We start from the raw sequence: 115343 nt of genomic DNA, 5'->3' as shown, positions 1-115343 counted from the left end.
CTCCAGAAGAAGCAGAAGTAACCGAAGCTGGCACAGAAGTTGTCAGTAACCCATATGACGAATTAGCATTGGTGAATAAAAGCTTTGCCCTTCCAGGTGATTATATCCCGGAAGACTTAATCGTACCGGACGTCCCTTTCCCTTTCACGGAGGATTTACCTCAAAAGTATATGCGTGAGAATGCTGCACATGCCTTAGAAGAATTATTTGAAGGTGCTGAAGAAGCAGGGTTAGAAATGTTTGCCCAATCCGGTTATCGCTCTTATGACCGGCAGAACGATATCTTTACAGCGAATGCCTCGCAGCATGGAGAAGATCATGCCAATACGTACAGTGCACGTCCTGGAGAAAGTGAGCATCAAACTGGACTGGCTATGGATGTCACCAGTGCAGAAGTCAATTTAGAGCTAGTAGAGGAATTCGGCGAGACAGAAGAAGGACAGTGGCTTGCTGAAAATGCTCCAGAATATGGCTTTATTATCCGTTTTCCTGAAGGTAAAGAAGATATTACCGAATATCAATACGAGCCTTGGCATCTTCGCTATGTCGGTGAAAAAACAGCCAAGTATATAACCGAACAAGGAATTACACTGGAAGAGTACTATGAAGAACAAGCTGAATAAAGTAATGAAGAAAACACCTTGAGAAGCAGCTTTCCAAGGTGTTTTCTTTCTTTATCAAATAAAATAATCTGATCGGCCGTAATCGCATTAACTATTTTTAAAATACGAAGATAATTAATACAAAAAGAGAAGGAATAAGCAGCATTTCAATAATCAAAGGAATCCGCATTTTCCCGGCAGTTTTATATATGGTAATTAAATGCGCCAAAGACAAAATAGAAAAAACAACTACAAACAGATAGACAGAACCGATTGCAATATTCGTAGACAGAATAAGTATGGCTAATAAAAACAATACGAATACCTTAAGCACACTAAATAAGATATCTGCCTTAAACCATGCAGGTATCTTTTTATTTCCTCCCATTACATCGTCCCCCATTCCATATACATGTTATCGTATCATATCGGCGGACAGGATGGTAAGAATGAAAAATAACAGATTTTCTTCTAAATCTCCATAAAACATCCTTTCTCCGATGATATGTTAAAATGGATATGGAAAATTAAATACAGAAGGGTTGATTATATGAATAATAATGAGTCTATAAAACTAACCGCTTTATCTTCTAAAGGCGGATGCGGCTGTAAAATCGGGCCGGCAGATTTACGTCAGGTTTTACAATCCCTCTCCCCTGCAACGGATAATCCTAATCTATTAGTCGGGTTGGATACCAGCGATGACGCGGGAGTTTACAAATTAAATGACGACACAGCCATTGTTCAGACACTCGACTTCTTCACTCCCATTGTAGACGACCCTTATTCTTTCGGGCAAATTGCCGCTGCAAATGCGATCAGCGATGTCTACGCAATGGGCGGAAAGCCGATTACAGCATTGAATATTGTTGCCTTTCCAATTGCTGATTTAGATAAACAGATTCTTTCCCGTATATTAGAGGGCGCAGACAGCAAGCTGAAAGAAGCTGGCGCAGCCTTAGTCGGCGGGCATTCCATCGACGATAAAGAACCAAAATTCGGATTGGCTGTTACTGGAACAATTCATCCTGATAAAATCCGTACAAACAGTGGCGCAAAACCCGGTGATGTACTTATTTTAACTAAACCAATTGGTGTAGGGATTTTAACGACTTCGATTAAAAGAGGCTTGTTACAGGAAACAGAAATAGACCGGGTAACTAACGTCATGGCAGCATTGAATAAAACGGCTGCGGAAACAATGGATAACTATGAAATACATGCTTGTACCGATGTTACCGGATTTGGCTTGCTTGGACATGCTTCGGAAATGGCAAAAGGAAGCAGTGTCGAAATTCAGATTTCAAATCAGCACGTACCTGTTTTGCCAAGAGTAAAAGAACTTGCGGAGAACGGCGCAGTGCCAGGTGGTACGAAGAATAACTTTAACTATTTAAAAGATGATGTTACATTTACGGAATCACTGGATCAGGTTGACCAGTGGATACTATGTGATGCGGTTACCTCCGGAGGCTTACTGGCTGCTGTAAAAGAAGCAGACGCAGAAAAATTACTTTCGGATCTGCGAGATAAACATATTGAGGCTGCAATAATTGGCCGCGTCACTGATGGGAACAATGGACATATCACGGTTGAAGAATAATTCGTTTATTAGGAAGTGAAGGTATGTTTCAAGATATAGAGTTACTTGATTTATTAAAGAAACAAAAAGAAGAATCTTTTTGCTTAGTTGATGTGCGGTCTCCGCAGGAATTTGCTGAATTTCGTATTCCAGGAAGCATCAATATTCCTGTTTTTGATAATGAAGAACGTGCTGAAGTAGGCACGATTTATAAACAAATTGGTCCTGAAGCAGCAAAGGAAAAAGGATTAGAGATTTTTTCTATCAAGCTGCCGGAATTTATTGCCCAATTTCAATCCCTTGGGAAAGAAAAGATTGTTTATTGCTGGCGCGGCGGTATGCGCAGTAAAACCGCTGCCACCGTTGTCGATTTAATGGGACAGCAGGTTTCCCGCTTGAACGGCGGCATTCGCTCTTACAGACAGTGGGTGGTAAACAAGATAGAGCAACAGCAGTTTTCTTCAAAAATGTACGTACTGAATGGTTATACCGGAACCGGAAAAACCATTTTGCTGCACAGGTTAAAGCAGCAAGGCTATCCAGTACTTGATTTAGAAGGAATGGCAAATCATCGAGGATCAATCTTCGGCCAAATTGGACTGGAGCCGAATAATCAAAAAACATTTGAATCTTTACTGGTTCAAGAAATGGAACGCTATGACCAGGCACCTTTTGTTCTATTAGAAGGAGAAAGTAAACGTATCGGCAAGGCAACACTGCCTTTATCGTTACATGAAACGAAAGAGGCCAGTATGCAGCTGTTTATCCATTTACCCTTAGAGAAACGAATTGAAAATATATTACGCGAATATAATCCAGAAGAGCATCAAGCGCAAGTAATCGAAGCCTTCGCGCGAATCCGGAAGCATATACACACACCTGCAGCGAAACAAATAGCGGTAGACCTGGAACAGGGAAATTTCCCATCCGCCGTAGCGCTACTGCTGGAGTATTATTATGACCCTCGGTATGAGCATACGCTGCACCACTATCCAGAAGACAAACAAGTGCATATCCATGCCGATGATTTAGATGAAGCTCTGGATGCAGTTGTGAACTTTATCGAACAGAAAGAAAAGATAAATATCAAGCTGTAAGCAGTATTTGGATAACCTCCCCTCTAATTAATCAAGGGGAGGTTATTTATGCATTGAGCAAAATTTGAAACTTCAGTTCGTGAACGATGATGCAGAAGCAGATCCTTTTTCATCGGCCTTCACACAGTCAATGGCGACCACCAGTGCAATCATGCTGGTTTCCATCTCTTCCTTGACGACTTGTACCTTGTAGCTGTCGCCCCAACTAAACCACTCCTTGCTCACTTCCCCGATGATTTCACCGCGCTGGTATACCTGAAAGTTCATATCCCACCAATTCCCACGCACTTCAATCCCTGCTGCATCAATGGTATAACGTGCTTTGAAAAAGGAAAGTCCCTTCTTGATTGCTAACACTTCCTGTCCATTCACCTCCACAAAAAATTTCGGTAAAAAGCTGAGTGTTTTTTTCTTTATAAGCGCTACTTCCTCTCCTTCTGCATTCTTTATAGAAAAAGTCTTAGGAATCCGCATAAAGCTTCCTTCCACGTAATAAACATCTTTTTCCTCTTGATCCTTTACCGTAAACTTTTCATTGAAACTGAATACTTTTTGCTTTATATAGAGTTGCTTCATCCTTAGGTCTCCTTTATTATTCCGATTATATCTGCATTTTTCTATGGAACTTCAATTTTTTTCACGCAGTTTAGAGATGCATTTATTATGTATTACTTAAATAAAGCCGATAAAGTTTCATTCTTATCTTCATTTTATAATATATCACCAAGGTAATTAATAAAGCTTTTAAATACGACTTTTAAGAACATCGCCTCCTTTCTCCTAAAATAGCACCTTAACTTGACTATCAAAGCCCATTCCATGCATAAAAAGTAATTATCTGAACAAATTAGAGATAATCCCAACAACGAGGTGTTCTGTGCTATGTCCTATCGTAAATTACGAAAAAAGATGCATTATAAAGAGCAAATTCCTGATTCAACAAGCGATACACAAAAAAGCATAGGCACTTCAATTACTGAAAATCTGAACTTCATCAAACAAAAAACAGGCAACAGTCCTGATATCATTATCCGCACACTTGCCATTAGTCACGATCCAAAGGTATCTGCCGCAATCATTCACGTGGACGGGCTAGTGGACAATCCTACGATAAATGAGTTTTTAGTGCAGACAATGGAAGATAGCGTGCAGGAAAAATTACAGAACGAGGATCTTTTCACCGTTTTCACCGAAAAAGTAGTTGCGGTCGGCAGTTTGGAAACGATTAACGATTGGGATACCTTATTTCAATCTCTGCTGTCTGGTGACACAGTAATTCTCCTGGATGGAAAAAACGAAGCGCTGATTGCCAGTACCAGAGGCGGAGAAAGACGCCCCGTCGAACAGTCTGACTCAGAAATAACATTACGCGGATCCAAAGAGGGGTTCACCGAATCCATTAACACCAATACTGCACTCGTGCGCCGAATTATCAAAAACCCGAATTTATGGATGGAATCCATGAATCTCGGGAAGCAGACGAATACAGACTTGTCGATTATGTATATCAACGGGATAGTTGATGAAGACATAGTGAAAGAGGTCCGCCAACGCTTGGGACGGGTCGATCTCGATGCCATCCTTGATTCAGGCTATATTGAACAGGTAATTGAAGACGAGAGTTCAGGGCTGTTCCCAACAGTTACTCATACGGAAAGGCCGGATGCGGTTGCCGGAAACCTTTTGGAGGGCAGGGTGGCTATTTTTGTCAACGGAACCCCCCATGTGTTGATTGTTCCTGCTATTATGATTCAATTTTTTCAAACACCGGAAGACTATTACGTGCGCTTCCCGATTAGTACTTTGATTCGGATGCTGCGCGTTTTCATGTTTTTGATTTCATTAATAGGCCCTGCTTTTTATGTAGCAGTTACCACCTTTCATCAGGAAATGATTCCAACAGACCTGCTCGTTATTATTGCCTCACAGACAGAATCCGTACCTTTTCCGGCGATTGTAGAAGCGCTGATAATGGAGGTCACTTTTGAGATTCTGCGGGAAGCCGGCTTAAGGATGCCGAACAAAATCAGTGCGACCATCTCCATTGTCGGAGCGCTCGTTATCGGGCAAGGGGTCATTCAGGCCGGAATCGTTTCTCCGGCAATGGTCATCGTCGTTGCGACAACAGCCATTGCCAGCTTGGCTACTCCCAATTATGATATCGCTATTTCTGCCCGTTTGCTCCGCTTTGCTTTTATGCTGAGTGCAGCGATTGCCGGGTTTTATGGCATCATCCTTGGATTAATTATGCTGATTGTTCATCTCGTCAGCCTGCGTTCATTCGGGATTCCCTATTTGGCACCATTTGCCCCATTGGTACCAAATAGCTTGAAGGATTCCATTATGCGCGGACCAATATGGTCATTTAATGAAAGACCGAAGTCCCTTCATCCCCAAAATCGAGTTCGTCAGGGCAATAATCAACGACCTTCTCCTCCAATAAAAAGGGGAATGATGAGGGCGGATACGAAAGAAGGAGATAAAAATGAGTCGTAAATGGATAATTCCTTTTTTCATGGCGATCTGTCTACCTTTCCTTTCTGGATGCTGGAGCAGTATCGAATTAAGAGATTTAGCAATCGTCTCGGCCTATGCGCTTGATAAAAGGGAAGACGGCACATATGTCGGCACGTTTCAACTAATCAATCCAATGAACGTGCCCGGGGCCCTTCAAGGAGGAGCCTCCGGGCAAAATCCAAGCATTGCCACCTATACAGCGACAGGAGGCAACCCGCTGGAAGTAGCTGACCGTGCCTCCACCGTTGTTTCAAGAGATCTCTATTTTGCACATACCAGTCTGCTGGTTATCAGCGAAGAGCTTGCCAGGGAAGAAGGTCTTTCCTCAATTTTAGATGCTATGGAGCGCGGTCTTGAATTTCGGACAACGACGAATATAGTGGTTAGCCGGGATGTGAAGGCAGGCGATTTTGTTCAAGTTTTAACGGCGATTGATCAAGTCCCCGCTGAAAAAGCAATCAAGTCATTAGAATTTACAGAAGAACTGTACGGAGAAAATATAGCTACCAATCTGCAGAAATTTATCAATGCTTCTGTTTCGACAGGAGAAGAGCCTTTAGTCAGTGGTTTTACTGTGAAGGGGGATATCGAAAAAGCAAAAACCATGGAACAGCTTCATTCATCCGATGGCTCAGCGACCATTGAAGTCAATGGTATGGGCGTTTTTAAAGAAGGCAAGCTGATTAATTGGATTGATGGAGAAAAGAGTGAGGGAACACTCTGGGTATTAGATCAAATCCAGCAGGCTCCTGTAAATATTGATTGGGAGGATTATAAAGACGCCATCGCCTACAAGGTAGTACGCCAAAAATCAAATGTAGAGGCACAAATAAAGAATGGCAAACCGGCAATTTCAGTGCATATCCGTGCAGAAGGAGACCTCCGCGCGATAGAAGCGCCAGTCGATGTGACCGACCCGCATGTATTATTCCGGATTGAGGAAGCATTACAGCAGAAAATTAAGAAGGAGGCCGAAGCAGCAATCCAGGAAGCACAGGTAACCAAAACCGATATCTTCGGCTTTGGTGAAAAACTGCATCAATCCGAACCTGATAGATGGCATCAGCTTGAACAAGAGTGGCAGGATGTTTATTTTCCTGCATTAGATGTCGATGTGACAGTGGAAGCCTTTATTCGCCGTACTGGAATGCGAAATAACCCGTATCTTTTTGATTTGAATAAGAAAAGCGAATAAAAAGGAGGGAATTCGTTTATGGAAAAGGCAAAAATCAGCACAAGCCAATTGTTTATCCTTATGATTTTATTTCAGCTGAGCAATTCGCTGCTGATCCCTCTTGCGATGAAAGCTGGCCGTGATAGCTGGGTAGCGATTCTTGTCGCAATGGGGGTGAGCATCTTCTTATTTTTTATCTATCGGGCGCTATATCTGTATTATCCTTCACTCTTGCTGACGGACTACACAGAGAAGCTGATTGGAAAAGTTCTGGGACGAGCATTGGCATTCCTGTATATCCTCTTCTTTTTATATTGCGCTGCGAGAGTCTTACGGGAATTTGGTGTCATGCTGCTTTCATTTGCCTTTCCAGAAACTCCTCTATTCGTTGCGTGTGCCCTGATGATCCTTGTAGTTATCTACACTATATATAAAGGAATTGAGGTCGTTGCCAGAACAGGAGAACTGCTTTTTGTCGTCATGCTTATGCTCGCATTCTTTCTGTTTCTTCTTATTGCTATCTCAGGCTTGATTGATATCTCAAATTTAAGACCAGCTCTTGAAGATTCACCAAAAGTTTTAAAAACTGTATTTACAGAAACACTATATGTTCCCTTTGGCGAAATCATCGTATTTACAATGATTTTTCCTTATCTAAATCAAACAAAAAAACTAGGAAAAACAGGAGTGACAGCAATCAGTATAACTGGCGTCGCTCTGGCGTTCACCACGATTTTGAATATCAGCGTTCTCGGTATTCCTCTTATTGAACGTTCCCTCTTTCCTTTATTAACGACCATTCAGTCCATTGAAGTCGGTGGTTTTTTAGAACGTCTGGACGTTATCTTTATTCTGGCTCTGGTAATTGGAGGATTTTTTAAAGTAACGGTATATACATACTGTGCCCTCATAGGAACAGCGAGCTTATTTAATATTAAAGAACCATCAAAGCTGGCTTATCCGCTGGGGATGGTAGTTTTATTTGTATCCATGATTATTGCCAGTAATTATTCGGAGCATATTGAAGAAGGGTTAAAGATATTTCCGCTCTATATCCAGCTTCCTTTTCAAATTATCATTCCAGTTACCCTGCTTTTCATTGCCTTTATTAAGAACAGGAAAAAATAAGCGGATCTGGAGAGCTGTCCAAGTATGGATAGAAAATTATTTAAAGACTGACTGGAGAGTGATAGAAGTGAAAATTATTGGTATTTCTCTGACTATGTTCATCTTATTAGCGGGCGGTTCCTTAGGAATCGACCTTATCAAAGGATATGAACTCCCCGCTATCAGATCACTGAATCCTTTATATGTGATGGAAATCCCCGAGCTGGCTATCATGTATCTGCTTCTTCTTTTCTTATTTGTTGATCCTGTATTATCTTTTTTGCAAAAAAAACGCAACCGGAAGAAATGAAAACAGAGCTTACCCATAGCCGCCTGGATAAGCTCCTTTATAGGATATAGCGAATGTCAAACCCACTTCGTCGTGATCACTTTTTTCCTCGTATAAAATTGCAGCCCATCTTTTCCATTCGCATGCAAATCTCCGTAGAAAGAGTCTTTCCAGCCAGAGAATGGGAAGAATGCCATCGGGGCAGGTACACCGATATTGACACCCAGCATTCCCGCGTCAACCGTTTCACGGAACTGGCGAACCTTTCCGCCATCTCGTGTAAAAATACAAGCGCCATTCGCAAAGCGTGATTGATTCGTTAAAGCTATCGCATCATCCAGATCCTTTACACGAGCAATCGATAATACAGGTGCAAAGATCTCTTCTTTCCAAATATTCATTTCCGATGTAACATGATCAAAAATGGTCGGTCCGACAAAATAACCTTTTTGTTTCACTGCTTCGTCTTTTCTGCCGTCCCGAATCAGCTTTGCGCCTTCCTTTTCGCCAGTTTCAATATAATTTAATGTCCGTTCTTTGTGTTGTTCGCGAATGACTGGACCAAGAAAAATTCCTTCGTCTAACCCATTGCCAATTTTAATTTCATTGGCTTTTTGAGTGAGGCGTGCGATAAACGCATCTGCAACAGATTCCTCAACAGCTACCACAGATGCGGCCATACACCGCTCCCCTGCTGATCCAAATGCGGCATTCATAATTTGGGTCGATGCGTTCTCTAAATTTGCATCGCTCAATACGATGGAATGGTTTTTTGCACCAGCAAGTGCCTGCACACGCTTCAGATTATCCGTCCCGCGTTTGTAGACATATTCTGCTACGGGCTGAGATCCAACAAAAGAAATCGCTGCTATCTGCTTATGGTCTAATAAACCATTTACTACATCATGGGCTCCATGAACGATGTTAAATACACCAGCAGGAAGCCCCGCTTCTTCCAGTAATTCTGCTAACCGATTCGCTAACAGCGGTGTCCGTTCGGAGGGCTTCATGACAAACGTATTTCCTGTTGCAATAGCCATCGGAAACATCCAGCACGGCACCATCATTGGAAAATTAAACGGAGTGATTCCAGCAATAACACCAATTGGATAACGATACACACCAGATTCCAAGTCGGTGGCAATCGATGGAAGCTGCTCTCCCATCATGAGGGAAGGAGCTCCGGCAGCAAACTCTACATTTTCAATTCCCCGCTGTACTTCCCCATACGCTTCCGCATAGCTTTTTCCATTTTCAATGGTAATTAATTTGGCGAGCTCCGCCCAATTGGCAACGAGTAATTGCTGATATTTAAATAGGATTCTCGACCGTTTTGGTACCGCTACGTCCTTCCAAGTTTCAAAAGCTTCGCGAGCAGCCTGAATTGCATGTTCCACATCCTCTTGTGTTGAGATAGGTACATTTGCTATTGTCTCTCCAGTAGCCGGATTATAGACAGGAGCTGTTTTATCTGTTTTTGCTTCTATCCACCTTCCTCCAACATAATTTTTTAATTCGTTTACTTTTGTTTGAGTCAACTGAAACCCTCCCTATATTTTAATCAATATTCTCTATTAGAAGATGTTCATCCCGGAATAACAAGATATATATGCTTATTCTTAGGTGCAGAAGTTACGTTCCTTATTTAAAAAACATTAATTTACTTTTTCATGAAATACTTTTTTCAAGACTTTCATCATAAAATCAAAATCATCATCCGTACTGGACAATGGCGGGCTGAGTGTCAAAATATTATTATGACCGGCGACGGTATCCCCGTTTTTCCCAATGATTAATCCATTTGCCTTGCATGCAGCAATCAATCCTCCGACAAATTCTTGGGAGGCAGGCTTTTTGGTAAGCTTATCTTCAACGATTTCTATGCCGATAATCAAGCCTATACCGCGGATATCACCCACAAAGTCAAGATTTCGCAGCTCATCCAGACCGTTTAGAAGACGATCCCCCGCTTCCGCTGAACAGTTAAATAAATTTTCTTTTTCCATAATTTCAATGTTTTTTAATGCCAAAGCACATGCAGCGGGATTACCGCCAAATGTATTTACATGACGAAAATGACTATTTTCTTTACCATCCTTAAATTTTTCATAGATGTCTTTTCGAACAGCTGTAATCGATAATGGAAGATAAGCACTCGTCAGCCCTTTTGCCATGGTGACCATGTCCGGTTTTATATTAAAATGCTGATGTCCAAAAGCTTTTCCTGTCCGGCCAAAGCCACAGATAACCTCATCGATAATAAGCAGGACGCCGTGACGGTTACAAATCTCTTGCACCTTTTCTACATAAACAGGATCCGGAATCAGCACACCGCCCCCTGTAATGAGCGGTTCCATAATAACTGCCGCAATTGTCTCCTTCTGCTCCCAAATGATGGTTTCTTCTAATTCTCTGGCTCGTGCTATATTATAATCCTTCGTAGACATTCCTTCTGGTTTACGGTAATTATCAGGCGGGGCTACATGTAAAAATCCGGAGGTAAGCGGCTCGTATTTATATTTTCTCAATGCCTGACCTGTTGCTGACAACGCTCCAGCCGAACTGCCATGATAGGCACGATAGCGTGAAATCACTTTATAGCGGGTGCCCTCTCCCTTTTGCTGATGATATTGACGAGCCATTTTGAAAGCTACTTCATTTGCATCAGAACCACTATTGGAATAAAAAATCACATAGCCCCCGCCGAGCATGTCATTTACTTTCTCTGCCAGTTCAATGGCAGATCCATGGCTTTGTGTCATTGGCACATAAGCCATTTTCTTGATTTGTTCATATGCGGCTTGCGCTAACTCTTCACGGCCATATCCTACATTGACACAAAAAAGCCCTGACATTCCGTCCAAATACCGTTTCCCTTGATGATCTGTAATCCAGGAGCCCTTCCCCTCTTCCACGACCATTGGCGGATTTTTTTCACTATACGGCGAAATATGATGCCAAACATTCTGACGATCTCTTTCTACTAATGATTGTTTCTTCTCTACAGATTCCATCCCAACTTCTCCTTTCTGCACTTAAATTATTTAAAACTTTCTGATAAAAAAGCTTCCTATCTAAAATTATTGAACTTGACATAATATTAGGTATATTACATAGTTTATTCTATAACCAATTCATTTATTTTTCATTTTACAAAATGTCAATCATTTTACGTTCTGCTTTAACGAAATGAGGAGGGCTTATATAAATGGAGAAATGGAGTATTCAAGTAAAGAACGTGCTATCCAGAGATTTATTCCAACATGCCGTCGTAGCGGCCGGTAAAAATGGATTAAACCGTGAAATTAAATGGACACATATTCTGGAAAGCGGAGACATGGAATCTTTCATTAACGGAGGTGAATTAATCCTGACGACAGGCTCCGGGGTGAAATTCGACTCTCCAGAAGGTCTTCATCACTTGGACAAATTACGAAATAAAAATGTCGCAGGAATATGCATTGAACTGGGCACCCACGTTAAAGAAATCGCACCTGAGATTATTCAATACGGCAATGATCATGACTTACCTTTCATTATCTTCAACGAAATCGTCAAATTCGTAGATATCACCCAAGATCTTCACACCGTCATTATTAATCATCATCACCATATGCTGAGTCAACTCTATCGTTTTTCAGAAAAATTTAATGAACTTTCCTTATTACCGAATGGAACCTTGACTATTTTAAAAGAACTACATGGCTATTTTTATGTACCGGTCTTATTTGTACCATTAGACTCAAAAACTTATTACTACCCTCCAAATATGAAAGAGCAAACACAGTTGATGAAAACACAAATCAAACATATAAAGAAACCAAACCCTTATACAAGCTATAAACTGGACAAGAAGGATTACACCATTTTTCCTGTTAAAGGACTGGGACATACCTGGGGATATTTATGTTTACAGATAGCCCCTGACACATTAGATAAATTCTCCTTCTCTATCATTGATCGGGCAGCACTTGCAATTGCACAAATTATGCTTCGAAATAAGACGATAGAAGAACGGAAACAAAATCAGGAAGAAGAGATTGTCAGAAAGATGTTAAAGGGAAAAGAACTTGATGGCAGTGAAATCCAAAAAATATTGCCTTCTCCGGCAAAGAACCTTTCTTATCGATTATTTCTGATTGACACGAACACCTATAATGTAACCAATAAAGAAGATAATTGGGAGGAAGCCAAGCTGCAGCAAGCGATGATTATTCGCTCCCTGTGTAGAAAAAACGGGTTCATTCCTGCTGTATCCGTTGGCCGGAATGAAACGGCTGTTATTGCTGCCTTCTATAAGCAGAAGAATGCCCCAAAAGATACAACTCGATTCACAGAGATTATTAATGAACTAAAGCATATGCAACAAAAAGACATTTTTAATACTAATCCGTATACTTTTGGAATCAGTAATATCCATCTTGATTACGCTGCTTCTCCTATCAGTTATAAAGAAGCAAAAGATGTGATACTCATTCAAAATGCCAATTTAATCGAGACGTATTTTTATGAAGAAATCGGCGTGTATCGCATATTGATTGAGCTTTATAACAGCAACAAGCTGGAAGCATATGTGCAGGATTATTTAGGAGCACTTTTGCAATATGATAAAAAAATGAAAACGGATCTGCTTTCCACACTTTCTGTATATCTGAAATGTATGGGCTCCAAAAAAGAAACCGCTAACAAACTATTTATTGTACGGCAAACCTTGTACCACCGTTTAGAAAAAATTGAAGAATTACTGAGAACTAATCTTACAGAGCCCATCAACCGGCAAGCCATCGAGCTGGCATTAAGCGCCTATTATCTATTGAATTGGGCACCGCTGGAGGAAGCGTATCCCAATATAAAAGAACTTTGATAAAAGGAAACTTCATGAAATACAAGATGAAAAGAAATCTTCACGGAATAAAATTAAACTATCGGGCGTTACTGGCTGCCCCGCTCCCGCTTAGAGCTGACTTTTTCTTCTCTTCATGCAGAAAGCTCACAGTCAGTTATATTATATTAAATTGCTTTTAAGGGATTCCTATCTAATTCATAGACACTTTGTAAAATAACGCTAGTCCCCGTTTGACATTTTGCTGATTGTGGTAATTTAGCAGTTTCTTTATAGTCAAATTAAATTACGTTAATTTTGAAAATAACAAACAATCTAAAAAGGGAGGAAACAAACTTGTTATCTGTTGGCAATTAGAGGATTATTCAATGATACAGCTAAATTCGTAAATCATCTTTTTTTACGTCTTGTTTCTATGCTTACAAATCATGAAAAGGGCGGTGGGTCTATGTTTAATTTACCTCTAGAAACTGTATTATTCATGCTGCCGTGGCCTTTAATTTGGGTTACGCTGGCTCTGGTTATGTATTTTAAATTGCGGCGTGATGAAAAACGCGAAAATCATAATGAATAAAGTATAAGACGTTACCAGAAGGGACTGGTTATGAAATGAATTTGGATATTATCATTTTTTTTACCTATCTGTTGGGAATGCTGGGGATTGGTTTATATTTTACCAGAAGTGCTTCTGCATCTGCTGATCATTATTTATTAGGAAACCGAAAAATTGGAGCCCCTGTCACTGCAATAAGTATGCAGAGTACGTCAATGAGCGGATTTATGTTCATGGGCGGGCCTGCTCAAGCCTTTCAAGAGGGCTGGCATGCATTATGGTATGCCATAGGAGATGCCGGCGGATCTATTGTCAATTTATCTGTACTGGGGAAACGGATGAGGCGATTGTCCCAGCTTCTCGGGGCACTCTCACCAATCGAATACTTGGAAAAACGCTTTGAAAGCTTTGGAATACGCGTTTACGGTGCAATTATCGCAATCATATTTCTTTTCGCTTATGCATTCGCTCAGTTTATTGCTGCCGGTAAAGCATTATCGGCAATGTCAGGTTTTTCGTATGAGTGGGCACTTATTCTTGGTGTAGGAGTTATTGTTATCTATACTGTAGCTGGCGGCTATCTTGCTGTGGCCGTTAGTGGTTTCATTCAGGGAATTATCATGCTGATTGGAGTTACGGCTATTGGTATTATGGTGTTGCCAAAGGTCGGCGGTCTGTCAGGCCTGAATGAACAATTGGCGGCGATTGACCCGACTTATTTAAGTATTTGGGGGAAAGACTTGATTTATTATGGCCAGTGGGGAGTTATTATAGGAGCTGTACTTATCTATGCCATTGGCTATATGGGACTCCCGCATGTCACGGTAAGACATATGTCTATGCAAAATGCAAATACGACAAAAAATGCAATTATTTGGTCCGCTGCCTTTAATCAGTTGTTCACATTTACACCGTATATTTTAGGTTTATCAGCTATTGTAATTATGCCTGTTGTATCGGATCCCGAAATGGTTATTCCAGAACTCGTATATATATTCTTCCCAGGGATATTGGCTGCCGTTTTACTTTCAGCCATCATGGCGGCAATTATGTCTACCTGTGATTCCCTGCTGATGCAAGCAGGTACGACACTTTCGCGTGATGTTTATCATCGTTTTATCAATAAAAAAGCCAGCCATAAACAGTTGCTTTTGGTATCCAGACTATGCATTTTATTTGGAGGCATTATCGGCATTATCGTCGCTACTTATGAACCTCCAACCGTATTTGCTCTTGTTGTGTTTGCCTTTGGTGTATTGGGAAATACATTCCTTGTTCCCTTTGTCGCTTCCGTCTATGCAAGAAAAGCTAACAAAATAGGAATCCTTTGTGCCATGATCAGCGGCTCCGTAATAAACATTATTTGGGAGCTGTTCGCCTTACAAAATGCAAGCGGATTACATCCATTTTTAGCCGGCCTAATTGCTTCTCTCATCGCAATGTTTGTTGGAAATCAATTTGGCATGCCTCCTTCCGATCCTATTCTAGAGGCATATGATTTAGCCAAACAAAGTAAAGAGATTCCAAAAAATCTGGAAAAAGGAATTTTTGAAGACCTTGCACCGGAAGCACGTAATATTTCTAAGTTTATCCAAAACCAGGATAATACAAATTCCGTTGAGAGAAAAGATATAGAAATAGAACCTGAAATCGGTTTAAGGTTAGAGGGGTAGATAGCTTGGGCGCTGAAGTGTTAACACAATCTGTAGAATTTAATAAAGAACAAGTTGAATCAAGTTTTAAGAGGTTACATCCTCATGCTAATTTTATCGCAGAACGTATCGTCTACTATCCTTATTATTATTTTTGTTATAACGTAAAAGCTAAACGCCTTTTCCTCCCTTTAAATGAAAAAGTAGGATGTGCCATTGATTCGATTAGCGGCAAGGGATCGCTCATTGATTATAAGCCGAAATGGAAAGCGATTGAAATTTCAAAAGAGCAGCAGATGCCCGAAAAGTACTCCTTGAAGGATTGCACTTCCATTTCTGAATCATTCATCTATCGGTCTTTATCTTTAAAAATGAGAATGATTTCATTTCCAGAACTAAAGAGAGAACAGCAACAAAGATTTTATCGTCCTTACTGGGTGGTTTGGAATGAAAGAGATGGATCGTCGGATTTCATTGTTGATGGGGTATCCGGACAATTTCATCCCTTGTAAAAATAAATGATACGAACAAAAACAGGTAAAGGGATTCTTCCTATACCTGTTTTTGTTCGTATTTAATTCGCCGTTAAATCCAAAACAGTCTGCAAAACCACGTTTACCCCTCGTTCACAATCTTCCCATGCAGTTAATTCATCTTCGGCATGGCTTTTTCCATTAACGCTTGGTACAAAAATCATGGCAGCAGGCAGATAGGTCGCAATAAATTGTGCATCATGCCCTGCACCGCTGGCCATACGTTTATAGGAGCAGTCCAGGGATTTACAGGACTTTTCTAAAGAGTCCACTAGTTTATCATTAAACCATACGGTATCACGATCCCAAAGCTTCTTTACATCTACACCACATTTTTCTTTGGCATCCGTTTCCGCTAACCCTTGAATAATTTCTTCCACTTGGCTGATTACAGCCGCTTCTTTATGCCGTGCCTCAAGCGTGAAAATTACTTTATTCGGGATAACTGTATGGATATTCGGGCTCACATTCATTCGGCCAATCGTGTAAACGAGATCATTATCCAGTTTACTCATTTTCTCCCGTATTTCATTAATCAGGTTATTGGCAGCAAATAAGCTGTCTTTTCTCATGGACATGGGCGTAGTTCCTGCGTGGTCCGATTCTCCGCTTACCTCGATTTCATAGCAGCACATCCCCACCACACACTCCACGACACCGATATCAATGGATTCACTTTCTAACACTGGCCCCTGTTCAATATGCAGTTCCAAAAAAGCTTCTGCCTCCGTTAAGCGGTTTTCTTTCCTTCCTTCATATCCGCTTGCTTTTAAAGCATCTGCAAAGGTTACACCGTTCTTATCAGCCGACCGGAGCATGTTACCCTTATCAAACTTCCCAGACATGACTCCTGAAGACATTAATGAAGGTTCAAATCTTGCACCTTCTTCATTTGTAATATTCGCCACAACCACTGGAATCCGTGGTCTGATATTACTTTCGACCAAGGTTCTTACTACCTCAAGCCCAGTTAAAACACCTAATACACCGTCAAACCTGCCGCCTTTTTCCACGGAATCTAAATGAGATCCGATTACGACCGGAGACTTATCATTTTCTCTCCCTTCCAGCGTTGCATACATGTTTCCCATATCGTCCCATTTTACAGTCAAGCCCAGCTCTTCACAAACCATTTTAAAATGGTTTCTCACTTTTATATCCGTTTCGGATAATGCCAATCGGGTTACACCATTATTTTCCGTTCTCCCGAAATCTGCAAAATCTTCAATGGTTTGTTTTAGCCTCTCCCCATTAATGGATATTTTTTGTTTTTCCACTGTATCTCCTCCTGCATTTATTGTTCTTGCAGCTGATGTTTGATTAGTAATGTCGTGATATATTTTCTGCTGTCAGCATTCTCAAGCAGGATGGACTGCTTCTCTGACACACCTTCTTTTTCCAATTCGACCATATCTCCGTCCAATGTTCCGACAATGGAAGTAATTTTATAATTATTTTTCATCCACTCATCAACGAGCTGTTTTTCCTGTAAAAATTCTTGATAACTTGACAATGAATAACCTCCTCGCCCTTTAAATCATTCTGTTATTTGGCAGCTGTTTCATCCCTCTCTGCATCCTCATCTAACGACCAATCTCTGCCGACGGTAATCCCCAAATATTTTTCATCATCCGGATCCGTAATCTCTGCTTGCGGAAATTTGTGGAAGTACCAATATTTCGTCAGCACGTAGTAAACTGCCGCCGCAACTATAAAACCGACAATAAACGAATAATTCATAAAGATTAAAGCCACAGCGCCGCCAATAGCCCAAGAAATAAAGCCAACGATGTTTACGCCGCCATTAAAGCGATATTGGCCCCTATTCTTATATAAGTCAGGAACATTCACTCTTCGTTTTCGGAGTAAATAGTAATCTGCAAACAGGATACCACTGACCGAGGATAAGACGGCACCAATAATCAAGAGAACCTGCGTGAGTATTTCATAAACACTCCAAGGCTGAATGACCGTACCGACAATGCCGGCCACAAAAACAGCAACTGCGTGGGAAACTTTTGGCCCTAAGACATTAGAGAAAACAGCAGCAGCAGGTAACACATTTGCAGCTGTATTCGTGGACCACTGTGTCAACACAATCATGAAAAGCAACATAGCAAGCATCCACCCAGATGCGGTATCCTGCAGTGCTGTAACTGGATTCGAAGTCCCGGCAACAATAAATGCTGCGGCACCAATCATAATCATAAATGCTTCTGTAAGAGGAAGAGCGACGAGACTGCCGATTAAGGTTGTTTTATTCCGTTTAAACCAATTTCTTTCATACTTAGGAGCTTTGAAATGGCGGGAGATGGTCGGGATATCGCAGCCCAGTGTTGCCCAGAATCCCATGTTAGCAAAAAGAACCACCATAAACGCCGTGAATGCAGCTCCACCAGTTACCGGACTTGCTACCCAGGCCCAAACATCTGCCCCTTGTGCCTGAATGTCTGCATTTAGCGTTTGGTAAATAATTAAAGACATGACAATAATAATTGGCGCAGCTACATCTGCAAAACGTTCTACCCATTTGATACCGGAAGCTGTATTTATAAGCTGGACAAGCGCAAAAACAAGGTAACATAACAGCCAATTATCAAACCCGGCAAACATCGTATGCAGTATCGCATTAATCGCTGTTGCACCGAAATAGGTGTTAATCCCGAACCAAAACGATGCCGTGACTGCCCTCGTTAAAGAAGGTATATGCGTACCTACCGTCCCAAACGGCGCCCTCATATAAACCGGGAAGGAGATACCATGCTCTACACCGATATCACCAATAATGGTAATAAATGCTCCAATCGCTATACACCCAATCAACGTAGCTAAAACAACCCATGGCAGTGATATACCCTGGATGCCTGAAGCACCAATATCAAAAGTTGCCAGCAGGATGGCCATTCCTATCCACATCGCAAAAAATCCCATTACCCCAATCTTTCGCTCACCATGCTTCACCGGAAGTAAATCTGGAGACTTTAAGTAGGAACTACTTTTATCCTTTCCCTGCAATGCAATCGCCTCTCTCCTCTTTGATGAATCCAAAAAGCCGCTTCACCTCTTTCGTTCCGCAAGCAGCTATGGATTATTTGTACTAACTTCTATTAGGTGTAACTTCCTGCTGATTTGTTTGCGAAGAATTAAATTTAGCTCGTTTTAAGAACTTGCCTGCTCCTGGTTTAGCAACCAGCTCTTTATCCTTGATGACATATTCTCCGCGCGATAAAACAGTTACTGGCTGTCCGGTTACCTTCATCCCCTCTAAGGCGCTATAATCGACGGCTGAATGATGCGTGTTGGCGGATATCGTACGTTCTGCATTCGGATCGAATAAGACGATATCTGCGTCCGTACCTGGAGCAATCGTTCCCTTTTGCGGAAATAAACCAAACAGTTTCGCTGTCTGCGTTGACACCATGTCTACAAATTGATTAATGGAAATACGCCCTTTTTTCACACCTTCCGAAAATAGAATACTAAAGCGGTCCTCCACGAATGGCCCGCCATTTGGAATCTTGGTAAAGTCACCTTTTCCTAAATCCTTTTGTCCATCAAAGTCGAATGCGCAATGGTCAGAGCCTATCGTTTGCAGCTCTCCGCTTTTCAAAGCATTCCACAACACTTCCTGATTAGATTTATCACGTAATGGCGGGGACCATACATATTTTGCGCCTTCAAAATCAGGCTTTTCCAAATAGGTTTGATCCAGCACCAAATATTGCGGACAGGTTTCCCCAAAAACAGAGAATCCCTTACTTCTAGCTTCCGCAATTTGCTCTACTGCTTCTTTACAGGTGACATGCACGACATATAATTGTGAATCAGCCAGTGCAGTCAGTTTTGCTGCCCGGCCGGTTGCTTCCCCCTCCAGTTCTGGCGGGCGGGTCAACGCATGATAGATTGGATCGGTGTTCCCTGCTTTTAATGCTTCTTGCGTTAAATGTTCAATTACATCCCCATTCTCTGCATGCACCATTACTAATCCACCATGGTCTTTAGCAGTAACTAAGGTTTGGAAAAGTGTCTCATCATCTGCTTGTAAAACATTCTTATAAGCCATAAATACTTTAAAGGAAGTAACTCCCTCCTCTTCAATAACCACAGGAATCTCCTGTAAAATCTGTTCGTTTGCTTCTACGATTTGTAAATGAAATCCATAGTCAATCACTGCTCTGCCTTCTGATTTGGCATGCCATATTTCCAAAGCATTTTTTAATGTTTTTCCCTTTTCCGTTAAGCAAAAGTCAATGATTGTTGTTGTCCCGCCATGTGCAGCAGCAATAGTTCCGCTTTCATAATCATCCTTCGTTACCGTACCGCCAAATGGCATTTCCATATGGGTATGCGGATCAATACCCCCAGGAAAAACGTAAAGGCCTGTTGCATCAATAACCTCTGCATACACATCACTTAAATCCTGTCCAATCGCTTTCACTTTTTCATCTTCAATCAACACATCCGCTTGATACGTGTCTGTTGCTGTAACAATCGTTCCATTTTTAATAATTTTTTTCATTTCGATTCCTCCAGTAAAAATTTCTAAACTCTAGCAATTAGCGTTTCTCAAGCATATGAATTGCTGCCTGGCGGTCATTCCAGGACATCGGCGGTTCCGTTGGTGTTAAATCAATCATGTCGATTGCTCCATCTACCGGACAAACAATAGAACATAGATTACATCCAACACAGTCCTCCTCTCTTACGCGTAAAATAGCATTTCCATCTTTATCTGTAAGCATGTCGATACACTGATGAGACGTATCCTCACAGGCAATATGGCATTTATTACAATTAATGCAGACATCATTATTAATACGGGCAACCACTTTATGATTTAAATCCAGATTGCTCCAGTCTGTGTACTTTTCCACAGATTTTCCGATGATCTCGCTTAACGAATCTATCCCTTTTTCATCTAAATAATTTTCCAGCCCCTCTGTTAAATCCTCAATAATCCGAAATCCATGATGCATCGCTGCGGTACATACTTGCACACCGCCGGCTCCCATCAGCATAAATTCCACGGTATCCTGCCACGTAGAAATCCCGCCAATTCCGGATATCGGAATGTTAACTTCTGGATTTCTTGCGCATTCTCCGACCATATTTAATGCAATCGGCTTCACTGCCGGTCCGCAATACCCGCCATGCGCTCCTTTTCCATTCACATTTGGAACCGTGTTCCAAGTATCTAAATCTACACCTATCAAACTATTGATTGTATTGATTAAGCTGATGGCATCTGCCCCTCCCCGAGCAGCAGCTTTTGCGGTTGCTGTTATGTCCGTAATGTTTGGCGTGAGCTTCGTAATGACTGGAACCTCTGCCGCTTCTTTGGCATACATCGTAGTCCTTTCTACCAGATCCGGATGCTGACCAACAGCTGCACCCATCCCTCTTTCAGACATTCCATGAGGACAGCCAAGATTTAATTCAAACCCATCCACTCCAACATCCTGCACTCTCTTTACAATCTCATGCCATTTTTCCCGCTCGGGTTCTACCATTAAAGAAGCAATAATTACCCGGTCTGGATATAACTTTTTCGTTTCATAGATTTCCTTTAAGTTTTCCTCCAATGGACGATCGGAAATCAGCTCTATATTGTTAAAACCGGCGACCCGCTGCCCGTTAAAGTGACTTGCACCAAAGCGGGAAGTGACATTTAATATGGGCTCGCCTAATGTCTTCCATACAGCCCCTCCCCACCCAGCTTCAAAGGCACGCTGTACTTGATATCCAGTATTGGTCGGGGGCGCAGATGCCAGCCAATACGGATTAGGTGATTTGATTCCAGCGAAATCAATACTTATATCAGCCATTTTCATCCTCCTAATCTTTTATGAACTCTCTGTTACAGATTGCTTGAAACGCTTATGAATCGCCAACGCTGTATCCTTCCCCTGCTGGGCAGCCGTCACCACCATTGCTTCTCCAATTCCTTTTCCAAAAATCACATCTCCTGCAGCATATACTTTGGGATGAGACGTTATAAACGTTTCCGGATCGACCTTCACAACGCCTCCATTATGCTCCAGGCCAAAGGCTTCAATGATTTCCTGATGCCTCGTTTGTCCGATAGCCTTCACTACGATATCAATATCCATTAAGAATTCGGATCCTTCGATTTCCACTGGCCGAGGCCTTCCATCCTTGCCAGTCTCTTGTAATTCCATCTGTACGCACTCCATTTGTGTTACATGACCATTTTCATCACCGATAAGACGTTTCGGATTGGTAAGCCATCTAAATTCCACACCCTCCTGTTTGGCAAACTCGTATTCAAAATCATAAGCAGTCATTTCCGCTTCCGTTCTGCGATAAAGAATCTTTACGTTATCCGCGCCAAGTCTGACTGATGTCGTAGCTCCATCAATCGCTGTATTTCCTGCCCCGATGACAGCAACACGCTTTCCGATAAAATCCTTTGGATAATCCCCATTTTTTGATTTTTCCACTAAATCAATGGCATCGAAGTTCCCCTCTAATTCTTCCCCTTCTATTCCAAGCATTGGAACTTTGGACATGCCAACAGCAAGCACCACCGCATCATATTGGTCCATAAGATCCTCTGCGAAAATATCCTTGCCAATTTCCGTATTCGTTCGTATTTCTACACCTAAATTTCTCACTTGCTCTACTTCCCAGAAGGAGATATCCTTAGGCAAACGAAAGGGAACAATTCCAAATGTATCTAACCCTCCCGCTTCCCTTTTCGCTTCAAAAATAGTTACTGTATAGCCCAGCCGCGCTAATTCGCGGGCTGTTGATAAGCCTGCAGGACCGCTTCCAACGATAGCGACTGTTTTTCCATTCTTTTTGCCAGCATGAAAGAGAACCGCTTCATTTTTAATTGCCCAATCTGTCGCAAACCGCTGCAAATCCCCAATAGGAATGGGCTTCGTAGCGTCATTTAGAACACAAGCCCCTTCACATAATTCTTCTGTCGGGCAGACTCGTGCGCAGCTAGCTCCAACCGGATTCGAATCCATAATTGTTGTTGCAGAGCCCTTCAAGTTCCCGGAAGCAATTTTTTTAATAAATCCCGGAATATCAATCCCTGTCGGACATGCAGTAATACAAGGCGCATCATAACAATATAAGCAGCGATTCGCTTCATCCAATGCTTCTTGGGAATTAAAGCTTGGTTTCGTTTCCTCAAAATTCGCTGTAAGCACCTCACCAGATATAAAATTCTTTAATAAATCACTCAAGAAACAAACCTCCTTTAAAATATATTTCAAAAAAGATTAATTAAAATAGAAAGTTATTATATTCTTATGTGGCAAGCTCTCAGTAAATTACCATTTCAACAAAAGCAGGGGTTTTTCTAAAAACTAATTATTAGCTCAACTTTCGCACATAAAAAGTAACGTCATTTCTATAGAAACAGGAGTTGATTGTTCCTTCGATAACCCCCTTGACAAAGATATAGAAGGCGAAGTGTAAAGCACCGCTGCGGCGGACCGTTTTGCTTTCCTAGGGGCACGCTCTTCAGCTAACTTTTGCCAAGAAGGACACTTGACAAAAGTGGATCTTCAGATGGTGCTGATCCCTCAGGAGTCAAAACGGTCCGCCTCCGCTAGTAAGATATTCTATACGTAAAAAAACAACTCACCAAATAGATGTTTAATCAGATAGAACCTATTTTTCATGCTGCATGGTAAAATGTTCCGCCAAGATTCCTTTCTGTGCATCGAAGCTATTCTCTGAATTTCATATCCATACTGTCATGATTGGTTATCCAGGCGAAAGCTGCTATTTCGTCTAGCTTATTAAAATCTTATTTCTTTCATTCGCTGCAGAATCCTATCAGAGCGCAGGCCAACCACGCAGACTCCTATGGGAACAGGGCGAGCTGAAGATCCACTTGAAAAGCGGTTTTCTTTTCAAGTTAGCTGAAGCCGTCCCCATGGAAAGCGGAGTGGTTGGCCGGAGCGGAGCTATGCACCATCACCAATTCCAAAATGGCCGGATATTTCACCAAAATGCAAGCATGATAATGGAGAACACGTTCCCCCTGGAATAGCAAGATATATATGCTTATTTTTAGGTATGAAAGTCGAGTTATTAGAATTCGCGCCGGTTTTATAGAGGTCAAAGATAGTGGGAGATAAAATAGAAATGGGCAAAACGTATATCTGCTGAATTTTAAACACCTATCTAATATTATAAAATTTACAATATTCCCATTCATTGGACAAAAGGTAAAATAGTAGTTAAATTTTCTAGCCGAACTGTAACTATTTTTAGAAATACTGGCGGTTACTTAAAACACTGCTTAAAATTCATTTGCAAAAATTTTATAAATTCGGTACAATTTAATTGATAATTATTATCAATTAAATTGTATAGGAGTTTATTTCATGAGTAGAACAGAACTTGCAAGATTAATTCGGGAACGCCGTGCTGTCAAAACAGGATATAATAATAAAAAAGTGACCAAAGAAACAGTTATGCAATTATTAGAGGAATCAATCTGGGCCCCTACCCATGGAATGAGACAGCCTTGGCGCTTTCTGTTCGTTGACAAGGATCACCTTCCCAGCTTTGCCAAAAAAATTGCATCTACATATCCTGAAGAAAGACAGGAAAATCGAGAAAATTATCTGAACGAGCCAAATGCTATTCTAGTCGTCATCATGGAAACCTCCGATATCCCCAAACAATGGGATGAGAATTTTGGTGCTGTTTCCGCAATGATTCAGAATTTTTGGCTGCTGGCATGGGAAGAAAAACTAGGTATTGTCTGGAAAACAAACCCGCATATCTATGATGAAAAAGTAAAAGAAATTCTCGGTGTGAAGGAAAACGAAAAAATTGCCGGTTTTATTCATATGGGTTACTTTGACGAAGCGCCCGAAGAGAAAGAACGTATCCCGTTGGCCGATAAATTTGAAGTATTTGAAGGGGAGTAAAATCAGATAATTTCATTTTTTTCTATAAATCTATTGACAACCTCCTGTCCTTTCGTTTAGTATAGATTTCAATCAATTAAATGAAGTGGCGTTGATGAAGAAGAGTAATTACAGGTGAACTCTAAAGAGAGCTGATGGCTGCTGTGAATCAGCGAGTATCCTTGTGATGAATGGGCTTCGGAGCTCCAAACCGAAACAGTATCGGAGTAGGCTTTGGCGGAATGGTTTCTCGTTATGGAAACTCAGAAGATAGTAATCTTCTTTTAGAGTGAGCTGCACGTCAGCTAATAAAGGTGGTACCACGGTCCCTCGTCCTTTTATATATGGATGAGGGGCCTTTTTGATTTTTATGAGACAATATATTACAAACGATGATGAAGAGTAGTAAATAATTTTTCATGCATAACAGAGAACTGATAACTTGGTGGAATATCAGTATGCAGGAATTATTGAATGGACTTCAGAGTGTTTTTCCGAAAAATGCCCGCTGGCAAATGGAGTAGGAAAAAACGTATTTCCGACGTTATACGGATAGGGTATCGGAGGTTTCCTGTACCTGATAAAGATGGAAAGATGAATCTTTCTAACAGAGGTGGCACCGCGGCCCTATCGTCCTCTATAAGCACATAACTGTGTTTATAGAGGACTTTTTTATTTCTTAAATAAGAATTACAGAATTTTCAACTATAAAGGAGAGAGAAATCATGACGGCACAGGTAACGCATCAAACGTATTCTATCGATGGATTAATCCCTATTCAGGTTTTCCAAAGCTTGCCGAAAGCAAAAAAATATCTGTTGGAAAGCAGCTTTCCACATGAGGAAAAAGGACGCTATTCCTTTATCGGCCTTCACCCTTATCAAGAAATCATTGGGCGTGGAAAAGAAACAACGCTAATCAGTGCTTCCCATGTAGAACCGCTGGTTGTTCATCAGCACGCATTGCATTTCTTACAAGAAACGATGCCGAAGCTTGATTTATCTCTTTCCCTTCCCTTCTATGGCGGAGCAATTGGTTATATTGGCTATGATACGATTCAGGCTTTTGAAGATATCGGTCCAGCACCATTTGATGACCGGAATATGCCGGATATCCATTTCATGCTTTTTGAAGATACAATTATTTTTGACCATGAAGAGAATGAACTGCATCTTATCGCAATCGATCGAAACAGCGGCACGGAAGAAAATCGTGAACAGCGTATTCAACAGCTGAAACAGCATGTTGATCAGGCAAGGACTACCAAACTCCCTGTTCCACAAAAATATGCCTTTATACCGGAAATGGATCAGCAGAAATTTGAAGAGAACGTGCAGATTGCAAAGGATTATTTGCAAAAAGGGGAAATTTTTCAGGTTGTTTTATCCCAGCGTTTTTCAAGAGAGGTTGAAAACGAAAGAGAGTTCGGACTTTCTTTTTATGAACAATTAAGGAGGTATAACGCCTCCCCTTACATGTTTTACATTGATTTTCAAGATTACACTGTGCTCGGCGCTTCTCCGGAAAGCTTGATAGAAACCAAGGGCAGCCATGTTGTCACCAATCCGATTGCTGGAACAAGAAAACGCGGACAGAATGAACTGGAGGATCAGGCACTCGCAGAAGAACTGCTTGCCGATGAAAAAGAACGGGCAGAACACCGGATGTTAGTCGACTTAAGCAGAAATGATCTAGGCCGTGTCTGCGAAGTCGGCAGTATCGAGATTCCCGTTTATATGACGATTGAGCGTTACCAGCATGTAATGCACATTGTTTCCGAAGTAACCGGAATCTTGCACCCGGATTATTCAGGGATTGATGCACTTATCTCCTGTCTGCCAGCTGGAACCGTATCGGGCGCACCGAAAATCAGGGCAATGCAGATTATTAATGAGCTGGAAACCGTAAAGCGCGGTCCCTATGCCGGGGGAATCGGTTTTATCAACTTTGAACATGATGTGCATATTGCACTGGCTATCCGCTCGATTGTTATCAAGAACTACAAAGCTTATTTTCAATCTGGAGCCGGTCTTGTATATGATTCCGTTCCATTCAATGAATATATGGAAACCATTAACAAAGGAAGATCATTTATGGAGGTGCCTGAACTTGATTCTATTAATTGATAATTATGATTCTTTCACATATAACCTGTACCAATATGTTTCCGAATGCGGTGTACATGTTGAAGTGATTCGCAATGATGAAGTGACTGTCAAAACCATTGAAAAATTAGAACCAAAAGCCATTATTATCTCGCCTGGACCAGGTTCTCCAAAGGACGCCGGAAATTGCATCCAGATTGTGCAGGCTTTTTATAAAAAACTGCCGATACTGGGAATCTGCTTAGGGCATCAAGTAATCATGGAAGCGCTCGGCGGCAGAGTTATTCAGGCTTCTACCATTAAGCACGGAAAAACATCACTGATTCACCATGATGACGCTGGACTGTTCCAAGGACTCAGCAACCCGGTTGAAGTCATGCGATACCATTCTCTTGCAGCGGAGCATATCTCGGTACCATCCGAGCTGCGCATCACAGCAACAGCTTTAGATGATGATGAAATTATGGGTGTGTCCCATCAGACATATCCTGTTTACGGATTGCAATTCCATCCGGAATCCATTGGAACACTGGATGGAAAGCAGATTATTTCTCACTTTGTTGAGAAATTGACGAAGCAAAAGGAGGAAGTACCCCAATGAAACCGTATTTTAACCAATTACTTGAAGGCACAGATTTATCATTTGAAGAAACAAAGGCATTATTTAATGCCTGTTTCCAGGAGGATGTTTCCGATACAGAGCTTTCCGCTATTTTAGTAGCTTTAAAAATGAAGCAGCCGACAGCAGAAGAACTGGCCGGTTTAGCAGAAGTAATCCATACCAATTCTCCTTTTCAATTTGAGTTGGAGCTTCCCGCAATGGATAACTGTGGAACAGGAGGAGACAGATCAAACAGCTTCAATATCAGCACCTGTGCAGCATTTGTCTTAGCCGGTGCCGGCGTGACAGTTGCAAAGCACGGAAACCGCCGGATTTCCAGCCAGACTGGAAGTGCAGATGTATTAGAAGAGCTTGGTGTTTCGCTTGATTTAACCAAGTCGCAAATGAAATATATGCTGCAGGAAAATCAAATCGCCTTTTTATTTGCCCAGCATGTTCACCCTACATTGAAGCAGATTGCCGGTGTACGTCAGAAGCTTCGGACACCGACCATTTTTAACCTGGTCGGTCCATTAACCAATCCGGTTGCTTTGCATTCCCAGCTGGTTGGCGTGTATTCAAATGATGCCTTGCCGATTGTAGCAAAATCCCTGCAAACACTCGGCCGGAAGCGTGCGTTAGTTATTCATGGAGCGGGCGGAATGGATGAAGCCTCTCTGCAGGGGGAAAACAACTATATTTTACTGGAGAACAATGAATTAAAAGCAGGCAGCATCCATCCGGAAGAGGTCGGTCTGTCCGTCTACACCAACCAAGAGATTGAAGGCGGCGATGCAAAACGGAATGCAGAAATTTTGCTCTCTGTATTAAACGGAGAACCTGGAGCTTATCTGGAGACCGTTCTATTTAATACTGCGATTGCTTTATTCGCCATCGGGCGTGTGGATTCTGTAAAAGATGGGATGGAAATTGCCAGACACAGTGTATTCTCTGGCAATGCCAAAGCAAAATTAGATACCTTGATCGACTATAGCCAGGAAGCAAAACAAGAGGTGGTATAAATGACGTTTTTAGAAAAAATTATTGATAAGAAAAAGCAGGAGGTTGCGGAACGTAAATTACAAGCAGCCGGAAAGCATATGCGAAAAAATCCAATTTACTCTCTCCATCAAAATGTTCAAGCAGCTGATCATCTATCGATTATTGCTGAAATCAAACGGGCTTCCCCTTCCAAAGGGGCGATTCAAATGGACGTCGATATACTGGAGCAAGCCAAGCAATATGAACAGTCTGGAGCGGCTGCTATTTCTGTTTTAACCGATGAAAGCTTTTTTCACGGTTCATTAGATGATCTCAAAGCAGTAAGTGAAGCGGTCTCGGTCCCAGTCCTCTGTAAGGATTTTATGATTGATGAAATACAAATTGACGATGCGAAAAATGCAGGAGCCTCCATTATTTTGTTAATTCTTGCTGCCCTGCCGCTTGAACGATTCCGGCGTCTTTACAACTATGCAACAGAGCAAGGGCTGGAAGTGCTCTGCGAGGTGCATAATGCGGACGAATTAAAGGACGCCTTGACAGTCAACCCGAAAATCATCGGAATCAATAACCGTAATTTAAAAACCTTTGAAGTCGATTTACAAACAACGGCGGAGCTTGTTCAGCAAATCGATAAAGGGGAGCTTACCATTATCTCTGAAAGCGGCATGCGTACGAAAGAGGATGCAGAACTGGCAAGAGATGCCGGGGCTAATACGATTTTAGTCGGGGAAACATTAATGCGCTCCAACCAAGTGGAAGCAGACATGCAGGCCTTGCAGGTGCCTCTCTCCTCCACGAAAGGAGCCTCTTGATATGCTCGTCAAAATCTGTGGAATCACATCTCCGGAGATAGCGGAAGCTGCTGTCGACGCTGGAGCAGATTTTTTAGGCTTTGTTTTTGCCAAAAGCAAACGGGAAGTATCCGTAGACCAGGCAGCCAACATTATCGCGGCATTGCCGGAACACGTAAAAAGTGTCGGCGTTTTCGTCAACAAAGAGAAGCAGGAAATAGAAAAAATCGCTCGGGCGACAGGACTCGATTTTGTACAGCTGCATGGAGAAGAACCTCCTGAAGCTGTCAGCAGCTTTACCTTTCCTGTTATTAAATCACTTCCTGGGACAGAAAAAGGTGTCAAACAAGCGGCGCAATATGATGCAGCTTACCTGCTGATGGATAGTCCCCCCCTGCCCCATGCACATGGAGGAAATGGGGTTACATTTAACTGGTCTACATTAAAAGGAAATACGTTTTCCGAACGCCTTATTTTGGCTGGCGGGCTGACACCGGAAAATGTCGCGGAAGCCATTCAGCAGGTAAAACCGGTTGCTGTGGATGTTTCCAGCGGGGTGGAAACGGATGGAAGAAAAGATTCAGATAAAATAAAAGCTTTTATTCAGGAAGCAAAACGAACAACTGTAGAAAGGAATCGATAACATGCAATCATATACATTCCCAGACAAATCAGGAAAATACGGTAAATTCGGCGGAAGATATGTGCCGGAATTACTTATGCCAGCTGTTTTAGAGCTTGAAGAAGCTTATGAAGCTGCAAAAAATGACCCTTCTTTTCAGGAGGAATTAAATAATTATCTGACAGAATACATTGGCAGAACAACGCCGCTATATGAAGCAGAACAATTAAGCAAGCATCTAGGCGGCCCAAAAATCTATCTGAAGCGGGAAGACCTTAACCATACCGGTGCACATAAAATTAATAACACGATTGGCCAGGCGCTTCTGACTTTACGAATGGGCAAAAAGAAAGTCGTCGCTGAAACCGGAGCAGGACAGCATGGCGTAGCTACAGCAACCGTCTGTTCTCTGCTTGGTTTAGAGTGCATCGTTTTTATGGGCGCGGAAGATATCAAGAGACAGAAGCTTAACGTTTTTCGTATGGAGCTGTTAGGTGCAAAAGTGGTCGGAGTCTCTCAAGGCAGTGCAACCTTAAAGGATGCAGTGAATGAAGCATTGCGCTATTGGGTGAATAATGTCCACGACACCCATTATATTATCGGCTCTGTGGTTGGCCCGCATCCTTTCCCTCGCATTGTACGGGACTTTCAATCAGTGATTGGCGCAGAAACAAAACAGCAAAGCCTTGAGAAACAAGGAAAGCTTCCAGACGCAGTCGTAGCTTGCGTTGGCGGTGGCAGCAACGCCATGGGGATGTTCTATCCTTTTGTCGATGATAAGGAAGTCGCTTTGTATGGTGTGGAAGCTGCAGGAAAAGGCGTTACTACCAATGAGCACGCAGCTACGCTAACGGGTGGTTCTCCAGGCATGCTGCATGGCACGTTTACTTATTTATTGCAGGATGAAGCAGGCCAAATTCAAGAAGCTGCCTCTATCTCTGCCGGATTAGACTATCCAGGTATTGGACCGGAGCACAGCCACTTGCATGATACTGGCCGGGTAACCTACCCTTCCATTACAGATGAGGAAGCATTGGAAGCCTTTCAGCTGCTTGCAAAATTAGAAGGAATTATTCCTGCTCTGGAGAGCGCACATGCTGTTGCCTATGCATGTAAGCTTGCAAAAGAAATGTCTCCGGAGCAATCGTTAGTTATCTGCCTGTCCGGACGCGGAGATAAAGATGTAGAACAAGTCAAAGCAAAGCTGGAGGAAAATTCCGATGGGGAAGCATAAACTAGAAAATACATTAAATGAATTAAAAGCAACAGGAAAGCCTCTGTTTATTCCTTATATGATGGCTGGTGACGGAGGAATCAATCAAATCAATGAACGCATTCAATTCCTGGAAGAATGCGGCGCATCTGCAATTGAATTAGGTATTCCTTTTTCTGACCCAGTAGCTGATGGTCCTGTGATTCAGGATGCCGGACTGCGTGCATTACAAGAAGGAACCACGCTAAATCTGGTACTCGATGAGGTCAGAAAACAAAAAGAAGCACGGAGCATCCCAATTATTTTGATGACCTATATTAACCCTATTTGGAACTATGGCTACGAGCAATTCGCAAAAGACTGTGATACTGCGGGAGTAGATGGAATTATTATTCCAGATATTCCAATGGAAGAGGAAGAAGATATTGCAGCTGCGCTATCTAATCAATCCATTGCCTTTATCCGTTTAGCTGCGATGACCAGCCCGGATGAGCGTCTGGAGAAAATTGCACAGGACTCAGAAGGTTTTCTATACGCTGTTTCCGTGAACGGAACAACCGGAGAGCGTCAGCAGCATGATAAAAATACATTGGACTACTTGAAGAAACTAACCGCTTTAAGCAGCGTTCCCGTCTTAGCCGGATTTGGCATTTCCAATCCAGAACAGGCAAAATCATTAGCTGCTTATTGTGACGGTGTCATTGTCGGCAGTAAAATCGTCCACTTATTTGCGGAAGGAAAGCAAACGGAAATCAAAGAATTGATTGGTGAAACCGTACGATAAAATAAAACTTTATTTATCAGGTGTTTTGGGACTTCTACGTGATCAAGTGAATCTGGACCATTACCGGAGTTTTCTCTCTCCATGATGGAGCAAACAATCAAATCGGGCGCTTTTTGGCTGCTCCATTGCAATAAATGTATGTTTGCATTGATATAAGTGTCGAGACAACCATTTCTTTATAGCATAAACTATATTAGAATCTAGACAACGTTGTCATTGATTCAAACCATCACAACAACCCATGCCTTGAGGGAGCTGTACGCCACATACAGCTCCTGTTTTTTTAGATAAATGAAGGACAAGCTGATCTAATTCAATAATGATTGGAACCAAGATGGAGGCAGTCGCAGTCTTTTGCTAAAAAATATGACTCTCCTGTTTAACTAATAAAAATACAGAATAGAAGATACCCTCTATTCTGTATTTTTATCTTTACTTATCCTCAAATTCCATCTGATACAAATCAAAATACTGATATTGTTTCATAGATTCCGCTGCTTGAATGATGCCCTGATACACATTTTCCCCTGTTTCCAAATCAAATACATTGATGGAAATATCCGCCACTGTCAGTGTAGAATAAGCAGGAAATACAATATAGAAATAACCATTATGAACATCTGTTAATGGATATACCTCTTCTTGCCCTATTTCCATTTCCGCATCAAACACATTTTCTTCAAAAACGGTTTCTTGTTCTTCTAAATGCTCATCAAACTTTGTTAACGTGTAATTTTCCCCTTGGAGCATCCCTGCATAAACAGCACCATCATAAATTCTAAGAAAATCTCCCTCATAAAAGTTTGCTTCCTGAAGATCAATGGATTGGAAACTGTCTTGTTCTACATTGTATAAACGCAGTTCATATTTAAGCGGAGAATCCCCCACGTAAACCCCATTCTGATCGACTTTATATTCATCATACGTATAGAGATAATGCATTTCTCCGTTGATCAGACCGCTGTCCTGATAGGTTAAAGAGGGTTCTATTCCTTCTTTAGACTCCATGTCCCTTTGTGGAAACCTTATATCCTCTATGGTTTGATTATTTAAATCTATCACAAGAATCCCATTTTCATCCGTATACACATCTGTTATTTCATCATACTGTCCTTCCATGTATAATTGGACGTATAACTTATTATGATTATCAGCAGTTATCGAGCTTACACCATAGATTTGCTGATCCTCGACAGTCAGTTCGAATGAGCTGACGTTTTCTGTTTCTTTATCAAGTATTTCTACGCCAATCTGATTCTGTTCATTCATATCCCAATTGTTTTCATTTCCATCTACATAAATAAGCTGATTATCTGTTTCCGCGAAATTCTCACTCCATTGGTTTTTCCCGCGCATAAAGCTTTTATACTCTTTCACATATTTTTCTATTTGTAAATCAGAATAATACCAGCCATAATATGATTCCCTTGATTGATCTATCCGCTTCGATTCATCCACAGATAACTGAAAAGGTTCTGACACCACACTGTAGTACGAAGCCATGCCGGGACTGCTTTGCCCATCTCCAAGTATCGTAACATCCTTCACAAATGCTTCATCTCCAGATACGGTTTTCCATTTAAAATCAAGCGTTTCTTCGTCCGTTACATAAAAACTGATAAGGATAACCGAAATGAAAAGGAATGCAATATATATAATCGAATAGCGTTTTAAATGATTCATCTCTATCACACCCTTATCTTTCTATTTAACAAATGATTACTAAAGAAAACCGATACTGCGGAAAGGATAATTGCTATAGCAAATTGCATCCATAAAAGCTCCGTCTCATAAAAATATCCTTTTACGATTATCTGCAAAATATATGGAGAAAAGACCAGAATCAGAGCCCCTATCCCATAAAAGACCGCCATAAATACACCTTTAAAACGGTAGCTGCGTTCAATCAGAATCATGGTAAATAATATAATGACAAAAGCTGTTCCAAAACCGTAATTAATCACAAAATCAATAAACTTCTCCGGAAGCAGGAATTTTAAATAATAAAAGCTTCTAATCATCCCTTGAATCGTTAAATCCAACCGGTAATCAACCGGAATAATCAGCTTTAATATCACCTGTAACGCCGGGAGGATAGCTACTTGATAAGTAATCAGGCCAAAGACGAAAATCAGAATCGCCGCCAGTTTGGAAAAGAACAACTGAATACGCTTCACCGGAAGCATCAGCAGGCGATAAATAAACGTGTTCTTGCCCAGCCAATCCCGATACCAGATAAATAAAACATAAATAAATATCGTCACTGCAGCGATGATAATAGGCAATGTAAACAGAAAACTAGATAATATATTCCCTATCGATACATAGCCATTATCTTGAAGAAATTGCTCTTTAGGTATACCAAGCTTCATGACACTCTCTGTAATCTCAGATTTCACCATAATCGCATAATACAGCACCCCGGCAGCCTGCAGCAAAAACACAGCTGCAAGCAGCATAATATAAATCGGTAAAAACCGTCTGAATTCAAAGTTTACCAGCTTTCCGAAAAGCTTCATCCCTGATATACCTCCCTCATCACATCGATAACAGATTTACCCTCTTCTTCTCTTACCTGCTCCGTCATAAATTCTTTTTTCACCGCTCCATCAGCCAGTAAGACTGCCTTATCAATTAAATGTTCGATATCACTGATTTCATGGGTTGTGATGATAACACCGCGGTCCTCCACCAGATGACTGGAAAACACATCAGCAATCTGTTCTCTGCTGAAGATATCAATACCAGAAAAAGGTTCATCCATTAGAATATAATCTGCATCCATCGCCAAGCCCATCAATAAATTCACTTTCGCTGTATTGCCTTTTGATAATTGGGAAATACGTTCATCCTCTTTCAGCTTAAAAAATTCTAAAATCTCTTTTGCCCGCTCCCCATTCCAATTTTGATAGAAATCATCCATAAATTGAAAAGCATCCTTAATCCGCATTTTAGGCAAAAGCGTCATGGTATCTGGGATATATGTTATTTTCTCCATCATCTTTGGAGACAGCTTCTCCCCATCAATGGTAATCACGCCTTTTTGGTAAGGAGTCAGTCTCATAATCGATTGAAGAATGGTCGTTTTCCCCGCACCATTGATTCCAATTAAACACGTAATCTGGCCTTTATCTGCCTCAAAAGTAACTCCATTTAATATCTTTTTTCTGCCATACCTTTTCTCTATACCGGTCAATTTAATCATGCTTCTCTTCATCCTCCCTGCCAAGCTCATTTAATTTTGACTGGACAAGGTCAAAAACCTGTTCTTTTGGAATTTGCAAAGAGGTGATACGATCTACAAATTGATCAATTGCTTCGTCAATTAAACTTTCACGAATTTCTTTTATGCGGCCCGTTTCCTTTGTAATCATACTTGGTTTATTTCCATCCGTATAAATCAAGCCTTCCTCCTCCATTTCCTTATAAGCTCGCTGCACAGTATTCGGGTTTATTTTTAATCGCTGTGCTAATTCTCTGCGTGAAGGAATTTCCTGACCAGACTTTAATTCTCCAATTGCAATCTGTTCTTTGAAATACCTGATCACCTGAATATACACAGCTTCACGTTTATCAAAACGGATATCCATCCAATTTCTCACCTCATTCTTGTCATGCTTTCGCGTATACTGTATTAATACATTAGTACATCTTGTAAGTGTATTATATGCATAATACAGAAGAAAGACAACTCTTTTCTTTATTAAATTTGAAATTTTTATATATGATGGGTTGTATTTCTTTATTTCACACTGAACTCATTCTCAAAAAGAGATTTATTTCATATTTACCTGATGTCAGCAAAGGAAATAAATACAGGTATACTCGATGTTATTTTGTTCGATGCTTCAACAGCTATCGTGAAACAACCGGTTTCCCCATATAAAAGCAATCGCTTTTCCAGACAAATATGGTAGAATGGCTATCAGAATGATGTTAATAGGAAGGAAGATTTTTTAAAATGAAGTTAGTTACATGGAACGTTAATGGAATCCGGGCCTGCGTTCGAAAAGGGTTCTTGGATTTCTTTCATGATATAGATGCAGATTTTTTCTGTTTACAAGAAACAAAACTGCAGGCAGGGCAGATTGAGTTGGATTTAGAAGGATATTATCAATATTGGAATTATGCGGAAAGAAAAGGTTATTCAGGAACAGCAATCTTTACAAAGCATGAGCCGCTTCATGTTTCTTACGGGTTTCAAGAAGGCGAGATAGAGCCTGAAGGAAGAATAATCACATTAGAATACCCTGACTTTTACCTCGTCAATGTCTATACGCCAAACTCAAAGCGGGATTTAACCCGGCTGGAGGAGCGTTTGGAATGGGAAGATAAAATGTTTGATTATTTGCGGGAGCTTGATTCGAAAAAATCCGTTATTTATTGTGGGGATTTAAACGTAGCCCATCAAGAAATCGATTTGAAAAATGATAAAACAAACCATGGCAATTCAGGTTTTACGCAGGAGGAACGGGATAAAATGACACGGATCCTGGCCAATGGTTTTACGGATACCTTACGCTTCTTCTATCCTGAACGCGATGATATTTTCACGTGGTGGTCTTATATGAAAACAATCCGGGAAAGAAACATCGGCTGGCGTATTGATTATGTGATTGTTTCCAGTCCATTAGAAAAATATCTGGAAAATATGGAGGTTCACCGTTATACGCTTGGCAGCGACCATTGCCCGGTGAGTCTGGAAATAAATCTAGACAGCTGATAAATCAAATCCATGCCTAATCAAAAAAAGAGAAAAAGGAAATGTCGAACGTCTGAAATATTTCCGGTATTAAAAATAGTCCAATGATCAGACCAAACAAAAAAACAGTAATGATGCGCAGTTTTTTTCGCATTCTCACCATACCTCTCTTTCCTGAAAAACGAAAAGGAACCAGCTTGTGCTTCCTTTTCGTTTTTATCATTCAAGGAATATTATATAAATATGGAAGCATCCACTCCCATTTATTGTTTCTGAAAATAATCTACCATCCCAAGGGCACTTAATTGTAAATCAACATTAATCATCTGATAAACCTCATGGTCATCAGCAATCCCCTGCTCACGAAGCTCTGATTGTACATATTTTAACAATCGGTCGGCAATCTCATCATAGCTTTGTCCTTCTGCAACTGCAGCTTCCCCTTCTCTCACAAAGATATCCAGCCATGCTTCTGCCTGTTCGAGAGCCTCTTCTACTAAATCTGTTCCTCCAAAATGTCCAAAAAAGATATAATCTAATTGTTTCTCACGGAACCTTTGTAAAGAGTGTCTCATTGCCTCCGGATCAAAGTGATTGGGAGATGTAGATGGTAAAAAGAAGTTCAACCCATGCGGAAATAGTTGTTCATATTGAATTCCAGCTGTATCCCCAGTAAACATCCCATTACTGATAGGGTCATAGATTCCCAGATGATGTCTGGCATGGCCCGGTGTATCCCAGAATTCTAAGATGCGCCCTTCTTCAAGCTGCAGCATATCTCCCTCTGTTTTCTCCACAACTCTTTCCTCATCAGCAGGGATAATCGGATCATATAATTCGGAAAAACGCTCGCCGTAAATCGCGCGTGCTCCAGCAGCCAGCTTTTTAGGATCAACAAGATGTCTCTTCCCCTTTGGATGAACGTATAAAAGCGCATTCGGACAAAGCGATAATAAACGTCCTGCGCCGCCAGCGTGGTCTAAATGAACATGTGTAACAATAATATGTTTTACGTCCGCAAAAGTATATCCTAATTCTTCTAATCCTTTTTTAATATACGGTACAGAAGGACTCGGTCCCGTCTCAATAATCGTAAGTTCATCTGCTTCAATGACATAAGCTCCTGTTCTGCCGCTTACACCAAAATCAAAACCATCGATAAGTGAAATCCCATGATGAAGCTTCATCGTTTTTCTAGAGTGCAACTGCATAATAATCCCTCACTTCCACAAAATAATTGAAACACACTATACTCTTATTTTAACATTTAAATATACGTCTCCGTATGATTTTATCAGATATTTCATTTTTACTTTCCAATCTGCCCGCTCAAAAAATAGGAAATAGGAATGATTTTCTTTGCTTGATATCCAACAATAGGGTACATTAGATGGAGAATAATGATTATGTAAAAATTGCTGATGTAAACCGCACAGCAAATTGAAAATAGATTAAAAGGATGAAATCGAATGAGCAAAAAGAATGTAGATGATTACCTTCAAGAAGGAATGTATGGAACGCGTCTGCCCAATGAAAGTGAACGGAAAATGTATCTTGGCACCTTTCGTGAACGCGTTGCCTTTGTGTTAACCATTGGAGAGGTGATGTCTAATAAAGGACTCGCTGAATTAGAGCGCCAATTAAAGCAGCATCCGAAGGCAAAAATCTTATTGAACGGAAATATTTCATATTCATTTTTAAAGGAGGAAAAAGCACTCGCTGACCGCTTTTCTATTCCACATACTACGGTAAGCAACCAGGAGAATGATACAGAGATCGGTTTAGTGCTCACCTATCCTTATGCTGTAGATATAGACCAAATTTCCCTTAAAGATATTGAGGAAAAACCAGCTCCCAAAGAAAAAGAAGATGAAGAAGAAAAAAACAGCAATCCGTCAAAAGGAATCGTATCGAAGCTTAAAAATTTTTTCCACTAAGCTGCCGTTGTGTCTCCCATTTAATACTGTGTAAATGTTAATTACACTTATGCAGTAAGAAAGTTTATATTTTCTTAACTTCTAAAAAATGCCAGTCAGCGGAAATCGGATGATTTACACCCAATTCCTATGACTGGCACTACATTTCACCTTACGTTTCCTACTATTTCACACTGTATCATTTATCATCAAAATCAATATTTTTCATTCTAAACGGTGTAATAATCAGTACCACAATCAGTACCAGTCCCATATAGCCAATCAGCGAATAGAATTTAGAAACTAAATCGGTAAAACCGACAAAGCTAAGTATAAATCCTGCAACCAGTGTGATAGCTAATAGTATATTAAATTTTTTCGTTTCTACTTTTGCAAACCTGGTAACAAACGCAAAGAACATACTAATTGCTGTGTTAAAAATCATTCCAAAAAGTACAAGTGCCATGATAATACCTAACACTGGTGAAATATTATTTACAATTCCCAGCATTGGCATCTCAAAATTACCAACCTCTTCAATTTTAGCAAAAATCGCGAAATAACTAAGAAGAATTAATACACCCAGTCCCAGTCCGCCTACTAATCCGCCAATGGCAGCTGTTTTTCTATCTTTCTCCGCTCCCCCCATAACAATGGACATTGCTGCGCCAACAGAAGTGTTAAAGGTAGCATAGTTTAAACCTGCAACAAACCAATTTGGGAAATTCGGTCCGTGGCTCTTTGCCGTACTATTTAATTCAGCTAAAGATCCATCCATTGTAAAAAAGCTGTAGATAGAGATGATAATAACAAATAAGATCAAAAACGGCGTAATACTGCTGATTACAGCCACCACTTTATCTACTTTCAGCATACCTGTCAGCAGTACCAATACTGTCATTAAAATCGCACCTGCAACATGAGGCAGTCCAAATTGCTGATTCAGGTTCGCTCCTGCTCCGGCAATCATTACCACCCCTACACCGAATAGCGTAAATACTAATACAGCATCTACTATTAACCCAATCAAGTTAATACGAGTGATTTTTTCAATGATTTTAAAATGGCTGATTTTATAGATAACATCATTATAAGAAGTTGTCTGTGCCTTGCTCCCTAACCAGACCAGCATCATTCCAACATATGCAAAAAATACTGTAGAAACAAATGCAGCCAGAATTCCCAGTGTACCAAAGCTTGTAAAATACTGCAGCACTTCCTGTCCAGATGCAAACCCGGCGCCTACAATCACCCCTATGAATGCGCTTGCAATTACCAAGATTTTCATTAGTTTTTTCATGTGCTTCCCCCTCTGTTCTTTTTATCTTATAAGTATCAGATGAAATCTTTTTGTGTATATACTAAAATGAAAGTATGTATATACTTATAACCAGTATATAAAAAAAGATTACTTATGGAAAATGATAGTCTATCCTACTAATAAAAAGCAAGTATACCAATTATTAAATTTATTCAAAATAATGCATTTTTTATTCAGATCATATCTTTATAAAGGGGTGTACTTTATGAACTCATCTCATATCGCAAAAAATAAAATAGCAACATTGCAGCAGCCTTTCTCATCTTTAGATGAGCTTGCCGATACAATCAGTGAGGTATTGTCATGTCCTATTACCATTGAGGATGCGAATCATTATGTTCTTGCATATAGTAAACACACCGAAAATATTGATGAAGCACGAATCGGCACCATCATGAATCGGAAAGTCCCTGATAAAGTTATTAACGGTTTATGGAAAAACGGAGCAATGCCCAAGCTGATTGATAGTGACCAGCCAGTCATTATTCCCGAAATCAAAGAAATTGGACTTGGAAACCGGATTGCTATATCCATCTGGAAGAAAAACGAAATTTTAGGTTTTATTTGGGCACATACAGGTGAAAATGAATATAGTAAGGATGATTTGGAAATTCTAAATGAAGCAACCCGTCAGGTGAAAAAGTTTATCCTGCAGAAGCTGCCTGGCCGAAGAAATACAGAACAAGCTTATAAAGACTTTTTCTGGCAGCTGTTAACAGCAGATTTTGTCAGCGCCAGCACAATTCAATCCTATGAAAAACAATTTAATATAAAGCTGCAGGATGGCCTTGCTATCATTGTTTTTCATTTTGAAGATGCTATCACGCCGCAGATTGAAAAGCACGCTTCCTACCTTTCAGAAACTGTCATGCAGGTGAATACAATTTTCCGTTTATTTGATGATCAAGATTTTATCTTATTGGTACGATTATGGAAGGCGGATGATACATCAGATAAAATTTATCAGTTTATTGAGCAGTTTCAGGAAAAAATAAGCACACAGCTGCAACTGACCTCCATGCACGGTGCAGGTAGCCAAATTTACGGTTCTGCAAAAGATATGACGCAGGCTTACGAGGAAGCACTTCAGACAAATTCCCTGCAAAAGCAGTTTCCTGATGAACTGTCTTCTTGTTTTCTTTATGAAGACCTAGGCGTTTTTCAATGGGTAGACGTATTAAAAGAACATCGTCATAAGCGGCGTCATTCAAATAAATACATTCAACGTCTGCAGCAATATGATCAGCGCCAGCAAAGTAATTTATTGTACACCTTAGAAAAATTTTTGGAGCATGACTCCAATGTACATCGTACAGCAAAAGCTTTGTTTATCCATCCAAATACCATGAATTATCGTTTAAAACGTATTCATGAAATTAGCAATCTTGATTTAAAAAATCCGCATCAGAAAGTAGCGGTTTATTTAGAGTTATTAGCTGACAAGCTGGAAAAATCATAGCATTTGTGTAAATACACAAACGTTTTGGACTCAATTCATTTATTTTCATAATGAATTCTCACAAAGAAAGCGTTAACATTATAAGTATAAATTGATAAACAAAGGGGCGAATAACATGATTATTGGGGTACCTAGAGAGATAAAAAACAATGAAAACCGTGTTGCCATGACACCAGCCGGCGTAGTGAACCTTGTTCAATCGGGGCAAACGATTTTAATTGAAAAAGAAGCCGGTTTGGGAAGCGGCTTTACGGACGAAGAATACAAGCAGGCCGGAGCAGAGATTATCGCAGAGGCCTCAGACGTATGGGAACGATCTGATATGATAATGAAGGTAAAAGAACCGCTGGAATCAGAGTACCATTATTTCCGGAAGGGATTAGTATTATTCACCTATCTTCATTTAGCTGCTGATGCAAGATTAACAGAAGAGCTTGTCGCGAAAGAAGTTACAGCAATCGCCTATGAAACAATTGTTGTAGGTAACGCTCTCCCGCTTCTGACGCCGATGAGTGAAGTCGCCGGACGTATGGCTACGCAGATTGGTGCCCAATATTTAGAGAAATCAGAAGGCGGCAAGGGCATTTTACTTGGCGGTATTCCCGGGGTCAAACGCGGAAAAGTAACGGTTATAGGCGGTGGCGTTGTCGGCACGAATGCCGCGCGCGTAGCGATCGGTCTTGGAGCGGAAGTTACGATTATTGATTTAAATCCGCAGCGTCTTCGCGAATTAGAAGAAATTTTTGGTTCGAGCATTCAAACATTAATGTCAAACCCGCTAAATATTGAAGAAGCTGTCACAGATTCGGATCTCGTTATCGGATCGGTATTGATTCCAGGCAGAAAAGCGCCAAAGCTTGTGTCAGAAGAAATGATTCAAGCAATGCAGCCGGGCAGCGTCATTGTAGACGTGGCAATTGACCAGGGCGGTAATTTTGAAACCGTTGACCATCCTACTACACATCAAGACCCAATCTATGTCAAACATGACGTGCTTCATTACGCTGTTGCCAATATCCCAGGCGCTGTTCCGCGCACAGCAACGGTCGGACTGACAAATGTAACTGTGCCATATGCAGTCAATATTGCGAAACAAGGCGTCGAGCATGCGATTCAAAATAGCGCTCCAATCGCCAGCGGTGTGAATGTGATGAATGGGCATGTAACAAATGAAGCGGTTGCCAATGATTTAAATTATGAATATGTTTCTGTGCAGGACGCTTTAAAATAATAAGCATTCCAAAGCCATCACCCCGATTGAACAAGGTGATGGCTTTTTCATCGCTTCAGTACGGGTAAAAGTCGTCGGAATCGTTATTTTTACGCCAGTCTGTTAAACTATTTCTATAAAGAATGGAGGGATTATTTTGCGTTTACAAAACCAAAAAGTTATCGCACTTGTCGATCATGACTTTGAAGACTTGGAACTATGGTATCCCGTTCACCGTCTGCGTGAAGAAGGCGCCCAGGTAGATTTAGTCGGACAAGCTGCCAATCAAAAATACATTGGAAAATACGGCGTTCCTGCTGAATCTGATTATGCCTTTTCCGAAGTGAATCCAGAAGACTATGATGCTATCCTGGTACCCGGCGGGTGGGCTCCAGATAAATTGCGCCGTTTTCCGGAGGTTATCAGCTTCGTACAGCATATGAATGAACAGAAAAAGCCTATTGGCCAAATTTGTCATGCCGGCTGGGTATTAATTTCTGCCAATATTTTAGAGGGTAAAACCGTAACCAGTACACCTGGAATCAAGGATGATATGACCAATGCCGGAGCGACATGGGTTGATGAACCGGCTGTTTCGGACGGACACCTTGTTTCAAGCAGAAGGCCGCCTGATTTACCGGATTATCTTCGTGAACTGATTAAAGTGATGGAAGAATATCAGCGTTAAGGGAGTATACAAATGAAAATTGTTTCTATAGAACCGACACCGAGTCCGCATTCTATGAAAATCAACGTGAACGAGACACTTCCTCCTGACGAAACGTATAATTACAGTAACAAGGACGATTTAGCTCAAGCTCCGGAGTATGTGCAGAAGCTTTTCGCTTTGGAAGGGGTCAAAAACATCTATCGTGTCGTCGATTTTATTGCTTTGGCCCGAAATCCGAAGACACCTTGGGAGGAGCTCTTACCACAGGTTCGGAATGTATTGGGGACAGACGAAGCTTTTAACCAGACCGATGAATTATCTGCTGATGCAGAAGCACCTTCGGAAACATTTGGCGAAGTTCATGTTTTCATTCAGACATTTCTAGGGATTCCAATGCAGGTAAAGCTGGAAGAAGGAGATAAAGAGGAACGCTACGGACTGCCAGAGCGTTTTTCTAAGGCCGTGATGGAAGCTTCTCCCGCTTCTGAAAATGTCATCATGGACCGAAAATGGGAAGAACAGCATCCTCGCTACGGCAATATGAATGAAATCGGTCAGGATGTTGTAGAAGAGTTAAAGGCAAGCTATAACCAGGAAAGACTGGATACCCTTGTGAAATTAGCTTTACAAACAGATGGAAATACAAGCAACGCCACAAACTACTATCAGCATGTTCCGATTGAAAAACTGGATAACCCGGATTGGCGGGAACGCTATGCAGCATTGGATCGTCTGGATCCAACCTTGGACGATCTTGCTCTTTTAGAAAAAGCCGTTCACGATGAAAAAGCATCAATTCGCCGTTTGGCTACTGCTTATTTAGGCATGCTGGAGGATAAAGCTGCTTTGCCATTGCTATATGAAGCATTGGCTGATAAAGCCGTGAATGTCCGTCGAACTGCCGGCGATTGCATTTCTGACCTGGGCTTTACAGAGGCAATTCCAAACATGATTGAAACTTTAAAGGACAAAAGCCGGATCGTTCGTTGGCGCGGAGCAATGTATTTATATGAGGCGGGGGATGAATCTGCTATTCCTGCCCTTGAAGAAGCATCTGCTGAAGAACCAGAGTTTGAAGTACGCATGCAAATACAATTAGCTTTAGAGCGTATTCAAGGCGGTGAAAAAGCAAAAGGCTCTGTTTGGCATCAAATGACCCAGGCAGCAAAATCAAAATAGGATATTTTCACAGATAAATATAAACTAATTCAGAGCCATGCTCTGGATTAGTTTTTTCATATCTAAATGAAACAAACGATACATATCATTAATATACATTCTTTTTTCATGTAGGATACACGCTTCACTGCTGATCGTTTTATATTTTTCTCTTTGCTGTAAAAACATATATTTTCCATTTCAATTCCTTTACGTATAGAAAGCGTTTTCTTATAATAGTAGTATCGGAATACTTGAAGGGGGACATAACGAATGGATACACAAGAGGGTACGCTGCTTTTTGAACCAAGTAAAACACAAGTGGAACAGGCAAATATTACTTCTTATCGTACTTGGTTACAAGAATATAAACATATCCAGACTAAAGATTACCATAATTTATGGAAATGGTCTGTGGAGGATCTCGATACATTCTGGGAATCTATTTGGGAATATTTCAATATCCAGTCGCACCAGCCTTATCAAACGGTGCGTTCCGGCAATCAAATCATCGGAACAAAATGGTTTCCCGAAGCAAGCCTCAATTACACAGAGCATGTATTCCGGAATAAATCATTAACAAGCCCTGCTATTATTCATACATCGGAAAATCAGGAGCTTCAGGAAATTTCTTGGGAAAAACTATACCAGGATACGGCTGCGCTTCAAAAAACATTGGAAAAGCAAGGAATTGAAAAGGGAGACAGGGTAGCCTGCTATGCACCAAATATCTATGAAACGGTTGTTGCTTTCCTTGCAACGGCAAGCTTAGGAGCTATCTGGTCCAGCGCTTCTCCGGACTTTGGAACCCAGAGTGTGATGGAGCGTTTCCAGCAAATCGAGCCAAAAGCGATGATTACAGTTGATGGCTATACGTATAACGGCAAGAAATTTAATAGATTAGATGTGGTCAAGGAGCTGCAGTCTGCGCTTCCTTCTTTAAAAACAACGATAACCATTCCTTATCTAAACAAGCAGACAGATTTCGGTCACTGTATACAGCCGATTTCCTGGGAGGATGCAACAGCGCATCCCGGAAAGTTGGAAATGTCGTATACACCTGTTGCCTTTAACGATCCGCTCTGGATACTCTATTCCTCTGGAACAACCGGCAAACCGAAGCCAATCGTGCACAGTCAAGGCGGTATTTTAATGGAGCATTTGAAGGCTCTCCACCTGCACTTGGACTTAAGCCCCGGCTCGCGTTTCTTCTGGTTTACTACAACCGGCTGGATGATGTGGAATTTCCTTGTCGGCGGATTATTAACAGGCTCAACCATTATCCTGTATGACGGCAGCCCTGCTTATCCGGATAAACAGGTTTTGTGGCGGCTTGCCGAGCGGACAAAAATGAATGTATTTGGCACAAGCGCCAGCTTTATCACAGCTTGTATGAACGAGAATGTATCGCCGAAAAGCGAATTTGATCTATCTTCTTTAAGAAATATCAGTTCAACAGGATCGCCGCTTTCTCCGGAAGGATTTCGGTGGTGCTATACACATGTCAAAAATGATATCTGGGTTGCTTCGGCAAGCGGTGGCACGGATGTTTGCACCGCATTTTTACTCGGCTGTCCTATACAGCCTGTTTATGCCGGAGAGATTCAATGTGCAGGGCTGGGAGCGAAAATTGAAAGCTTTGATGAAGACGGAAATTCGATTACAAATGAGATTGGCGAGCTTGTCTTAACCGCTCCATTTCCAAGCATGCCGATTTATTTCTGGAACGATGACTCCGGGCTGCGGATGTACCATAGCTATTTCGATACCTTCCCCGGCATCTGGTGTCATAGAGACTATCTCAAACTGACAGATCGAAATACGGCAATCATTTACGGCAGATCGGATGCAACAATCAATCGGGGCGGCATCCGAATTGGAACAAGTGAAATATATCGGGTCACGGATTATGTTACCGCTGTTGAGGACAGTTTAATGGTTGATTTACCAAAAGGAAACGGCGATTCGATTACCCCCTTATTTATCGTAATGAAGGACGGCGAAGCATTAAGCGAGACCATTAAACAGGAAATTAATCAGCAGCTGCGGACACATTGCTCACCAAGGCATGTTCCGACCCATATTTATGAAGTAAAAGAACTTCCGAAAACCTTAAATGGAAAGAAAGTCGAAATTCCCGTTAAGAAAATCTTGATGGGTCAGGATACAGAAGCTGTTATTAATCGAGGCTCTCTGATTAATCCGGACAGTCTCGACTATTTTATCGACTTAGCTGAGAAAATCTAAAAAAAGCTGATGGAAGATAGCCGTTATTCTTCCATCAGCTTTTTCAACAAATATCTTATTTTTAAATTAGAGAGAGATTAATACAATAATTAATGGAATAAGCACGACTAACGAGATAATCGTTAAAATCCCCATAATCAGCAATAATTTTCCATACTTATTTAATAACTCATTCACATTGCCTGCTGTAAAATCGTCTGAAGCTATAATATTAGAAGCCTCTACGCCTGTTTGATAAAAGAGATAGCCAGTTATAATAGAAATAATGCCAGAAAGAATCATGCTCGGATCGACCGTTAAAGTTAAAACAATCGAAATTGCCCCCATGATAATGGATGCCGCTCCAACAATTTTCCCCCATGTTGCAATTCTTTTTAAATGGTCTATATTTAAATAATCCATCAAATCGCCTCTCCTTATAGTGACTTTATTACTATATTCACTTTCAATCGATTTATTAAACATCCTCCCAGTTCCGTTTATTTATGGAATTGTTTTATGATTACTTTATGTTTTAGATGAAAACATGTGATTCCTTCCCTATGTTATAAAAATCAAACTCTCTAAATAGAAAAATGCTGATGGCAGGATAAGCTCCCTTCCATCAGCATTCCCTCTCTTATTTAAAAACCGCTGTAGGAATCACGATGAAACTTCCCATACACTTGATGCAGGTATTTATCTGGAACAGCTTCTTCAATAACCGGAAAGATTTCTCTCTCCTCAAATCGGACATTCTTCTCTAACAGCTCCCCAAGCTGATTCATTTTTTCATATGGGTCCTCTCTGTTTTCACGTATCGCATAAACGAAACTGCGGATTTGCATGTGCTGATAAAGCATTTCTTTAATCAATTCGATTTCCGGTTTTTCAGCATAGACCTCATAAAGCGGCAGCAGAACCTCTTCCTCATCCCGGAAATGAAGGACGGCATCCTTTTCCCAATAATCAATAAGACCTCTAATGGATTCGCCTAAGGATTTATCGGTCTTTTCTGTACCGGCCTGCTTTAATTCCATTGCTTGTACTAATGCATGATGATGGTGATGTGATAATGGCTTCAGTGCATCATGCCGCTGTTTTTTCACAATAACCCACCTCCGACACTGTCTGATACACTTCTCCAGCTAAAAACAAGGAGAAGCGTCTTCTCTTCTAGTATAAACCAAACCCTGTCTGCAGATATACGATTTCAGCTTGATATTGCTTCTTTTTTATACGATAGACTTCCTGAAACATATGCAATCAACGCCAGCAGCATAGATGTCACCACAGAATGCATCCCAAACGGCTGCGGATAAAATGTTTCAAAAATAATATAACTGAAGACTCCGGTGAGCATCGAAGCAATCGCTCCATGCTTCGTTCCCCTTCTCCAATAAAGTCCGAGGATAATCGGCCAGATAAAAGCAGCCTCCAAACCTCCCATGGAGAATAAATTCAGCCAGATAATCAAATCAGGCGGCTGCAGCGACATCAAAACAACAATGATTCCTATTAATGCGGTAGCACCCATACTCCATTTACGAATCGTTTTATCATCGGCATCAGGACGGATATAATTTAGATAAACATCCTTCACAATCGTCGAGCTCACCATTAACAGCAGCGAGTTTACTGTTGTCATAATCGCCGCCATTGGTGCTGCTAAAACAATTCCGGCAACCCAGCCCGGTAAAACGGCTTGTGCTAATTCCGGCATCACGGTATCACCTATTTCGATACCGGGAAGTACAGTCCTTCCAAACACTCCAATTAAATGCATATTCAGCATAATAAAACCGACTACGAAGGTACTGATAATAATGCCTCGATGCAGCGCCTTTGTATTTTTATAAGACATCGCACGAACCGCAATCTGAGGCAAGGCAACCACCCCGACACCGACCAATACCCAGAACGAGGAAACATAAGCAGGGGTTAAACTTCCATCTGCGCCGAATGGTGTAATCAAATTCGGATTCTCTGCAGCCAGATCATGCATAATCTGAGATACACCGCCTCCTGCTATAATTACGGCTATAAGTAAAATAAGCGTACCTATAAACATAATAATACCTTGTATGCCATCCGTAATCGCTACTGCGCGAAAGCCGCCAACGACAACATATACTAAAACAGCTAGTGAAAAAATACATAACGCCGTAAAATATGGAATGCCTGTTAAGGATTGAACCAGACGTGCCCCGCCAATCCATTGTGCCGACATCGCCGAAAACAGGAAAATCAAAATACTGGCCGCGGACAGAATCACAACCCATTTGGACTGATATCTTTCCTTCAAAAAATCAACAATCGTAACAGCCTTATACTTTCTTGTGACAATCGCAAAACGCTTGCCGAGCACCATCAAGACAAAGTAACCCGTTGCAAGCTGTGTCATCGATAACAGCACCCATCCAAGCCCTTCATTATAGGCTGTTCCCGGCCCGCTCAAGAAGCTGCTTGCACTTCCATAGGTTGTTACCAGTGTCATTGCCAAAATAAAGCCGCCAAGACTTCTGCCGCCCAGAAAATATTCCTGTAAAAACGAATCGGAGCGGCTGACAAATTTGCCGGCCCAAATTCCAATCATAAAGATAATCGCAATAAATATAAATAGTGGTAAAACAGCTTCCCAGTTCATGGTTAAACTCCTCTGATATCAAAATAAGACATTCTTTGTTTATTCCTCTTCGGCTTCTAATGACATATCTTTAAAAAAGAATTTAACAACAAATATCGTTAATAGCATCATTACGACAAAACCAAGAATGCAGCTGAAGAAAAACCATGCCGGGAAACCAAATATGTACTGATAGGATTCCGGAGATTTGCTTCCAAGTCCATAAGCAAACCCAAACCACCAGATAAAATTAAAAATAACAAGAGCTACACCGGTCCAAGCTTCCCGATTCGCAGTCTTGTAACGTTTATCCGTCCATTCTTTTCTTTTCATATTAAAAGCTCCTAACCATCCTGAAAAGATTATTTTCTTTCTTACTATAATCAAATTCCTATCAACTGTAAACTGGCAGCATTTTCAATTAGATCCCAGACATAACAAATCCTCGTTCCACTTCCTATTATTTCATTACTAGTTTAAAGCATTGCTTCTGCCAACAGACGATAGGATTTTTTCTTTGCTTCAAAATCAAATGTATTATTGATGACCATAAACTCGTCCGTCTGGTATTTCTCCTGCAGCTCCAATAACTGTTGTTTCACTGTTTCCGGTGTACCGATAATACATCTTTCCCTGTTCTTTTGGATTATCTCTCTATCTTCTGCACTCAGTTTATCCATATCACAGTGAACAGCCTCGCTAGACGTTACTTTCGTTCCTAATCCCTTACTGACATTTAATAACCATTTATCCTGTGTCAGCGCATGCTCCTCCGCTTCTTCTTCTGTTTCTGCACAGACTATAAAAATACATACGATAGATCGCGGATTTTCCATATTGACAGACGGTGTAAAATTTTCCCGATACGTTTGGAGCGCCTTCACACCTTTTTCCGGATTGATAAAATGGCCAAAAATAAATCCTGTTCCCAGTTCTGCTGCATAGTTTGCACTTCGCTCGGATAACCCGAGTATCCAAAGCGGCGGTACCTGATCCACACGCGGAGTGGCCTTTACTAAACGAAAATCATGATCCCGCGGCAAGGAATTATGCAAAAACCCCTGTAAATCAGCAGCTTGTCTCGGAAATTCAGCTAAACTCCGATTTTGATTATCTGTCAGCGCAGCCCTGGTCTCCGGAGAACCTCCCGGTGAATTTCCAACGCCAAGATCAATTCGGTCAGGAAAAAACGCCGCTAATGTTTTGCCAATCTCAGCGACTTTATACGCACTGTACTGCGGCAGTAAAATACCGCCTGAGCCGACACGAATACGGCTTGTGACAGAAGCGATCCTCGTCATCACAATTTCTGGAGCAGAAATCGACAGCCCGTTCGTATTATGATGCTCTGCCACCCAATAGCGGTGATACCCAAGCTCCTCCGTCCATTTTGCCAGCTCCAGCGTATGCTGTAATGCCGCTTCTGGCGTTTCCCCCATGGAAATTGGGGATTGATCTAGTACACTTAATTTCATGTTAAACACGGTCCTTTTTCAAGTTAAAAACTTCTACAAATAATTAAAAAGCATAAATGTCATCCATTCAACATTTATGCTTTTAATCGATGCGCCGCTATTCTATTTTCTCCTTAATACGCATGGACAGCAGCACCCCAAGCAATGCTGTCACAGCCATCATTATAAATGCATACGTCGTCCCCCAATAGGTTCCTGTCCGCTCCGGTGCATCCATGACAGCAGTCGTTACACTGATAACGGTTGTCAGAATCACCACGCCAAAAGCCATTCCCAATTGGCGCACGGTATTCACAATCGCTGAATTATGAGCCATTTCCTTTTCATCCAATACATTGACACTGACAGAAACTAATGGCATCAGCGACAAACCGAATCCGGTCATAAAAAAGCAGAAATAAATCATAATCAAATATGGGGAGCTGTCGATACTTAGCGTTGTCATCAGTACTAAGGACACAAGCGTAAAAGCAAACCCGATAACAGCTAAAATCCTTCCGCCATACCGATCATATAAATTCCCCGAAATAACAGAGACAATACAAAGCAGAATCGTACCTGGCACTAATAAAAAGCCAGATAGGAAGGCGCTCGTTTCTAAAACGTTCTGCGCAAACATCGGCAAAATCGTCTCTGCCGATAATAGGAGCATCATATCCATAAATATAAGCACCACGGCCAACAGAAATGTCCGATTCTGAAATAAATGCACATTCAGCACAGGCACATCATCCGCTAATTGCCGCCGGACAAAAAGATATAATAAAACAGCACTGATACAAAATGGCAAAATAACGAGATACAGGTCCATGCCGGCAACACTAATATTACTGATACTAAAAATAAACAAAGAAAAAGCCCCTGCCGAAAGAATCACAGAGAGAATGTCCAGCCGCGCTGCCTGTTTTTTCAATACATCCTTCATATAGAAAACCGCTAACAGCAAAAGTATCAGCACCAATGGCAGCATAAACCAATGAAGGATGCGCCAATGGAAAACATCAATAATCATTCCGGTCAAAGACGGCGCACTTGCCGGAGCGACATTAATGACGCCGCCCAGCAGACCAAGTGCAAATCCTCTTCTTTCTTTTGGAAATACGGTAATTAAAATCGTTTGAATCACAGGCAATATCACACCCGTTCCAACCGCCTGTATCGCTCTGGCAAGAATCAATTGAATAAAGCTCTGCGAAAAAGCACCAACAATAAGGCCGGCAGCCATGCAAAGCAGTGCAAAAACTAAAAGTGCTTTGGTTGAAAATCGGTTAGATAAATAGCCTGTCAACGGGATAAACACTATGGTTGTTAATAAATAAATCGTCGTCAGCCACTGTACTTCCGTGGCATTAATCTGAAATTCCCGCATAATCGCCGGGTAAGACGTAATCAATAAAAACTGGCAGAATGTTAATAAAAATCCTGTTGCCAGCGTAACAATAATAACCCCTTTGTTTTCTAATTTAGGCTGCATGGCTCCTCCTTATCCGTTGTGACATTATATGTAATGCTTTAATTAAACTGCTTCACCATCAAATAATGCGGAATACCATCTTCTAAAAATTCATCTGACGCCGTTTCATATCCCAATTTGTGATAAAATCCTTCCGCATGCGTCTGACCATGCAATTTTGCGCGGATTAATCCTTTTTGTAAAACAATCTCCTCTAAGGACTGTACAATTACCTTGCCGAGCCCATACTTACGATAAGGCTTCAAAATACAAATTCGTTCCAGCTTCCCGACTCCTTCTACTGCTCTCACTCTTCCCGTTCCTACAGGCTTGTTATCGTAATATACTAAAATATGAACGCAGTCCGCATCCAGCGAGTCAAACGCATCAAACTCCTCTTCTTCAGACACTTCCTGCTCCTTGACGAAAATTTCTTTTCTAATCTCAAAAACTTTCTGTAAATTTTGTTCCTCTGTTACGATTTTATATGTCACCTGAGTTTCCCCTCTCTGCCTCTATTTGCATCCTGTTAAAAAATATAATTGCTACTATTGTAAAACAACTGACTATTGTTGTAAATGCAACAAATATAATAAGCTGGCTAAGCCTCTTAAAAAGCCTCCCAGCCTAATTTCGACTAAGAGACTTTACTATTTATTCCCCGTCTTCTACTCTATTAAAGATAGCTTCCGGAATCATTTCAAACCCTTCAATCACTGTGTTTTCTTCCACTTCAATCATCAAACAGAGCTTGCCGTCAAGCGTTGTCTGACGGACATAACGCAAATCCTGCGGGCACACTTTAAGGTCAGCCACTTTCGTTTTGATTTTAATGGATTTAGATGTATATTTCGGTACAATACTGGTTGCTTTCATCTCATATTTTTCATCATCAATCACTTTTTTAAAAGCAGTCTCTACCTTCTCCGGGTCAATATCCTGTACTCCGCTGCTGGTTAATACTTTTTCTACATCCTTATAATCCAGCATTGGCGCATCTTCCTCTTCATTTTCTTCAACAACACGCTGAATCTCATCATACACATTCGCCAATGTCGTCGTATTGATCTGCTCACCAGCTACATCCTTAACAATTTCCTCAAACACAATCTTATCGTCCTCTGCGGTCATTGCTTCCTCTGCGGTCAGCACTTCCTCAATAAAATGATAATCCAGCTCATATGGCTTGGCTGCAGAATAAAGCACATGGTTCACATCCGCTGCTCCGCCTGTAAATGCCGGGAATAAGAAACCGCCAATAGGCTGTTTTAAATTAATTACCGGATCCACCACAAAATGATATTTAAATTCCTTCTCCACATAATCAAAAAGCAGTTCTTTCTTCGGATCCATTGTTTTATTCATGCTGCATAAAGTAAATGGACTTGAAAAAACCTTGTTTCTGCTGCTTTCTTCCGCCTCTTCATTACTCCGTTTTACAGGCTTTGCATACTCTCCATGGATAAACGTGATAACAATATCCATCTCATACTGCTTATCCTTCAGCATTTTCGCTACAATTTCCAGCATCTGCGCCTTCCATTCTTCTGTATCATCCGAGAGCATTCCCTTGTGAAGAATAAGCTGGCTGCTGTCTTCCACATCACGCTGGAATTTCAATTCAAACAATTTTTGATCCAGCTGCCCTGTCAGCACCTTCTTAAAATTCGCCATGAACAAATCTTTCTGCTCATCCTCCAGCATTTCAAACGGCGTACTTTCATAATGATAGATTTCACTTGATTCTTTCATAATATATACATTGAAAATATCCTGTATCTTTAATAAATCATTATTTACTTTGAATTGTTTTTTTATATCGGCAATATCTTTTTTATTCAAATTGGATTCTCCTCTATTTCTTGATCGGCTTATCACTTTTTGCTGTCTGCTTTCAACAGCGTCTATCTATTTTATCACAAATCAATAGGAGGTGTTCTTCTATTCATTTAAGATTTTCAGAAACAAAAACAACAAATAAATAAGCCTTCTGATAACAGAAAGCTCCTTTATTTGGATTCTTTTATTTACTATGTGGATAGTTTAGAATTTCTTTTTTATAAACCGTAAAATCATCTAAATGGTTCTCTATAATTGAGTTCATCCTATTAATCTTCAACGATGGATAATGACGTACTGCACTATTTTTAAATTCTATTATTTCTCTTATTCTTCTTACTCTCTTTTTCCGCTTAAATTTTATCGTATTTTTCATTCCCTGTTCCTATATAATACAAAATGAAAAATCCAGAAATAAATGATAAGATAAAAACAATTATAGCCATAAAAATCACCACCATAAAAGGAGTATATATTTAAAAATGTGGAATACTGCTGAAAATATTTTTTTATCGCTAATAAAACATAATACTTACATAATTATTTTTCTTTTACTCATTTTACTTATTAGTTTTATTTTCCCAGTTACTACTTCAACAGCATTTCAAAGTTTATTTGAATTGCTACCAAATTTCATAAAAAAATATTTTAATAATATATCTTTAACTAATTCAGACATTTTTTCCATATTTCAATTTACATCAATAATGCATATTTTAAGTGTACTTTTACTTTTACTTAGTAGTTGGAAAATGAATTTTTTCAAAGAATGTTTAGCAATTTATGGATTTCTAGTAATTGTAAATATTTATTTCATATTAATATTATTTATTTTGTACAACAATAATATAACAACCTTAAATCTAATATCATATCTTTTTGAAGAAGTTAATTGGTATAACTTTTTCTCAATAGCAAATTTTGGATTAATTTGTTTATATATTCTTAATATACTTTTACAATTTGTAACAGATGAAAATTGATATAAAAAAGCGTGCTAATTTATTTAAACTAGTATGCTCTATCTGACACTTATTATTTTATATACTAAAAAGGGAGTGTATTCTTATGTCATTAGAAAATATTAAAGGTAACATTAAATCCATTCTAGAAAATAATGACTATATACTTTTAGTTATCTTAATGATTCTTTTTATTAGTTTAATCTCTCCTACGTCAACTAGAATGGGCTTTGAAAGTTTAGGAGAAGTTTTACCGGAATTTTTAAGTAATTATTTTAAAAACCTTTCATTGACTAATAATCAAGTTATTTCTATTTATCCATTGTTATCAACTTTTTTATCACTTAGTCTTTTTATGCACCTTCTTAGTTATCGTACTGACAACTATTACTTAGAATCACATAGGCTGTTACATTTCTTTTTACATATAAACACTTATTTCATTTTATTTTTTCTTATACTAGTACGACTTGATATGACACAATTTATTTCTCCAGTAGAATTTTTTCAACAAACCAATTGGCTTATGATCTATTTTTGTATAATCAGTTTTGCATTATCCTTTATTTATTTATCATCAATACTAATAGGTTTAATAAAAAAATAAAAATTATTAAATTTTAATTGTTGAATGAATTTTATAATTGCTCTTTTTAAACAAAGACGAACCGAATTTTCGAAAATGTATTTTTAAAACAAAAATTATGCAGCAGATTGTCGTTGAATAAGCTCCGCATGGATACGATTCGCAGCCAATTGGGAAGCATTATAAATCAAAGTGAACTTTCGCACGCTTTCCAGTGCGATAACGAACATTGTTTAGCTGATAGAACTCTTTCAGATAAGCATTGACACGTTCTACTGCCGTACGTTGTTTGAAAATGTTTTTCCATGCTTTTGCCCCGCGTGCAGGCGCCGTATAACGTCTTAAATCCGTGGTTATCTGTACTTTATATACTTTTTGACAGATACCCTCGTTCGCAAGTGGGCAGTCGCTGCATTCCTTTGGTCTGGTATATTTCAATGTCTCGTATTTTGGATCAAAACTGTCATATTTATAGGAATGTTCTCGAAAACAGGTTGGGGCAAAATTCTTATCAAACCCGATCATTTTGCTTATTATAGGCAATGACAGACTTTTGACCCTTGCGATGAATCTGTTCATAAATTGCTTTGAAATCGTAACCCGCATCCAGCGCTTCATAATGAATGGTTGTAATAGGGGGACGTTGATCCATTCCCTTTAATAAGGCAATAGCGGCTTTCCCGTCATTCAGATTACCAGAAGAAAACAAAGACTGCAGAATATATCGGCTCGATGTACCAACTGCGAGGTGTCCTTTTTAGCCAAACCAAAATTCGTTTTTACCATCTGCATTCTTTTTCACTCCCCATTTTGGGTTCTGTGTCACTTCTGAACGCAATATGTCTAACGAAACGTCTATCTGTGGATATTCTTCTTTTTATTATTTGTGGGTGAAATTATTTTAATCTGACCACTAACAAAAATCTTGATACAATCCCACAAAAAGTATATAATATCATTGTTCGATTTATTTTCTGCTTATCTATGCGGGGCTGTAGTTCAGTGGGAGAATACTTGTCTGGCAGACAAGGGGTCACGGGTTCGAATCCCGTCAGCTCCATTTAAAAAGCACGCTTGCTTATTCTAATTTCAGAATGAGAAGCGTGCTTTTTAGATTGTAGAGCCTCTATTTTGATAGCTCGCAAGTACATGTTTTACGTTAAATTAAAAAACCGTTTTGAAAAAAGATTGATCAAAAATACGCTCTTTCTTTTTAACAAACTTTATGACCATGGTTTTAAATCAACGATTCTTTCTGCATATCCAGACGATTCCAAGTTTAAATCAATCCTTCCAGCCAGCCTCTTAATTCTGATATACTGCAATATCCTTATTCCAGATAATGGACCTTTTCTATAATTTCGAACGCTTTTCCTCGCTCCGCATAAGCACCCAACCGTTGTACTTTTCATGTCGTAATATTTATCCTAAAATTTTGAGTGCATACTATATTTCTATCAATCAGATGATGATGCATATTCAAATCTAACATAGCCAATTTCAGAAGCATTTTTCATTAATTCGAGATTTAGCCAAGAGGCTAGTTTATGAAATTCCACGTCATTATTAAATGGGAACTTACTGTAATGTTTACTGTTTAAATCTTCTTCTGTTACGTTTGATAATATCTTTTCCCATCTTTCTATCAGAGAGTTGATGGTTGACTTGACTGATTCTACATTTTTATTAACATTTATGTCCTCTTTAGTTAGCGTGCCATCACCAAAAGAGTGATTAAAAACCATTTCCCACCAAAATGTTATATGCCACAATGTCCAAGCAATACTTGGTGTACCAATCTCATAAGCTTCGGATTCAGGTAAGTCAGCATACCAATTTCCATCCACTTCTTGAATATGCAGTCCACTATTAGGCGAACGCCACATATATTCATCCTGACTTAATGAGGAAAGATGGTATTCGAGAAGTTGTCTAGAAATACTAAATTGAAATTTAATATTATCCCTTAATGCTGTATCAGTATTGCTCATGATAATACGTCCCTTCTAATCTAATTAAAATTCATGCTATCTTTACCTACCATACACGCTTTTTTCACTAAATGGCCCTTCGTAAAAATGAGCGTGCCTTCTATTCAGGAAAAGACGCCCTTTTATGAAATAAACTTCATAATCTATTGCTTAGAATATAATTACTATACAACCAACTTATAGCATCTTTAAAATCATTAGCTATGTAATCAATGTTTACATCATTTAATTTATCAAAATGCTCATTTAGGGAAGACTTCCCTGCCCCAGTTTTAACAAGGATTTTAATACTTCCCACCTTTGCTGCGGCAACTATATCGCTCCATCGGTCTCCTACAACGACACAGTTTTCAAGCTTCAATTCGTGTTTTTGCTGTGCTTCCATTAACATACCTGTATTCGGCTTTCTGCAGGAACACCCTTCGTCATGTCTATGCGGGCATATATATACATCATTGAAACCGAAACCTTTTAATTCCTGTACGAAATCCTGTCTTTTGGCTAAACCATTTGAAATTCCGGGTTGATTGGTAAATGAGAAAATTTTTATATTGTCTTGTTTTAATCTCTTGATTCCCTTCTCTACATATGGAAAAAGTTCAAATTCACCTGGATAATGAACCGTGTCATCCTCGCCAATTGTTCCATCACGATCTAAAAAGATTGCTTCTATTTGTCTCATGCTCATTTCCCCTAAATTTAATATTTTATAACCATTTTTACTCCCCCGTTTAAGAATCCTTTTCAATTAATTCTATACATTCAGTTTACACTGAACTACTTATTTATGTAAGTCTAGCATCTGGTGATTAGCGGGGGTTATTTGCTAGTGAATAAGAGAATCAAATAATTTGAAATATAAAGCAATTGGAGAGCAGTTAAGTAATCCTCATTAGTTTGACACCCTAGGAATACAAGGGTTTTTATGTTCCATATCAAATTTGTTATAGGCTAGTATTGTATGCACAATCATGGAGTTTTTCGATGTTTCTTGATAATCTATAATTATAAATAATTCTGAATTCTGAAAGGCAGGGATATAATGTTTGATTTAACTAGTAGAATCGCTATGGTCACCGGTGGAGCAAATGGGATTGGTAAAGGAATTGTGAAGACGTTAGCAAAAGCTGGAGCAACCGTTATGATCTGTGACATCGATGAAGAAGCAGGGAAGAAAGTGGCTGCAGAAGTGAGTGGGGAGTTTCATAAATTAGACGTGACGGACAAAAATAATGCGGAACGGGTTGTTCAGGATATTTTAAAAAAGTATGAAAGAATCGATATTCTGGCTGCGAATACAGGTATCTACCCGGATGTATCTATTGCAGACATGACAGAAGAAGATTGGGATAAAATCCAAAGCATTAACTTGAAAGGTATGTTCTTCACTGCCAAACCGGTATTAGAAGCGATGAAGAAGCAAAACTATGGCCGGGTCATCCTGACATCGTCAATCACGGGAGATATTACCGGATATCCGGGCGGTTCGATCTATGGGGCAACCAAAGCAGGGATTCTTGGATTTATGCGTAATGCGGCTTTGGAGTATGCACCATATGGCGTTACGGTTAATGCGGTTCAACCTGGAATGATTGCTACTGAAACCTTGAAAAAGGAACTGGGCGTGTTAAGTGAAAAAGGTGCGGAAGCTGTTCCAATGAAACGATTAGGAGACCCTGAAGACATCGGAACAACAGTTTCCTTCTTTGCATCAGAAGAAGCAAAATATATTACCGGTCAGTCACTTGTTATAGATGGCGGACAGATTTTGCCTGAAACCCCTGATGTTATTTTATGATAGAAAGACGTTGCGGGATTCGGAAATGATACAATCTTCCTGCAAAAGATGCTTTCTTCCATACGTCATTTACAGAACATGGCGTTGACGGGATTTTTATGAAGGTTCGAAAACAATCAACGATTCAAAAAAATCTAAATAGCTTGTTATCTCATACCTCCCAAGTAATTGTGACAGTTATAAGCTGCATCAAATAAATGAAAAAGAACCCATTTCTATTAAGGTTAAAAGTACCAGCAAACAACCAATAGAAAGGGTTCTAATAATGGCTGCTTTACCGCAAATCACACTTGATTTCAATCGTAAAATCAAACTATCTCATGATGGAGGCGAATTATCCTCCGATACTGGTGAAATGATTTTCCGTGAATTGGATGAAAAAATCGGATTCTCTGCGACCTTGGCAGAATAATATTTACAGCTTACCAATGAACGGCGCTGCTACATGCATGCGAATGAAGATTTACTTCGTCAGAAAATCTATCAAATCATCGCTGGATATGCAGAAGGGGATGCTGCAGATGTCCTGATGCACCATCCGGTATTTACGCAAATCATGGGAAAAGATGCACTTGCTTCTCAGCCAAGTTTGTCTCGTTTTTGATCTTCTTTATCACAGAGAACCGTCCGTAAAAGTAACTTTATTTAGGCGGGAGTTCAGGTGAGCTAACTCCCTGAATCACTTAGGCTAATGCAGTGGGAGAATGAAGGAAACAGATTAAGTTAGCGACGTTCTAGGGTTGTGGGACTGTGATTACTCGTCCCATCGTAAAGAGTTGGGGTTGCGATTACTCACCCCACCGAAGAACTTTTGTACATCGAAAAACTCCCACTGAGTGAAGTTTCGTTTTATCATTTTTGGTATTTTTTCGTTGATTCTGTTTCTTTCTCAGTCGGGGAAGAGCCTTTTATAACATCATAATATCTATCAGCTCCTAAACCGCCTTCGTCAATCATTTCGGAGATTTCTTGAGTCCGCATTTCTTTGCTTTTGTCTATCTTTTTCTTTGCTTTGTCATAATTGGTCATCTTTCATCCCTCCCTTTACTTAAAATCTACATGCTATCTTTAGGGCTGTCAAGATAATAGTATCGAAAAATCAAAAAAATCAGTTATTTAATTTTATCTGCCTGTATTATACTCATAACAAGTTGAAAAAAAGATAGAAAAGCCTGTCTCCTTCGTATTTCAAATAAAGAATTAGGCTTATGCTCTTCAACATAACCTCCGATAATTGAAAGACCATTAAATTAACCTTACTGGATGATATACAAATTTTGTTCACCAAGGAGTTTTGGGAAGCATAAATAGACACAGGAAGTATTATAAGCTAAAAAATTCAAGCGTGCGCATCAAGTATACAATCCATTCTCTCAACAAAAAGGCCGAAGCTGACATGCTTCGGCCTTTTTGTTGAGAGGAGATAATGAAGCAACAGTCACTCCATTTCATTATCTTCTCCAGTGGGAAGTAACCTGTATTCCCAATGGGTTCTACATTCATGTAATTTATAATTTCCTTCTATTTCATCTTTTGACATATATCCGCATTGCTGATCCGTATTAAAAACATCCTGCGCTTCATCGTCTAAGGCTCTGTAGTGGCTCAAATCTGAATAAACCATAATCCATGCCTGATCAACACTTTTTTCATATCCGGATTTCAAATCATATATAAGTACACCTTGATCCCCTTCGTCCTTCACCACTCTGATTTCACTTTCATTATCCTGTCCATTTTCTCCCGCAGTCTCCATAAACGCTTCAAGGATATCTTTATTTTTCAACTCATTATTTTTGTATACAACATCATCTTCATTGGGAACATATTCTTCCAAAGGCTCTTCCTGGCTCTGTTCCTCCGCTGATTCATCTTGGCTTTTTCCTTTCCAATCTGCAAAAGAATCGGTTTCTGTTTCTGGGTTGATAGGAGATGAATCTTGTGTACTTTCTTGTCCAGGTAAATTGTCATTTTCGTTTTGCGTCACATCATTTTCTGATGACAGGTGATTAGACTCCGCATCCGAATCCTCCGTTACATTTCCACAAGCAGTCAATATAACGAATACGAATGCTAACATGCCCATTAAAAATTTAGTATTATTTTCCATTTAAAACTTCCTTTCTCCGATAATACAGCTTTACAAAAGAGTGAATTGGCGCATGTTAATTGATAGTTTAATAACGTGTCAGCAAGGATTAACATTGCTCTCTAATACTAAATATTAACACAGGTATTCCAATTATGAAAAATCGGGAGGGATGAGTGAAGAAGGATTCCTTGCCCCTTTATCAGGTATGAATTGCTGATCTGCATAGAGTACAAGTGGTTAGTTTGTTATTTTCTACGTATTCATCATCCTTTCGCTTGCACTACCGGGCATGGACAAAAATACAAAAGCACAAGTGCAGTCGTTGAAGTTTGAACTGGTCAGACAACACAATGCCTTATGGTAACACCATTCAATTTGTGATTTAATAGAATCTAAGAAATAATCCAAATGAATATAAGTAAAGAGAGATGATTGTTAGTGGGCTTTTCATTTTTAATGTTTTCATTAATCGGTATTTTAATTGGTGTGCTATCAAGCATGTTTGGTTTTGGAGGCGGAATCGTCGTAGTACCAATCTTATTTGCATTTTTACCCGATTCCATTCCAAGCGAATATTTAATGCATACTGCGATTGGTACATCATTAGCAGTTATGATTATCAATTCATTTAATTCAACGTATAACCATGCCAAAAAAGGCAATGTGACATGGTCTGTCTTTAAACGATTAGCGGGGTATATTGCAATAGGTTCTTTAATAGGCGGCGTGCTTGCAGTCTACATTGAGAGCGATTTTCTCAGGTATGCATTTATCGGCCTATTAATTTATGTCTTGATTTCGAACATGCTAAAAAAATCGTTCACAAGAGAAATTGGCGAACAAGCATTTCGTCTGCCTAAGCAGCGTTCCGCATCTTTTATCGGGATAGGCATTGGATTTCTTTCTACTCTGTTAGGTATTGGCGGAAGTACAATGACCATTCCTTATCTCAGAAATAGAGGGATGCGCATGATACATGCTGTAGCTTTGGCTACCCCATTAGGTCTGCCGATTGCTATCGTAGGAGCTTTTGCTTATTTAGTTACAGGAATGAAGATAGATGCGATGCCTTCATCAACGATAGGATTCATATACATACCTGCGCTTATTGGATTTACCGTCGGGGGATTTGTTGGAGTACCTATCGGCAGGTCCTGGGCTCAAAAATTATCTGATAAACTCTTTTCAAAGATTTATTTAGTTCTTTTGTTTATTGTGGTTATCATGATGATTATAAGTTGATTGTTTGTCAATCATGATAAAACGAAACCTCATTCAGCGGTAGTTTTACGGGCGGTTCTCCGTGATAAATGGAATAAAGCTTGTAAAAAATGGAACAATCAAAAAGGCTACTATTACCAAAATATCTCTTAGATTTATTTTTTGTTTGGCAGCTCAGAGAGAAACCATTTCCAGTTTTGCCAAATCTATTTAAAAAGCACGCTTGCTTATTCTAATTACGAATGGAGAAGCGTGCCTTTTGTTCCTCAGAAAATAGTAAGGAAAAAATTCAGAGTTTAATCCTTATATTTATTTCATATTTCTTTTTGAAGATGACAATAGTTATTTGAGCGCCTGCTTAATCTCTCTTGAAGTTCCTCAGCGCTTCTCACGTAATTTGTAAGCAGCAAGACTTCAACCACCATACAACCATAATTATTTCTATTCTAATTAAAATCTTTGTCCACTAAGGGTTTACCTTCCTGATCCACCATAACAGTCAGCCCCGCTCCATAGCCTTCTTGATGCAGCATATACAAAACGCCTGTCTCATTATCACGAATAATCTTCGTATTCTTCATTTTTCCTTGAGAATAAACTTCTTCAAAACGATTGTTTGTCATTTTTAGCACTCTCCCTTCAAGAAAATAAATAACCTGTTTGTTAGAAAGAAATTATTTAACAATCATTTCTTTCTTCTATTTTTTTAACCATTCCAGAAATTCATTCACGTTGTTTAGCAGCAGGTCTGGATGAACACGAAATTCTAACGTTTGATAATTTGGCAGCCATTGTACTCCGATTGTATATACGTCTGCTTGTTTACCGGCCTGAATATCCGCATCGCTATCCCCTAAAAATACAGCCTCCGTGTTTTTTATGTGCAGCTGTGCCAGTGCCTTGTTTAATCCCTCTGGATGAGGTTTGGGCATCGTAACATCATCACCTGTTATGATTACATCAAACAAATCATTCATTTGAAGACAATCTAAAGATATAATCAGACTTCTTCTTGCTTTCCCTGTTACAATCCCTAATTGATATCCTTCTTTTTTTAAAAACCGGAGCAAATCGTTTATTTCCTCATCTTCAACAACAAGCTCTTGATGCTTTTCACTATATTTTTCATAATATAATTCAATTGCTTTATCCTGATTAGAGTCCAGCAGATTTTCTTTGATGATTCCAGTTTCCGAAGGGCCGAACATCGCTTTTACTTCATCGGAGGTGACCTCCTTATTGTCAAATTCTTTAAACACAGCTTGAAACGCGTAGAAGCAAACCGGCAACGTATCAGCAAGCGTCCCGTCAAAATCAAAAATAATTGCTTTCATCATTACACACCCTTTATCATCCTATTTGTATTCTGCGTTCTCTAAAAAACGCCTCTTCTCTATTTAGCGTACCATCCAACAGAGACCGAAAACCATATTTAAGTCCTTTCCCTTATTTATATTTACTTAACATTTCTTCTGGAATATGGCAATAATCATTTGGACATCTATCCAGCCTGTCTTGATGCTCCGCTGCACTTCTCACATAATTGGTAAGAGGCAAGACTTCAACCACGATATGTTCATAATCATCCCTATTCCTAAGAAACGCCGTCGCCTCTTTTAAATGCTCCGGACTTTCACTATATACTCCTGTTCTATATTTCTCGCCAATATCCTGCCCCTGTTTATTTAAACTGTATGGATCAATAATCTCAAAAAAATAATTCATTAATTCTTTAATGGTTATAACCTCTGGATCAAAGCTTGTTTTTACACACTCGGCATACCCATCATATTCCCCCTCAAGTGTGTGACTTGTTCCATTCGCTCTTCCCGCTTCTGTAAACGTAACTCCAGGTAATGTTTTTATAAAAGCTTGTACTCCCCATAAGCATCCGCCTGCAATATATACTACTTCCATTTTGATTCTCCTTTTGTTTAAACACCAAGAATTTTATACATATCGAATCAGGCAATTTTTCCTGACAAGATATCGTGTTATTCCTCTCTGCATAATGCCGAAACATCTTCCCAGCCATAAGCTACATCCTCTACTATCCATCCTCCAAACTCACTTTTTCTGCGGAGGTATTCTCCCCCTCCCATACGTTCGTAGAAACCAAGCCCGGATCTATTTTGTTCCATCACCCATACCATCATCGAATTCATGCCTTGTTCTGTGAAATGCTTAGCAATGGCTGAAACCAGCTGCTTTCCTGTCCCTAATCCTCTACTCTCTTGCAATAAATAAAGCGCGTATAGCTCCCCGTCAAATTTGTCGTTATCCAAACCTTTTCCTGCTGCAAAACCTATCGTTTTTCCTTCTTCATTAACTGCTATATAAATAAAAGGATTATTTTCACTACTTAAAAATGATATCCATTTTTGCTCTGCTTCCCCGTATGTTAAACTCTCCAAATAATTATCCGGTACGAAACCTTTATATGTAGTTTTCCAGCCATCAATATAAACTTTAGCTATGGATTTTATATCTTCTTTACTTGCTTTTCTAATCTGCAACAAATTCACTCCTTGTATTACATCGCCTTTATGTAGAACTAATTTAATCGTTAAATTAAGAACAATCATTCACACACAAAAATATATATCATTTATTTCTATAAAAAGTATGCTTGCAAACTATTGAACTAATTTTAGCAATCAGAACCTCTTTTCACAAGTTGATAAATATTGATAATTATAATGCTTTTATTATAAAGTGAAGCTTTATTCATGTTCCCTCTCCTTGTATCCTGCTCCTGTTGATTTTAATTTTATGAAACTCCCCCATAATGTTTCAAAATAAAAAGGAAGGGTATATCAAAACTAAAATGTTTTCTATCTACATATAAGCGGTAAAATGACCAGATCAAAGAAAGCGTTCTTAATAAAATATAATACGAGTCATCACAATCATTCTAAATATTATTTTATACATTCTCTTAGCACTATCTATTATACTTTTAAAATAAATCTTATAATTTAAAACATTTCATCACATCCCCTTGTATTTCCTGCTTAAACATATTATAATTAAATTGTGATGTACTTCACATTCTTTTTTCTAAATCAGAAAGGAGCAATAAAATGAAAAAATTTCTAAGTATTCTAGGAACAAATTCGGATTATTCTACGAATCGTATTTTACTGCAATTTATTCAAAAACATTTTGCAGATCAAGCTGAAATTGAAATTTTCGAAATTAAACATTTACCTGCTTTTAATAAGCCGGAAGACAAGACAGCACCTGAGGAAGTACAAAAACTGGCGGATAAAATCAGAGAAGCAGATGGCGTGATTATCAGTTCACCGGAATATAACCATTCCGTACCAGCCATTTTAAAAAGCGCGTTAGAATGGTTATCTTATACAAATCAGGCATTAATTGATAAGCCTGTTATGCTGACTGGAGCTTCCTATGGAAGATTAGGCTCTTCCCGTGCACAAAGTCATTTGCGGCAAATGCTTGATGCACCTGAATTGAAAGCACGCATTATGCCAAGTTCTGAATTTTTGATTGGTTATTCGTTACAGGCTTTTGATGATAATGGCACGTTAAAAGACCCACAAAAAATAGAAGAACTCGAACAAATTTTTAATGATTTTATACATTTTGTGGATATCACGAATCAATTAGTCAATGCGAATGAAACGCATCAGAAGCAAGCAGCAAACTTCTCATGGGAGACCAATTAATTACTAGGGGGTATATTGATGAAACTTGTTGGAATCGTAGGATCTAATGCTGAATTTTCTTATAATCGCATATTGTTAAACTTTATCGCAAAAAATTTCAAGAAATTAGTTGATGTGGAAGTACTGGATATTAAAGATGTCCCAATGTTTAACCAATCAGATGATCAAACCAATAGTGAAGTGATTCAAAATTTAAATAATAAAATTATGCAGGCAGATGGCGTAATTATTGCTACACCGGAATATAACCACTCCATCCCATCGGCATTACAGAGTGTCTTAGAATGGTTATCGTTTAAAATACATCCGCTTGATGAAAAACCGGTGATGATTGTGGGAGCTTCTTATGATGTCCAGGGATCTTCACGGTCTCAGTTACATTTGCGGCAAATATTAGATGCACCTGGAGTAAATGCTATCGTTATGCCAGGTAATGAATTTCTATTAGGGGAAGTCTATGATGCATTTGATGAAGATGAAAACCTGAAAGATGCGCAGACAGCCCAATTCTTAGAAACGTGTATCAAGAAATTTATCCGTTTTATCAATGTGGTCAAGGTTATCCACGCACCTGAAGGAATGCAGGATGTATCCGATACAGAGGATTTATATGCTACCGGAGCAATTGATACGACAGTGGAAGGCATCGATATGTCCGCCGATGACTGGCTGGAACAGGCTGCCGAAGCAACCCAGGCCGTGGAAGGCAATACGTATGTTAAATTAAATCGCGGGCTTTTAACAGTCAATCAGCTCAATCATTTCTTGAATTCCATGCCTGCCGAATTGACTTATGCAGATAGTAATAACCAATTCTTATACTATAACTACAACATGGAAAAAGAAGATATGCTGGCAGGACGCAGACCGGAACAAGTGGGAAGTCCATTAGCAGAATGTCACCCGGAAAGAGTATTTAGCGGCGTTTCCTGGGTCATTCAGCAATTACGTACCGGAAAACAGGATGTCGTAAGGACACAGGTTCCTACCCATGGACCAGATAAATTTGTTGTCCACAGCTATCAGGCGGTACGTGATGAGGAGGATAATTATATTGGCATCAATGAATATGTACAAGATATTCAGCCAATCATTGATTGGTATTTAGAACAAACTGGCCAGCAATTAACCGGAGGCGGTGTCGATGCGGTATCCGGAGCGACTTCGAAAGTAGATACCGTAGCTGGAGCAACGGTTAAAAGCTAAAGCTTGTTCATGAAAAAGAGGTCAACACGGCCTCTTTTTCAAGTGCTGTCTCAAGCCTTTATTTGATTTATAGACGATGCTGCAGAATGATTCTTCATGAAAACCGAAGCTTTTTTCTGACAGGCATCCTTTCGTTTTAATCAACGTATTCTAATGCAAAAGGGTGACAAGTATGACAATGCAAACGCGTGAAATACATAGGATGGGAACAATTATCCAATTATCTGTTCAGCATGACTATGCAGATTTTATTTTGGATGAATTGATTCTTCGATTAACAGAATACGAGAAACGGTTTAGTGCGCACGATGCAAGCTCAGAGCTGATGGAAGTAAACCAAAATGCAGGGATAAAACCGGTAAAGGTTAATCCGAGCTTGTACCAATTGATCAAAATCGGAAAGAAACACAGCACTCCGGCAGACAGTGCGTTAAACATTACCATCGGCCCTCTTGTTCAAGCTTGGCGCATTGGATTTGAAGATGCGAATGTTCCCTCGCCAAAAACCATTGCATCCTTGCTCAACAAAATAAACGCTGAAGACATTATTCTTGATGAGGAAGAACAAACCGTATTTTTAAAACACACGGGGATGTTTATTGATTTAGGCGCCCTGGCAAAAGGATTTATTGCCGACCTTCTGATTCAGGATTTGGAATCGATGGACGTATCGGAAGCCCTGATTAATTTAGGTGGAAATGTCATCACTCATGGAAATTCCCCAAATCAAGCGGATGGCTATTGGCGCATCGGCATTCAACACCCGCTCCTGCCGCGCGGGAAGTATATCGCTGTGTTAAACGCTCTAAACCAATCTGTGGTTACCTCTGGCATTTACGAAAGAAATTTCACGAAGGATAACCAGACATACCACCATATTTTGGACCCTCGCACTGGCTATCCGATTGAATCAGAAATTGCCGGATTAACCATTGTATCCAAAAAATCAGTCGATGGCGAAATATGGACAAGCCGTTTATTCGGAAAGTCTCCCCGCCAAATTATTGATGCGCTGGATGCGTTAGAGGATATAGAAGGCATTGTTGTTACAATGGGTGGGGAGATGTGTTATACCGAATCTCTTAAGCCATATATTAGTGAAGCTGTTTCCTAATATTTTTGATCGAGTAAGGAACCTGTTAAATTCTCTCAACCAGATACATCAGCTCAACCTTCATGCAAATACGAAAACACGCTAGCTTATTTTGAAATTGGAACAAGCTAGCGTGGTTTTTATCTGTCGAAAGATTGCAATACATCTATTTTACGAAACGCTGATAAATAAATATAAACAATAAGATAATAATGGAACAGCCGAAGATTCCTGCAGCCAGCATCCCAAGCCCTATGCCATACCAAGCATTAGCTGCTGCGGCTACGACAAAGCTCGCAGCAAATATCAGAATGGCAATCGAAAAACTAATGATCGATGGCAGATAGGCTTTACCAGCATAATGCAGAAGGTACACACTTAGCAGACTCATTAGTAATATATAATTTTTACTTATTCCAAAGGATAACTTTTTGATATTTTCCTTATCTTTCCTTTCATGATAAGATAAAGCCATATTTAGTAATGGCGCAATTCAACTATGAAACATTTAGGATGAGGTTTGAAATGTTTATTTTTATTTTATTAGACGTGATATTTCCCATATTGATATTGACCCTGGTCGGTGCCCTTTTACAGAGAAAGTTTCAATTTAATCTGAAACAGATATCTACACTGATTACATATTGCTTAATGCCAGCTGCTGTATTTGTGAATATATATCATATCAGTATAGAAATGGATATATTTTTTCAAATAATCTATTACATCATCCTTTATAGTTTAATTCTGATTATTGTAAGTCACATCATTGCCAAACTATTAAAATTAGACAGAGAAGAAAGTGCAGCTCTAAAAAATAGTATTTCGTTAATGAACTCTGGCAACTACGGCTTGCCAGTAAGCCAATTAGTTTTCAGCAGCAATCCTTTAGGGTTTTCGATTCAGGTTTTCATTCTTATTTTCCAGAATCTATTAACATACTCTTACGGAATTTATAATTTATTATCAGCAACCAAATCAATTGGAGGGATTATTCAATCCTTTCTTAGATTGCCAGTATTCCACGCATTGCTATTAGGGATGCTGTTCCAAGGATTTTCCATTCCCATTCCTAATTCGATTATGATACCGCTTGATCAGCTTGCCGATGGTTTTGTGGCTATTGCCCTTTTATTACTGGGAGCACAATTATCTAATATTAAGCTGCATTTTTTCCATCGGGTCATTACATGGTCTTTGATTGGAAGACTGGTGATGGGACCATCGTTAGCACTGGCTGTTATATATCTGCTGAATATTGATGGAGTCGTTGCTCAATCCTTATTTATCGCAAGCTCTTTTCCGACTTCCAGGAATACATCAACGATTGCGATGGAGTATCAAATCAAGCCGGAATTGCACGCACAAATTGTTTTATTTTCAACACTTTTTAGTATTATTACGGTAACTGTCGTGATTTATTTGTCTTATGTTTTGTTTTGATTTATATGTAAACAGCATTGATATTGGATAATTTGAGAAGCCGTAATAGGAAGCAGTTACGGCTTTTTAGTTCCTATATAAGGTTTTCAACTATTATTATCTAAACAATAAAAAAGAGCATAGCAACATCGAATCGCCATACTCCATCTTATTACTTCTCCACACCCTGAAACGTATAAGGAACCGCTTTTTCCAATAAGCTTCTAATTCCTGTTTTATGATAAGGCATCCATTTATCTGCTTCATCCATACTCATCCATGCGGTATCCGCAATTGTTTCTGTATCCTGAATGGAAATTCCGCCGCCAACCACCTTAGCCATAAACGAAAAAAAGATGGTATGGTGATTGAATCTTTCCATAAACGCTTCATTCACAGCAAGAATGTCTCCCGCTTCAATCGTTAAACCGGTTTCTTCTCTCGCTTCACGGATAACTGCTTCTGTTAGTGTTTCCCCAGCCTCCACTGCTCCGCCAGGCATCGACCAATTATCATGCTTTATATTCTGCACCATTAAAATCTTCTCTTCTGTCTCGTCTAAAATCAACGCATAGACCACATCTACTCTTTCCATCTTCATTATCCTCCTCTATTCCATCGCTTTTTCTAACAGTGAAACTGCGTATTCATCCATTCTCTCTATCATTACTTCCTCCGTAATATCCGTTTTCCCAAAGACTTCCCAGCCAGGATAAACTTCCGGCTGTCCTTCTAACACATCCATTAAGGAAACAATATCCCAATAAACATCATAGGAAAAATGATGCCCCGTCTTCTCTTGATACGCTGCCAAAAAAATATCTGCAGCTTCCACACCATAAAGCATGGCAAGATTCCAGCGGCAATGTCCCACATCCACTCCAGTATGACCTAAGCAGCCATTGGCCCAATCCACCACACCGCTCACCTCAGCATCCTTCCAAAGTACATTGGCCGGGTGAAAATCGCGATGAATAAATATCGGTTTATAGCTCGGCTCTGGACGCAATGCAATTTCTTTTAAAGCTTTCCATACTTCTGACTTTCCTGACCAGGCCGGAATTTCCATTTCACCCGCTTTTTGATAACGTTCGTGCTTCCAGGGAAAATGATTTATTATATTGTGGTGTATCTGAGCTAATGCTTCTGCAAGCTGATTCAACCATGCAGCTTGATTCGCCGGCAATATATCTACCTTGCCTTCCATTTTGCTCATTAAAAGGAGCGGTTTGCCGATTATTTTTCCTTCTGGATCAGCTGAAATATATAGCGGTGTTTCAATAGATAAAGATGCTGCTGCTTTTAGGCTGTCTGCTTCTTGTTTGATTTCTTTTGCTGTAAACTGGCTCTTTTCGTATTGCCGTAATACCAGTTCTTTCATTTCACCAGTCGGCAATTTAAGGTTTATTGCATACATCGCAGCTGTGGTGCTTCCTTTCAATGAATAAATATGATGAATAGCTGTTTCCTTTGGAAAGTGAGAAACAATCCAGTTCTTTAATCTTTCAGGAAGTTGAACCATAGAACCTCTCCTTTTCTATTAAAAAATCCCCGCTACTTCCAAAAAAGCAAACGAGGATTTTTATTAATCACGACACATTATTTTCCCTATCCATCTTCGCCTGTTCAACAGGAGATGGATCGAATTTGATAAAGAAATAAGCAATTAACGTACATAAAGCCAGCACTGCAATCACTCCAAAGGCTACATTCACACCGAAAATATCTGGACGGGTAATGGATTCACTGCCTTCTGTCATCGTAGCCGCGGATGTCATAATCGTTACAAGAATCGCTGTACCAACGGAAGCTGCCACCATACGCATCGTACCATCTAATGCAGCACCGTGCGGAATAAGCTCTCTTGGCAGCTGGTTTAATGCCGCTGTCTGAATCGGCATCATAATCAGTGCAAACCCAAACATACGTACAGCGTACATTACAATTACAAAAGTAAAGGTCGTTTCGACATGAAGGAACATAAATGGAACAGTCGCTAACGTCACAATAATAAGCCCCGGCAGCACAATCCATTTCCCGCCGACCCGGTCAAAAATCCTGCCGATAATCGGTCCCATAATACCTGTAATCAAAGCACCCGGGAGCATCGACAGCCCAGCTTCAAATGCAGTGAAGTCCCGCATATTTTGCATATACAGCGGGATCAAGGTCTCTGATCCAATCAGTCCCATAAACGTAATTGAACCAATAAAGACACTGAATGGGAAGATAGCATACTTAAACACTCTAAATTCAAGCATTGGATATTTCAGTTTTAACTGGCGCAAAATAAATAGAATCAGAGAAAGAATACCGATAGCTAAAGTGACCAGTGTAATCGGCGCTCCCCAGCCAAAGTTCCCTGCATTGGTTACGCCATAAAGAATTCCGCCAAATCCAAAGGACGATAGAATCACAGACAGAACATCAAACTTGGTCTTCTTCACTTCAGTTACATTACGCAAAGCAAAGAAAGCAATAATAATATCAATAATAGCGATTGGTAAAATAATATAAAACAGCACACGCCAGGAATAATGCTCTGTCACCCAGCCTGAAATAACAGGTCCAATTGCCGGTGCAAAGGAAATCACCAGACCAATCAATCCCATCACGGATCCCCTTTTGTTAATCGGGAAAATCAATAAAAACACGGTCGTCATCAATGGCAGCATCACGCCGGCACCAATAGATTGAATGACTCTGGACATAATTAAAAATTCAAAATTCGGCGCTAGTCCTCCAATTAATGTACCTACAGCAAACACACTCATTGCCGTCAAAAAGAGCTGCCTCGTTGTAAAACGTTCAATTAAAAAAGCACTGACGGGGATCATGATCCCATTTACCAGCATAAATACCGTAGTCAGCCACTGTGCACTGTTCGGTGTCACACCCATTTCATTGATAATTGGCGGTATCGCCGTAATCATCAATGTCTGATTTAAAATAGAAATAAAAGACCCAGCCAGCAAAAGCGCCACAACGGTCGGTCGATGTATTTGATTCATCTATCTGTATCCCTTCTTGCAGTTAAATTTGTATTTTGATTCTCGAAATAATAAACAGCTTACTATAGATTAAAGGAAAAGCGAAAAAGATGCTAGCTTTTTTTCTTATCCTTTTTGTTAAGAAATGAAAAGTCATTTTTCCATATGTTACAATTTATATATATTACCAGCTGAGAGGAGTAATGATAATGCCAACGTGTCAGCACTGTCACCGAAAATGGACGTGGAAACAAACCATGAAAGTAACCACTACCTTAGATACCGCATATAGTTGCCCTTATTGTGGGGAAAAGCAATATGCCACAAAAAAATCGAGAATACAGTTTTCCTTTTTAATGATTATTCCGTTAGCTGCCCTTCTTCTAAACTTTTTTAATATACCTTTTTGGTTTATTTTCAGCTGGCTGATTTTAGGAAGCATTATTGTTCTTAGCCTTTTCCCTGCTGTATTAAAACTGACAAGTACAGAGGAAGTTTTCTTTTGACTTTATACACATTACGACATTTCAAGCTGAAGAAAATGAAATCACTATTAGAATCGACCAGGCGTCTGCCCATCCATGCTTCCATATCAATATTTCAATCCCTCATAGTATCCTTCACAGGAAGAAATGATGAAATTTCTCCGTATAGCATGTTTTACTTACTCCAACTGAGGGTAAACCTCCCATAAGATCGTAATAAAGGAGTTGAGCAAGATGAAAACATTTAGTGTCGTACCGGATGCAAATGAAACAAGCTGGTATGTAAAACTGGAAGATGTCGCACCGGAAGAAGTGTATGGATCAAAAGATGATGCGCTTTCTGCTGCAGAGCAAATGGCGAAAGAGAATACACCAAGCAAGGTGGAAATCAGAGACAAGGACGACAACATCCAAGAAGAAAAACGATTCTAGGATTTTTTATGTTTTGACCGTAAAGCAACAAGTTTATGAATTCGATAAAGAAAGGAGAGGTAGACAATGGAAAAAAACAACAAGTTTGGATTACTAATAGGGGCTGGAGCAATAGCTGGTATCTCCTTCATCCTGCTGAACCCGAAAACAAAAAGTAAAGTAAAAGATACTTCCATGAATGCGAAAGATTCTGTTGTGTCATATACTCAAAAAATTAAAGATAATCCAAATGGTACGAAACAATATCTAATAGAAAATGCGAAACAAACACTATCAAGTGCACAGCAAGCACTGGAGAAAGTACAAAACGTTTGGGCTAATGAAGGCCAGGAAATAAAAGAAACAGCTAAAAATATTGTTGAAGATACAAAAGAACTTGGTGACCACGCAAAAGATGTACAAGAAGGGATGAAAGATGCTAAATCCGATATTGATGAAGCAAAAAACACTGCAGTGAAAACAGGAAAAAAGATGAAGAAAGATAATAAATCGAATGGTTCTTCAAACGATACTGATCATCATGTATTAGACGAACCCATTAACAAAATGTAGAAAAGGAAGTGCTCGGAGCGCTTCCTTTTCTACATTTACGTTAGATGGATGCTTTTATTAAAAATTCGTTAATCAGAAAAAAATGTGTAAATGAGGAAACATCACTTTGTTTGGAGGCAGGCTGGATTCCCTCAGCCTGCCTCCAAACATATTTATTTCCCCCAAACTTCCTCAGCAACTTCCCTTACTAAACGTAATTTATCCCATTGCTGCTCTTCCGTCAGAATATTTCCTTCTTCCGTTGAAGCAAAACCGCATTGTGGACTGACACATAAACGCTCAATCGGCACATATTTCGAAGCTTCTTCAATACGTTTCTTGATTTGGGCTTTATCCTCCAGCTCCGGAAGCTTGGAAGAGAATAATCCCAATACCACAAGCTTATCGTCACTAACATTAACGAGAGATTCAAATCCGCCGGCACGCTCGGTATCAAACTCTAAATAATATGCTTTTACTTTTTCTTGCGCAAATAGAATTTTAGCAATGGTGTCATAAGCACCTGAAGAAGCCCATGTAGAATGATAGTTTCCGCGACAAACATGTGTTGTAATGATTAAATCCTCTGGATGGTTTTCAATCGCTTTATTATTTAAATTCACATAAAGCGTTCCGATATCTTCTACATTTGCTCCATCATGACGGCTTGCCCAATAATTTTCATCAACAAGCATTCCCCATGTACAGTCATCTACTTGCAAGTTTCTGCACCCTGCTTCATATAAATCTTGGATAACGGTACGATATGCCGCTGCAATATCTTCTGCCAATTCATTCTGATTCGGATAAAGCTGATTGGTTATTTCTACATTTTCCGGGCGTTGCAGCTCTGCTAAAAATTGTGCCGGAGCAGGAATGGTCTGTCTTGCCACGGCTTCCTCATCGGCAAATTGCTGTATAAATTGGAAATGCTCGACAAACGGATGATTTTCTCCGCTGATTTTTCCAGTTAAACGGGCTGTTTCTGCACGTGTTTCTTCGCCTTGAAATTGATAGCCCTTTTTAATATCCTGCTTCTCTACCCCCTGCAGTCCCCACATAAAGTCAAGATGCCACCAGGAACGACGGAATTCTCCGTCTGTAATTGCTTTTAAGCCGACATCTTTCTGCTTCTGGATTAAATCCTTAATCGCCTCATCTTCTACAGCTTTTAAAGCCTGATCAGAAATACTTCCTTTTGCAAAAGCTTCACGGGCTTCCTTTAATTTTTCCGGTCTCAGGAAGCTTCCCACATTATCAAATCGGAATGGTGTTTCTGCACGTACGCCCTCTTTGCTCGCTACTGTCATTACGAATCTCTCCTTCGTTTCATTGGTTGAGATTAGTCTATCACAGAGATCCCGATATCAGATAACACCTAAAATCTATCGTTCGATATAGCTTTTAACTATATCAAGGGCTACGGCAAACTTTGTCTTTCTTCTTCAATACTGGACTGTAAATAGGCAATATAGGTTTGCGCCATTGGGCTGAGCTCAATATCTTTATGAACGATATAGCCAACATGAATGACTTCATCAACCTTCAACGGAACCGCAATAATATTATCTCCATTCAGCCTCTGACTGATAACTCCCGTCGATATCGTATAACCATTCAGGCCAATCAGCAGATTAAACATCGTTGCCCGGTCGCGGACATGAATATTTTTCGGTCGGGTCAGCGTGCTTAAAATCTCCTCTGAAAAATAAAATGAATTATAATCCCCTTGCTCATACAGCAAATAAGGATACGGCTCCAAATCCTCCAGCGTCACATACGCTTTCTTCGCCAATGGATTATCCCCGCTGATAAACACATGGGGTGTTGCCTCAAATAAACGGTGAAAGGCTAAATTTCCTTCTCTTAAAAATTTACGGATAATCTGCTCATTAAAATCGTTGATATACATAATCCCGATTTCACTGTTTAAATTTTTAACATCCTCGATAATTTCATACGTCCTTGTTTCCCGAAATGTAAAATCATATTCGTCCCGGTCATAATCTTTTAACAGGCGTACAAAGGCACTAACCGCAAAAGCATAGTGCTGCGCAGATACAGCAAAATGATGCTGCGGCGCTGCATTGTTAGAATAACGGTTTTCCAGCAATTCCGCCTGTTCTAAAACCTGTCTGGCATAGCCTAAAAACTCAGACCCTTCTTTGGTCACGTGGATTCCTTTGTTTGTACGCGAGAATATTTTGACGCCGATTTCCTTTTCCAATTCCTTTAACGCATTGGATAAGCTCGGCTGGCTGATAAATAAAGCTTGGGCTGCTTTGGAAATCGAACGGCTTCTGGCTACTTCAATCACATATTTTAATTGCTGTAAGGTCATTTCTTTCCCCTTCCTCTGGTTTAATTTTTCCGTTTACTAAACCACAACATCCTAGCAGCAACGCGGACATTCTATGCACACTTTGCTGCTAGAATCACATCATTGGGTAAACGTTGCCTTGACTCGTTTAGATCTGATAAAATAGCCAATCCAAATAAGGTTAATTAAGATAGCGCCCCCGGGCATTTCTCCTTCTACAAATATAGCAGGTATGTTCGATAAAATATTGATACTATAAGCTGTTATCATTAGCTTTGGTAATATTTGTTTCCTTTTGATCCATGTATAAATGATAAATAGATAAAAGAAAAACAGAATGATGCTTGTTATGTATACAACTAAACTGTAAGTCCCTAAAGAAGCAGGATTGACAGCGATGACAAGTAATACTACCGAAATGATACTGAACAAAATCATAATTGCCGGAATAATAAGCCATCCTGCAACGATTGCATAACGAGAATCAGTTTGAAATGCTGACTGATGTTCTTCCTTTTTTTCTTCCACTGCTACGTCCCCTTCTTTGCTCAATTAAAATAAATATAGCAAATTCAGGATATTCCTTCAACTGTGTATTAGACTGCTCAACTCTTTTTAGATTTTCTTATCCATCCTTCCTTTGGTATGTGTTTTCTATAAAACGAAACTTCACTCAGGGAGAGTTTTACGGATGGTTCTTCTCGATAAAAATATCGATTTATATCACGTTAAAAATAATTGGTACGCATACCTCTCTCCATTCTCAAAAGGAAGCTGGATGATTCCCTTGAACTTAAACCCCGCAGACAGAATAACATGCTGCATTGCCCGATTTTTTGGATGTGTATCGATCCGGATTTCCTTGATACCCTTTTCTTCACACATAAACAGCAGCAGCTTCATAAACATTTTTCCGTAGCCCTTCCCGTTAATGTCAGGGTTAATAGCGAATTTATGAATGGTCGCATAGTTATCCTCCTGTGATGTATCCCAATCCCCATATCTTATGGAGGAATAAGCCGGCTCTTCTTCATTCGTTATGATTGCTGTACCGATAATCTGCTCATTTATCGTAAATAGATAATTATTTCCTTTTTCTACCTCCCTTCTTATGTCTTCCTCTTTCGGCGTATCTTCATCAGACCACTGTGGTGATCCAGATGCAGCCAGTTTATTTCTGGCACGGTTAATTATTTGCATCATACCTTCAACATCCTCGAGCGTTCCATTTCTCATTTCTATGTTCATGACAGCACCTGCTTTTATTATTTTTACATTTTCTTCGATGGCTTTCTAAGCGTGGAGAAGACAAAATGTATCTTTTATTTTAAATTATACATCTGTTTTATTTATTTCTAACAATAATTACTCCCTTGTAAATATACAATCCCAAAAACGTACTGCTGCGCCCTAAATATACCTGTATAATTTCCCGATTCAGTCAGTTGACTTCTTCTCCCTCCTTTGATATATTATCAATGTTATAAAAATTAAAACCGCATACATGATTTAAAGGAATGTAACCTTTAGAGGGCATAACCTGACAAGATAAAGCACGATTCGTGCACTTTATTTTGTCAGGTTTTTTTATTGGATATAACTTACCTTTCACATAGAAGCAGGAGAAGACGTCCAAACTATATAAGATGTACGCAGCTTTTTATCGAACGTTACATTCTAAAATATACAAGGAGGAATACAAATGAGTTACGAAAAACTGGCAAAAGACATCGTGGAAAACGTTGGCGGCGATAAGAATATTAAAAATGTCGTCCACTGTGCCACACGATTAAGATTTCAACTCAGAGATAACAAGAAAGCAAACAAACAGGTACTTGAGGAAATGGACGGAATACTTAGTGTTGTCCAGAGCGGCGGACAATACCAAGTCGTTATCGGCCCGCATGTATCTGAGGTGTATAAAGAAGTTGCCAAAAATACAAATATTGATAATAAGCAGGATGATAGTAATGATGACGGCGAAAAAGCGAATTGGGTAGCGCAGGTTTTTGATGTGATATCGGGAACGTTTTCTCCTTTATTAGGAGCGCTTGCCGGAGCAGGTATGTTGAAGGCTTTGTTAATCGTATTAACGATGACAGGGGCACTCAGTGAAGAAAGCAGCACCTATTTGATTTTATCAGCTGCCGGAAATGCCATATTTTATTTTCTTCCTATTTTTATAGGTTTTACCCTCTCTAAGCGTTTGGGCGCCAACCCTTATGTAGGCGCATCCATTGCGGCGGCATTATTAGAGCCTAATTTAACTGGTTTAATTGACAGTAATGCATCCTTTTTAGGAATACCAGCCATTGTAGTAGACTATTCTTCTACGGTATTTCCTATCTTTATTGCCATTTTAATTTATGCTTTACTTGATAAAGGCCTAAGGAAGATTATTCATAAAGATTTACAAATGTTCTTAGTTCCTATGCTGTCATTAACCATTGCTGTTCCACTAGCTGTATTGATTTTCGGACCATTTGGAACTTATGTAGGGGACGGTATTGCAGCAGGTATCGAATTCCTTATTGAACGAAGCGGATTATTAACTGGGGCAGTTTTAGGTGGAGCTTGGTCCTTCCTAACGCTATTCGGCTTGCACTGGGGGATTGTGCCAATTTCCATTCAAAATCTGGCAACTGGCGGAGATCCGTTAACACCAATGTTTGGAACGGCGGTTTTTGCACAAATTGGTATCGCTCTTGGAATTTTGATCCGTGCCAAGGATAGAACATTAAAAGGACTTGCCGGTTCAACTATGCTTCCTGGCGCTCTCGGCGGTGTAACAGAGCCAATCCTTTACGGCCTCATTCTGCGCTATCGAAAAACCATTATTTATTTACTCGCTGGCGGTATTATTGGCGGTGCCATCAATGGCATGCTGGGATCTGTAGCAGTTGCATTTGCATTCCCTAGTTTCTTATCGATACCAGCATTTTCGCCTATTGGAGCGTACTTAGTAGGAGCATTAATTGCATTTGCGATTGGACTGGTATTAACATTAGTTTTCGGGTTTGAAGTAAAAGATAAAAAAACATCTGGCAACGAAAAAGAGCAGGATACACCTGCAAAAACAGAGTCAACACAAAATACAGAACAATTAATCGAACAAGAATCTATCGCAAGCCCATTAACAGGTATCGTCAAACCTTTAAGCGATGTAAACGATCCGGCCTTTTCTTCGGAAGCAATGGGCAAGGGAGCTGCAATTGAGCCGACAGTCGGCGAAGTAATATCTCCAGTGAATGGCGAGATTTCCGCTATTTTCCCAACCCATCATGCTGTTGGAATTACATCGGAACATCAGGCCGAGATTTTGATTCATGTTGGTTTAGACACGGTACAGCTAGAAGGAAAACACTTTGAAGCGCTGGTGAAGCAAGGAGATACTGTGAAACAAGGCGACACGCTAATCCGCTTTGATATTGAAAAAATCAAAGAAGCAGGATTTGATGTAACAACCCCTGTTATTGTCACGAACACAGATAAGTTCACAGACCTTATTGTAACGGATGATGTAGAAGTAAAAGCGAATGAAGATTTTATTCGGGCAATTGTATAAGTAAGAAGCTGGTAATCCTCCAAACTCCCGACCTTCCTTTAAGGCCGGGAGTTTGGAGGATTTTCCAATCATAAAAAGAAAAAGCCATTAGTGAAGAACTCCTCTCGCTCTTCAAATGACTTTATTATTTGAAACATATTTACTTCATCTTTCATAACCCGGTTAATCCATCATTCGCTTCTTAAATGTAACGGCAGCCAACACTACCATCGCTATAGCCCATGCACCAATAATGGCAAAGGGCTTCCATAATTCACCAAACCCAGCTCCTGCATCTTCCAACTCTACAATTTCCTGCAGCTGGAGCCCTGGTGTATATTCTAATATTTGCAAGAAAGCATATTGCTCCGCAAACATAATAAACATATTTCCCATCCCAAATATAAACATTACAGGCAGGATATATACCGATGCTTCTAACACGCTTCTCGTGATTAAGCCCATCCAGGTACCTAAAGCAATAAAGAAAATCAGGGACAGAACAATTCCAGCCATTAAACCGATTCTGCCGGTGAAAGAAAAATCCATGATAAACATACTGATCCCCGTTACAATCACGGTAATCAGAATCGTTACTGTGCTTTTACCTGACAAAATTTCAGTCAATGTTGCTGGGGAAAGCATCAGGCCGCGCAACGTATTCTTCTCTTTTTCTTCTGCTATCATCGCACACTGCAGGAAAGTACCAACTAACGCAAGCGACATGCTGATGACAAACAAATGCATCTCTATCGTTACATTATCCATTCGACCATATATGACGGCAAAGATAAGCGGCATCAGCGCAGTGGACGAAACATACATATTTCGATATAAATCTTTTAAATCCTTTTGAAAAATGGCCATAAATCGTTTTACAGAAAATGTCATACCAATTCCCTCCCAGTTACTTCAACGAAGATATCTCCTAATGTTGGTTCCTTTGTATAAATACGTTCCACCATTTCCCGGGAAATATATTGTTGAATTTCCTCAGCACTTGATGGCTTGAGTGGAAGCTCCAATTCTCGTCCGTCTTTCAGTTCGATCCCAATAATCTCTTCCCGATACTGTTTTTTTAGCTGTTTTGGTTCATCTAAAAGCTGGACAACCCCTTTATTTAAAAAGGCTACCTGGCTGCATAGATGATCTGCTTCCTCCATATCATGCGTGGTCAGAAAAATAGTCGTTCCCTGTCGATTCAGTTCTTTTAAACCGTTATGAATATGTTTTGAGTTCGCAGGGTCTAATGCCGATGTCGGCTCATCTAAAAATAATAACTCAGGCTTATGCAAAAGTGTTCTTGCCAATAATACGCGCTGTGTCATTCCTTTAGACAGCTTAGCAACCTGTGTTTTTTTCTCCGAACCTAAATTAACTGCTTCCAGCGCTTCATCGATTCGTTGTAAAGACGTACCATATAAATCTGCATACAGCTTTAAGTTATCATAAATGGTCAGCCGCGCATATAAACCGCTATTATCCGTCACAACTCCAAAGCGTTTTCGATATTCCGGTGTATTTAACTTAGAAACAGGTTCTCCAAAAACCTTCGCTGTCCCTGCTGTCGGTCTCATTTGCCCTGTTAAGATTTTGATAGTTGTTGTTTTCCCAGAACCGCTCGGGCCTAAAAATCCAAATGTCTCTCCTTTTTTCACCTGAAAGGATACATTGTTTAATGCTTGCTTTTTACCAAAAATCTTCTCTAAAGATATCACTTCAATCATATTCTCCATCCCTGAAACCTCCTGTATCAGTTAAGTTGCCTGTGACTACAGAATAGCTTCTTTTCAACAATGGTGCAGTATATTTTCGATGAATGGAGTATATATCACATTGAATTATGCTTATTCTACCCCTAATAATTCTTTCAGCTCGTTCAACTTTGATTTCGATAATGGAACCTCAGAGCTTTTTTTATCTACAAGAGATAAGCTGTAGCTGTTTCTTGTCCAGGTAATCACTTCTCTTATTTTTTGAATATTCACAATATAGGAGCGGTGACAGCGAAAGAATCCTTGATGAGACAACCGCTGTTCCAATTCTTTTAAGGTAAGACCTGTAGGGAACCCCTCTCCTCGGGTATACAGATAGGATTGTCCATCCTGACTTTCGATATAATCAATCTCCTGCGGATCAAATAAAATAATTTTATCCTCTACTTTTGCGGAGATTTTATTTAGCTGGAAAGTTTGCTTTACTTGAATCGCTTCTTCCACTGTTTCTGCTGCATCTGTTTCAGTGGAAGTTAAACGTTCATTCTCCTCTGTTTCCACGTCCATTTGCTGGATTCCTTGCTCATCTAAACGGTAGACCGCATCCGCAATGGTGACAGCACTCTCCGTGCTTGTTGTTAAAATCAGTACCGCTTTGTGCTGTTTCTGCAGAAATTCGACAAATTGATGGAGGACCCGTTTCGTTTCTAAATCGACATTGACCTCAGGCTCTTCGAAAATCACAACCTCTGCTTCCTGCATTAAAATTCTGCCAAACTGGACACGCCGCTTTTCAGAGCGGTTGAGCTGATGCATTTTCAATCTTGCTTTTTCTTCCAGTTGAATTTGCAACAGTACTTCTTTTATAGAAGCCTTGCTTTGATATAAAGAGCCGATAAATTTCAAATATTCCTGTACCTTCAATCGTTCATAAATGCCCTCTTCATACCAGCAAACCCCTAAAGAAGAAACGTATTTCTGTCTATCCTCCTGTAATGTCTGGTGCTGAATTTGAATCGATCCATTCCGCACATTCTCTTTTCCAATAATCATCTGCAGCAACACCGCACGTATATTAACAGTGGATTGAATCGCCTTTATTTCTCCTGGTTTTACTTCTATATCTATTTTCGGAAATAAGGTCTGGTCTCCCTGACGATATTCCATTCCATTTATTCTTAACATGTTTCATTCCTCTTTCTATTGATAACATCCTTTATATGAGCTTGCAGTCTAATGATTATTTCATGACAAACCGTTGAAACTTTGATACAGTAGATTCAAAGATAATAATGAAAAGCAACTACTAGGGGAGCCCAACATCGCGGGCTGAGAGGGAAGCATGCTTACTTTCCGACTCTTACAAACCTGATCTGGCTAATACCAGCGTAGGGAAGTAGTCAATCAACATATGATTACTCTCAGTATACCAAATCAGGCTTCTCAATAAAGCCTGATTTTTTATTTTTACAAAGTAGTTACCTTTTCATTCCCCTTAAATTTGAAGGAGATGATGGGATTGAAAAACCGCACACGCCTGTTAACAATGATGGCTGTACTTGTTGCTATCGGAACGATTGGATCACAATTGCTCTGGTTTCCTGCCGGAGTTGCCAGAGCCTATCCTGTTCAACACGCTATCAATGTTATTGCCGGGATTATGCTCGGGCCGAGTCCGGCAGTCATTGTCGCATTGATGATCAGCCTGCTCCGAAACCTTTTAGGACTAGGAACCTTGGTTGCTTTTCCTGGAGCAATGATTGGAGCTTTTGTTGCTGGGGTATTGTATAAGAAAACACAAAAATATCCAATGGCAGCTCTTGGAGAAATTATTGGCACCGGGATTATCGGCTCTTTCTTTGCAGTTCCGATAGCCAATCTTCTTATGGGAAGCTCTGCGGGAGCATTTGCTTTTATTCCGCCATTTGTTGTAAGCAGTGTCTCTGGTGCATTGATTGGCTGGCTGTTAGTCAGTCGTCTTCCGGCACGGCAGTTTTCTTTAACAAAATAATTTACATTATTCTATCCAAGGAGGATTTTTATTATGAGTCAGGTTCGTTGTGCATTAACCATTGCCGGTACAGACCCTAGCGGTGGTGCCGGTATTCAAGCAGATTTAAAAACGTTTCAAGAGTTAAAAACCTATGGCATGTCCGTTATCACTTCCGTTGTAGCCCAAAATACGACAGGAGTCCGATCCGTGGAGCATATGCCGCTCTCCATGATTGAGGACCAGCTGGATGCAGTGATAGAAGATATGCCCATCCATGCTGTGAAAACAGGAATGATTGCAAGTAAGCAGATGATGGAATTAATCGTAAAAAAACTGGAGAAGGTTGATGCACCTTATGTCATGGACCCAGTGATGGTGGCTACCAGCGGGGATTCATTGATCAATGAAGAGGGGCGAAGCTTTTTACGTCAATACCTTCTTCCATTAACAACGGTTGCAACGCCGAATATTCCGGAGGCAGAATTCCTGACTGGCCTATCTATTACAACGGAAGAAGATATGAAAGGTGCAGCAGAATACCTTGTTCATGAATACGATGTAGATGCAGCCTTAATAAAAGGCGGTCATTTAAAAGGACAGGCAATTGATTTTCTTTATGATGGAAAAAAAATGCATAGCTATGCGGCAGAGCGTATTGATACCAAAAATACGCATGGAACAGGCTGCACCTATGCTGCTGCGATTGCTGCTTATTTAGGGAGAGGCTATCCGCTTCCGGAAGCAGTAAAAAAAGCAAAAGCATTTGTTACTGCTGCCATTTCGAAATCCTTTGAACTTGGAAAAGGAAATGGCCCGACAAATCACTGGGCTATCCGGGAAATCAAAGAAAGGAAGGTTACGCATGAATCCTGATATTATTCAGCAAGCCAGAAATAACACACCGCTTATTCACCATTTAACTAACCAGGTCGTCATGAACTTTAATGCAAATGGACTGCTGGCTTTTGGCGGCAGTCCTGTCATGGCAAAGGAAATAAGGGAAGCTGCAGATATGGCAAAGGTTTCCGATGCACTTGTCTTAAACATCGGCACTATCTTAGAAAGCGAAGCAGATGCAATGATTATAGCAGGCAAAGCCGCTAATGAAAAAGAAATTCCTGTTGTTCTGGACCCCGTTGGCGTGGCTGCGACTTCTTTTCGAAAAGATATGGTCGAAAAGATTCTACAAGAAGTACGTCCGACGGTTATTAAAGGAAATGCAGGTGAGATTGCTTCCTTGGTCGATGCAAACATCCAATCACGCGGAGTAGATTCTGTCGGCGAAGGAAATGTAGATGAAATTGCCGAACAAGCTGGCAGGAAATACGATACTGCAATTGTGATAACCGGAAAAACAGATGTTATCTATGCAGATCAAAAACTAATTTATAATCAAACAGGACATCCGCTTCTTTCCAATATTACTGGCTCTGGCTGTTTATTGGGGTCTATTGCTGCCGCGTGCCTGACAACTTCTTACACTGTCTCAGAGCAGCTCAGTTCCGCACTAAGCTTTTACGGACTGGCGGCTGAACATGCAGCAAAACTGCCGCATGTACATGGCCCGGGAACTTTTTTACCAAGCTTTATTGATACCTTATCTTTTACACCGAAGCAGTTAAATGGAGGATTGGAAGATGATTTTTAATCGAGAGCTATTAAGAAAATATTTTATTATGGGAAGTCAAAACTGTCATAGAGATCCTAACGCTGTTTTAGAAGAAGCGCTTGCTGCCGGTATTACCGCATTTCAATTTCGTGAAAAAGGGACTGGATCATTGAGCGGAGAGGAAAAGCTTCAGCTTGGCAGGGAGCTTAGAGAACGTTGCCGCGCACATGATGTTCCATTCTTTATTAATGACGATATTGAGCTTGCGGATGAATTGGATGTGGATGGGATACATGTCGGACAGGATGATATGCCTGTCAAAGAAGTTCGCACCAGGTTTCCAGATAAAATTATTGGCTTATCCATCTCCACACAGGAGGAACTGGATCGGAGTCCGCTTGAGCTGGTCGATTATATTGGTGTCGGCCCTATTTTTACAACGTCTACAAAAGAGGATTCAAAACAAACGGTCGGATTAGAATGGATTCATACCATCCGCGCTCAATTTCCAGATATACCAATCGTGGCAATCGGCGGCATTCAGACAGAAAATGCCCATTCTGCCATAGAAGCAGGTGCTGACGGTGTTTCCTTTATTACTGCTGTTACAGAAGCTGATCATATCAAGAAAGCTGTAGATAAGTTATAACGAACTTCTGCCATCTGCACCATCTAGTGATGGCGCCCATTCTGCCCATAATGAAGCGCAAATAGCGCAGATACCTCATATGCTATTAGGGAACATCAGCCTAATAGAGGAGGAAAATTATGAATCATTTTCAACCACAGCATCCAAACGGGCAGGAAAACAGACAAAATAATCTGCCTGGACAGATGTTAAATAATTATTTTCAGCCGGCACCACAGCATGATTACTCCAATGAAGCTTTTACCGGCAGACCGGACGGAGAATCTGGCGGACAGGGCGGCTATCAGACAGAACCGTATTCTGCTAATTCTATGCCGCCTCAATACGATCAGCAGCATCCTGCCAATCCTATGCCGTCTCATTATGAACAGCAGCATCCTGCCAATCCTATGCCGTCTCATTATGAACAGCAACATCCTGCCAATCCTATGCCGTCTCATTATGAACAGCAGCATCCTGCTAATCCTATGGCGTCTCCATATGAACAGGAGCACCCTGCTAACCATATGGTGCCTCCATATGAACAGGGGCGTCATTCATCACCGGAGCGAATCGGCGGCTTTTTTCCTGGTGGACCAAATGGAAATGGGAATGGAATAAATTTCACCGAGGGAATGATGGAACAAATGATAGATATGTTTCCTGAACCTCCAAATAACGATGGAAATGGAAGCGGGAATGGAGGGGCCTTTCCTAATTGGCCGCCAGCTCCATCCTTCCCAAATTTCCCTGAAAACGGAGGAAATGAAGGAACTCAAGGGCAGCAGCCTGCACCAGCAGGAATGGGCGGGATGAATAGCCAGCCTCCGATGGGACCGCCGCCTAATTTTGTGCCGCAAAAACAACAGGTGCAGACATTCGCTGTCGACCCGGGAGGCATCAGACACTGCATGTTCCGCTTCACCTATATTTGGCCAAATCACGGCAGAGGATTTTGGGCTTTCCCGACATTCTTAGGAAGAAACTCGATTGCCGGATTCCGCTGGAATGGGTTCCGCTGGGTTTACTTTGGAATGGACTTAAATAGCATTGAATCCTTCCAATGTATGTAAGGATGATAACATCCGTATATAATGAAAAAAATGGACAGCAGAAGAGCATTGCCTTCGCTGTCCATTTTTTTCATTTCTTTATTTATATTTTTTATCTTCTTTTTTACGCATTTCACGCTGCCAGATCAGCCCTTGCTCCAGCGCCATTTTCTTTGCAATTTTCGGCGCGTTCCAAAGAGGCGGCAGTATCAGTAACGATACCGGCACAGCAGATATAACAATCGAGTTTTGAATCGATGTAATACTGTCTTCCCCAATGGAAAGAATAGCCGTCGTAAATGCTCCGAAAAGAACAGCCCAGACTACGCGCAGCCAGCGTGTTGGATTATCATGCCCTGATAACGTTGCAGCAACGGTATAAGACATAGTATCTGCCGTTGTAGCAACGAAGATAATCGATACCAGCAAGAATGCTACACCCATAACTGTTCCAAAAGGCAATTGATCTGTAATCGCCATAACCGCTGCCGGCATTCCGCCATCTGTTAATGCTGTAGAAATAGATCCTTCATTCTGTGTTTCAAAGAAGATACCTGTTCCTCCAACGATAGCAAACCAGAAGTTTGTCACAAGTGGTGCTACCACAGACACTGCAATGACAAGCTCACGAATCGTCCTTCCTCTGGATATACGGCTGATAAAGACAATAAGCATTGGTGCATAGCCGATAAACCAAGCCCAGAAGAAAATCGTCCATCCTGATAACCATTCACCGTCTCCACGGTAAAACATCATTTCAAACATATTTTGAACATGGACACCAGTCCCGCCGACAAAACCATCAATAATAAACGCGGTAGGTCCAATGATAAGAACAATAATACCAAGAAGAATAGTAAATTGAACATTCCAGTTACTTAAATGATAAATTCCTCTATCTACTCCGGTTGCAGCTGAAATCGCTGCTACCGCAACTAGAACAATCACTACGATAATACTGATTGTCAATGTGTTCGGTACATTAAACAAATGATTCAATCCGTAAGAAATTTGTAAGCCTAAAAATCCTAACGGGCCCAATGTTCCTGCCGCCGTTGCAATAATAGAAAAGGCATCGGCCAATGTTCCAATGGCACTTTTTTCAAATATCTTATCTCCAAAAATAGGATAAAGCAGTCCTCGCGGTTTTAAAGGATACCCTTTTTGATAATGGACATACATCATAACAACAACTGCCAGTGTTCCAAGAATTGCCCATGCAAGAAAGCCCCAATGCATAAATGCTTGCGCAAATGCACCTTCCATATAATTGAATTCTCCGCCGCCGAATAGAGGCGGTGTCTCCATATAATGATACATTGGCTCTGCTGCAGCCCAGAAGACTCCTCCACTAGCCAATAATGTAACTAGTATCATACATACCCAGCCAAAATAACTATACTTTGGTTTATCCTGGTTTCCCAATTTTACTTTTCCATATTTTGATATGGCTAATCCTAAACCGATGGCGAAATTAAGGAATAAGAGTATTTGCCAATAAGCACCAAACCAATCAGCAGAATAAGTAAATAAGATATTTACTGCGTTATCTACCATATCACTGTTTATCAGTGATAAAACGATAAATAGAACCAAAAAGCCTCCACTGATATAAAAGACTGGCCAATCTAAACCTTTTCCTTTTCTTGACTTCACATTTTACCTCCTGTTTTTATGTAAGCGTCTATCACAATATATCCATGTTATTGATAGACCTTTGGATGAAAGCATTTTTTATCTAAATGCTTGACAGACTTTCATCCTCTCACTTGTTTTGTTTGCACATATCTTTCTATTATAGTTACCTGCTTCTTACAATACAACTCGCAATTCGAAGACTTATTCAACGAATTACTTTGAATATAGAAGTATTTCCCTTATTAAACATTATTAAACCCTTCTCAGCCCCCAAAATAAAAAAATCTCGCGGAATATAGCGAGATTTTCTTCTGAGATTTTTTTATTTATTTTTTCAAGCCCTACGAATTAATAATTTTATCAACGGTTTCTTCCACTTCATCTCTTGACATTTTTTCTTTACCGCTTTTTAGTGCATTTAATGTTTTATGCGCAAGTGCCAGAGGAATACGGCAGAAAAGCAGGATATTTTTCGTAGAGATTTGCGTCATATATTGATCTGCTTTTTGCAAATTTGCTTCAGCGTAAGCAAACATTTCTTTTTTGGACCAGTCATCCGGGAAGAATCCGACTCCTCTTTCCGCATCTTCATCCACATTCCGTAATATATTTACAGCCTGTAATCCACGACCGTAGCCAATAGCCAAGTCACGATCCGTTTCGGTTCCATCATACCAATTCCATATATCAGACAGCATTACACCGACAAGGCCAGCCACATAATATGTATACTCATCTAAATCTTCTTTCGTCTGTACATTCCATTCTTTCCTTGTCCACTTCGCCATTCCTTCTGCCATTTCACTGGTCGAATCTTTTACTTTTTGCTCGATATCATCAGGGCAAAAGTCAATCCAGTCCGGCAGGCGCAATGTTACCTCTGGAAGTTCCTTTTCATAAGGAGCTACTAACTGCTCATAAGCTCCGCGAGGAAACACTGGTTCCTTTAATAAACGGCTTGTCTCCATTAATAAGTATTGCTTTACTTCTGCATTCATTTCCTCGTGATCTTCTATCTCATCCACAGCGCGCATGCAGAGGTAAGCTGAACCAACTGTTTTTCGTAACGTTTTGTTCAACAGTTTAATGGGGATATAAAATGTTCTGCTCGTCTGTTTTAAAACCTTCATTGCATCTTTTTCTAATGTTACTTTGCTGCTCACCCAAAACTCCTCCTTATTTCATGCGGTTAATACCAGTATAACAAACAAGTTTCTTTTTTTCCTTTAAAAGTGTTGAATTCTCATTAATTTTCACATAAAATTCTTGTGCTATCTGTTCCTTTTAGGCTAAGATGATAAATAGTGTTTTATAAAACGAAACTTCAGCCCGTGGGAATTTTGTTTTTCTCCGCGATAAGCATAGATGCTAAAAGCGTTAGTTTAGATAAAAATAACGAATAACAAGATAATTATAGATAAGGCGTGTTGTTTTATGAATAAAGGTGTTTATTTGTTAATGACCATTTCATTCGTTGTTGGAATGGTTGAATTAATTATTGGCGGTATTCTCGATTTAGTCGCAGCGGACTTGGGTGTATCCTTGGGAAAAGCAGGATTATTGATTACAATTTTTTCTCTTGTTTTCGCTGTTGCCTCTCCTATTTTACTTTATTTAACAGCTTCTGTGGAACGGAAAAAGCTGACGATTATTTCTTTATTCATCTTTTTGCTGGGAAATATACTAGCTGTTTTTAGTTTGAACTACACGATGATTTTTATTAGCAGAATTATTTCCGCAGCAAGTGCTTCCTTATTAATTGTACTTTGTACGATGATGGCAGCTTCAATTGTTAAACCTGCTTATCGTGGACGTGCTATCGGCACCGTAAGTATGGGCGTGAGCGGCTCACTGGTTTTCGGAATTCCATTTGGTTTAATACTCGGTGAATCATTTGGCTGGAGGGCGCCGTTTGTACTTATTGCTCTCTTAACGATTGCTTCTATTATATGTGTTTATTTGTTTATGCAGCGTGTTCCTTCTTCGGAAAAGCCCTTGCCGATAACAACACAGATGAAAATGATTCGGAACCCGAAAGTTCTTTTTATCCTGCTGACTACGTTCTTTGTGCTAGCTGGGCATACCGCTTTATACGGCTACTTGAATCCATTTGTAAAGGATTTTATGGAATTAGATGGCATCTGGCTAAGCGCCGTTTACCTGATTTTTGGTATTTCTGCAGTCAGCGGCGGCGGTACAGGCGGCACATTATCTGATTTATTTGGGCCAAAACGAACCATTCTTGCTGCCATTGGTTTATTTGTAGCTACAATTTTAATTATCCCTGCTTCATCGTTCCATGTGGTATTATTCCTTGTCGTGCTTATTCTTTGGGGAATGCTCAGCTGGGCAGTCTCTCCGCCGGTTCAAAGTTATTTGATTGAGACCTCTCCACAAAATTCGAGCATCCTGGTCAGCCTAAATAACTCTGCTTTGCATCTGGGTATTGCAGTCGGATCCTTTGTTGGAAGCATCGTCATTGAACAGGCCGGTGTAGATAAGAACGCCTACGTGGGCGGGGCAATCGTTTTATTAGGTCTGTTTACTGCTTTGATTGCCCTGAAGGGATATAAACGTCCGCAGGTTACAGCTGAATCTGAATAGTTTCTTCCTTTGTAAAGCTTTGCTGTTATATATCAACCCCTCTGCAAGCTTCTTTTTATTCAGCTTGCAGAGGGGTTGATTTCTGCTCACTCGTTATATTATTTAACGGAAAGCAACAGCTGCCTCAGGAATACGTTTGTTTATCTTTCTCACCATATGAGCTCTTTTCCTTCTTTATAATAGTTCGTCTGTATATCACAATAGGAAACACTCCTAAAATAAACCCGGCCAGCGCAAAAATCTCTGTTTTCCCGATACTATAGCCAATACTTGCACCCAGGCTTAAGAAAATAATAAATAATGCTCCGAGATGATAGATTCGCACAGTTCTCATCCCCTTTTTATCTATTTATATGAAAAAATAGCGAAAATGGCACAGCTGCTGAATCCATTCCGTTAAAACCATTCTAAAAATGTGACGATTTTTTAAATCGCTGATTATCCCGCCTTAAGAAAACGGTTACATCGATAAACGCTTATCTTTTCTAAAAATTCACTATTGCCTTACTCTCTTTTTCATGTTTAAATAAATTCAATATACAATAGGAAGCGTAGAGGTGGTAAGATGGAAGAGAAGGTTTCAGTAGGTTTATTAGGTCTTGGTGTCGTTGGATCAGGAGTTATTCACCTGATTGAAGATCATCAGGAAAAATTAGCCCATCAATTAGGCTGTAAAGTCGAAGTGGATAAAGTACTTGTGCGTAATATCGAAAAGGCTCGGAATATTGATGTGGATCAAAGCCTTTTAACAACCAACCCCGATGATGTTCTGGAAAACCCGAATATCGATCTTATTATTGAAGTAATGGGCGGTATTGATCATACAAAGGAATATATTTTAAAGGCCTTTTCTAATAAAAAACATGTTGTTTCAGCTAACAAAGACTTAGTGGCTGTCCATGGTCCTGAGTTACAGGCGGCTGCAGTAAAAAATAATTGTGATTTTTATTATGAAGCCAGTGTTGCCGGCGGCATTCCTATCCTCCGCGGAATTAACGAGGGCTTGTCCTCTGACCATATTCAAAAAATTATGGGGATTGTCAACGGAACAACGAACTATATTTTGACAAAAATGGATGAAGAAGGCGTGAGCTATGAAGATGCGCTTGCAGACGCTCAGCAGCTCGGTTTTGCTGAAGCAGATCCGACATCTGACGTAGAAGGATTAGATGCCGCCCGAAAAATGGCTATCCTTGGCCGGCTGGCATTCTCTACACCTGTTGATTTGCAGGACGTGGAGGTAGAAGGTATCCATGGCATTGAATTAAAAGATCTCCGTTATGCTGCACAGCTGGGATATACTATGAAGCTTATCGGATTTGCAAACTTTTTCGACCATGAATTAGAAGTAAGTGTAGAGCCTACCTTACTGGCGAAAAATCATCCGCTGGCAAGCGTTAAAAATGAATATAATGCAGTATACGTGTATGGTGAAGCAGTTGGGGAGACCATGTTCTATGGCCCGGGTGCCGGCAGCCTCCCGACAGCAACTGCTATTCTATCCGATGTTATCGCAGCTATCAAAGCGATGCGTTTAGGTGTGTCAGGAAAGCAGTTAAATGACATGCAGTTTCCAAAAACATTGCGTCCAAAAGAGAAACAGCATGGTCAATATTATGTCCGCCTATGCGTGGAGGACAAAACGGGGGTATTCTCAGAAATCTCATCAATTTTCCACGAACAGGATATCAGCTTCCAGCGTATTTTACAGACGCCTGTGGATGAAAAAGATTCTGCAGAGATTGTGCTGGTTACACATGATACACCGTACTCTCATTTTGAAGAAGTGCTGAATCAATTAAAATCATTTGATGCAGTAAACGAGATAAAAAGCTATTACAAAGTAGAAGGAGATGCGTAAGATGGCTTGGAAAGGGTTAATTGAAGAATATCGTGACTTACTTCCTGTCACAGATAAAACACCCGCTTTATCATTATCAGAAGGAAATACACCACTTTTTCATTTTCCAAATCTGTCAAAGGAATTGGGAATCGAATTATACGGGAAGTTTGAAGGCTTAAACCCGACCGGCTCATTTAAAGACCGCGGCATGGTCATGGCTGTTGCCAAAGCTATAGAAGAAGGCAGTAATTCTGTTATTTGTGCTTCTACCGGAAACACTTCTGCATCAGCAGCAGCTTATGCGGCTCGTGCAGGCCTGCGGGCGATTATTGTTATCCCTAAAGGAAAGATTGCGCTTGGCAAGCTGGCTCAGGCTGTCATGTATGGAGCAGAAATCGTAGAAATTGAAGGCAACTTTGATCAGGCGCTGCAGCTTGTCCGTAAAATCAGCGAGAAATCGCCTATCACTCTAGTAAACTCTGTGAATCCATATCGTCTGGAAGGACAAAAAACAGCAGCCTTTGAAGTTTGTGAGCAGCTGGGAGAAGCTCCTGACATCTTAGCAATCCCGGTTGGCAATGCTGGAAATATCAGCGCCTACTGGAAAGGTTTTAAAGAATTTAATGCATCAAAAGGTACAGCCCTTCCAAAAATGTTTGGTTTTGAAGCAGAAGGTGCAGCAGCTATTGTCAGAGATGAAGTAGTTGAAGATCCGGAAACGGTAGCAACAGCCATTCGAATTGGTAACCCGGCGAGCTGGGATTTAGCAGTTCAGGCAAGAGAAGAATCGGGCGGAATGATTGGTTCTGTCACAGATGATGAAATTGTATCTGCATTTAAGCTTCTTCCGCGTAAAGAAGGTGTATTTGCAGAGCCGGGCTCAGCGGCTTCCATTGCTGGTGTTATCCAACAGGTAAAAGCAGGTGAAATTCCACAGGGCAGCAAGGTTGTAGCTGTATTGACAGGCAATGGCTTAAAAGATCCGCAAACAGCTATTGACCAGCTGACCATCGACCCTGTATCACTACCAAATGACGAAACGGCTATCCTTGAATATTTAGAGAAGATGATTACGTCATGATGCCGTTTCGCATCTCTGTACCGGCAAGCAGTGCTAATCTTGGCCCTGGTTTTGATTCCATGGGCCTTGCATTAGGTCTGTATATTCATTTGGACGTAGAAGCTTCTGATCAACATGCATTTTTCGCACACGGCTCTGAAAAATCCCAAGAAAATCATTTTATTTGGAATATTACAGAGCAGGTAGCAGCACGGTATGGGGCTGTCTTGCCCCCCTGCAAAGTGCAGGAAATCAGTGAAATACCACTGGCCAGAGGTTTGGGCAGCAGTGCTTCTGCGATTGTTGCAGGAATTGAACTGGCTAATCAGCTGGGAAACCTGCAATTAACAAATGAACAGAAATTAGCATTTGGAACAGAAATCGAAGGGCATCCTGATAATATTGCTCCTGCTTTATTTGGAGGTTTAACGATTTCTACCATGCTCGATGATGATATTCCTTCTGTCCGGCTTCATGATATTGAATTAGATTTAATTGCGTATATTCCAGAAGTAGAGCTGAAAACAGAAGTTGCCAGAGATTGTCTGCCAGATACATATGAACGCAACTATGCAGCAAGAGCAAGTGCAATGAGCAATCTGGTTGTTGCTGCACTCTATTCTAAAGACTATGCGTTGTTTGGAAAAATGCTGGAGAATGATTTATTTCACGAGCCTTTTCGTAAAACACTCATCTCTAATTTTGATGTTATTCGTGAAAAAGCAAAAGAGCTCGGAGCATTTGGCACAGCTCTAAGCGGAGCCGGACCAACCATGCTTTCTTTTGTTCCAAAAGGAAATGGAGAAACAGTAAAAACAGCGATGGCGAAGCTGCTTGAAGGATATCAAGTAAAGGTTTTAGAGATTGATACAAAAGGGGTTTCGATTTCTTAATATATATAAAAAAGTGCAAGCGCGGATGGGAGACGCTTGCACTTTTTTATATGGTTTCGTTAAAAATCAGACCATCATCATTCTGAATATCGATGATTTTTAAGCGGCTATCGTTTTTAACAAAGACGGTTTTATAATATTTCTCTCCATCGATTTCATAAAACATCACTCGCGTGCCTTGATTATCTGTTTCGACAACCACATCATAGTCGCCCTCATCGATCTGTTCAACAATGATTTCCTGCTCTTCATATTCATAGGAGGTATCTGTATGATTATCGGCAGAAGTGTCTGCAGCAGTTCCATCTTCCGGCTCCTCCGAAACATCTCCTGCTGTATCTGATTCATTATCTTCTGTTGTCTCTTGATTCTCAGCATCATTATTATCTGCTTCTTCCTCTGTGTCAGCTTGACAAGCGCTGACAATAAATAGAGTACTTAGCAGACCAATGATTTGTAGTGTTCTTTTCATTCTATCTCCTCCCTCTTTTCTATTTCCTCTATCAAATCATCTAAAACCTCTATTTATGATAGCTTATTATGGACGAAGAATGAAGTTCCTTATATCACTATTTCATGAAATGAGAGATTTATATATACTATTCCATTGCATGAAAATTTGATTCCTCGCCGTCTCCAGCAAGGTTATAATTTAAACGGGTCAACGGATTCGTTTGTCTTATACCCTGCTCTTCTCTCTATTTTGTTTACTTTTTCCAGTAACTTTGCTCCCGATGGGCCGATTTAAAAAATGAAACGCCCATGAGGATAACCACGATTGAGAACGGAAGTGCTGCAATAATCAGCATATTTTGCAGACCTTGCGTACCGCCGAAGTAAACAATAATTGCTGCAACAGCTGATTGCATCAGCCCCCACATAATTTTAACAGAATTGCGCGGATTAATAGTTCCCCCCGTACTTAACATTCCCAGTACGAACGTAGCCGAGTCAGCAGACGTTATAAAGAAGACGGCTACTACGATAATGGTAATGATAGACATCATCATTCCAAATGGATATTCATTTAAAACTCCAAACGTGGAGGTTTCCAATGCAAATTCTGATATTTTAGCAATTCCATTCTGCTCCAAGTTTAAAGCGGAAGCACCAAAAACAGTAAAGAAAATAAAACAGACAATAGCTGGAACAAATAACACGCCCAGCATAAATTCCTTGATCGTTCTCCCTTTAGAAATACGGGCAATAAAGATGCCTACAAATGGCGACCAAGAAATCCACCATGCCCAATAAAAAATCGTCCAATCATCAATCCAGCCTCTCTGTTCTGCATTTTGAGGAGCCATGCGCAGACTCATCTCAAAAAAGTCTGATACATAGCTTCCTAATGTATGTGTAAACATATTAAGAATATATAAGGTAGGTCCGATGATAAATAGCAGGAGTAATAATACAAATGCCAGACCCATATTAAAATTACTTAAGTATTTTATTCCTCTGCCAATCCCGGACCAGGCTGAAACAATAAACAGGACAGTTGCTATGACTAAAATGAGCAGCTGCACCGGAAAAGTTCCAGGTGTCCCAAATAAATAGGATAGCCCGCCATTAATTTGCGCAGATCCAAATCCTAAGGTTGCAGCAACACCAACGACAGTAGCAAATACAGCCAGGGTATCTATGACTTTCCCCGGAAGACCTTGCATCGATTTCTTGCCAAACAGCGGGACTAATGTAGCGCTAATGAGCCCCGGGGTATCTTTATGGAATTTAAAGTACGCTAATACCAGTGCCACCATGCCATATACAGCCCAGGCATGCATCCCCCAATGAAAGAAAGCATATTTCAAGCTGTCGTTAAGCGCTTGCTCTGAGCCCAGTTCTGCTCCAGGAGAACTGATAAAAGCATGGGAAATTGGTTCTGCAGTTGTCCAAAATACTAATCCCATCCCCATTCCCGCACTGAACAGCATAGTAAACCATGATAATAAACTAAACTCAGGTTTATCATGTTCTTTCCCTAATTTAATATTTCCATATCGCGAAAAAATAAGATACACACATAATACCAGCGTTAACATGACTAATAATAAGTAATACCAGCCAAGTTTTTCAGAGATAAACGTAGTAATCTCTAATGTAACCCCTTCTAAATTAACAGGAGCAAAGGAGCCCCAAAGAACTACAATAATACATAAAGCTAAAGCGTACCAAAACACGCTTGTTACACTTTTCATGCCTACACCTCTTCATATTTATTTGTTTTTATGTACAAGTATTCTAACTATTACCCGAGTCGCTATACTATCAAACCTTTGTATATCTCCTTCTTATTAAATCTTTTATTATAAGAAGCCCCCCGGAAGACGGTTTGAAAACAGCAATTAATAGAGAATTACCGTGTTCCAAGCTATGCTGAAATTCCAATGTAATTAGTGAATAATACCTGCTTTAAAAACAACTTCCCTTAGTGTAGATAAAGTAGATTTTTCTCCGAATCCATACCCAAAGACTGTGCAGATGCAAATAGTTTAAAAAGCGGTTTTACAGCGAAGATAAGCGGCCATTAATCGTATCATCCTTGTAATCGAAGGGAGAAAAATTTCTAAAAGAAGACATTCAAAAAGTATTTAGAAATAAAAAAACAGGAAAGTCTGTCTTACTGACTTTCCCGCTTCATTATTTCTTCTATTTTATCCCATTAACGCTGTCATCAAAGCTTTTTGTGCATGCAGGCGATTTTCGGACTGCTGGAAGACAACGGAATGTTTTCCGTCAATCACTCCTGCAGATACCTCTTCTCCCCGATGAGCTGGCAGGCAATGCATAAAGGTGACATCTGCTTTTGCATTGGCAAGAAGTGCTTCATTTACCTGAAACTGCTGAAAGTCCTGCTCACGCTTTGTTTGCTCCGCTTCCTGCCCCATACTTGCCCATACATCTGTATAAACGACATCTGCATCTTTTACAGCCTCGGCTGGATCATTACTCCATTCAATCGTTGCACCGTGTTCAGAAGCAAATTGTTTCGCTTTTTCCGTAACCTGCTCCTCCGGCTTATAATCATCTGGTGTTACTGTAACAATATGCATGCCCATTTTTGCAGCACCAATCATTAAAGAATGCGCCATATTATTACCATCACCGATATAAACCAGTTTTTGCCCCTGCAGCACACCTTTCACCTCTTTGATGGTCTGTAAATCTGCTAATACCTGGCACGGGTGATAAAGGTCTGTCAATCCATTGATGACAGGGATGCTTGCATACTTCGCCAGCTCCGCCACATCATCCTGATTATAGGTACGGATCATAATTCCATCCAAATATCCGGAAAGTACTTGTGCTGTATCAGCAATTGTTTCTCCTCTGCCGATTTGAATGTCCTTGGAGCTTAAGAAAATTCCCAAACCGCCAAGCTGATAGATACCTGTTTCAAAGGAGACACGCGTTCTTGTCGAAGCCTTTTCAAAAATCATTCCTAACGTTTTCCCCTTCAAGGGTTCAAAAATAATCCCTTCTTTACTTTGCTTCTTTTGATAATCTGCTAATTCGATCAAATAGTCGATTTCATCTTTTGTATAATCAGCAAGTGTCAGAAAGTCTCTTCCTTTTAACTCCTGCTGCTGAAATTGGATTTGATTTGTTGTCATTCACGTACACCTCTTCAATAAGTTGTTATGAATTATTATGCAATAAAAAGAATATTTATTCAATAGTTTTTTGAGATTTTTTCCTTCCATTGTATCTTGCTTAATTACTTTTAATATCTTGTATACGCTTTACTAAATTTTTAATCTGTATACAAGTAAGCGAGCTCCCTTCAAGATATAAGGTAATTTCACTGTTCATCCTTAATTTTAAAAATTTTTAAATTAAATAGGTATTTTTGCTTCACCATTTCTCAATCCAACCGAAATAAAGGATAGATATACTCTTTTCTATATATTATTGGAGGAAGAAAGTTTGGTGGATGTTTCTCAATCATAATTTTTATACTAAGAAGAGGTGAAAATATGCAAATTGATGGTTATTATACGGGAGTCGGCACCCCATATGTATCAAAAGAAACTTCTTTAGCAAATGTCAAGAAAACCAATGCACATTTAAAAATGTCAGATTCCTTACTACTCTCTGATGAAGTAAAAACCTTAAGAGAGCAAATGGATAAAGGTCACGAAATCATGGTAAACTCCATTGTAAATCCAAATGCTGATCCTTCTGACCTTTTTTCTTATCGTCCGTATCATCAATATTTGGTGTTTAGTCAATATTTAAATGAAACAGGTTTCTATGAGGATCACGACAAAGATACTATTCAGAATATGGAAAATATATTGATGCAAGTAACGGAAGCGCTTGATAGTTTAGGACACTATCATGTTAATGGAAGAATGGGCAGTGGAGGTCGCGGCGGTGGAGAATTAATGTTAAGTTCAGCTGAAGCACAGCTGGAATTTGCTTCTTCCGTATCTGCACTTCACGTATTCAGCGATAAATTTCTAACAGATAATTCTAAGGTGAAAGAAGGTTTTGACCAGCTTATCGACCAATATACTACACATAATAAAGATGCTGTTACGAATCATCGCTCTGTTCATGAAAAATTTTTTGAAGCTCGTGCAAAAATGACTAATTTGCCACCTGTTTCATTAGATGCAGAACAAAGAAAAAATCTAACTATCACGAATAAGCTTGGCGCCACAGAATATACATCTGAAGAAATTATGGATATGGTAGACAAATATACTAAACAGTTTAATGAACTGAAAGATGCTTCTGAAGTTGATTTGCTTATGTTTCAATTACAAGAACAATTGGTGAATTATGTGACAAAAGGATTCTCATCAAAAGATTCAAATTTACAAACAGCAAAAGATTCTATTAAAGAGCAAACAAATAAAACAATTAGTCATATTTCTGATTATTGGAAGATATTATTATCGTCCTAAAGATATCTATTGTAAAAGCAGCAAGTAATGAATTCATTGCTTGCTGCTTTTATTTACATTTGATGAGATACATTTCTCATCACAATTAAAACTACTCACCCTTTACCTGAATCATAACCACTACCAAATAATTCCTCTGCTTAAAATGCTTATTTATTCAATAGTTTTTGAGATTTTTATTAGCATTTTTCTGAAATAATTATAAAGGGAAACTTCATCCATGAAATCAGATTGTATTCTTTTTCTTACCTACGCTTTAATATTGAATAATATTGTCTCTAAAGCATGCAAAGCCATATGACGGTACTTTGCTTATATTTATACTTTGTGTTAGGTTGTATAGAAGCGAGTAAAATAATTTTACTTAACAGAATATTTCAGAAACGGTATGATATTTTTCAAAGTCCTTAAAGATGTTCTATGCCATGGGCAATCTTAAAACTTACATTACTCGCGGGACGGTGGTGATGAAATGAAAGAATCAGATTCATCAGGGTCTAAGCGAATGTGAATGATACGATTATCGGATTTTGAATATATACTTAAAAATGACTTAAGATATTTCAGCAGCCATTTTTCAACATTTTGCTGCTCATATCATTAAGTGCTTACTTACCGATATCAACGACTCTGAGAATTTTGAAGATACCTGATAGTGGATAATTATATGGACTTTGATTCGATTAAAATCGTAGTACCAGACGAACAATTTCAGAAAGGTGTTGTCATTTGTGAACGCATTAAAAACATTGTCAGCAGTAGGTATAGCTTCTATTTTTCTGCTTGCTGCATGTGGTAATGATTCAACAGAGGAAGATTCAGCAGAGGCTGGAGGAGACATTAATTATAGTGAAGAAGTGGACTACACAATTACAGGTATTGAACCTGGTGCAGGTGTTACAGAAACCGCAAATAATACGCTTGATACTTACGATAATCTTGATGGCTGGGAGCTTGAAGAAAGTTCAACAGTAGGAATGCTTGCACAATTGGCTGATGCAATAAGTAATGAAGATCCAATTATTGTTACTGGCTGGATACCACACCATAAATTTCTCCAATACGATTTAAAAATGCTCGAAGACCCGGAAGGTACGATGGGAGAGAGCGAATCTGCCCATACAATCACACGCTTAGGCTTAGAAGAAGACATGCCGGACGCTTATAAACTGCTCGATGCATTTAACTGGGAGTTAGATGACGTAGAACAAGTAATGTATGAAGCAGAAGATTCAGATGTTGAAACTGCTGCTTCTAACTGGGTGGAAGATAATCCGGATAAAGTGGATGAGTGGACTGAAAATATCGAAGAAGCAGATGGAGAAAAAATCGAGATTGGTTCTATGCCTTGGGAAGCAGAGCAAGCATCTGCAGCAGTTATGGAACAAGTACTCACCGAGTATGGCTATGATGTTACCGTAACAGAAGTCGACCCTGCCATTTTATTTGAAAGCATTGCCGGCGACAGTGTTGATGCAACCGTTGCTCCGGCATTACCAATAACACAAGGGCATTTGTATGATCGCTACGAAGGTGAATTTGTTGACTTAGGTCCAAACTTGGATGGTCTTCAAAATGGTTTTGTTGTTCCTGAATATATGGATATTGATTCGATTGAAGATTTAGAACCAAAGGAGTAGCCTTCTATCAAATACTTTAAAAAGAGGCTGTTGTATCATCGATTACTTGATGATACAACAGCCTCTTTTTGTTTATGCATGAATACACGGGGATGTAGCCATTAATTTTTTACTTGAATCACAGCCACTTTCAAATAATTCCCCTGCTTAAAATGCTTATTCACCGCAAAATCACCCGGCAATGAGAATTCTTCCAGAATCGTATATTTCTTTTGTTTCGCCTGAAACCCGCGCTGGATCATCTCTTTGAATTTCTTCATTCCAAAGGAAGCTGTATTGGTGGATGCAATAATCACACCGTCTTTTTCCAGCAGGTCGATGGAATGCTCTATCAGCTCCGGATAGCCCTTTGCTGTCCGGAAGGTTCTTTTCTTAGAACGTGCAAAGCTTGGCGGATCCAAAACAACAACATCGAATTGCAGGTTCTTCCGCTTCGCATATTTGAAATAATCAAATACATCCATCACGATAATATCCTGCTGGTCAAAATCAATCTCATTTACACTGAACTGTTCAATGGTTTTACTTTTACTACGTTTTGCCAAATCCACGCTGGTGGTTTTCGCTGCTCCTCCAAGTGCAGCCGCTACGGAGAAAGCGCCGGTATAGGAAAAGGTGTTTAATACATGCTTTCCTTTTGCGTATTTATCGCGTAATGCTTTGCGGACATCGCGCTGGTCTAAGAAAATGCCCACCATCGCTCCATCATTCAGGTAAACCGCATAGTTCATGCCATTTTCCTTTACGATAAGCGGGAATTCGCCTCTTGTCCCTTTTACAAAATCGTCATCCGCTACATACTGTCCTTTCGTGTCAAAGCGTTTCTTTTCATAGATTCCCTGATAGTCGCCAAGGTCATCAAACACTTGGACGATCCAATCTTTAAACGCATAAATCCCTTCACTGTACCATTGGATAACATAGTAGCCTTCAAAATAGTCAATAATCAAGCCGCCGATTCCGTCTCCTTCTCCGTTAAACACACGAAAGGCAGTTGTTTCTTCTGCCTGATAATAGGAGCGGCGCTTATTTATCGCTGTGAGCAGCTTTTGCTTAAAGAAAGCTTGGTCAATGGTGTCTTCTTGTTTAAACGTTAACACCCAGCCCATTCCTTTATTTTGACGGCCTGTATAAGCCTGTGCCAAAAATTCTCCCTGCTGTGTATGAAGGGCGATGATTTCTCCTTCATCAAGCTTATCCGCTCCATGAATAGCTTCTTCTAAAATCAATGGATTTTGCTGTTTGATATGTTTTACATGCGTTTGTTTTACCTTTATCCTCTTCATTGCTTCACCCTTATTTCTTAACTATATTCGGGTCTTCAATCACTGCAAAAATGCAGGTATCTCTGAGTTCCCCGTTTCCTTCTATAACATCATTTTTCAAGATTCCTTCCAGTTCAAAGCCGGATCGTTCAGCAACTGTTTTGCTTTTGCTATTTTTAGGATCACATCGGATTTCTACCCGATTTGCATCGAGCTCCCGAAAAGCAAAGGAAGTAAGCCCCTTTACCAGCTCTGTAACATAGCCTTTTCCACTATGCTTTGTATCAATCCAATAACCGATTTCAAATTTTCTTACATCCCAATTAATGCGATGCAGACCGCTGGAAATCATAAATTCTCCAGTTTCTTTATCAAAAGCATGGAAACGTAAATCTTCACGCGAAAGAAAATTCAAATAAGCTTCCTTTGTTGTTTTTTGCACATCCTGCTCCGTCTGCTCCTGACGTGCAAATGGAAGCCAAGGCTTCAATTCATTGATAGAAGCCTGCATGGCAGTATAAATAGACTTCCAATCTTCAGGCTTGGGCGCCCGGATAATTAATCGCTCTGTTTCAAATTGGTCTGGAAAGGATAATAAGATTGGTTCCATTGTATTGTTCTCCCCCACATCATAAAAATTATTTTTCACGCAGCTTCAAATAAAATTCACTTGTATTACCTTTTTCATATAAATTTGTCATAGAAGTAGAATATTCGTTGATAGTCGCGGAAAAAGCTATGGATTTCTCCGGGATTTCCACCTCAAAATCATTTTTATAAAGCAAGGATGTCACGTCATGATAGGTTTCACTAGTTACATCAAATGAAAATGCAACCTGCTTTTTGTCAGCTGTTTCATCCAATTCAACCTGTTTTCCCTCAAACGATTGCCCATTAATTTTGATTTCCATGTAATCTCCTCCCTATTTACATCCTACGCGTTGGCTTCGACGTTCCACAAGTACAACATCGCGCCATCTGCCGTCTTCCATCTGTCCGATTTTTTCACGAAACCCGATCTTGCGAAAGCCCATCTTTTCATGCAGCTTCAGGCTTCCTGTATTTTCCGGAAAGATTTCGGATTGCAGTGTCCACATTCCTGCTTCTTCACTTGCTTCAATCAATGCTTGCAGCAGCTTTGTTCCAATGCCTTTTCCCATAGCATCTTTATGCAGGTAAATACTTACCTCGGCAACGCCCTGGTATGCCTCTCTTGCAGAAATAGGCAGCAGCGATGCCCAGCCAAGAATTTTCTCTCCCTCGCGGAAAACCAGCCGGCACTGCGGTAAATGATCTCGGTCCCAATCATCCCAGGATTTCCAGTCAGGCTCATTCATTTCAAACGTTGCATTCTGTGTTTCCATTCCATGATAGTATATTTCCAATACCTGTTCCCAGTCTTCCGGCTTCATTTGTTCAATGAAAAAACTCATACATCCAAGCTCCTTTTTCACGATAGATAGTGATTCATATATTACAGGCTTTTGATATGAATTTCTAGTGGATAAGACAAGTTACATCATTATTTGCTACAATAATTAGAAACGTTGAAAAAAGGAAGTGAATCAAATGAAAGTCTATGTCGATGCAGATGCCTGCCCTGTCAAAAACATTATTATAGAGGAAGCTGGTAAAAAGAAGGTTCCTGTTGTGCTGGTAACGAGTATCTCACATTTTTCTTTACAGGAGTATCCGGAAGGGGTGGAAACCATTTATGTAGACACAGGTGCAGATGCTGCGGATTACCGGATTATGCAGCTGGCGAAAAAGAATGATATTGTCGTTACACAGGATTATGGACTGGCTTCGCTTGCACTTGCGAAGGGCTGTTATGTACTGCATCATAAAGGATTCGCCTATACCAATGATAATATCGATCAGCTGCTGCAGTCCCGTTACTTGAGTGCGAAAGAGAGACGGAGCGGGAAGCACACCAAGGGCCCTAAAGCATTGACCGGAGAAGATTGTCAGAAATTTCTAGAGCTTTTTCAAAAATATTTGCCAGAAAAGGACTAAAAAAAACACTCTTTCTGTTTTCTTAACCTTCATTACCTGTTAGAAAACGTTAGAGTGCTTTTTTGTTAAATTATTCCTCTTCCGTAAAGGCTGCATAATTTGTGGAGAATAAATGCTTTACCGGATCTTCCGGGTCAGCGATTTTCTTCGCATGATTGACTGCAATCGGCCCTTCATTAAACGCTCCGGCAATCAATCCAAGCTTGTCCGGGTAATGCGCGATATCACCGATTGCAAATACTCCTTCCACCGATGTCTGCATGCTGGAATCAACCGCAATCATGCCATCAATCATTTCCAATCCCCACGTCGTGATTGGTTCCAAATTGATTTGAAAACCATGATTAACCACCAGTCGGTCAATCTGAAGCTCTTTTTCCTCCGCTTCATCCTCTACATGACCAAGGACTGCCTTTTCAAGCTGGCCATCTGTTCCATGCAGTGCTTTTATTTCATATGGTGTCATGATATTCACTTGCGAATTTTTCAGTCTGGTCACACTGCTCTCCAGCCCTTTAAACTGATTGCGGCGATGAATGAGCGTCACACTCTTTGCTATATTTTCAAGCTCCAATGCCCAATCTACCGCACTATTTCCGCCTCCGGAAATAAGGACATGCTTATCATAATAATCCGCCAGCTTTCTCACCGTATAATGCAGGCTTTTCTCTTCGTAATAGACTGCTTCCGGATGATCCAGTTTTACAGAATGCAATGTTCCAAAGCCTGTTGCTAACATGACTGTTTTAGAATAATGGACACTCCCGTTATTGCTCACAAGCTGAAAATTACCATCTTCCATCCGCTGCATATCGACAACCTGTTCCCCTAAAACAACCGTTGGATCAAATGTCAACGCCTGCTCCACCAGCTGTTCCGTAACTTCTTCTCCGGTAGCCTGCGCAATACCGCCAATATCCCGAATGACTTTTTCCGGGTAAAAGTAAGGCACTTTTCCGCCAAGGTATGGAAGATATTCAATGATTTTGGTCTTCATTTCCCGCATTCCGCTATAGAAGGCAGCAAATAATCCTGCCGGACCGCCGCCGATTATGGTTACGTCATAGATTTCTTCGTTCATTATTATTTGAACTCCTTCCCATCTTTATTTTGTTTTCATCAGCAGATAAACAAAATAAGGTGTACTGACGATCGATACCACAATTCCTACAGGTATCGTGGTCGGTGCTAAAATATTACTTCCAATCATATCAGCTGTCATTAATATAAATGCGCCCAGCAAGGCGGAAATCGGGATCACATAATGATGCAGCGGACCGACCAGCTTGCGGACAATGTGCGGAACAACTAAACCTAAAAAGGCAATCGCTCCGCCGGCAGCAACGGATGCTCCTGCTAAAGCGACAGCAATTAATAATAAGACGCCCCGTTCTCTTTCTACATGCGTTCCAAGACCAGAAGCAACATCGTCCCCTAAATGAAAAACATTTAAGTTTCTTGCTTTTTTTATAGCCACGGGGATCAGAATCAGCATCCATGGTAATAAAGCGAAAACAAAGCTCCAATTCTCACTCCAAATCTCACCAGACAGCCAAATGGTCACCTGACGATAATTTTGCGGATCCATTCTTAGCTGTAAAATAGTCATAAGTGCGCCAAATGCTGCATTTACCCCAATTCCGACCAGCACAAGCCGAATCGGTGATACTCCTTTTTTCCAGGCAATGGCATAAATCAAAACGGCCGCCGTAAATGCTCCAATCAACGCAACAAAAGGAAGCATATAGGTGTTGAGCGCACTGGTTGCCGGAATAACTCCCTGAAAGAAATAAAGGAATAAGACAATGGCAAAGCCTGCGCCTGAATTAATTCCCAATATCCCCGGATCAGCAAGTCCATTTTGGGTAATGCCTTGCATAATGGTTCCGGAAACAGCTAAGCCGGCTCCAATTAATAATGCTAAAATAATTCCCGGCATCCGAAATTGAAATAAGACAAGCTCCTGCCTGTCTGAACCCTGTCCCATTAATGTTTGGATAACTTCTTTCGGGGAAATCGAAATGGCTCCCAAATTTAAACTGAGAAAGGAAAAAACAATCATGCTGATAATCAGAATGCTGATAATCATCCAAAATCGAAATCTCTTTTGCTTTTCTACTGTATTCATTTTCTGTCACCCCCGCTGCCTCTGGCTAAATAGAGGAAGAATGGAACGCCGATAATCGATGTAATCGCTCCTACCGGTGTTTCAAAAGGGGAATTGATGATTCGTGCAATCAAATCTGCATTTACCAGCAATAAAGCTCCAAACACTGCGGAGGTCGGAATAATCCAGCGGTAATCTGTGCCAATAATAAACCGCGTGATATGCGGGATAATCAGCCCCACAAACCCGACGGAACCCGCAACCGAAACCGCCGCACCTGTTAATATTAAAACAACCGCAATCCCGGCAATTTTAATAAAGGTGTTATTCTGCCCCAAGCCAGTAGATAAATCATCACCAAGACTTAAGACTGTAATTGATTTTGCAATGGATAATGCCAGTACGATTCCTATCACTCCAGCAACTAGGAGGAGAGTTATCGCATTCCAGCCTGCTCCATCTAACCCGCCCGCAAGCCAAAAGCCGATATCCCTCTCCAGCTGGAAATGCAGGGAAAGAATCGAAGAAACAGATCGTAATAACGTACCAATGGCAACTCCAGCCAGCGCTAATTTAACCGGTGTTAACCCGCTGCTGGAAAAAGAGCCGATTAAAAACACCAGTGTCACTGCGATACCTGCCCCAATAAATGAAGCAAACATTAAGCCGACATTCGAAACTGCCGGATAAAAAGCAAGAATGATTACAAGCATAAATGCAGCACCGTCTGTTACCCCCATAATCGATGGAGACGCAAGCGGATTCCGTGTCATTCCTTGCATCACAGAGCCCGATACAGCTAAAAACGCCCCTACTAACACAGCGGCCAGAGCCCGGGGAATCCGGAGCTCCCAAATAACCTGATGCGCCTGCTCTCCTTCACTGAACTGGAAAACAGCCTGCCAAACCGTATGTAAATCTACTGTGGTTGCACCATATGAAATAGACATGCCAATCGAAAACACAACGAGACAAATGCCTATCATATTTATCAATACTTTTCTTAATTGAGAAGAACGTGAAAACAATCTCATTTCTTGTATACTCCTATATTTTATCCATAGAATATGATTGTGCTATGATATCACTTTTTAAAGTGCAAAACAAAAAGACTTTTCCTATTCCTGCATAACTAAAAGCAATGAAATCTGCTGTTAAATAACGTGTTGACTTTCTAATTGAAAGTGATTATCATTATCGTTAGACGTTCATTATAACATAAAAGGAGAAAAAGAGATGAACAAATTTATGCAAAAAAGATATTTATTTATGCTGATACTTACTACCCTATTACTTCTTGCTGCTTGTGGCAACAGTAATGATGGCGAATCCGGTGATTCTAATACCTCCGGCGATACCGATGAAACGGCTGACATCACCGTTGATTCGGAGATGGGAGAGGTTACGATTCCTGCAAATCCCGAAAAAATCCTTGCTTCCTATAATGAGGACACGTTGATTGCGCTTGACGAAATGCCTGTTGCAAAATGGGCAATCGGTGAAAGTGTCCAGGATTATTTGGAGGAAGACCTTGCAGATGTGGAAACCATTGAATGGACACTGCCCTTAGAGCAAGTGCTAAGCATTGAGCCAGACCTTATTATATTGGATCATACCTTAGATAACTATGAAGGTTCTTATGAAGATTACGCAGCAATCGCTCCAACCTATGTTTTGTCTGAAGAAGAAGTAAGTGATTGGAAAGTACGTTTACAGAAATTTGGAGAAATCCTTGGCAAAGAAGATGAATCTGAACAAGTATTAGCAGATTACGATGAAAAAGTAAATCAGGCAAAGGAAGAACTTGATGACTCATTAGGTGATGAATCTGTTGCAATGATGTGGGTTGTCGGCGGCAAATACTTCTTGTTTGAAGAAAACCGTCACACGGCAGATATGATTTACAATGAATTAGATGTAGAAGTTCCTGGGATTGTAGAAGAACTTGGACAAGGCGAAGAGGCTTGGAATCCAATTTCTTTAGAAAAGCTTTCTGAAATGGATGCCGATCATCTGATTATTTTAGGCTATGAAGACGATGAGGGCATCGAAGCATTGAAAAACAGTAATGTCTGGAATAATACCGATGTAGTTCAAAATGATCAGGTCTACTACATTGAAGACGAAAGTAACTGGACAAACAGCGGTCTCGTTGCTTCGGAACAAACCATTGATATGCTAGTTGATTTATTTAAATAAATGCGGAACTGCCCGGATGAATGTCTATCTTCATCCGGGTTTTTTATTAAATTGTCACCTAATTGAAAACTATTATCATTGACTATTCGTCCTTCTAGCAATAAAATGAAGTTAGTAGCTATACGCACCTTTTTAGGTCAGGAGGCGTTTTCATTGAACTCATTAACAGCAAGCAACTTAACACTTGGGTTCGGAGACCGTATTATTATAGATGAATTAGACATTGCTATCCCTAAAGGGGAAATCACTGTTTTTATTGGGCCAAACGGCTGTGGAAAATCAACTTTATTACGTTCTTTGGCACGTTTATTAAAGCCAAAGCAGGGATCTGTTATATTAAATGGACAAAATATCGCTAAAATGCGTACACGAGATGTTGCGCAGAACATGGCTATTCTTCCTCAAGCACCGACCAGCCCCGAAGGATTGACAGTTTATGAACTTGTCAAACAAGGCAGGCACCCCTATCGCAAGGTGATGAAGCAATGGTCCAATGAGGATGAAGAAGCCGTACAAAAGGCATTAGAAGATACAAATATGTCCGATTTAAAAGACCAGTCTGTCGATTCGCTGTCAGGCGGACAACGCCAGCGTGCATGGATCGCCTTAACGTTAGCACAGGATACGGACATTATTTTATTGGATGAACCGACTACTTATCTTGATTTAACCCATCAAATCGATGTGCTTGACCTTCTGTTTGAATTAAACGAAAAAGATGGCCGTACGATTATTATGGTACTGCATGATTTGAACCTGGCAAGCCGCTACGCTCATCATATTATTGCAATCAAAGATAAAAAAGTATATGCACAGGGAAAGCCGGAGGATACCATTTCTGCCGAGCTTGTCTCCGCCGTATTCCGGATGCGGTGCAATATCGCATGCGATCCGATTTTTGGTACGCCAATGTGTATACCGCATGGACGCGGAAACTGTTTGATTAAAGATGCTGTACAGGAGAATTCCATCCATCAGACACCAAGAGCTTTATAATAAGACTGCATAAACCAGACAATGATTTCATATTCTTTTATCTGAAAGAAGTTTGTCTGGTTTTTTCTTTGTTCCTGCAGGACTGATTAGTATACAAGGAAATATAGTTCAAGGAGGAAAGAACAATGAACGGACCAGCGGAAGGATATATAGAATTTTTTGTATATGTTATCGGAATGGGAATCGTTATATTCCTGCTGAGTATACTCCTAAAGGAAAAAAGAATTATTCTTCCTCTCATCACTTGCCTATTGAGTCTTTTACTCATTATAGCTGGCTTTCTTTTTGTGAGCGGCTGGGGAGGTTTGGGATTATTATTTATGGCCAGCTGTGCTTTGCTCGCCTCCATTTTAAATATTGTAATCATGGCGCTCATAACGCGGTTTAAATGGAAAAAATCTAAAAATTAACCGGCTATCCATTTTCTTTTAATGACAAAACTTCTTATTTCCGCTATACTGTAATCAACAATAATCGAAAGGGTGAACAAAGGGAACATGAAGTACTAATCCTGTTTTTTTAAAAGAATGAATTTCATAAGAGGATGATAACAGCAGATCGGAAACTCGGAATCCGTGTGCCCTCTTGCTGTATTATTTTTCATGCTCTCATGGAACGATTTCAGAACAGGATTAGCCTTTATCCTTTGCGATAAATACCCGTATGAAATGAGCGATATGGATGCTCATTTCCTTTTTTGGCGACCCCTGTTCTGAATGCAGAATAGGGGTTTTTCTTATGCAGTTACCCTCCCCTATTCCCATCCTTCATAGATACGGAGATGATTTTATGACAATTTTAGAAGCACATCATATCAAACACAGTATCAAAGATCGGGAATTATTTTCGATAGAGCATTTGGTTGTTCATGCCAAAGACCGGATTGGTTTAGTCGGAAAAAATGGCTCGGGCAAAACAACTCTGCTCAACCTGCTTTCTGGTAACATTCCACCGGAGCAAGGTACGATTCATATGCATACTTCGGTGGAATTATTGCCACAATTAAAAGAGAAGCGTGATCAAAAAAGCGGCGGAGAAGTAACGCAGGCTTATATTGTAGATGCTTTACAAAAACAAACCGGTCTCCTTCTCGCTGATGAGCCGACAACCAATCTGGATACAGCACATATTGAATGGCTTGAAAAACAGCTGTCCCATTGGCAGGGAGCATTAATAATCGTCTCTCATGACCGTAATTTTTTAGATAAATTATGTCAGCAAATTTGGGAAATTGATGAAGAGCGCATCCAAATTTATTCCGGCAATTATACAGCATACCGAGAGCAAAAGGATAAAGAAATCGAAAAACAACGTCTGGATTATGAGCATTATCAGCAGAAAAGAAGGCAGCTTGAGCGTGCGATAGAGAAAAAAGAACAAAAAGCACAGCGGGCAACCAAAACACCGAAAAGCAAAATCGGCTCTACAGAAGAATCCTTAAAAGGGGCGAAACCCTACTTTGCGAAAAAGCAGAAAAAGCTGCAAAAAACATCCAAAGCTTTAGAAACCCGGTTAGATAATATGGAAAAAGTGGAAAAGGTAAGAGAAGCTGCTCCCTTGAAAATGACACTTCCCCATCAAGAAAAATTGCAGCAGAAAATTATTTTACGGATAGAGGATGTAGAAGGTGCTGTTCCCGGGAAACAATTATGGAAAAAAGCCAGTTTAAATATAAAGAGCGGAGATAAGGTTGGCATCATTGGCCCAAACGGAGCAGGCAAAACAACGTTTATTAAAAAAATAATGGATAGGGATGCCGGTATCACCTTAAATCCGTCTGTAAAAATAGGTTATTTTCAACAGGATTTATCTACTTTAAATCAGAAAAAGTCGATTTTGGATAATGCCAAAGAAACCTCTAAACAGGACGAAACCCTTATTCGGACGGTTTTAGCGCGGCTGCATTTCTATGGTGATGATGTTTTTAAGCCTGTCCATGTGCTCAGTGGCGGAGAGCAGGTTAAGGTGGCATTTGCAAAGCTTTTTGTCAGTGATATCAATATGCTGATTCTCGACGAGCCGACAAACTACCTCGATATCGAGGCTGTCGAAGCGTTAGAGGGGCTGCTTCAGGCCTATGAGGGCACTGTTTTATTTATATCCCATGACCGGCATTTTATCGAAAATATCGCAACCAAGGTCATTGAAATAAATCAGCAGCAGCTTACCTTTTTTGATGGAAGCATTCAGCAGCTCCATGAAGAATCAACGGAAAAAGAAACGCAGGAAGACCCAATCGAACAGCAGTTAATGATTATTGAAACGAAGATAACAGAAACATTAAGCAAGCTCAGCCTGGAGCCGTCGGATGAACTGGATCAGGAATTTCAAAAGCTTCTCCAGCAAAAACGCGCGCTTTTAAATCAGCAAGAGGAATGATAGAATAAGATTTGTTCAGCAGGAGGTTCTCTCTCCTGCTTCTCTTCTATACCCATTTCAGAAAGGAATTTCACCATGGAGCAATCAACCGATAAAGCAGCCATCGAACTAAACCATGTCAGCTATTCTGATGAAGATTTAGATATTATTAATGATATATCCGGCTTCCTGCGTGAAGGAAAAATCACCACGTTTGTCGGTCCTTCCGGAGCTGGAAAGACAACGATATTCCGCTTATTAAACGGATTGATTTCTCCAACCAAAGGGGACATTTATCTATTTGGAAAAAACATTCAAATCATGGAACCGACTGCGTTACGGCGTACTGTTGGCATTGCACTTCAAGATGCGACGATGCTGCGGGGGAGCGTTTATAAAAATCTGGCTATGCCGAAAACACTTCAAAACCAAGAATTAGAAAAAGAAGAGGCAGCGCATTTGCTCACGCAGGTTGGACTAGATGATTCTTTTCTCCACCGGGATGTCACAGATTTATCCGGAGGTCAGCGGCAAAAGGTGTCAATTGCTCGTACGCTTGTCAATCGCCCAAAAGTATTGCTGCTGGATGAGATTACCTCCTCCCTCGATCGGGTATCCACATCGGATATCGAGCAGTTGATTCAGCATATTAACCAGAAATTTTCTGTGACCATTGCCTGGATCACTCATAATTTAGAACAAGCTTTACATATTGGCGATGATACGTGGGTCATGATGAACGGGGAGCTTATCGAGGCAGGAAGGAAAGACTTATTGAAAAATCCTGCTGACTCCCGGGTACAGGAATTTGTGAAGGGGGAATGGCAGTGAGTGTCCTAAACTTGAGCTTATCGCTTATTTTCGTCCTAATTCCTTTAGTACTTTCTAAAACATTACATCTCGGCTTGGAAAAAGATACGTTTATTGCTACCATTCGATCGATTATTCAGCTTATAGCTGTCGGCTTTATTTTAACCTTTGTCTTTGAATCAGACAGCTATCTTTTTATTATCTTAATGGTTGCTCTCATGATTGGCGCAGCAACGCATAATGCACAGAAAAAAGGCGCATCAATCAAGGGAATCATATGGAAGCTGATTATGACCTTTATTTTTATTGAGCTGCTGACACAAGGTATTCTGTTGGGATTTCAAATTACACCGCCGACTGCACAATACATTATCCCTATCAGCGGGATGGTTGTCGGTAATTCCATGGTGCTTTCCATTCTTTTTCTTAACCGTTTCACGTCAGAAATCCAAACACAGAAAAAAGAAACAGAGCTCCTGCTTTCTTTAGGCGGAACACCAAAGCAGGCTATTCACTTGCCATTGATTCATTCTATTAAAGCGAGCTTGATTCCCACGATTGAAAGCCAAAAAACAATCGGTCTTGTTCAATTGCCGGGAATGATGAGCGGGCAGATTATTGCTGGAGCTGATCCAATTCAAGCAGTCCAATTCCAACTGTTAATTCTCTTTCTGTTATTAACAACAGCTGCCGTAACCAGTATTATGCTTGGTTTTCTCTCCTATCCGACATTGTTTAATGAACGGATGCAGATGCATAAGATCAAAACGGATGAAGAAAATTAAAGCTCTAAACTGTTATGTCATTATATCTCTATAATATCAAAGAATCGTAAGCGCATAAGCTATGCTCATTCCAATCAAGGAGAAACCTAATATAATTAATAGCACCAGATAAAGCATTCCCTCTCCTCGATATTCTTTATCTTTCACATTAGAATAATAAACAGCTATATAAATCATATCGATGATAAAAATAGCTGGAAAATACAAGGAATTTTCAGCAAATACATCCTTGCTGAAAATTCCTGCTATGTTAGATATAAATATAGGCAGGAAAAGAAGCAAATCAAACGCAATTCCTGCTGCATCAAGATGTTCTTCAAATTTATTCTTGCTCACAGTAACTCTTCTTCATTTCTCAATCATCAAACTCCCTTATTGTTTTCCCTACTATGTGTTCCGCGACACTTTTTCTTAGGTTAAACAACCGCCCTGTAAAGAACGCTGTAATGACTGTAACACCAGAGGATTTTTGATGCCGCAAAGCACATACCTCTCCATCCGCTCACTTGACAAATTAGTTATTATTCATTATTATTTAATTACATATATCTTAATTAAATATATTTTCATGTTGCAAAAGAGAGGTGATTATTTTGGCTGAGAACTTATCATTGAAAGCTTTCGTCATTACCATGAAGGCTTCTAAAGCTTTAGAAGAATTAACAAAAAAAGATATCAAAAAACACGGCATGCGTGCATCTGACTTTGCTATTTTAGAAGCATTGTATCATAAAGGCAGACAAACTATCCGGGAAATTTCAGAATCCGTATTAATCAGCACCGGATCGATAACCTATGTCATTGATAAGCTTGAAAAAAAAGAGCTCTTAAT

Annotated in this window: 112 protein-coding genes, 1 tRNA gene, 3 pseudogenes, 1 riboswitch and 2 other annotated features (2 of these 119 only partly in view); of the genes and pseudogenes, 57 read left to right on the top strand and 59 right to left on the bottom strand. The window is 40.0% G+C overall.

Features of this window, described 5'->3' with window-relative positions; all coding sequences use genetic code 11:
* A protein-coding gene (locus MKY65_RS05070) for a D-alanyl-D-alanine carboxypeptidase family protein (RefSeq protein WP_339182909.1) crosses the window boundary here: on the top strand, positions 1–623 show its 3' portion. The gene continues 433 nt to the left of window position 1, outside the view; 623 of the gene's 1056 nt are visible here — the last part of the coding sequence; its start codon lies beyond the left edge, outside the window; the stop codon is at positions 621–623.
* 97 nt (positions 624–720) lie between these two features.
* Here MKY65_RS05070 and MKY65_RS05065 read toward each other — a convergent pair whose 3' ends face one another.
* Entirely contained in the window at positions 721–990 is a 270-nt protein-coding gene (locus MKY65_RS05065) for a hypothetical protein (RefSeq protein WP_339182907.1), read from the bottom strand.
* A gap of 162 nt (positions 991–1152) precedes the next feature.
* Here MKY65_RS05065 and selD point away from each other — a divergent pair, with 162 nt between their 5' ends.
* Positions 1153–2205: a selenide, water dikinase SelD gene (selD, locus tag MKY65_RS05060; RefSeq protein WP_339182905.1), complete on the top strand. Its 1053-nt coding sequence runs from the start codon at positions 1153–1155 to the stop codon at positions 2203–2205.
* 23 nt (positions 2206–2228) lie between these two features.
* A complete protein-coding gene (mnmH, locus tag MKY65_RS05055) occupies positions 2229–3281 on the top strand; it encodes a tRNA 2-selenouridine(34) synthase MnmH (protein ID WP_339182903.1) in 1053 nt (350 codons plus the stop codon).
* A 72-nt stretch (positions 3282–3353) separates the two neighbouring features.
* Here the strand turns inward: mnmH and MKY65_RS05050 are convergent, their stop codons facing one another.
* Entirely contained in the window at positions 3354–3857 is a 504-nt protein-coding gene (locus tag MKY65_RS05050) for an LURP-one-related family protein (RefSeq protein ID WP_339182901.1), read from the bottom strand.
* 306 nt (positions 3858–4163) lie between these two features.
* Between MKY65_RS05050 and MKY65_RS05045 the strand changes: the two genes are divergently transcribed.
* From MKY65_RS05045 to MKY65_RS05030, 4 genes are all read left to right on the top strand, one after another.
* Positions 4164–5777 carry a spore germination protein gene (locus MKY65_RS05045; protein ID WP_339182899.1) on the top strand — a complete coding sequence of 538 codons (1614 nt, stop codon included), beginning with the start codon at positions 4164–4166 and terminating at the stop codon, positions 5775–5777.
* Positions 5767–6993, top strand: coding sequence for a Ger(x)C family spore germination protein (locus MKY65_RS05040; protein WP_339182897.1), 1227 nt, complete (start codon positions 5767–5769; stop codon positions 6991–6993). The genes MKY65_RS05045 and MKY65_RS05040 overlap by 11 nt, the downstream gene beginning before the upstream one ends.
* A gap of 18 nt (positions 6994–7011) precedes the next feature.
* Entirely contained in the window at positions 7012–8100 is a 1089-nt protein-coding gene (locus MKY65_RS05035; protein ID WP_339182895.1) for a GerAB/ArcD/ProY family transporter, read from the top strand.
* A 67-nt stretch (positions 8101–8167) separates the two neighbouring features.
* The gene (locus MKY65_RS05030; RefSeq protein ID WP_339182893.1) at positions 8168–8389 is read left to right on the top strand and encodes a hypothetical protein; all 222 of its coding nucleotides are present in this window, start codon (positions 8168–8170) and stop codon (positions 8387–8389) included.
* 56 nt (positions 8390–8445) lie between these two features.
* Here the strand turns inward: MKY65_RS05030 and MKY65_RS05025 are convergent, their stop codons facing one another.
* A complete protein-coding gene (locus tag MKY65_RS05025) occupies positions 8446–9906 on the bottom strand; it encodes a CoA-acylating methylmalonate-semialdehyde dehydrogenase (RefSeq protein ID WP_339182891.1) in 1461 nt (486 codons plus the stop codon).
* A gap of 117 nt (positions 9907–10023) precedes the next feature.
* Positions 10024–11382, bottom strand: a complete 1359-nt coding sequence (locus MKY65_RS05020) for an aspartate aminotransferase family protein (RefSeq protein ID WP_339182889.1) — start codon at positions 11380–11382, stop codon at positions 10024–10026.
* Positions 11383–11576: 194 nt separating this feature from the next.
* On the opposite strand from MKY65_RS05020, the gene MKY65_RS05015 reads away from it, so the two are divergent.
* From MKY65_RS05015 to MKY65_RS05005, 3 genes are all read left to right on the top strand, one after another.
* Positions 11577–13232: a PucR family transcriptional regulator ligand-binding domain-containing protein gene (locus tag MKY65_RS05015; RefSeq protein WP_339182887.1), complete on the top strand. Its 1656-nt coding sequence runs from the start codon at positions 11577–11579 to the stop codon at positions 13230–13232.
* Positions 13233–13820: 588 nt separating this feature from the next.
* Positions 13821–15437, top strand: a complete 1617-nt coding sequence (locus MKY65_RS05010; protein ID WP_339182885.1) for a sodium/proline symporter — start codon at positions 13821–13823, stop codon at positions 15435–15437.
* Positions 15438–15442: 5 nt separating this feature from the next.
* Positions 15443–15928 carry a hypothetical protein gene (locus MKY65_RS05005; protein ID WP_339182883.1) on the top strand — a complete coding sequence of 162 codons (486 nt, stop codon included), beginning with the start codon at positions 15443–15445 and terminating at the stop codon, positions 15926–15928.
* 62 nt (positions 15929–15990) lie between these two features.
* On the opposite strand, the gene MKY65_RS05000 is transcribed toward MKY65_RS05005, so the two are convergent.
* Genes MKY65_RS05000 through MKY65_RS04975 form a run of 6 tightly spaced genes read right to left on the bottom strand, consistent with a single transcriptional unit; the run spans position 15991 to position 23142 of the window.
* Positions 15991–17226, bottom strand: coding sequence for a Zn-dependent hydrolase (locus MKY65_RS05000; RefSeq protein WP_339182881.1), 1236 nt, complete (start codon positions 17224–17226; stop codon positions 15991–15993).
* A gap of 17 nt (positions 17227–17243) precedes the next feature.
* Positions 17244–17462 (bottom strand): hypothetical protein, encoded by a 219-nt coding sequence (locus tag MKY65_RS04995; RefSeq protein WP_339182880.1) that lies wholly within the window; start codon positions 17460–17462, stop codon positions 17244–17246.
* 32 nt (positions 17463–17494) lie between these two features.
* Positions 17495–18997: an NCS1 family transporter gene (locus MKY65_RS04990; protein WP_339182878.1), complete on the bottom strand. Its 1503-nt coding sequence runs from the start codon at positions 18995–18997 to the stop codon at positions 17495–17497.
* 49 nt (positions 18998–19046) lie between these two features.
* Positions 19047–20468, bottom strand: coding sequence for a dihydropyrimidinase (gene hydA, locus MKY65_RS04985; protein ID WP_339182876.1), 1422 nt, complete (start codon positions 20466–20468; stop codon positions 19047–19049).
* 37 nt (positions 20469–20505) lie between these two features.
* Entirely contained in the window at positions 20506–21774 is a 1269-nt protein-coding gene (gene preA, locus MKY65_RS04980) for an NAD-dependent dihydropyrimidine dehydrogenase subunit PreA (protein WP_339182874.1), read from the bottom strand.
* An 18-nt stretch (positions 21775–21792) separates the two neighbouring features.
* Positions 21793–23142: an NAD(P)-dependent oxidoreductase gene (locus tag MKY65_RS04975; RefSeq protein ID WP_339185125.1), complete on the bottom strand. Its 1350-nt coding sequence runs from the start codon at positions 23140–23142 to the stop codon at positions 21793–21795.
* A 1176-nt stretch (positions 23143–24318) separates the two neighbouring features.
* Here MKY65_RS04975 and MKY65_RS04970 point away from each other — a divergent pair.
* The 8 genes from MKY65_RS04970 (at position 24319) to trpA (ending at position 31967) form a co-directional block, all read left to right on the top strand.
* Positions 24319–24870, top strand: a complete 552-nt coding sequence (locus MKY65_RS04970) for a nitroreductase (RefSeq protein WP_042532190.1) — start codon at positions 24319–24321, stop codon at positions 24868–24870.
* An 82-nt stretch (positions 24871–24952) separates the two neighbouring features.
* Positions 24953–25190 (top strand) — a binding site (T-box leader).
* 42 nt (positions 25191–25232) lie between these two features.
* Positions 25233–25490, top strand: a binding site (T-box leader).
* Between the two features lie 84 nt (positions 25491–25574).
* Positions 25575–26975, top strand: coding sequence for an anthranilate synthase component I (trpE, locus tag MKY65_RS04965; RefSeq protein WP_339182871.1), 1401 nt, complete (start codon positions 25575–25577; stop codon positions 26973–26975).
* On the top strand, positions 26959–27555 hold the full coding sequence (locus MKY65_RS04960; protein WP_339182869.1) for an aminodeoxychorismate/anthranilate synthase component II: 597 nt from the start codon (positions 26959–26961) through the stop codon (positions 27553–27555). Before trpE ends, MKY65_RS04960 begins: the two co-directional genes overlap by 17 nt.
* A complete protein-coding gene (gene trpD, locus MKY65_RS04955) occupies positions 27552–28577 on the top strand; it encodes an anthranilate phosphoribosyltransferase (RefSeq protein WP_339182867.1) in 1026 nt (341 codons plus the stop codon). Before MKY65_RS04960 ends, trpD begins: the two co-directional genes overlap by 4 nt.
* Entirely contained in the window at positions 28578–29369 is a 792-nt protein-coding gene (gene trpC, locus MKY65_RS04950) for an indole-3-glycerol phosphate synthase TrpC (protein WP_339182865.1), read from the top strand.
* Position 29370: 1 nt separating this feature from the next.
* Positions 29371–29991 carry a phosphoribosylanthranilate isomerase gene (locus MKY65_RS04945; RefSeq protein WP_339182863.1) on the top strand — a complete coding sequence of 207 codons (621 nt, stop codon included), beginning with the start codon at positions 29371–29373 and terminating at the stop codon, positions 29989–29991.
* A 1-nt stretch (position 29992) separates the two neighbouring features.
* Positions 29993–31204, top strand: a complete 1212-nt coding sequence (gene trpB, locus MKY65_RS04940; RefSeq protein WP_339182861.1) for a tryptophan synthase subunit beta — start codon at positions 29993–29995, stop codon at positions 31202–31204.
* A complete protein-coding gene (trpA, locus tag MKY65_RS04935) occupies positions 31191–31967 on the top strand; it encodes a tryptophan synthase subunit alpha (protein WP_339182859.1) in 777 nt (258 codons plus the stop codon). Before trpB ends, trpA begins: the two co-directional genes overlap by 14 nt.
* Positions 31968–32399: 432 nt before the next feature.
* Here trpA and MKY65_RS04930 read toward each other — a convergent pair whose 3' ends face one another.
* From MKY65_RS04930 to MKY65_RS04915, 4 genes are read right to left on the bottom strand one after another with little or no spacing between them, the layout of a single operon-like run.
* Complete coding sequence (locus MKY65_RS04930) at positions 32400–33650, bottom strand: hypothetical protein (RefSeq protein ID WP_339182857.1); 1251 nt, start codon at positions 33648–33650, stop codon at positions 32400–32402.
* A gap of 5 nt (positions 33651–33655) precedes the next feature.
* Complete coding sequence (locus tag MKY65_RS04925; RefSeq protein WP_339182855.1) at positions 33656–34486, bottom strand: hypothetical protein; 831 nt, start codon at positions 34484–34486, stop codon at positions 33656–33658.
* Positions 34483–35172, bottom strand: a complete 690-nt coding sequence (locus MKY65_RS04920; protein WP_339182853.1) for an ABC transporter ATP-binding protein — start codon at positions 35170–35172, stop codon at positions 34483–34485. The genes MKY65_RS04925 and MKY65_RS04920 overlap by 4 nt, the downstream gene beginning before the upstream one ends.
* Entirely contained in the window at positions 35165–35557 is a 393-nt protein-coding gene (locus MKY65_RS04915) for a GntR family transcriptional regulator (RefSeq protein WP_042532170.1), read from the bottom strand. The genes MKY65_RS04920 and MKY65_RS04915 overlap by 8 nt, the downstream gene beginning before the upstream one ends.
* A gap of 371 nt (positions 35558–35928) precedes the next feature.
* On the opposite strand from MKY65_RS04915, the gene MKY65_RS04910 reads away from it, so the two are divergent.
* Positions 35929–36690, top strand: a complete 762-nt coding sequence (locus tag MKY65_RS04910) for an exodeoxyribonuclease III (RefSeq protein WP_339182850.1) — start codon at positions 35929–35931, stop codon at positions 36688–36690.
* A 242-nt stretch (positions 36691–36932) separates the two neighbouring features.
* On the opposite strand, the gene MKY65_RS04905 is transcribed toward MKY65_RS04910, so the two are convergent.
* Positions 36933–37880: an MBL fold metallo-hydrolase gene (locus MKY65_RS04905; RefSeq protein WP_339182848.1), complete on the bottom strand. Its 948-nt coding sequence runs from the start codon at positions 37878–37880 to the stop codon at positions 36933–36935.
* 258 nt (positions 37881–38138) lie between these two features.
* Between MKY65_RS04905 and MKY65_RS04900 the strand changes: the two genes are divergently transcribed.
* A complete protein-coding gene (locus MKY65_RS04900; RefSeq protein WP_042532165.1) occupies positions 38139–38606 on the top strand; it encodes a YueI family protein in 468 nt (155 codons plus the stop codon).
* 178 nt (positions 38607–38784) lie between these two features.
* On the opposite strand, the gene MKY65_RS04895 is transcribed toward MKY65_RS04900, so the two are convergent.
* Positions 38785–39885 carry a hypothetical protein gene (locus tag MKY65_RS04895; RefSeq protein ID WP_339182846.1) on the bottom strand — a complete coding sequence of 367 codons (1101 nt, stop codon included), beginning with the start codon at positions 39883–39885 and terminating at the stop codon, positions 38785–38787.
* A gap of 226 nt (positions 39886–40111) precedes the next feature.
* Between MKY65_RS04895 and MKY65_RS04890 the strand changes: the two genes are divergently transcribed.
* The 5 genes from MKY65_RS04890 to MKY65_RS04870 all read left to right on the top strand — a co-directional run bounded on the left by MKY65_RS04890 (position 40112) and on the right by MKY65_RS04870 (position 46650).
* Positions 40112–41365, top strand: coding sequence for a PucR family transcriptional regulator (locus MKY65_RS04890; protein ID WP_339182844.1), 1254 nt, complete (start codon positions 40112–40114; stop codon positions 41363–41365).
* A gap of 115 nt (positions 41366–41480) precedes the next feature.
* Positions 41481–42596, top strand: a complete 1116-nt coding sequence (ald, locus tag MKY65_RS04885; protein ID WP_339182842.1) for an alanine dehydrogenase — start codon at positions 41481–41483, stop codon at positions 42594–42596.
* 136 nt (positions 42597–42732) lie between these two features.
* Complete coding sequence (locus MKY65_RS04880; protein WP_339182840.1) at positions 42733–43263, top strand: type 1 glutamine amidotransferase domain-containing protein; 531 nt, start codon at positions 42733–42735, stop codon at positions 43261–43263.
* A gap of 12 nt (positions 43264–43275) precedes the next feature.
* Positions 43276–44424, top strand: a complete 1149-nt coding sequence (locus tag MKY65_RS04875) for a virulence factor (RefSeq protein WP_339182838.1) — start codon at positions 43276–43278, stop codon at positions 44422–44424.
* 252 nt (positions 44425–44676) lie between these two features.
* On the top strand, positions 44677–46650 hold the full coding sequence (locus MKY65_RS04870; protein WP_339182836.1) for an acetoacetate--CoA ligase: 1974 nt from the start codon (positions 44677–44679) through the stop codon (positions 46648–46650).
* A 66-nt stretch (positions 46651–46716) separates the two neighbouring features.
* On the opposite strand, the gene MKY65_RS04865 is transcribed toward MKY65_RS04870, so the two are convergent.
* From MKY65_RS04865 to MKY65_RS04830, 8 genes are all read right to left on the bottom strand, one after another.
* Positions 46717–47052, bottom strand: a complete 336-nt coding sequence (locus MKY65_RS04865) for a DUF5362 family protein (RefSeq protein WP_193063964.1) — start codon at positions 47050–47052, stop codon at positions 46717–46719.
* A gap of 221 nt (positions 47053–47273) precedes the next feature.
* Positions 47274–47738 (bottom strand): hemerythrin domain-containing protein, encoded by a 465-nt coding sequence (locus MKY65_RS04860; RefSeq protein ID WP_339182833.1) that lies wholly within the window; start codon positions 47736–47738, stop codon positions 47274–47276.
* Positions 47739–47842: 104 nt separating this feature from the next.
* Positions 47843–49276, bottom strand: a complete 1434-nt coding sequence (gene panF / locus MKY65_RS04855) for a sodium/pantothenate symporter (protein WP_339182831.1) — start codon at positions 49274–49276, stop codon at positions 47843–47845.
* A gap of 39 nt (positions 49277–49315) precedes the next feature.
* Positions 49316–49588: a YhdT family protein gene (locus MKY65_RS04850; protein WP_193063966.1), complete on the bottom strand. Its 273-nt coding sequence runs from the start codon at positions 49586–49588 to the stop codon at positions 49316–49318.
* A 143-nt stretch (positions 49589–49731) separates the two neighbouring features.
* Entirely contained in the window at positions 49732–50730 is a 999-nt protein-coding gene (locus MKY65_RS04845; RefSeq protein ID WP_339182829.1) for an LLM class flavin-dependent oxidoreductase, read from the bottom strand.
* A gap of 97 nt (positions 50731–50827) precedes the next feature.
* Positions 50828–52204, bottom strand: a complete 1377-nt coding sequence (locus MKY65_RS04840; protein WP_339182827.1) for a DHA2 family efflux MFS transporter permease subunit — start codon at positions 52202–52204, stop codon at positions 50828–50830.
* 38 nt (positions 52205–52242) lie between these two features.
* Positions 52243–52677: a GNAT family N-acetyltransferase gene (locus MKY65_RS04835; protein WP_339182825.1), complete on the bottom strand. Its 435-nt coding sequence runs from the start codon at positions 52675–52677 to the stop codon at positions 52243–52245.
* 160 nt (positions 52678–52837) lie between these two features.
* Positions 52838–54025 (bottom strand): DUF4317 domain-containing protein, encoded by a 1188-nt coding sequence (locus MKY65_RS04830; protein WP_339182823.1) that lies wholly within the window; start codon positions 54023–54025, stop codon positions 52838–52840.
* Between the two features lie 1065 nt (positions 54026–55090).
* On the opposite strand from MKY65_RS04830, the gene MKY65_RS04825 reads away from it, so the two are divergent.
* The gene (locus MKY65_RS04825; RefSeq protein WP_339182822.1) at positions 55091–55591 is read left to right on the top strand and encodes a hypothetical protein; all 501 of its coding nucleotides are present in this window, start codon (positions 55091–55093) and stop codon (positions 55589–55591) included.
* 95 nt (positions 55592–55686) lie between these two features.
* On the opposite strand, the pseudogene MKY65_RS04820 reads toward MKY65_RS04825, so the two are convergent.
* Positions 55687–56432: pseudogene (locus MKY65_RS04820) on the bottom strand (transposase); the annotation flags it as partial.
* Between the two features lie 126 nt (positions 56433–56558).
* Here MKY65_RS04820 and MKY65_RS04815 point away from each other — a divergent pair.
* Positions 56559–56630, top strand: a tRNA-Ala gene (locus MKY65_RS04815).
* 397 nt (positions 56631–57027) lie between these two features.
* On the opposite strand, the gene MKY65_RS04810 is transcribed toward MKY65_RS04815, so the two are convergent.
* Together MKY65_RS04810 and MKY65_RS04805 are read right to left on the bottom strand one after the other, a co-directional pair.
* Entirely contained in the window at positions 57028–57561 is a 534-nt protein-coding gene (locus MKY65_RS04810; protein ID WP_339182821.1) for a DinB family protein, read from the bottom strand.
* Positions 57562–57697: 136 nt separating this feature from the next.
* Entirely contained in the window at positions 57698–58243 is a 546-nt protein-coding gene (locus tag MKY65_RS04805) for an HAD-IIIA family hydrolase (RefSeq protein ID WP_339182819.1), read from the bottom strand.
* Positions 58244–58603: 360 nt separating this feature from the next.
* Between MKY65_RS04805 and MKY65_RS04800 the strand changes: the two genes are divergently transcribed.
* Both MKY65_RS04800 and MKY65_RS04795 read left to right on the top strand, forming a co-directional pair.
* Positions 58604–59359, top strand: a complete 756-nt coding sequence (locus MKY65_RS04800; RefSeq protein ID WP_339182817.1) for an SDR family oxidoreductase — start codon at positions 58604–58606, stop codon at positions 59357–59359.
* A gap of 265 nt (positions 59360–59624) precedes the next feature.
* A pseudogene (locus MKY65_RS04795) lies at positions 59625–59960 on the top strand (transposase); the annotation flags it as partial.
* 251 nt (positions 59961–60211) lie between these two features.
* Here the strand turns inward: MKY65_RS04795 and MKY65_RS04790 are convergent.
* Positions 60212–60388 carry a hypothetical protein gene (locus MKY65_RS04790; protein ID WP_339182816.1) on the bottom strand — a complete coding sequence of 59 codons (177 nt, stop codon included), beginning with the start codon at positions 60386–60388 and terminating at the stop codon, positions 60212–60214.
* Between the two features lie 409 nt (positions 60389–60797).
* Positions 60798–61469, bottom strand: coding sequence for a hypothetical protein (locus MKY65_RS04785; protein ID WP_339182814.1), 672 nt, complete (start codon positions 61467–61469; stop codon positions 60798–60800).
* 420 nt (positions 61470–61889) lie between these two features.
* Between MKY65_RS04785 and MKY65_RS04780 the strand changes: the two genes are divergently transcribed.
* Positions 61890–62693: a sulfite exporter TauE/SafE family protein gene (locus tag MKY65_RS04780; protein ID WP_339182813.1), complete on the top strand. Its 804-nt coding sequence runs from the start codon at positions 61890–61892 to the stop codon at positions 62691–62693.
* Positions 62694–62986: 293 nt separating this feature from the next.
* Here the strand turns inward: MKY65_RS04780 and MKY65_RS04775 are convergent.
* From MKY65_RS04775 to MKY65_RS04755, 5 genes and pseudogenes are all read right to left on the bottom strand, one after another.
* A pseudogene (locus MKY65_RS04775) lies at positions 62987–63115 on the bottom strand (peptide-methionine (S)-S-oxide reductase); the annotation flags it as partial.
* A 3-nt stretch (positions 63116–63118) separates the two neighbouring features.
* Positions 63119–63295, bottom strand: a complete 177-nt coding sequence (locus MKY65_RS04770; protein WP_339182811.1) for a DUF6440 family protein — start codon at positions 63293–63295, stop codon at positions 63119–63121.
* Positions 63296–63370: 75 nt separating this feature from the next.
* Positions 63371–64009 (bottom strand): HAD family hydrolase, encoded by a 639-nt coding sequence (locus tag MKY65_RS04765; RefSeq protein WP_339182809.1) that lies wholly within the window; start codon positions 64007–64009, stop codon positions 63371–63373.
* Between the two features lie 109 nt (positions 64010–64118).
* Positions 64119–64589: a peptide-methionine (S)-S-oxide reductase gene (locus MKY65_RS04760; protein WP_339182808.1), complete on the bottom strand. Its 471-nt coding sequence runs from the start codon at positions 64587–64589 to the stop codon at positions 64119–64121.
* A 77-nt stretch (positions 64590–64666) separates the two neighbouring features.
* Entirely contained in the window at positions 64667–65197 is a 531-nt protein-coding gene (locus tag MKY65_RS04755; protein WP_339182807.1) for a GNAT family N-acetyltransferase, read from the bottom strand.
* Between the two features lie 558 nt (positions 65198–65755).
* Between MKY65_RS04755 and MKY65_RS04750 the strand changes: the two genes are divergently transcribed.
* The 3 genes from MKY65_RS04750 to MKY65_RS04740 all read left to right on the top strand — a co-directional run bounded on the left by MKY65_RS04750 (position 65756) and on the right by MKY65_RS04740 (position 68684).
* Positions 65756–66364, top strand: a complete 609-nt coding sequence (locus tag MKY65_RS04750; RefSeq protein WP_339182806.1) for an NADPH-dependent FMN reductase — start codon at positions 65756–65758, stop codon at positions 66362–66364.
* Positions 66365–66382: 18 nt separating this feature from the next.
* A complete protein-coding gene (locus MKY65_RS04745; RefSeq protein WP_339182804.1) occupies positions 66383–67570 on the top strand; it encodes an NAD(P)H-dependent oxidoreductase in 1188 nt (395 codons plus the stop codon).
* A 172-nt stretch (positions 67571–67742) separates the two neighbouring features.
* Positions 67743–68684 (top strand): FAD:protein FMN transferase, encoded by a 942-nt coding sequence (locus tag MKY65_RS04740; protein WP_339182802.1) that lies wholly within the window; start codon positions 67743–67745, stop codon positions 68682–68684.
* Between the two features lie 145 nt (positions 68685–68829).
* On the opposite strand, the gene MKY65_RS04735 is transcribed toward MKY65_RS04740, so the two are convergent.
* On the bottom strand, positions 68830–69039 hold the full coding sequence (locus tag MKY65_RS04735) for a hypothetical protein (protein WP_339182800.1): 210 nt from the start codon (positions 69037–69039) through the stop codon (positions 68830–68832).
* Between the two features lie 149 nt (positions 69040–69188).
* Between MKY65_RS04735 and MKY65_RS04730 the strand changes: the two genes are divergently transcribed.
* Positions 69189–70106: an AEC family transporter gene (locus tag MKY65_RS04730; protein WP_339182798.1), complete on the top strand. Its 918-nt coding sequence runs from the start codon at positions 69189–69191 to the stop codon at positions 70104–70106.
* A gap of 151 nt (positions 70107–70257) precedes the next feature.
* On the opposite strand, the gene MKY65_RS04725 is transcribed toward MKY65_RS04730, so the two are convergent.
* From MKY65_RS04725 to MKY65_RS04715, 3 genes are all read right to left on the bottom strand, one after another.
* Positions 70258–70680: an NUDIX hydrolase gene (locus MKY65_RS04725; protein ID WP_339182797.1), complete on the bottom strand. Its 423-nt coding sequence runs from the start codon at positions 70678–70680 to the stop codon at positions 70258–70260.
* Between the two features lie 15 nt (positions 70681–70695).
* The gene (locus MKY65_RS04720; protein WP_339182795.1) at positions 70696–71607 is read right to left on the bottom strand and encodes an aminoglycoside phosphotransferase family protein; all 912 of its coding nucleotides are present in this window, start codon (positions 71605–71607) and stop codon (positions 70696–70698) included.
* A gap of 67 nt (positions 71608–71674) precedes the next feature.
* Positions 71675–73096: an MDR family MFS transporter gene (locus MKY65_RS04715; protein WP_339182793.1), complete on the bottom strand. Its 1422-nt coding sequence runs from the start codon at positions 73094–73096 to the stop codon at positions 71675–71677.
* A gap of 188 nt (positions 73097–73284) precedes the next feature.
* Between MKY65_RS04715 and MKY65_RS04710 the strand changes: the two genes are divergently transcribed.
* The 3 genes from MKY65_RS04710 (at position 73285) to MKY65_RS04700 (ending at position 74544) form a co-directional block, all read left to right on the top strand.
* On the top strand, positions 73285–73581 hold the full coding sequence (locus MKY65_RS04710; protein WP_339182791.1) for a TIGR04104 family putative zinc finger protein: 297 nt from the start codon (positions 73285–73287) through the stop codon (positions 73579–73581).
* Between the two features lie 213 nt (positions 73582–73794).
* Positions 73795–73992 (top strand): DUF2188 domain-containing protein, encoded by a 198-nt coding sequence (locus MKY65_RS04705; protein ID WP_042532101.1) that lies wholly within the window; start codon positions 73795–73797, stop codon positions 73990–73992.
* Between the two features lie 66 nt (positions 73993–74058).
* Entirely contained in the window at positions 74059–74544 is a 486-nt protein-coding gene (locus MKY65_RS04700) for a hypothetical protein (RefSeq protein WP_339182790.1), read from the top strand.
* Between the two features lie 152 nt (positions 74545–74696).
* Here the strand turns inward: MKY65_RS04700 and MKY65_RS04695 are convergent, their stop codons facing one another.
* The 4 genes from MKY65_RS04695 to MKY65_RS04680 all read right to left on the bottom strand — a co-directional run bounded on the left by MKY65_RS04695 (position 74697) and on the right by MKY65_RS04680 (position 78091).
* Complete coding sequence (locus MKY65_RS04695) at positions 74697–75833, bottom strand: 5-methyltetrahydropteroyltriglutamate--homocysteine S-methyltransferase (RefSeq protein ID WP_339182788.1); 1137 nt, start codon at positions 75831–75833, stop codon at positions 74697–74699.
* A gap of 110 nt (positions 75834–75943) precedes the next feature.
* Positions 75944–76864 (bottom strand): LysR family transcriptional regulator, encoded by a 921-nt coding sequence (locus MKY65_RS04690; RefSeq protein WP_042532093.1) that lies wholly within the window; start codon positions 76862–76864, stop codon positions 75944–75946.
* Positions 76865–76963: 99 nt separating this feature from the next.
* The gene (locus MKY65_RS04685) at positions 76964–77371 is read right to left on the bottom strand and encodes a DUF2569 family protein (RefSeq protein WP_339182785.1); all 408 of its coding nucleotides are present in this window, start codon (positions 77369–77371) and stop codon (positions 76964–76966) included.
* 195 nt (positions 77372–77566) lie between these two features.
* Positions 77567–78091 (bottom strand): GNAT family protein, encoded by a 525-nt coding sequence (locus MKY65_RS04680; RefSeq protein WP_339182783.1) that lies wholly within the window; start codon positions 78089–78091, stop codon positions 77567–77569.
* 454 nt (positions 78092–78545) lie between these two features.
* Between MKY65_RS04680 and MKY65_RS04675 the strand changes: the two genes are divergently transcribed.
* Positions 78546–80408: a beta-glucoside-specific PTS transporter subunit IIABC gene (locus MKY65_RS04675; protein WP_339182782.1), complete on the top strand. Its 1863-nt coding sequence runs from the start codon at positions 78546–78548 to the stop codon at positions 80406–80408.
* A 162-nt stretch (positions 80409–80570) separates the two neighbouring features.
* On the opposite strand, the gene MKY65_RS04670 is transcribed toward MKY65_RS04675, so the two are convergent.
* From MKY65_RS04670 to MKY65_RS04660, 3 genes are all read right to left on the bottom strand, one after another.
* On the bottom strand, positions 80571–81278 hold the full coding sequence (locus tag MKY65_RS04670; RefSeq protein WP_339182780.1) for an ABC transporter permease: 708 nt from the start codon (positions 81276–81278) through the stop codon (positions 80571–80573).
* Positions 81275–82123: an ABC transporter ATP-binding protein gene (locus MKY65_RS04665; protein WP_339182778.1), complete on the bottom strand. Its 849-nt coding sequence runs from the start codon at positions 82121–82123 to the stop codon at positions 81275–81277. Before MKY65_RS04665 ends, MKY65_RS04670 begins: the two co-directional genes overlap by 4 nt.
* 111 nt (positions 82124–82234) lie before the next feature.
* The gene (locus MKY65_RS04660; RefSeq protein WP_339182776.1) at positions 82235–83287 is read right to left on the bottom strand and encodes a LytTR family transcriptional regulator DNA-binding domain-containing protein; all 1053 of its coding nucleotides are present in this window, start codon (positions 83285–83287) and stop codon (positions 82235–82237) included.
* A 113-nt stretch (positions 83288–83400) separates the two neighbouring features.
* Positions 83401–83514, top strand: a riboswitch (TPP riboswitch).
* A gap of 134 nt (positions 83515–83648) precedes the next feature.
* On the opposite strand from MKY65_RS04660, the gene thiW reads away from it, so the two are divergent.
* From thiW to MKY65_RS04635, 5 genes are all read left to right on the top strand, one after another.
* On the top strand, positions 83649–84113 hold the full coding sequence (gene thiW / locus MKY65_RS04655) for an energy coupling factor transporter S component ThiW (protein ID WP_339185123.1): 465 nt from the start codon (positions 83649–83651) through the stop codon (positions 84111–84113).
* Positions 84114–84146: 33 nt separating this feature from the next.
* Positions 84147–84968: a bifunctional hydroxymethylpyrimidine kinase/phosphomethylpyrimidine kinase gene (gene thiD, locus MKY65_RS04650; RefSeq protein ID WP_339182774.1), complete on the top strand. Its 822-nt coding sequence runs from the start codon at positions 84147–84149 to the stop codon at positions 84966–84968.
* Positions 84958–85743 (top strand): hydroxyethylthiazole kinase, encoded by a 786-nt coding sequence (gene thiM, locus MKY65_RS04645; RefSeq protein WP_339182772.1) that lies wholly within the window; start codon positions 84958–84960, stop codon positions 85741–85743. The genes thiD and thiM overlap by 11 nt, the downstream gene beginning before the upstream one ends.
* The gene (thiE, locus tag MKY65_RS04640) at positions 85733–86353 is read left to right on the top strand and encodes a thiamine phosphate synthase (RefSeq protein WP_339182770.1); all 621 of its coding nucleotides are present in this window, start codon (positions 85733–85735) and stop codon (positions 86351–86353) included. The genes thiM and thiE overlap by 11 nt, the downstream gene beginning before the upstream one ends.
* A gap of 119 nt (positions 86354–86472) precedes the next feature.
* The gene (locus MKY65_RS04635) at positions 86473–87405 is read left to right on the top strand and encodes a hypothetical protein (RefSeq protein WP_339182768.1); all 933 of its coding nucleotides are present in this window, start codon (positions 86473–86475) and stop codon (positions 87403–87405) included.
* 78 nt (positions 87406–87483) lie between these two features.
* Here MKY65_RS04635 and MKY65_RS04630 read toward each other — a convergent pair whose 3' ends face one another.
* Both MKY65_RS04630 and MKY65_RS04625 read right to left on the bottom strand, forming a co-directional pair.
* Complete coding sequence (locus tag MKY65_RS04630; RefSeq protein WP_339182766.1) at positions 87484–89040, bottom strand: BCCT family transporter; 1557 nt, start codon at positions 89038–89040, stop codon at positions 87484–87486.
* 323 nt (positions 89041–89363) lie between these two features.
* Positions 89364–90185: a phytoene/squalene synthase family protein gene (locus tag MKY65_RS04625; RefSeq protein WP_339182765.1), complete on the bottom strand. Its 822-nt coding sequence runs from the start codon at positions 90183–90185 to the stop codon at positions 89364–89366.
* 271 nt (positions 90186–90456) lie between these two features.
* On the opposite strand from MKY65_RS04625, the gene MKY65_RS04620 reads away from it, so the two are divergent.
* Positions 90457–91626: an MFS transporter gene (locus tag MKY65_RS04620; RefSeq protein ID WP_339182764.1), complete on the top strand. Its 1170-nt coding sequence runs from the start codon at positions 90457–90459 to the stop codon at positions 91624–91626.
* 124 nt (positions 91627–91750) lie between these two features.
* Here the strand turns inward: MKY65_RS04620 and MKY65_RS04615 are convergent, their stop codons facing one another.
* Complete coding sequence (locus tag MKY65_RS04615) at positions 91751–91951, bottom strand: hypothetical protein (RefSeq protein ID WP_339182763.1); 201 nt, start codon at positions 91949–91951, stop codon at positions 91751–91753.
* Between the two features lie 240 nt (positions 91952–92191).
* Here MKY65_RS04615 and MKY65_RS04610 point away from each other — a divergent pair, with 240 nt between their 5' ends.
* From MKY65_RS04610 to thrB, 3 genes are read left to right on the top strand one after another with little or no spacing between them, the layout of a single operon-like run.
* On the top strand, positions 92192–93487 hold the full coding sequence (locus MKY65_RS04610) for a homoserine dehydrogenase (protein WP_339182762.1): 1296 nt from the start codon (positions 92192–92194) through the stop codon (positions 93485–93487).
* Position 93488: 1 nt separating this feature from the next.
* Positions 93489–94550 carry a threonine synthase gene (gene thrC / locus MKY65_RS04605; protein ID WP_339182760.1) on the top strand — a complete coding sequence of 354 codons (1062 nt, stop codon included), beginning with the start codon at positions 93489–93491 and terminating at the stop codon, positions 94548–94550.
* Positions 94547–95422, top strand: coding sequence for a homoserine kinase (gene thrB, locus MKY65_RS04600; protein WP_339182758.1), 876 nt, complete (start codon positions 94547–94549; stop codon positions 95420–95422). The genes thrC and thrB overlap by 4 nt, the downstream gene beginning before the upstream one ends.
* Positions 95423–95468: 46 nt before the next feature.
* Here thrB and MKY65_RS04595 read toward each other — a convergent pair whose 3' ends face one another.
* From MKY65_RS04595 to argF, 3 genes are all read right to left on the bottom strand, one after another.
* Positions 95469–95894, bottom strand: coding sequence for a hypothetical protein (locus tag MKY65_RS04595; RefSeq protein WP_339182757.1), 426 nt, complete (start codon positions 95892–95894; stop codon positions 95469–95471).
* 235 nt (positions 95895–96129) lie between these two features.
* Entirely contained in the window at positions 96130–97620 is a 1491-nt protein-coding gene (locus MKY65_RS04590) for a BCCT family transporter (RefSeq protein WP_339182755.1), read from the bottom strand.
* A 456-nt stretch (positions 97621–98076) separates the two neighbouring features.
* Positions 98077–99036: an ornithine carbamoyltransferase gene (gene argF, locus MKY65_RS04585; protein ID WP_339182753.1), complete on the bottom strand. Its 960-nt coding sequence runs from the start codon at positions 99034–99036 to the stop codon at positions 98077–98079.
* A gap of 363 nt (positions 99037–99399) precedes the next feature.
* Here argF and MKY65_RS04580 point away from each other — a divergent pair, with 363 nt between their 5' ends.
* Together MKY65_RS04580 and MKY65_RS04575 are read left to right on the top strand one after the other, a co-directional pair.
* Positions 99400–100335 (top strand): hypothetical protein, encoded by a 936-nt coding sequence (locus MKY65_RS04580; protein WP_339182751.1) that lies wholly within the window; start codon positions 99400–99402, stop codon positions 100333–100335.
* 731 nt (positions 100336–101066) lie between these two features.
* On the top strand, positions 101067–101975 hold the full coding sequence (locus MKY65_RS04575; protein WP_042532056.1) for a glycine betaine ABC transporter substrate-binding protein: 909 nt from the start codon (positions 101067–101069) through the stop codon (positions 101973–101975).
* A 101-nt stretch (positions 101976–102076) separates the two neighbouring features.
* On the opposite strand, the gene MKY65_RS04570 is transcribed toward MKY65_RS04575, so the two are convergent.
* From MKY65_RS04570 to MKY65_RS04555, 4 genes are read right to left on the bottom strand one after another with little or no spacing between them, the layout of a single operon-like run.
* Positions 102077–103261, bottom strand: coding sequence for a class I SAM-dependent rRNA methyltransferase (locus MKY65_RS04570; protein ID WP_339182749.1), 1185 nt, complete (start codon positions 103259–103261; stop codon positions 102077–102079).
* 10 nt (positions 103262–103271) lie between these two features.
* On the bottom strand, positions 103272–103850 hold the full coding sequence (locus MKY65_RS04565; protein ID WP_339182747.1) for a GNAT family N-acetyltransferase: 579 nt from the start codon (positions 103848–103850) through the stop codon (positions 103272–103274).
* A gap of 28 nt (positions 103851–103878) precedes the next feature.
* The gene (locus MKY65_RS04560; RefSeq protein WP_339182745.1) at positions 103879–104151 is read right to left on the bottom strand and encodes a DUF3219 family protein; all 273 of its coding nucleotides are present in this window, start codon (positions 104149–104151) and stop codon (positions 103879–103881) included.
* A 12-nt stretch (positions 104152–104163) separates the two neighbouring features.
* Entirely contained in the window at positions 104164–104673 is a 510-nt protein-coding gene (locus MKY65_RS04555) for an N-acetyltransferase family protein (protein ID WP_339182744.1), read from the bottom strand.
* A gap of 136 nt (positions 104674–104809) precedes the next feature.
* Between MKY65_RS04555 and MKY65_RS04550 the strand changes: the two genes are divergently transcribed.
* Positions 104810–105256 (top strand): YaiI/YqxD family protein, encoded by a 447-nt coding sequence (locus tag MKY65_RS04550; RefSeq protein ID WP_339182743.1) that lies wholly within the window; start codon positions 104810–104812, stop codon positions 105254–105256.
* Between the two features lie 70 nt (positions 105257–105326).
* Here the strand turns inward: MKY65_RS04550 and MKY65_RS04545 are convergent, their stop codons facing one another.
* From MKY65_RS04545 to MKY65_RS04535, 3 genes are read right to left on the bottom strand one after another with little or no spacing between them, the layout of a single operon-like run.
* On the bottom strand, positions 105327–106343 hold the full coding sequence (locus MKY65_RS04545) for an NAD(P)/FAD-dependent oxidoreductase (RefSeq protein WP_339185121.1): 1017 nt from the start codon (positions 106341–106343) through the stop codon (positions 105327–105329).
* 18 nt (positions 106344–106361) lie between these two features.
* Positions 106362–107384, bottom strand: a complete 1023-nt coding sequence (locus tag MKY65_RS04540; protein WP_193064001.1) for an iron ABC transporter permease — start codon at positions 107382–107384, stop codon at positions 106362–106364.
* Positions 107381–108397: an iron ABC transporter permease gene (locus MKY65_RS04535; protein ID WP_339182742.1), complete on the bottom strand. Its 1017-nt coding sequence runs from the start codon at positions 108395–108397 to the stop codon at positions 107381–107383. The genes MKY65_RS04540 and MKY65_RS04535 overlap by 4 nt, the downstream gene beginning before the upstream one ends.
* Before the next feature lie 202 nt (positions 108398–108599).
* Between MKY65_RS04535 and MKY65_RS04530 the strand changes: the two genes are divergently transcribed.
* From MKY65_RS04530 to fetB, 6 genes are all read left to right on the top strand, one after another.
* The gene (locus tag MKY65_RS04530) at positions 108600–109562 is read left to right on the top strand and encodes an iron-hydroxamate ABC transporter substrate-binding protein (protein WP_339182741.1); all 963 of its coding nucleotides are present in this window, start codon (positions 108600–108602) and stop codon (positions 109560–109562) included.
* Positions 109563–109715: 153 nt separating this feature from the next.
* Positions 109716–110558, top strand: a complete 843-nt coding sequence (locus tag MKY65_RS04525) for an ABC transporter ATP-binding protein (protein ID WP_339182740.1) — start codon at positions 109716–109718, stop codon at positions 110556–110558.
* A 125-nt stretch (positions 110559–110683) separates the two neighbouring features.
* Positions 110684–110968, top strand: a complete 285-nt coding sequence (locus MKY65_RS04520; protein ID WP_339182738.1) for a hypothetical protein — start codon at positions 110684–110686, stop codon at positions 110966–110968.
* A 379-nt stretch (positions 110969–111347) separates the two neighbouring features.
* Positions 111348–112937 (top strand): ABC-F type ribosomal protection protein, encoded by a 1590-nt coding sequence (gene abc-f, locus MKY65_RS04515; protein ID WP_339182736.1) that lies wholly within the window; start codon positions 111348–111350, stop codon positions 112935–112937.
* A gap of 75 nt (positions 112938–113012) precedes the next feature.
* Positions 113013–113747, top strand: coding sequence for a phosphate ABC transporter ATP-binding protein (locus tag MKY65_RS04510; protein ID WP_339182734.1), 735 nt, complete (start codon positions 113013–113015; stop codon positions 113745–113747).
* The gene (gene fetB, locus MKY65_RS04505; RefSeq protein ID WP_339182732.1) at positions 113744–114511 is read left to right on the top strand and encodes an iron export ABC transporter permease subunit FetB; all 768 of its coding nucleotides are present in this window, start codon (positions 113744–113746) and stop codon (positions 114509–114511) included. The genes MKY65_RS04510 and fetB overlap by 4 nt, the downstream gene beginning before the upstream one ends.
* 36 nt (positions 114512–114547) lie before the next feature.
* Here the strand turns inward: fetB and MKY65_RS04500 are convergent, their stop codons facing one another.
* Entirely contained in the window at positions 114548–114847 is a 300-nt protein-coding gene (locus tag MKY65_RS04500; RefSeq protein WP_339182730.1) for a hypothetical protein, read from the bottom strand.
* A 257-nt stretch (positions 114848–115104) separates the two neighbouring features.
* Here MKY65_RS04500 and MKY65_RS04495 point away from each other — a divergent pair, with 257 nt between their 5' ends.
* A protein-coding gene (locus MKY65_RS04495; RefSeq protein ID WP_339182729.1) for a MarR family transcriptional regulator crosses the window boundary here: on the top strand, positions 115105–115343 show its 5' portion. 196 nt of this gene lie beyond the right edge of the window; 239 of the gene's 435 nt are visible here — the first part of the coding sequence; it begins with the start codon at positions 115105–115107; its stop codon lies beyond the right edge, outside the window.

Origin of the sequence: Oceanobacillus sp. FSL W7-1293, from assembly GCF_037969815.1 — a bacterium.
Taxonomy (GTDB): Bacteria; Bacillota; Bacilli; order Bacillales; family Amphibacillaceae; genus Oceanobacillus; species Oceanobacillus oncorhynchi.
The sequence above is the reverse complement of the archived record's forward strand: the minus strand, read 5'-3'. Positions and strand labels throughout refer to the sequence as shown.

What these genes read in the sequence shown, in the direction of transcription:
- MKY65_RS05065 (WP_339182907.1), bottom strand. Translation starts at nt 990, where the DNA reads ATGGGAGGAAATAAAAAGATACCTGCATGGTTTAAGGCAGATATCTTA.
- selD (WP_339182905.1), top strand. Translation starts at nt 1,153, where the DNA reads ATGAATAATAATGAGTCTATAAAACTAACCGCTTTATCTTCTAAAGGC.
- mnmH (WP_339182903.1), top strand. Translation starts at nt 2,229, where the DNA reads ATGTTTCAAGATATAGAGTTACTTGATTTATTAAAGAAACAAAAAGAA.
- MKY65_RS05050 (WP_339182901.1), bottom strand. Translation starts at nt 3,857, where the DNA reads ATGAAGCAACTCTATATAAAGCAAAAAGTATTCAGTTTCAATGAAAAG.
- MKY65_RS05045 (WP_339182899.1), top strand. Translation starts at nt 4,164, where the DNA reads ATGTCCTATCGTAAATTACGAAAAAAGATGCATTATAAAGAGCAAATT.
- MKY65_RS05040 (WP_339182897.1), top strand. Translation starts at nt 5,767, where the DNA reads ATGAGTCGTAAATGGATAATTCCTTTTTTCATGGCGATCTGTCTACCT.
- MKY65_RS05035 (WP_339182895.1), top strand. Translation starts at nt 7,012, where the DNA reads ATGGAAAAGGCAAAAATCAGCACAAGCCAATTGTTTATCCTTATGATT.
- MKY65_RS05020 (WP_339182889.1), bottom strand. Translation starts at nt 11,382, where the DNA reads ATGGAATCTGTAGAGAAGAAACAATCATTAGTAGAAAGAGATCGTCAG.
- MKY65_RS05015 (WP_339182887.1), top strand. Translation starts at nt 11,577, where the DNA reads ATGGAGAAATGGAGTATTCAAGTAAAGAACGTGCTATCCAGAGATTTA.
- MKY65_RS05010 (WP_339182885.1), top strand. Translation starts at nt 13,821, where the DNA reads ATGAATTTGGATATTATCATTTTTTTTACCTATCTGTTGGGAATGCTG.
- hydA (WP_339182876.1), bottom strand. Translation starts at nt 20,468, where the DNA reads ATGAAAAAAATTATTAAAAATGGAACGATTGTTACAGCAACAGACACG.
- preA (WP_339182874.1), bottom strand. Translation starts at nt 21,774, where the DNA reads ATGGCTGATATAAGTATTGATTTCGCTGGAATCAAATCACCTAATCCG.
- MKY65_RS04970 (WP_042532190.1), top strand. Translation starts at nt 24,319, where the DNA reads ATGAGTAGAACAGAACTTGCAAGATTAATTCGGGAACGCCGTGCTGTC.
- trpE (WP_339182871.1), top strand. Translation starts at nt 25,575, where the DNA reads ATGACGGCACAGGTAACGCATCAAACGTATTCTATCGATGGATTAATC.
- trpD (WP_339182867.1), top strand. Translation starts at nt 27,552, where the DNA reads ATGAAACCGTATTTTAACCAATTACTTGAAGGCACAGATTTATCATTT.
- trpC (WP_339182865.1), top strand. Translation starts at nt 28,578, where the DNA reads ATGACGTTTTTAGAAAAAATTATTGATAAGAAAAAGCAGGAGGTTGCG.
- MKY65_RS04945 (WP_339182863.1), top strand. Translation starts at nt 29,371, where the DNA reads ATGCTCGTCAAAATCTGTGGAATCACATCTCCGGAGATAGCGGAAGCT.
- trpB (WP_339182861.1), top strand. Translation starts at nt 29,993, where the DNA reads ATGCAATCATATACATTCCCAGACAAATCAGGAAAATACGGTAAATTC.
- trpA (WP_339182859.1), top strand. Translation starts at nt 31,191, where the DNA reads ATGGGGAAGCATAAACTAGAAAATACATTAAATGAATTAAAAGCAACA.
- MKY65_RS04930 (WP_339182857.1), bottom strand. Translation starts at nt 33,650, where the DNA reads ATGAATCATTTAAAACGCTATTCGATTATATATATTGCATTCCTTTTC.
- MKY65_RS04925 (WP_339182855.1), bottom strand. Translation starts at nt 34,486, where the DNA reads ATGAAGCTTTTCGGAAAGCTGGTAAACTTTGAATTCAGACGGTTTTTA.
- MKY65_RS04920 (WP_339182853.1), bottom strand. Translation starts at nt 35,172, where the DNA reads ATGATTAAATTGACCGGTATAGAGAAAAGGTATGGCAGAAAAAAGATA.
- MKY65_RS04915 (WP_042532170.1), bottom strand. Translation starts at nt 35,557, where the DNA reads ATGGATATCCGTTTTGATAAACGTGAAGCTGTGTATATTCAGGTGATC.
- MKY65_RS04910 (WP_339182850.1), top strand. Translation starts at nt 35,929, where the DNA reads ATGAAGTTAGTTACATGGAACGTTAATGGAATCCGGGCCTGCGTTCGA.
- MKY65_RS04905 (WP_339182848.1), bottom strand. Translation starts at nt 37,880, where the DNA reads ATGCAGTTGCACTCTAGAAAAACGATGAAGCTTCATCATGGGATTTCA.
- MKY65_RS04900 (WP_042532165.1), top strand. Translation starts at nt 38,139, where the DNA reads ATGAGCAAAAAGAATGTAGATGATTACCTTCAAGAAGGAATGTATGGA.
- MKY65_RS04895 (WP_339182846.1), bottom strand. Translation starts at nt 39,885, where the DNA reads ATGAAAAAACTAATGAAAATCTTGGTAATTGCAAGCGCATTCATAGGG.
- MKY65_RS04890 (WP_339182844.1), top strand. Translation starts at nt 40,112, where the DNA reads ATGAACTCATCTCATATCGCAAAAAATAAAATAGCAACATTGCAGCAG.
- ald (WP_339182842.1), top strand. Translation starts at nt 41,481, where the DNA reads ATGATTATTGGGGTACCTAGAGAGATAAAAAACAATGAAAACCGTGTT.
- MKY65_RS04875 (WP_339182838.1), top strand. Translation starts at nt 43,276, where the DNA reads ATGAAAATTGTTTCTATAGAACCGACACCGAGTCCGCATTCTATGAAA.
- MKY65_RS04870 (WP_339182836.1), top strand. Translation starts at nt 44,677, where the DNA reads ATGGATACACAAGAGGGTACGCTGCTTTTTGAACCAAGTAAAACACAA.
- MKY65_RS04865 (WP_193063964.1), bottom strand. Translation starts at nt 47,052, where the DNA reads ATGGATTATTTAAATATAGACCATTTAAAAAGAATTGCAACATGGGGG.
- panF (WP_339182831.1), bottom strand. Translation starts at nt 49,276, where the DNA reads ATGAACTGGGAAGCTGTTTTACCACTATTTATATTTATTGCGATTATC.
- MKY65_RS04850 (WP_193063966.1), bottom strand. Translation starts at nt 49,588, where the DNA reads ATGAAAAGAAAAGAATGGACGGATAAACGTTACAAGACTGCGAATCGG.
- MKY65_RS04845 (WP_339182829.1), bottom strand. Translation starts at nt 50,730, where the DNA reads ATGAAATTAAGTGTACTAGATCAATCCCCAATTTCCATGGGGGAAACG.
- MKY65_RS04840 (WP_339182827.1), bottom strand. Translation starts at nt 52,204, where the DNA reads ATGCAGCCTAAATTAGAAAACAAAGGGGTTATTATTGTTACGCTGGCA.
- MKY65_RS04825 (WP_339182822.1), top strand. Translation starts at nt 55,091, where the DNA reads ATGTCATTAGAAAATATTAAAGGTAACATTAAATCCATTCTAGAAAAT.
- MKY65_RS04810 (WP_339182821.1), bottom strand. Translation starts at nt 57,561, where the DNA reads ATGAGCAATACTGATACAGCATTAAGGGATAATATTAAATTTCAATTT.
- MKY65_RS04805 (WP_339182819.1), bottom strand. Translation starts at nt 58,243, where the DNA reads ATGAGACAAATAGAAGCAATCTTTTTAGATCGTGATGGAACAATTGGC.
- MKY65_RS04800 (WP_339182817.1), top strand. Translation starts at nt 58,604, where the DNA reads ATGTTTGATTTAACTAGTAGAATCGCTATGGTCACCGGTGGAGCAAAT.
- MKY65_RS04790 (WP_339182816.1), bottom strand. Translation starts at nt 60,388, where the DNA reads ATGACCAATTATGACAAAGCAAAGAAAAAGATAGACAAAAGCAAAGAA.
- MKY65_RS04785 (WP_339182814.1), bottom strand. Translation starts at nt 61,469, where the DNA reads ATGGAAAATAATACTAAATTTTTAATGGGCATGTTAGCATTCGTATTC.
- MKY65_RS04770 (WP_339182811.1), bottom strand. Translation starts at nt 63,295, where the DNA reads ATGACAAACAATCGTTTTGAAGAAGTTTATTCTCAAGGAAAAATGAAG.
- MKY65_RS04765 (WP_339182809.1), bottom strand. Translation starts at nt 64,009, where the DNA reads ATGATGAAAGCAATTATTTTTGATTTTGACGGGACGCTTGCTGATACG.
- MKY65_RS04760 (WP_339182808.1), bottom strand. Translation starts at nt 64,589, where the DNA reads ATGGAAGTAGTATATATTGCAGGCGGATGCTTATGGGGAGTACAAGCT.
- MKY65_RS04750 (WP_339182806.1), top strand. Translation starts at nt 65,756, where the DNA reads ATGAAAAAATTTCTAAGTATTCTAGGAACAAATTCGGATTATTCTACG.
- MKY65_RS04745 (WP_339182804.1), top strand. Translation starts at nt 66,383, where the DNA reads ATGAAACTTGTTGGAATCGTAGGATCTAATGCTGAATTTTCTTATAAT.
- MKY65_RS04740 (WP_339182802.1), top strand. Translation starts at nt 67,743, where the DNA reads ATGACAATGCAAACGCGTGAAATACATAGGATGGGAACAATTATCCAA.
- MKY65_RS04730 (WP_339182798.1), top strand. Translation starts at nt 69,189, where the DNA reads ATGTTTATTTTTATTTTATTAGACGTGATATTTCCCATATTGATATTG.
- MKY65_RS04725 (WP_339182797.1), bottom strand. Translation starts at nt 70,680, where the DNA reads ATGGAAAGAGTAGATGTGGTCTATGCGTTGATTTTAGACGAGACAGAA.
- MKY65_RS04720 (WP_339182795.1), bottom strand. Translation starts at nt 71,607, where the DNA reads ATGGTTCAACTTCCTGAAAGATTAAAGAACTGGATTGTTTCTCACTTT.
- MKY65_RS04715 (WP_339182793.1), bottom strand. Translation starts at nt 73,096, where the DNA reads ATGAATCAAATACATCGACCGACCGTTGTGGCGCTTTTGCTGGCTGGG.
- MKY65_RS04710 (WP_339182791.1), top strand. Translation starts at nt 73,285, where the DNA reads ATGCCAACGTGTCAGCACTGTCACCGAAAATGGACGTGGAAACAAACC.
- MKY65_RS04705 (WP_042532101.1), top strand. Translation starts at nt 73,795, where the DNA reads ATGAAAACATTTAGTGTCGTACCGGATGCAAATGAAACAAGCTGGTAT.
- MKY65_RS04700 (WP_339182790.1), top strand. Translation starts at nt 74,059, where the DNA reads ATGGAAAAAAACAACAAGTTTGGATTACTAATAGGGGCTGGAGCAATA.
- MKY65_RS04695 (WP_339182788.1), bottom strand. Translation starts at nt 75,833, where the DNA reads ATGACAGTAGCGAGCAAAGAGGGCGTACGTGCAGAAACACCATTCCGA.
- MKY65_RS04690 (WP_042532093.1), bottom strand. Translation starts at nt 76,864, where the DNA reads ATGACCTTACAGCAATTAAAATATGTGATTGAAGTAGCCAGAAGCCGT.
- MKY65_RS04680 (WP_339182783.1), bottom strand. Translation starts at nt 78,091, where the DNA reads ATGAACATAGAAATGAGAAATGGAACGCTCGAGGATGTTGAAGGTATG.
- MKY65_RS04675 (WP_339182782.1), top strand. Translation starts at nt 78,546, where the DNA reads ATGAGTTACGAAAAACTGGCAAAAGACATCGTGGAAAACGTTGGCGGC.
- MKY65_RS04670 (WP_339182780.1), bottom strand. Translation starts at nt 81,278, where the DNA reads ATGACATTTTCTGTAAAACGATTTATGGCCATTTTTCAAAAGGATTTA.
- MKY65_RS04665 (WP_339182778.1), bottom strand. Translation starts at nt 82,123, where the DNA reads ATGGAGAATATGATTGAAGTGATATCTTTAGAGAAGATTTTTGGTAAA.
- MKY65_RS04660 (WP_339182776.1), bottom strand. Translation starts at nt 83,287, where the DNA reads ATGTTAAGAATAAATGGAATGGAATATCGTCAGGGAGACCAGACCTTA.
- thiW (WP_339185123.1), top strand. Translation starts at nt 83,649, where the DNA reads ATGATGGCTGTACTTGTTGCTATCGGAACGATTGGATCACAATTGCTC.
- thiD (WP_339182774.1), top strand. Translation starts at nt 84,147, where the DNA reads ATGAGTCAGGTTCGTTGTGCATTAACCATTGCCGGTACAGACCCTAGC.
- thiM (WP_339182772.1), top strand. Translation starts at nt 84,958, where the DNA reads ATGAATCCTGATATTATTCAGCAAGCCAGAAATAACACACCGCTTATT.
- thiE (WP_339182770.1), top strand. Translation starts at nt 85,733, where the DNA reads ATGATTTTTAATCGAGAGCTATTAAGAAAATATTTTATTATGGGAAGT.
- MKY65_RS04635 (WP_339182768.1), top strand. Translation starts at nt 86,473, where the DNA reads ATGAATCATTTTCAACCACAGCATCCAAACGGGCAGGAAAACAGACAA.
- MKY65_RS04620 (WP_339182764.1), top strand. Translation starts at nt 90,457, where the DNA reads ATGAATAAAGGTGTTTATTTGTTAATGACCATTTCATTCGTTGTTGGA.
- MKY65_RS04610 (WP_339182762.1), top strand. Translation starts at nt 92,192, where the DNA reads ATGGAAGAGAAGGTTTCAGTAGGTTTATTAGGTCTTGGTGTCGTTGGA.
- thrC (WP_339182760.1), top strand. Translation starts at nt 93,489, where the DNA reads ATGGCTTGGAAAGGGTTAATTGAAGAATATCGTGACTTACTTCCTGTC.
- thrB (WP_339182758.1), top strand. Translation starts at nt 94,547, where the DNA reads ATGATGCCGTTTCGCATCTCTGTACCGGCAAGCAGTGCTAATCTTGGC.
- MKY65_RS04595 (WP_339182757.1), bottom strand. Translation starts at nt 95,894, where the DNA reads ATGAAAAGAACACTACAAATCATTGGTCTGCTAAGTACTCTATTTATT.
- MKY65_RS04590 (WP_339182755.1), bottom strand. Translation starts at nt 97,620, where the DNA reads ATGAAAAGTGTAACAAGCGTGTTTTGGTACGCTTTAGCTTTATGTATT.
- argF (WP_339182753.1), bottom strand. Translation starts at nt 99,036, where the DNA reads ATGACAACAAATCAAATCCAATTTCAGCAGCAGGAGTTAAAAGGAAGA.
- MKY65_RS04580 (WP_339182751.1), top strand. Translation starts at nt 99,400, where the DNA reads ATGCAAATTGATGGTTATTATACGGGAGTCGGCACCCCATATGTATCA.
- MKY65_RS04570 (WP_339182749.1), bottom strand. Translation starts at nt 103,261, where the DNA reads ATGAAGAGGATAAAGGTAAAACAAACGCATGTAAAACATATCAAACAG.
- MKY65_RS04565 (WP_339182747.1), bottom strand. Translation starts at nt 103,850, where the DNA reads ATGGAACCAATCTTATTATCCTTTCCAGACCAATTTGAAACAGAGCGA.
- MKY65_RS04560 (WP_339182745.1), bottom strand. Translation starts at nt 104,151, where the DNA reads ATGGAAATCAAAATTAATGGGCAATCGTTTGAGGGAAAACAGGTTGAA.
- MKY65_RS04555 (WP_339182744.1), bottom strand. Translation starts at nt 104,673, where the DNA reads ATGAGTTTTTTCATTGAACAAATGAAGCCGGAAGACTGGGAACAGGTA.
- MKY65_RS04550 (WP_339182743.1), top strand. Translation starts at nt 104,810, where the DNA reads ATGAAAGTCTATGTCGATGCAGATGCCTGCCCTGTCAAAAACATTATT.
- MKY65_RS04540 (WP_193064001.1), bottom strand. Translation starts at nt 107,384, where the DNA reads ATGAATACAGTAGAAAAGCAAAAGAGATTTCGATTTTGGATGATTATC.
- MKY65_RS04535 (WP_339182742.1), bottom strand. Translation starts at nt 108,397, where the DNA reads ATGAGATTGTTTTCACGTTCTTCTCAATTAAGAAAAGTATTGATAAAT.
- MKY65_RS04530 (WP_339182741.1), top strand. Translation starts at nt 108,600, where the DNA reads ATGAACAAATTTATGCAAAAAAGATATTTATTTATGCTGATACTTACT.
- MKY65_RS04520 (WP_339182738.1), top strand. Translation starts at nt 110,684, where the DNA reads ATGAACGGACCAGCGGAAGGATATATAGAATTTTTTGTATATGTTATC.
- abc-f (WP_339182736.1), top strand. Translation starts at nt 111,348, where the DNA reads ATGACAATTTTAGAAGCACATCATATCAAACACAGTATCAAAGATCGG.
- MKY65_RS04510 (WP_339182734.1), top strand. Translation starts at nt 113,013, where the DNA reads ATGGAGCAATCAACCGATAAAGCAGCCATCGAACTAAACCATGTCAGC.